Below are 115,343 nucleotides of genomic sequence, written 5' to 3' on the forward strand. Positions count from 1 at the left end.
CGACGCCATGCGTGAGTTCGGCTTCTGCCCAGCGGGCCTGTTCGCGGGCGACATCGGCCGTCACGGTCGCAAAGGATCGCAATGCCGGATCGATCTCGCCGATCCGCCGCAATAGCGCCTCAGTCAACTCCGTCGGGGAGATCTTGCGTGACCGGATCGCCGCCGCCGTCTCCATCATCGTCCCATAATGCCATTCCGTCATTGCCACGTCCTGCCGGTCCTGCAGTGGCGATCCGATACCGAGGGGCCCGCCGATGCGAAGAAACTAAAAGCGACTTGAAAATAACGAAACGGGATGTTTGAATATTTCAGAGATCACAAGATGGTATGTATTAGATGCTCGCCCTCGACGTCGAATCCGTGCAGGCCTTTGTTCTGGTGGCTGATTTTCAAAGCTTTACGCGTGCGGCCGAGGCGCTCGATACGTCGCAGGCCGCGATCAGCATGCGGTTGAAACGGCTTGAGGAGAGGTTGGGCGAGCGCCTCATCGAGCGGACGCCGCGATTGGTACGGCTGTCCGCGCGCGGCGCCGCTTTCCTCAGCGCCGCCCGCGATTTCCTGGCGGCGCACGAGCGGGCGGTCGCCGGGCTCACCATCTCACCCCGGCGGTTCACGCTCGGCATTGCCGATCAGGTCGCAGGCCCTGAACTGCCCGCCCTCCTCGCCCGACTCGGCGCCTATGATCCTGCATTGGTAATCGAGGTGCAGATTGAAGCATCGCGCAGCCTGCTGGAGGCGTTCGATCGCGGCAGCCTAGATGCCGCCATCGTCCGCCGCGAGGATGATCGGCGCGACGGCGAGGTCCTGACGGAGGAGCGCTTTAGCTGGTTCGCGACGCCCGGCTTCGAATATAGAAGCGGCGAAGCGATCCGCCTCGCCTCGCTGGCGCCCTCCTGCGGCGTGCGCAATATCGCAACGCGTGCACTCGATGCCGCAGATATCGACTGGATCGAAGTGTTTGTCGGCGGCGGCATGACCGCCATTGGCGCTGCCGTATCGGCCGGCCTTGCGGTTGCGGCCCTCGCCCAGCGCGTGGCCCCGCAGGGGGTCGTCGATATCAGCGCGCGGTTCGGACTGCCGCCGCTACCGTCATCGCAGATCGTGCTGCATTCGTCGCTGTCCGACCCGCGGTCGCGCGGCGCGCTGCGCACCATCGCGGCAGCGTTTCGCGAGCATCGGGCATCTGCTTGACGGCGCAGGCGCTGCGGCTCACGCTGCATCCGCCAGATCGATGCTGAAGCGCAGGGCGCGCGCCAGCAGCCCGTGCCGGAAATAGAAGCGATGGCCGAGCACATTGGTCAGCGGCGTATCGAGCACCAAACGTGTGCAGCCCGCGCTGCGAGCTTCCGCTTTCAGACGATCCATCATCACCCGACCAACCCCGCCGCTGCGGACATTGGCATCGGTAACGAGATCGTCGACATAGAAATGCACCCCGTGGAACAAATTTTCCTGCAGACGGAAGCCTGCCAATGCAGCCGGTGAACCGGACCGCCAGAGCGCCATGAGCCGGTAGCCCGCCATGGTCTGGCTGCGCCAGCGCGCAACGAACTCCTGTTCGGAGGCAAGATGTGGGCGCAATTGACGCATCAGCAGAAAACAGGTCGCCACCTCTGCCTCGTTGTCGATATAGCGGATGTCATGCGCCGGGGATGTCATCCCGGTCATTGGCCTGCCCTCCAATTCGCCGACCATCCCCAGGTTCGTTTTGCCTTGTCGCTGCTAACAGTGCCGTCGTCTTCAGTCAGATTGTAAATGCCGGGCGCCCCGATCCGGACCGCCAAGACCGCGGCGCGGGCTGCGGCATCGACATGAAGCGGCGCGGCGCCTTGGGCTGCACCAGAGCCTGTGCCTGGCCCGTAGAGACGGCCATAACGCAGTACTATCCCCTCGCACGGCGCCGCGGCGACCTGAGCCTCCAGGCTAGCGACTCCCCGCGCCGAAACGCCGGCGCGCCCTTCCGCATCGACAGCCAGCGCATCCTCTTCGCGATGGGGTAGTGGACCATCCGCATAGGCGAAGGCCACACTCTGGGCAATCAGACGCCGGGCCCTCGCGGCCGAAGATGCGGCGACTAGATTGCGGGTTCCCTCTTCGCGGATGCGAGCATTGCGCGCCGTGGCCTCGGCCATCCGGGCCGGATCGAGCCCCGCCGGCAGATCCGTGAGTTGGTGCATGACAACGGTGGGCTGCGCTGCCACCACCGCCGCGGTCAGCGCCTCGGCGTCGAATACATCGACCACCGCGACCTCGATGCCCCGCGCCTGCAGCGCCGCCACTTTGCTGTGCGCCCGCGTAGTTCCGACCACGCGCCATCCGTCCGCGACAAGTAGCGGCGCCACCCGGCTGCCGATTGCGCCGGCCGCTCCCGCGAGAAAAATCGTTCTATTCATTGCGTCACCCGTCGATGGCGATGGCACTTCGGCGCCGATCGCTCTACATATCAGAGCACGAACATATTATCAGAGCACTGACATTATGCGCAAGCCACCCCGACATCACCTTCCGGCCCCCGGCGAGAACAAACGCGGCAAGGACGGCTATCTCGGCTATCTGTTGCGCCAGGCCGCCGGCGCCTATCGCCACCGCATGGACCGAGCTCTTGCTGATCTCGATGTCACCCCTCCGCAATTTTCGATCATGACGATGATCCATGCCTATCCGGGGATCTCCAATGCCGACATCGCGCGGCTCGCCCTTCTCACGCCGCAGACGGTGAGCGTGATCATCGGCAATCTCAAACGGTCGGACAGGATCAGGCGATTGCCGCACGATGTGCATGGTCGCATCCTGCAGATCGAATTGACAGACACCGGCCTCACGATGCTGCGCCAATGCCGCAAGCGCGTGCATGCGCTGGAGGCCGAACTCGCCGACGGCTTTTCAGCCGGCGATCAGGCGGTGATCCGCCGCTGGCTGGTCGCAATCGCGCATGGCGATGCCTGACGGATCATACGGTTGGCGTGCCGGCCGAAATGACAACCTTTCCGAACGGCCCGCGATCGAGATGAGCGAATGCATCGGGCGCTGTGCCGAATGGATAGACGCGGTCGATAACAGGCTTGATCTCTTTTTCTGCAAAGGCTTTGACCATTCGCTCGAAGGCGCGGCGGTGCCCGACCGAGACGCCCTGGATGGTCGCCCGCCTCAGCATCAGCGGCACCGCGGCAAGGCAGATATCCGGACCTTCCAGGAAGCCAATCAGGGAAACGCGCCCCTCGCTCGCAATGGCGGAGAGCGACTGCGCAAGATGATTGCCTCCAATCACTTCCAGAATGTGATCGACGCCCCTGCCATCGGTCACCCGGAGCGCTTCGTCGACCCAATCGCGGCCCTCGGACGTGTCGATGCCGTGAAACGCACCGAGTGCCATCGCTCGCTTCAGCTTGCCGGGATCGCGCGACGTGACTATCACACGGGCACCGAAGGCGGTTGCGATCTGAAGGCCGAACAGGGAAACGCCGCCGGTGCCCTGCACGAGGACGACTTGCCCCGCGCGCAACTGACCTGTTTCCATCAGCGCAAACCAAGCAGTCAAAGCCGCGATCGGCAATGTGGCCGCTTCCTCGTCCGAGAGCGTTGGCGGCGAATGTACGATCGCATGTTCGGGAAGCGCGACATAGTCCGCCAGCACGCCCGGCAGCGGCCCACCCAAGGACAGCCCGTGCGTCAGCATCTCCGCAGGCGGCGGACCGTCGATCCACTGCGTCCAGAAATTCGCCATCACGCGCTCGCCTGTGGCGAAGCGGGTGACATCCTCCCCGGTTGCGACGATCCGGCCTGCCAGGTCCGAGGCCGGGACAAACGGCATCCGCGGAAGCCCAGGCAGCAACTGGCCTTCGATCACGAGCTTGTCGCGATAATTCAATGAGACCGCGCCGACCCGGACCAGAACCTCGTTTGGCTTGAAGGCAGGAACGGGCGCATGCGTCAGCGCCAAATTCGCTTTTCCAAAAGCTGGCAACTGCCAGGCCTTCATCATATCGGTCATGCAGAAATCCCGGTCCCATGGGCGGCTGCAATGCCGCACTTCGCCATGACCTTATTGACATCCATCACGCGCATGTGGCGCTTTGTTTTCGCAAGATTTGCTCGATCAGGTCGCCAATGACATCAGCTCCGCACTCGCATCTCGCCGGCATTACCGCATTCGTGCAGGCGGTCGATGCCGGCAGTTTCACGGGCGCGGCCGCGCGTATCGGCCTCTCGAAATCGGCCGTGGCAAAGAATGTTGCGCGGCTTGAAGAGCGGATAGGCGTCCGATTGCTCGAACGGACGACGCGACGCCTCGGACTGACCGCCGAGGGCCGAACCTATTATGAGAGCTGCCTAAAAATAATCACCGAATTGAACGGCGTAGAAAGCGTGCTCGCGGCAGGCCGACACGAGGTCAACGGTTTGTTACGTGTGAGTTTGCCGGTTTCGTTTGGGCCAAGATGGATCATGCCCATTCTGCTCCAGGTCGCTCGCCGCCACCCCGCGCTTCGGCTCGATGTCTCGTTTACCGACCGGCGGGTGGATTTGATCGACGATGGTATCGACCTTGTCGTTCGTATAGGAGATCCCGGCGATATGGCGAGTCTCGCGGGGCGCCGGATCGGCAGTCAAAATTCCCTGATTTGCGGCGCGCCCGCTTACCTCGACTTGCGCGGGCGACCGATGGCCGTCACCGACCTGCCACGCCACGACTGCATCGTCTATGCGCGGGACGGCCGCGCTCTGCCATGGGAGTTGCAAGATGCGGCCGGGATGCCTATCGCCATTCGGCCAACGGCAAGGCACACCGTCAGCCATGGGGAAGCCCTACGCGACACGGCTATAGCCGGTGCCGGTATCGCCTATCTGGCGACATGGCTGGTCGCCGACGATCTGAACGCGTCGCGCCTCGAGGCGCTATCGATACGTTCAGGCTCGGAAGCGCCGCCCATCCACGTCTTGTGGCCTCACGCGCGTGGATTGCCCCCGAAAGTGCGGGTCGTCGTCGATGAATTGGTGGAGCACTTTCTGCCAGTGCCGCCGTGGGATCGCCAACGAAATTGAGTCTGTCGATCGCCAATTTATGGGCACGAAGCCAAACTCAAGCGCCCGCCCGGCGGGCGATCCAGGCGCCCCAGAACAGGCTGCCGAAGAAGCGCAGCGCGTCCTCGAAACCGGCTTCGTTCAGCAAAGCGATTACCGCCTCCTCCGAATGCGGCGGCTCCGCACCTTGCAAGATCTTCTGCATTTTCGCAGAGGCCTCGCCGGCATCCGCGCCATTCATCCGCCAGCGGGCCGCCCAGGCCGCCATCAGCAAGGGCTGCGAGGCATAGGCGCGATAATTGCCGGCGACCACGATCGGCGCACCCGGCCGCAAGCGCGCCGCGATCTCGGCCAGTATCCCCTGCTTGGCCGCATCACCCGACAAATGATGCAGAACGCCGATCATGATGGCCGCATCGAAAGCATTGGTGGACGCGACATCGCTGAGCGGGCCGAGGATGATCTCGACCCGATCCGACACGCCGGCATCGATCAGGTTGCTGCGCGCGAGATCGAGCATCGGCGGCGACGGATCGACCGCGACGAACGACCATCCTGGTTCGAGCCGCGCCGCTGCGATGATCTCGCCGGCTGTTCCGCCCGCGCCGACTACGAGCACGCGCGCAATGCTGCCCTCGCCGAGCGCGGCCGACAGCATGCAGGCGGACAGTTCATGGCAGGCATCGTAACCCGCGAGCGCAATCCGGCTCTGGCGGGCATATTCGCCGGCGCGCGATGCGTCGAATTTGGCGGCGGAATCCTGAGTCATGTTTGCACGCCCCGCTATTTGAGCGCTATCGTGGCTTCGACTTCGACTGCTGCATTGCGCGGCAGTTGCGCAACGCCGACACTGGTGCGGGCGTGGCCGCCGCGCTCCTTGCCGAACAGTTCGAAGATCAGTTGCGAGGCGCCGTCGGCAACCTGGCTTTGCCCCGAAAAATCAGCGGCGCTGTGAACAAAGACCGTGAGCTTGAGCACGCGGTCCACCCGCTCCAGCGAGCCCAGCGCATCGCGCAGCGCTGTCAGCACGCGGATGAAGGCGACGCGCGCGCCGTGTTTGCCCTGCGCAATATCGACATCGCGGCCGACCTGGCCCTGCACCAACACATGATCGCCATCGCGGGGCAGCTGCCCGCTGACATAGGCAATATCACCATGGACGACAACCGGCTGATAGGCCGCGCCGGCCGCAGCTGCCGCGTGCAGTTCAATGCCTTGTTCTTTCAGTCGCTGCTCGAGATTCATTTTATTTACCTTTGTATCGGCACGGCAGCAAACATCCGCTGCATCGTGGCCGCGCGAGATGTATTGAGATACTCAGATCGTCAAGCTGCTTCCTGCAATGTGGATGCGTGGCAAGCTATCGAGATCGAGGTCATCGATACACCTGACATTCACGGCCCAGCCCTCGAAGCGTGCCATCCCTGCATCCTGCTCCTCCTTCGTCGGAGCGCTCGGTCGCCGGAAGGGCATCACACCGCATATCGGACAAAAATAATCCGCCGCCGTGCCCGTTCCCCAACGATAAACCCTGAGTCGATCGAGCGGCGTCAGAAAGCGGATCTCATTGTCGTTGACGCGGAAATTCAGCGTGCCGCGCCGGCGACAGATCGAGCAGTCGCATTCCCGGAGTTGGTCGATATCGGCTTCGATTTCAAAGCGCGTGTCACCGCAATGGCATCGACCATGATGAATAGACATCTAGCTCCTTCACGAGATCTGCAATGGCCCAAAGGACGATAGTGCTTAGCAAGAGCCACGCGGTCTCCTCAAACCAGCGCGCGGAATGCCCGCCATGCGTCGTCATGGGTCTCGAAACCAATGCCCGGCGCCTCCGGCAGCGCGACATGGCCATTCTCGATGATGCTGGGGACGCCGGCGAACGGATAGAAGCCGGCCGGCGTGATTTCTGCACCGCCGAGGCGCAGCGCTGCCACCAGATGAAAGCCGAAAAGATGTCCGCCATGCGGCCAGAACGCCTGCCGCGGCCAATCCTTGGTTACGAAATGATCGATGATCTTCAGATAGCCCGGCAATCCGTAGCAATGCACGGGATCGAACAACAGGATGTCCGTTCCGCGGCGCAGTCCGCCATGCCAGTCGAGCAGCCTCGCTTCCTGGACCGAGAACAGCGCCTCCCCAGCGGCAATCGGCCCGTCGTAACGCGCGGCGACCGAGGCCAGCGTTTCGAAATCATGCGGATCGCATATGTCCTCGAACCACCACAGCTTGAACGGCGCTAGCGCTACAGCAACCTCGCTCGCATTGGTGGCGTCGTAGCGGTTCATCGCATCGACGGCGAGACGCGCACTATTTGCCACCTGCTTGGCCGCCACCTCGATGCGCCGCAGGTCGGTGCCAAGATCGGCACCGCCGATCTTGATCTTGGCACGCGTAAAGCCGAGATCGGCAAATGAGCGGATTTCAGCCGATAGTCTAGCGAGATCATCTCGCGGATAAGGATAGCCGCCGCTCGCATAGACCGCGATACGCGGCGGTGGCGACGCCTGCTGCAGGCGCTCGCAGATGAACCGATACAGCGGGAGATCGGCGATCTTGGCCGCCGCATCCCAGATTGCCATATCAAGCGTACCAACGGCCACGCATCTCTCACCATGGCCGCCCAGCTTCTCGCCGGCCATCATCACGTCCCATGCACGAAACGGATCGAGATTGGTGCCGTCGCGGTTCAACAAATCGGCCTCACCGGCCTTGAGCAAACGCGGCGCAAAACGCTCACGGATCAAGCCGCCCTGGGCGAAGCGGCCGACCGATGCGAAGCCGTAGCCGATGACCGGCGCGCCGGCGCGCATGACATCGGTCATCACGGCCACCAGGCTGGTGGTCAGGCCGCCGGAAGGAATGCCCGCATCGCGATAGCGGGAGATCGGAATCGACTGTTCGCGAATATCGACGATGCGCATGTGCTATCCTTCTGGCGCTGGCTTACTTCAATCGCCGCCACACCGAGATCGGCGTATTGCCGTCCGGACGCGGCGGCACGCTGTAGCTCAGCTCATCGCCTTCGAGCTTGAACTTGCGCACCTGGTCCTGGCCCTCCCAATTCGGGAACGAGGCGCTTTCAATCTTGAAGGTCAGGGTGGACGACGCGAAATCGGCGGTCAGTTTGCCGTAATGGGTGCTGGAGCCGAGGACCGCGGATTCATATTCGGCCGGCGTCGCCGCCTGCTTGTTCGCCGAGGCGAATTTCGCCCGCTCCGACTTGAAGATCTGGAGCGAATACCGCCCCTCATTGTCGACGATCAGCAGCCCCTTCGGCGCCGCGCCATAGTCCCGCGTCCGGCTGCCATCAGCATGAATGACGTCGGCGGCAACCAGCGTCCAGGTTCCCGCCAGGGACTCGCCGGCGTCAGCCGCTTGAGGGCGCACCGCTGCAAGCAGCAGGCCCATGCCGAGCAAAAACACGCCCAGCGCCTTGAAGTTGTTCATGAAAGTATCTCCGTTTGCAGAACGCTCGCGAACAGATACGCCTTTCCACTGATAAGAAAATTCGATAATTTCGATATACCATCTGCGAAAAACCGAACAATGAAACTGATCAATCTCGATATCGATGCGCTGCGGACGATCGTGACCGCGCAACAGCTCGGCAGTTTCAACCGCGCGGCGATGCAGATCGGCCGGTCGCAATCGGCCGTGAGCCAGCAGATTCACAAGCTCGAAGAGCAGATCGGCGAACCCTTGTTTCGTCGCCACGGCCGTGGCCTTGCACTGACTGATGCCGGCGATGTCGTGGTGGCCTACGCGCGGCGAATCCTCGATCTTAATGACGAGATGGTGTTGGCCGCGCGGGGCCATGGCATCGCAGGCGTGGTCCGGCTCGGGCTGCCGGCGGATTTCGCCGAAGCCTGGCTTCCCACGGTGCTCGGGCGCTTCAAGCGCAGCCACCCCGCCGTTCATGTGGAGGTCGTGGTCGATCGCAACCGGCGCCTCTTGGAGCGCCTCGACAATGGCGACCTCGATCTCGTGCTCGCGCTCAACAATGCGACGCGCGGCGACGCCGAAGCGATCGCGTCGCTGCCACTGGTCTGGATCGGGCCACGCGCCGACATCGAGGTATGGCGCAGCGGCGAGCCGATCCCGCTCGCCGTGTATGAAGCGCCGTGTTTCTTTCGCGAAAAGGCGCTGGCGGCGCTGGACCAGGCCGGCATTGCCTGGCGCATCGCCTTCAGCAGTTCGAGCCTGCGGGGATTGTGGGCGGCGGTGGAGGCGGGTCTCGGCATCACGCTGCGCACCGGCGCGGGACTGCCGGACAATCTGCGCGCGCTGGTCGCCGGCGGCGATCTGCCGGCCGTCCCTAAGCTCGGAATTTCGCTCAGCCTGCATGATGCCAAGCGCACCATGACCCCCGCGGCGAAACGGCTACGGTCGATCGTGGTCGAGACGCTGGAAAACCAGCTGCTCACGACCGCGCATCACAACACCGCACGGATCAGCGACAGCAGCCGGGCTTGATGGCCCTCGCTGGGCTCGCCGATGGCGATACTGCATGTCATTCCCATGGCCAACATGACGGTGGACGGCGCGCTGTCGATATGCAGGCGCACCGGAATCCGCTGTGCCAGCCGCACCCAGGTGAAGACCGGATTGACGCTGGGCAGGCCGAGATGATCCGGGGTGGCATTGGCATCGGCGATGCCACGCCCGATGCTTTCCACATGCCCGGTCACCGGATCGTCGAAGCCCATCATGCGGATTTCAGCATGCGCACCGGTGCGGATGGTGCGCAACTGAGTTTCCTCAAAATAGCCGGTGACCCAGAAGCTGCCGGCGTCGATCATCGCGACCTTGGTGGTGCCAGCCACGGCGTAATCGCCGGGCCGCATCCGCAGATTGGTCACATAGCCATCGACTGACGCACGCACCGTCGCCCGCGCCAGATTCAGCTTGGCGAGATTGAATGCCGCCTGCGCGCTTTGGAAATCTGCCTCCGCGATCGATGCTGCGCCGACCGCCTGCTCGATCACCTCCACCGAGGCAACGCCGACCAGCGCCGAACGCCGCCGCGCCGTCGATGCCTGCAGCTGCATCGTTTGCCGCCGCGCTTCCAGAGTGGATATCGCCTGATCAACGGCGAGCTGAAAACGCTCGGGATCGATCTGATAAAGAATGTCGCCACGATGGACGAGCTGATTGTCGACAACATGGACCTCGCGAATGGTGCCCGACACTTCCGGCGCGATCTGGACCACATCAGCGCTGATACGGCCGTCGCGCGTCCATGGCGCCAGCATGTATTGATGCCAGAGTGCAATTGTGAGGACGATCGACACTCCGACCATCGCGAGGGTCAGGATAGGACGAATGGCGGCTTTCAGATGCAGCATCAGAGCAGTCCGGGCTAGACAAAACGAACAAGAAGGGCGGTGACGGACAGCCACAGCGCGCATTCCAACAGCGCGGGGTGCCAGAACCAGCGCAGCAATCCCGCATGAGCGAGCAACCGGCGCAGCGCCACGAAGATTGGCAGCGCCGCTCCCGCATAAATCATGAACGGCGCAACATAAACGCCAACCAGATTGACCTCACTCAGCATGGCGTTTCCTGTCGCGGTGAAAGAAGGCGGCATGTTCCGCAAGCAGCGCGGCGATATCGTCGAACGAGGACGCGAGCAGTCGTGACGCATACGCTGCATCCTTCGCGCGTTGCAGCCGTTCCGCCGCCCTGCGCGCCTCGCGCGCCATGCGGGCCGGATCGCCCCGGCTTGCCTTCAAGGCGGCAAGGCCCTGACCTGCGGCGTCGCGGCAACTCGGCGGCAGCGCGTCGCCGGACAGAGCCTGCCGAATGCGGAAGATCGCCCTGCCGAGGTGGATCGCCGCTAGACCGTCGCCGATGATCTTGGGCAATCCTGTGCTGTCACCCTTGAGCTGCACCGCCGCGAGCACCAATCGCTGATGCTGGCGATGCTGCCATGCCAACCGATGGCTGCGCGGCGCGCCCCTCAGCAGGGCCAATGCGTCATCGCGCAGCGCCGCCGAGATCCGCCCCGCTTGCTTGGCTCCATTGCGCGGAAACAACACCTTAAAGCTCAGCACCGTGAAAACGCCTGACAGGATGAATGCGGCGCTAGAATTCAGGTAATTCGCCACGTCGAACACCATGGGATTGGTCGGCCCGACCATCGTCATGAATGTCAGCAGATAGGCGGTGCCGGCCGGTGCCGTTCTGGGGATGGTCGTGGCCACCAGCCCCGCGATCCAGAATGGCAGCATCGCGGCGATCAGCAGCGGAAAGCCGGACATATGAGGCAAGATCGCAAAGCTGCAGATGAAGCCTGCCGCCAACGCAGCGACAATTCCCTTAGTGAACTCGATGGCACCGGCAACGGGATTGCCGGTCATGGCCAGCAACCCGCAGAACGGCGCGATCAACAAGATCATCAGAAACGCACCATTCCACGCTGTCGCGACCCAAAGCGCGCCCGCCAGCACGATGGCGATCGCGGCGCGCGCGCCATTCTCCCAAGCTCCGGCGCCATCCAGATGAAATCGAAAAGCAACACGGCGGCCCGGCGCGCCGCTGCCGACAAATCGCGCCAGCGCCGCCAGAGCATCCTGATAGTCTTCCAGAATTTCGTCGACCCGGTCGATGGCGATCACGGCAGCCGCATCAGGCAGACCGGAAAGTTCTCGTCGCGCCCGCGCGATCACATCGCAAGCTCGCGCCGCGCCATCGCCCGTATCAAGCATGGCCGCACTGTCCTGAAGTGCGGCGCTGGCCAACGCGCATGCCGCTGCAGAGGACGGGTCGTCGCCTCGCGGCAGCCGCGCACTGCTGGCGACGGTAGCGAACAGCGCCGCCATGGCATGGCGGACATCTCCGGCCCGCAGCCCGACATCGGCCGATTCCGTCGCGGCGAATTCGAGAAGGTCATCGAGGCCGTAGAGATCGGCAATCAACGCCTGGTGCCGGGACGCAGGCTGCTTCTCCGCCTCCAGACTCTCCGCCGCCAGCCTGCCGGTACCCACAGCGAGATCGAACAGCCGCGCCCGCAACTTGGCGGACATGGCGCGCGGACTCAGCAGCGCCGTCACTACGCCGAGCGAGATGACCCCGAGAGCCACTGCCGACACACGGCCGACCGCGTGTTCAAAGATCTGCTCGGGTTGCTCGATGGCGCCATATGCGACCAGGCCGATCGTGTAGCCGGCGACCACTGCGCCATAGGCACGGAAGTGCCGCAGCAGCGTCGAGACACCGACGCAGATGCCAAGCCAAAGCGCAAAACCAAGAATGAACAGCGCCGGCATTTGCGCGAACATGGCGAACAGCACCACCGTGATGCTGGCACCGAAAATCGTACCGGCCACGCGCCACATGCCCTTCGACAGCGTCACGCCTTGAACCGGACTAGCCGAGAGAAACACCGTGGTGGCGGCCGAATACGGGGTCTCCAGCTGCAGGACATAGGCCAGCCCGAGCGCAATCGCCGCGGCCAGTGCCACCCGGAACACATAGAGCCAGCGCGACTGAAACACATCAAATGCCAGCAGCAAGCGCAAGGCTGCCGCGCCGAACTGCTGGGTTTTTGCGAGCCATTGCCGAATAGCGCCCAAAGCGGGCGCAACTGCGCCTGCATGCGAGAGCTCGGAAAGGACAAGAGTCAATAGGCGCGATGACCTGAGCTTAAACATAGGATCATCCTATGTTTAAGCTCGCCAAAGTCAAGCAGAGGAGACCCGCTGTGAGACAAAGATAGGATGATTCTATTTTGCTGCTGCCCCAACCTTAACCTTCAACAAACGGCAGCTCCGACTACACGATTGGCGGATTCAGCCGCGCGAAGCCTTCCTGACGCTGATATGGGAAATGAGGATATGGAGCTGTCGCAACGCTAGCGCTGTCCAGCTTTGCAACCTGCTCGGCGGTGAGATTCCAGCCTACCGCATCCAGATTCTGCCGAAGCTGTTCTTCGTTGCGGGCGCCAATGATGATCGACGAGACGGTCGGACGCTGCAGAAGCCAATTCAGAGCAATCTGCGGCACAGTCTTCCCGCTTTCTTTGGCCACCTCGTCCAAAGCATCGACGACGCGGAAAAGACGCTCATCATCGACAGGGGGCCCGAAGTCGGCCGTCTCATGAAGCCGGCTCCCTTCCGGCAGCGTTGCGCCACGACGAATTTTTCCAGTGAGACGTCCCCATCCCAACGGACTCCAGACCAGAGCGCCAAGCCCTTGGTCGATCCCGAGCGGCATCAAGTCCCACTCATAGTCTCGGCCGACCAACGAGTAATAGACCTGATTGGCAACATAGCGTGGCCATCCATATCTATCCGCAACTGCCAGCGACTTCATAATTTGCCAACCACTGAAATTGGACACGCCGACATAGCGTAGCTTGCCCGCTCGGACGAGAGCATCGAGCGTCGAGAGCACTTCTTCGACAGGCGTACCTGCATCGAAGGCATGGAGCTGGAGCAGGTCGATATAATCGGTGCCAAGCCGGCGGAGAGCGTCATCGACGGCCCGGATCAAACGAAAGCGCGAAGAACCCGCGTCATTCGGATCATCACCCATCGGCAAAGTGGTTTTGGTGGAGATCAGCACATCATTGCGTCGGCCCTTCAGGGCCTCGCCAAGAATTTGCTCCGAAGCACCATCCGAATAGACGTCGGCCGTGTCGAACAGATTGACGCCTGCATCCAGGCAAATATCGATCAGCCGGCGCGCTTCGGTCACGTCGGTGTTGCCCCATGCGCTGAAGAGCGGTCCTTTGCCACCGAATGTCCCAGCGCCAAAACTAAGAACGGGGACCTTGAGGCCGGACGTACCAAGCCGCCTATACTCCATCACATCTTCCTTTCCGATGACTTATCAGTGACTGATGCTGTTTTCGAGCAAGGCACGACAAGAACGATCCACGCCTGATGCGCCTGCGCCATTGCGATGAGTTGGCGATAGGCCGCAAAGGCGTATCTTGTCTTGGACGAGAGCAAGCATCTAGCGCCGCAAGATAGCCAGCGTCAGTGTCGCGATATAGATCGCGACGAGGAACATCACTTGTGAACCAGAAGACAGAATCACGCGGATAGAGGTCTATCGTGCGCGCGCGTGTTGCTCGTCTTTCGAAGAAAGTCGAGGCGTGCCGAATTGACGGAACGGCTAGGCTAATCGCCCCCTACGGATCGCCGGATGCGCGTGATAGGGTGGGCCAAACATCAGCGCGAACGCCACTCGAAATCGCATCGTCTGCGACCGTGAAATTCACGGTCCAAACGCAGTAGTATGTTCCGCAACAAAGATAGGATGACTGTATTTTTGCTGCTAGACTGGCGTCATGTCAGCTTCACCGATTACACAGATTCCGCGACGCTCGCTTGTCGAAGCTACCCTCGATCTGATCCGGGCTCGGATCGAAGACGGCACCTGGAAGGTTGGCGACAAGCTGCCACGCGAGGCTGAACTCGCCGAAGCGCTGCAGGTCGGCCGCAACACCGTGCGGGAGGCTGTGCGCGTTCTATCGCATTCTAACGTGCTGGAGGTGCGCCAGGGTGATGGCACCTATGTGCGCTTACGCACCGATCCGGCCGAAACCATGCGCCGGATCGGCCGATCCGGCCTGCGCGATCATTTCGAGCTGCGTGCGATGCTGGAAACCGAGGCCGCGCGCCTCGCCGCACAGCGCCGCACCGACGACGACCTTGCCGAACTCAACCGCCTACTGGGAGAGCGCGGCGAAATCCCCACAACCGGCGACCTCGCCGACTTCATCGACCGCGATCTCGCCTTCCACATGGGCATCGCCCATGCGGCGCATAATACGGCGCTGGAAGAATTGTATCGCTATTTCGCAGCGTCGGTCCGCTCCAACATCTACACCGTGCTCACCGAGCGCGGATTGCCGGAGCCCGATGCAGCTGCGCATGCCAAGATCCTCGCAGAAATCAGTGCAGCCAATCCCGAACGAGCCGCTAAAGCGGCACGGGACGCCATCAAGCCGCTGATCGCCAAGCTCACCAAGCTGAGCAACGAGGCATAACGCATCTCCGAGAATGGCTTGAATGCCATCCCGCTTGGCAGTTTCGCCACTTTAAAACAGGACGCTGCGGTCGGACAATTCGTGCTCCCCTCATTCTAGCAAAGGATGCACGACATGCCCATGATCGACGCCCTGATCCCCTCCGGCGCGCTGTCCGCCGAGGCCGAGGCCCAACTCATTCGAGAGGTGACCGATATCCTGATCACCGCGGAAGGTTACGATTCCGCCAATCAGATCGCTCAGAACGTCTCGGTCTGTTTCGTCCACCGGCCTGCGGCGATCTATGTCCGCGGCGTGGCATCGGCCGCGCCGCGTTACCGGTTCATCCCGTCCGTCCCGGAAGGTCAGTACACCGCCGAGACGCGGCGGACGCTGGTCCATGCCATTACCGAAGCGGTCGCCCGCGCAGAAGGCGCGCCATTCGACGATGTAGCGCCGCGCGTGATGATCTTTCCCACCGAAATTCCGGAAGGCACCTGGGGCGGCCGCGGCCTGATCAGATCCCTCGCCGATATCCACGCTATGATCTGCAATGACCCGGATCAGCGCGCGGTGGGCGAACAGCGCGTGACGTGGCGAAAAGCCGAGAAGCTCGGCGAGGCGCTCGACAGTTTGCGCGCGGCTGCCCGCGCGCTGCCCCGCATTTAGCTGCCGCACCGATCATCCCCCTGTTCAGCCAAGCGCCATTGCTACGGCGCCGATCCTTGCGGGCACAAATCCGCCAACCGAGACAGATGCCATGAACGACACTTTCAAACTGGCGGCGATCCAGGCCGCCTCCATCCCCTTCGACCGCGAAGCTTCGCTCAAAAAGGCATGCCAGTTGATCCTGGAAGCCGGTGCCATGGGCGTGACAATCGCAGCCTTCGGCGAAACCTGGCTGCCCGGCTATCCGTTCTTCTGCAATGCAGCGCCGAGTGCAACCGGCTGGCGCGCCGCGGCCGAGTATCTTGCCAATGCCATCCTGATCCCGAGCGCCGAGACCGACCGCCTCTGCGCCGCCGCCAAGCAGGCCGGCATCGATGTCGCGATCGGCGTCGCCGAGCGCGACGCGCAGAGCAGCGGCACGGTCTATTGCACGCTGCTCTTCATCAGCAGCGACGGTAGGATCCTCGGCCGGCATCGCAAACTCAGGCCGACCTTTCACGAGCGCTCGGTCTGGAGCGATGGCGACGCGGTCGGCCTGCACACCTATCAACGGCCTTATGGCCGGATGAGCGGACTGAATTGCTGGGAGCACAATATGATGCTGCCGGGCTATGCGCTTGCCGCTGAGGGTACGGAGATCCATGTCGCAGCGTGGCCCGGCAAGGAGTTAGAGGTGCCGCCGGCATCGCCCTCACCGTTTACGACGCGGCAACTGGTGCTATCGCGCGCCTTCGCATCGCAGGCCGCATGCTACGTCATCGCCGCCGCCGGACTGCGAACCATCGATCATACGCCGGACCACTATAAGGAATTGTCGGTCAGCGAATATACCGGCGAAAGCTACATCATCGATCCGCGCGGCGAGATCATCGCCGGGCCAGCCAAAGGCGAAACCATCCTCGTCGCGGAAGGCTCGCGCGAGGCGATCCTGGTCGCCAAGGCCATGTGCGATATCGGCGGCCACTATTCGCGCCCGGACCTGCTGAAACTGAGTGTGGACCGCAGGCCACCAAGCCGCGTAGTAGATCATCACGCGGCGGGATGACCATCCGCAACACCTCGCTCCGGCACGCTGCTCGCGCCATCACGGTTGCGGCGCAGCGGCCGTCGCGAATTGCGATTGATAGGCTTTGAGCGTCATTCCGGTCTCGCGCTTGAACAATTCGCGGAATGTCGCGAGATCCTCGTAACCGACCCGCGTGCTGACATCTTGCGCCGAGTTTTGCCCCTCTTCGAGCAGGCGCTTGGCGCTCTCGATGCGGATCGCCTGGATGAATTTGATCGGCGACATGCCGGTGGCCAGCGTGAACCGCCGATTGAAGGTGCGTTCGCTGACGCCGAGCGACAAAGCAAGATCCGCCAGTTTGAACGGGCGCCAATAATTGGCTTTGATCCAGTTGCTGGCCTGCAACACAAACGCATCGTTCGAACGCGCGGCTTGCTCCAGCTCCTTCTTGGCATAGGCCGTCTGCGGCCCGCGGTTGCGATCGATCAGCAGATAGCGCGCCACATCGGCTGCCAGTTCCTCCCCCGCAAGGCGCGCGATAATGGTGAGCATGACGTTGGAATAGGAGGTGACGGCGCCGCCGCAGATCACTCCGCCATCCTCGGTCACGACATCGCGAATACTTAGGCGGATATCGGGGAAGGCCAAAGCCAATTCGCGGGCGCGCGCCCAATGCGTGGTCGCCCTGCGATGCCGCAGCAAGCCCGCTTCCGCAAACAGGAAGGCACCGGTGCAATGGGTTGCGACCAGCGCCCCGTTTCGATGGGCGCGTTGCAAGGCATCGACCAGCGTGGCGCGATCGCCGGGCCGCCCCGGCCACGTCTCCAGGAACGGCGACGCGACATAGACCGCAGCGCAGCTGCCACGCGCAGAAATTTTGCCGTCCACCGCCATGATCTGCCGGGAAGCCGTGCGGATTGGCGCGCCATCGACGGACTCGATTGACCAGCTGAACACCGGCTTCGACCCGATCTGGCGGCGGGCATTGAGCAGATTGGCAGCGACCAGGATGTCGATCGGCGTGGTGATGGCCGAGGCCAAGGCACCTTCGGTGCTCCAGATGCGGATATCGAACATGGCTGATTTACCCATGGTATCGGCTATTAAGCCAAATACGCCGCAGCTTCAAACACGACACGCTACGACCCGGATCACAAGTGATGATCCGGATCGTGATTGTCGGGATGCCAGGGCAGCCGCCGATTGGCGTCGCCCATGACGGCGGGTCAGGCCGCGGCTGATTTCAGCGCCGGGCGAAACACCAGATTGACGGCGACCGCCACCACGATATTGCCGGCCAGTGCGAGAATGCCGATATAGACCGTGAAGGGCGGACCGCCGAGGCTGAGCGCATGTAGCGGCTTCAGGCCGTTGAGCCAGACCAAATAGGTGCCTCCGAAGAAGCCGACCACCCAGCCGGCCAGCAGCGCAGGGGCCCGGAACCAGTTGAAATACAGGCCGAACACCAGCGCCGGCAGGGTTTGCAGGATCCAGATGCCGCCGAGCAGTTGCAGATCAAGCGCGAATTGCGTGGGCAGCAGCATGATCACCAGCAGCGCGCCGACCTTGACCACCAGCGAGGCCCGCTTTGCGACCGTCGCCTCGCCGGCCGGCGAGACTTTTGGATTAACATAGACCTTCCAGAAATTGCGGGTGAACAGATTGGCGGCACCGATGCTCATCACCGCGGCCGGCACCAACGCACCAATCGCGATGGCCGCAAAAGCAAAGCCCGCAAACCAGCTCGGGAACAGCGTCTGAAACAGCGCCGGCACCACGTCATTGGCGCTGGTAAGTTTCAGATGTGCCGCATGCCCCATATAGCCGAGTAACGCCAGCAGACCGAGCAGGAGCGTATAGGCCGGCAGCAAGATCGCATTCTTGCGGATGGTGTTGCCGCTGCTCGATGCAAAGATGCCGGTCAATGTGTGCGGATACATGAAGGCGGCAAGCGCCGAGCCAAGCGCAAGCGTGGCATAAGCGACATACTGACTGTCGTTGAGCAGCAGGCCGCCCGCGCCCTTCGCCTTGTAGGCCTCGCCGGCCGCTTCGAACACATTGGCATAGCCGCCGAGCTTGATCGGAATCAGCGCGACCGCCGCAATCACCACGATATAGATCATGATGTCCTTGACGAAAGCGATCAAAGCAGGCGCACGGAGGCCAGCGGAATAAGTGTACAGAGCCAGAATTGCAAAGGCCGCCGCCAGAGGTAGCTCGCCATGCAGACCGAGCGACTTGAACACGGCCGTCATGCCGACAAGCTGCAGAGCGATATAGGGCATCGTTGCGATCACGCCACTGAGCGCCACAACAAGTTCGAGCAGGCGCGAACCATATTGGCCATGCACCACATCAGCCGCCGTGACATAGCCATTGTCCTTGGCGCGCTTCCAGAGAAGCGGCATCACCATAAATACAAATGGATAGACGACGATCGTATATGGTAACGCAAAGAAGCCGTAAGCGCCGACCGTATAGACCAGAGCCGGAACGGCGATCACAGTATAGGCGGTATAGAAATCGCCGCCGACAAGAAACCATGTCACCCATGTCCCGAATTTACGGCCACCGAGGCCCCATTCGTCGATATGGGCGAGCGTTTCCGGTTTGCGCCAGCGTGCCGCGACAAATCCCATCACGGTCACGAGTGCAAAAAAGAAGACAAAAACCGCAAGCGCGGTGAGATCGATATCAGTCGTCATCGCGCATGCTCCCGTAAGCAATCCAAGTCAGCACTGCGGTGACGGGCACCCAGGCGAGTTGATACCAGTAAAAGAACGGGAACCCCCATAGAACCGGCATGTCGAAATTGTAGAACGGGATCCAGAGCAGACCGATATAGGGAAGGAGTAATAGCCAGCAGGTGGCGCGCGAGCGTTGCTCAGTCAAGTGAATGCCTTTCACGCAGGAATGAGGTTAGAAATCGCGAGGTTTCGCGCACGAAATAACTATCGGTAGTTGTGAGACGCACCCTAGCCATCACGCAGAGTAGGAGCGAGGCGTAAGCGGTTGCCGGGTGGCAAGGTTGTCTTTCCACCCTGCAGGCTTGCATCGCCTCAATGCGAACATGGCAACCGTCGCTGCCTAGCAAGGCAGTTCAGAATAGACATCCGTGTAAAGCTCAGCGGCATCCGGCTGCGGGCTGCTCTTCGCGAAAGCGACCGCCTCGGCGACGATGTCCTTCACTTCGGCTTCGATCAGTTTGAGCTCATCGGCGCTAGCGTGATTGTCTTCCAGGATCCGCGCGCGGGATCGGTCGATTGGGTCGTTCTCGTTCTTGACCTTCTGCACTTCCTCGCGTGTACGATATTTTGCGGGGTCGGACATCGAATGGCCGCGATAGCGATAGGTGAGCATTTCGAGGATGAACGGTCCTTTGCCCGCGCGCGCATAGGCGACGGCCCGTGCACCGGCTGCCCGCACGGCCCGCACATCCATCGCATCGACCTGCTCGCCGGGAATGTTGAAGGACAGGCCGCGCTGCGACAGATTGAGATTGGCGGAGGCACGTTCGATGCTGGTACCCATACCATAGTGATTGTTCTCGATCACAAAGACGATCGGCAGATCCCAGATCTTGGCCATGTTGAAGCTCTCATAGACCTGGCCCTGATTGGATGCACCATCACCGAAGTAAGTGAGACAGACACGGTCATTGCTGCGATATTTGTTGGCGAATGCGAGACCCGTGCCCAGCGACACCTGAGCGCCAACAATGCCGTGCCCGCCGTAAAAGCCCTTGCCAGGCGCAAACATATGCATCGACCCGCCCTTGCCCTTGGAAGCACCGTCGATCCTGCCTGTTAATTCCGCAAGCACCTGCTTCGGATCCATGCCGGACATCAACGCATGGCCGTGATCACGATAGGCGGTGATGACCTGATCGCCGTCTCCGATCGCCATCTGCATCCCGACCACGACCGCCTCCTGGCCGATATATAAATGGCAGAAGCCCGCAATCAGCCCCTCGCCATACATCTGTCCGCAGCGTTCCTCGAAGCGGCGGATCAGCAGCATGTCCCGGAAAGCCCGCAACTCCTCCTGTTTGGAGAAGACAAAATCCGGGTCGGCATTTTTTTGGGCCATCACAAATCCTCGCGTCACTAAACCTGCTCTTGTCAGGACCCGTGATAGGCGCACGGCCCCGCCGCGTGGATTGTGTTTCGGCAAGCCTTCTTTTCCGCAGAGCAAAATAGGCGCATACTCTTTGCACAGCTGCACATCCGGCTTTCCTATCGGCAAACAGACCTACGGCGCGCATATTGATGGGCGCGGCACGAGCAGCTTGCAAAGCCGTGACTTGCCCTAGCGATCCGTAATCAGTTAGGTCGGCGCAAACGGGCATTGCAAGATGGTGGACCTGTGAGCGACTGGAACGAATTCAGGATTGTGCTGGCGGTTGCGCGGGCCGGATCATTGACGGGTGCGGCCAAGAGCCTGGGACACGATCATTCGACGATCTTCCGCTGGCTAAACCTGCTGGAAAAACGCAGAGGCGTTCAGCTCTTCGATCGAACCTCATCCGTCTACACGCCGACCGATGCCGGGCTTCAGATGGTAATGGCAGCCGAACGGCTCGAGGCCGAAATTATCGCGCTTGATCGATCCATTACGGGACAAGATGCCCGGCTCTCGGGAAAACTCAAGATCACCTCGTCGGAAACCCTGGCCTATCGTATTCTAAATGAAGTGCTTGCGGACTTCTGCGAAGCACATCCCGGCATCGAGATCGAACTTCTTGTCGACAACCGCCAGCTGGACCTCTTGAGGCGCGAAGCCGATATCGCCATCCGCGCGACGCGCCCACATGAAGGTGAATTGTTCGGACGCAAGATCGCATCGACGCCATGGACCTTCTACGGGAGCCGTACTTATCTTACCAAACGCGGTAGACCAGCAACTCTGAATTCGCTGGCAGGGCAGCCTGTCATCGGTTGGGAAAGCACCGCTTCGGCAGCCGCTTCGGTCTGGTTGACGGACAACATCGCCGCAAGCGCGTTCGCCTATCGTTCGAGCAGCTTGATCAACCAACTCATGGCAGTCAAAGCTGGCGTCGGATTGGCTCTGCTGCCATGCTATCTCGGCGATCTGGAGCCCGATATCGAGCGCATTTTTGAACCGCTCGATGAGTTGACCCGCGAGCTCTGGCTGATTACTCACAAAGATCTCCGCAATACCGCACGCGTGAGAGCTTTTTTTGACCATGTCGGCGGTGGCTTGCTGGCGCGGCGCGATGTGCTGGAAGGCGTTCTGAGCCAACAGCAAACACAAACCATCGCATCGGAATGACTTGTGGTGCTGCCTTTCGCAGCAACGCAAGCTCGCTTTCTTGGCGAGATGCAAATCGGTATTGCCGCATGGCAACGCTTCGAGACGAGACGCAAACCATCGCCGTCCGCTAGACAGCACGCAGACAGTCGGCGCGGTCCGTTAGAAGACCGCGACTGATGCGCGGTTGCCTGACGGTCGCTTTCATAGCGCTTTGTCAGATCCGCACCTATAAAAAATGAGGATAAAAGTGGGCGGTGGAAGACGACGTCTCGCGACACCTCTGTTGGATCGCGTTCAGATTCCGGCAGACCTTTGGAATTTTTCGATTGATCAATTGCAGCGGTTGGCGAGCGAATTACGGCAAGAGACTATTGACTCGGTATCTCAGACTGGCGGTCACCTTGGGTCATCATTGGCAGTCGTCGAGCTTACCGTTGCATTGCATGCGATTTTTCGAACGCCCCATGATCGACTGATCTGGGATGTCGGCCATCAGACCTATCCTCACAAAATTCTGACCTGGCGCCGCGACCGCATCCGAACTATTCGCCAAGCCGGCGGACTTGCCGGATTTACGACGCGCAGCGAGAGCGAGTATGATCCGTTCGGCGCGGGCCATTCTTCGACGTCGATTTCAGCCGGTCTCGGCATGGCCGTCGCTCGCGATCTCAAAGCATCGGCAGGCACTCCGGAAGAACGAGCTATCGTTTGCGTCATCGGCGACGGCGCGATGAGCGCAGGCATGGCCTATGAGGCGATGAACAATGCGGGTGCCATGAAAGCCCGTATGATCGTCATTCTCAATGACAACGAAATGTCCATCGCGCCACCGACCGGCGCGATGAGCGGCTATCTTTCCCGCCTCATCAGCAGCAAAGAGTTTCTTACATTACGCGACTTAGGTCTTAAGCTCGCCGGTCAGTTATCTACGAAGCTCGAACGGAAGGCACGGCGCGCGGAAGAAGTCGCCAGAAGCTTGGTCATGGGCGCGACACTTTTCGATGAACTCGGCTTCTATTACGTCGGGCCGGTCGACGGGCACGACCTTAATCAACTCGTTCCGATTCTGCGTAATGTTCGCGAGGCCGATATTGACGGACCAATTCTCATTCACGTCGTGACGCAGAAGGGCAAGGGATTTACACCTGCCGAGCAGAACGCTGAAAAATTGCACGCAGTCGGGCGTTTCGACGTAAGAACTGGCGAGCAGGAGAAGAGCAAACCTGCTCCTCCCAAATATCAGGACATTTTTGCAGAAAGCCTTATCGCGGAAGCCGAGCGCGATTCGCGCGTCGTCGGCATCACCGCGGCGATGCCTTCCGGCACCGGTCTCGACAAATTCGCAGCACGCTTTCCCGCACGCTATTTCGACGTCGGGATCGCGGAACAGCATGCTGTTACTTTCGCAGCAGGCCTTGCAGCCGAAGGAATGATACCCTTCTGCGCGATCTACTCGACCTTTCTGCAGCGCGCATATGATCAAATCGTTCACGACGTTGCGATACAAAAATTACCCGTCCGTTTCGCCGTAGATCGCGCCGGACCTGTCGGAGCCGACGGCGCCACACATGCTGGAAGCTTTGATCTGGTCTATCTAGGTTGCCTTCCAGATATCGTTCTGATGGCTCCCTCAGATGAGGCGGAGCTCGTCCACATGGTGCGAACTGCAGTAACGATCGACGATCGTCCGAGTGCGATCCGCTACCCCCGGGGATCCGGCGTCGGCGCTTTCCCTCCACCGATGCCGTTTGAACTGCAAATTGGCCGCGGCCGGATTATTCGCGAAGGTATATCCGTTGCGATCCTTTCACTAGGAACCAGACTTGCCGACGCGCTTCGCGCCGCTCAGGAACTTGAAGCAAGCGGCATTTATGCAACCGTGGCGGATGCGCGCTTCGCCAAACCACTCGATGAAAGCCTTGTTTCCCAATTGGCGAAGCAACATCCAATGCTTGTGACAATCGAGGAAGGTGCAGCCGGCGGCTTCGGCGCCGCCGTCATGCAGCATCTCACATGGGCAGGGCTTATGGATCATGGCCTCATTTTTCGGGCCATGACGCTTCCTGACCGGTTCATTGAACATAACACCCAGGACCAACAAATCCTCGAGGCTGGCCTTGCGGCAGAACATATCGTGTCAACGATCTGCAGCTGCCTCGGCAAGCGCCGGCCGGTCGGGGCCGCGACGCATGTTGCACGTTAGGCAGCATCGGCGTGGATTTCGGCAATTAACAAGCAACGAACGGACAATCAGATGACGATCCAACTATACGATTTCTGGCGCTCCAATGCCGCTTTTCGTGTGCGCGTTGCCCTCGCCCTCAAAGGCATTCCGTATGAGTCCATCGAGATTGACCTGCTGGCCGGCCGCCAGTTCGATGCCACTTATTCTGAAGTCAACCCAGAACACGTGGTACCGACACTCGTTTACAACGGAGATCGGCTCTCCCAGTCACTGGCGATCATCGAATATCTTGATACTATCCAGCCCGAACCACGACTGATACCCACCGACGCCAGGGAGCGAGCCTACGCTCAATCGCTTGCGCTCGTGTCAATCGCCGATTCGCATCCATTGTCGGCACCACGCGTTCGTAAACAGCTCGGATCGATGTTCAACGCAAATGCGGCAACTGTCGAAGCCTGGTGCAGGCATTGGGTCATCGAGGGGCTCGACGCTTATGAGAGGCTATTGGCGAGACGTCCAGCGGCACCGTTCGCGTTAGGCTTGGTCCCCACCATCGCTGATATTTGTATTGCCGGACAAATTGTGCTGGCCGAGCTCTATGATGCCAAACTCACGCCATTCCCGAATATCATTGCTCTGGGCGAACGATGCTTTGACCTGGCTGCTTTTGCCGAGGCTCATCCGTATCGCCAGCGAGGCTATGTAGGACACTGAAGATGCCGGTGTTAAAACGATGACGCAGAGCCCCATCCCCGCGGTGATTTCAATCGTGATCCGCGGGACTTTCGTTCTTCTTGTGCAGAGAGCGAACCCTCCCGACGCCGGCTATTGGGGCTTTCCGGGCGGAAAGATCGAGTTTGGCGAGAGCATCGCGCAAGCTGCGATCCGGGAGCTCCATGAAGAGACCGGCATTCATGCCAGCGCCGGGCCGATCGTCACCACGATCGACGCATTCGATCGCGGAGGGCGCGACATCCGCGCGCATCATATCTTGATTGCGGTCCTCTGCGACTGGATCTCGGGAGAACCGAACGCGCGAGATGACGCGCGCGATGCGCTATGGTTTGAGCTCAGCGAACTCGCCGGATCTGAACTTCCGATGAGCCATTCCGTCGTAGATGTCGCGATCCAAGCGGCAGCGCTGACCCAGGCGACGAGGCGAGACTCTCACCTCATCTGATCTCGACGCGCAATCGCTTTGACGACCGCAACCATATCGAGCTCACTAAAACCCGAACTCTCGGTCTCACGATAGAGGTCATAGCACATATCCAGCAATGGCGAAGCGATCCCGGCTTCCCGTGCGGTGGTCGCGACCAGCCAGTTGTTTTTTAGCACATCAGTAATGCCAGCCTGCCGTGCAAAGTCCTCGTTCGCGAGTTTCCTGATCTTGACCCGAGATACGTCGCTGGCCATCGGGCCGGCATCGACGATCGAGATGAATTTTTCCAGATCCAGGCCAAGCTGCCGCGCAAAATGCGTCGCTTCGGCCAGCCCGGTGACCATCGTGATCAGGAAGAGGTTGACGGCCAACTTCATTTTCAAAGCACCGGGTACTTCGCCGCAGTTGAATGTCTCCCGGCACATCGGACGAAAAAGGTGGCGGATCCGTTCAATCTGGCCTGCATCTCCCGAGAGCATCGCCACCAATTGACCGGCCTCGGCAGGTTTTCGCGATCCCGACACCGGAGCTTCGATATAGGAGCCGCCAGCGTCCCGGACACTTTCCTCCAGGGCCGCAGAATAGCTCGGCAAAACAGTTGACGTGTTGACGATCACTTTGCCACGCACGCGACGCGCAAAATCCACGTTATCGCGAGACAGAACGTCATCAATAGCCCGATGATCCGACAACATCAGGAAGATGATATCCGATCGTACAAAGACGTCTTCGAGCGTACGCGCAGTCATGGCGCCGCCAGCTTCCAGACTTTCGCATTTCGAGATCGTGCGATTCCAGACTAGGAGCGGCACCCCGGAAACACAGAGATTGATCGCCATTGGCTCCCCCATGGAGCCAAGGCCGATGAATCCCACAGGCCTTTGACTGGAAGTTTCCAATTCCCTCTCCTTAAGACTTTGAGCAGATCACTCATCGCGCCGATATCGACACTGGTGGGCTTTCCGGCCAGGATGGTTCAGCGGGGTTGTTGTTGCCTGCCGAACAACGTAATCGCGGCCCTTCACTCGCGGCCATCGTCCAACCATCCGCTGAGCTCGGCACACGACCGCACCTCATTCAGCAACGCCATTCGCAAGAGCTTCTGTGTGAGCGGGCACGTGTTGTCACTCGCTATCCGCAAGGCTTCAATCAGCACAGCGATCAGGTCGGAACCTTCGCAATTGCTCGCCATACCTGTCCTGACTTCCTCCTGATCCATCGCATTCCGAATGCGATGCAACTTGGCGCTCAATCTAATCAGCGTTCAACCAAGCACAAAGCGAAGTAATTTTATGGCATCATTAGCAGCACTAATAACTTGGATACGCAGCCCGCACTAAAGCGTCTCACGTTGAATGTAGCGGGCTAATTCGATGGCCGCAGGACTCTGAGTGGCATGGGTACGATAGAGATTGATGGCAAATGAAGGCAAAGCGGGCAGCCCGGCTTCCGACGGAATAACGTCGAGATCGGTCGGCACCGCCGACGCCAGCCAGATCGTGACGGCGAGATCGCTCCGCCCCATCGCGACCGTCGCATCCAAACTCCCACCTTCGAACACGGTCCGCCATTGGCGGCCCGATCGGCGCATCGCATCGAGAACCGGTGCCCGAAACCCGCATGTTTCTGTCACCATGGAGATCGGCAATGGCGACTTGAGATAGGCCTTGCCTGCCCTGGCTCCGGCCCATACCAACGGCTGTATGGCCAGCCGCTCCCCGTCGAACGAGCCAATCGGCTCTTCGACAATTGCCAGCTCCAGATCATTGTCTCTGATCAGCTGCCGAAGGATCGGCGAGGAGTTGCAGACCAAGGATACATCGACCTGCGGAAATTCCCGCGTGAATTTCGTCAGGATGGGCGCAAGATAGGCGCCGGCAAGATCGAACGGGACACCGAGTCGTACGGTGCCCGCGATTGCACCATCATCGATATCCGACCAGATTTCATCGTGAATAGCGAGGATCTTGCATGCCCTATCGAAAAGCCGGTCGCCGAACGGCGTGACCTTCATACCGCGGCGATCGCGGATAAATAGCGGGTGACGGCAGATCGCTTCGAGCCTCGCGACCTGCTGACTGACGGCGCCTTGCGACAGGTTCAGTGAACGCGCAGCACTTGTCATGCTGTGGCAATCAGCGACCGTCACGAATGCCCGCAATAGGCCGATATCAATATTCTTTGCCATCAACAAATCGTGTTTTCAAATGCAAGTTATCTACGATCTTCGACCATGGTGTCGAAGGAATCCGCTGACCCGCATCATGACGATGATACATAGATGCGCGCGGCGGCAAAACGGCAATCAGCTAGTGCGCCGCATTGGTCGTACCATCGGTGCCTACGGGATCGACCGACCTTACTGCATTTGCGACCGCTCCCGCGAGCGCGCTGGAAAGCGCTGTCACGAATGATCGTATGGTGGAGATCGAAGCACCCGCCAACTCTTAGCGGATTGTTTACTTAGAAATCCGGAGGATCGCTGCGCACGAATTCCAATCACCTCTTGCAAGATGACAAGCGTCGATTTCTATGCGGCAATGTTACCGCGCATCGTCACACCGCAATCACACCATTCTCTTGAGTTAAGAAATCGCCGGTCCTTGGAATTGAAAATGGCAATCGTGTTCGTCCCCGGTTTCATGCTGGATAGCGAGATGTGGTCGGAGTTAGAGCCGGAGCTCGCTGCTTACGGCCCCGCTCATCATGTCGATCTGCGCCGCGGCACCAGTCTCGAAGACATGGCGGATCTAGCGCTGGAACAGCTTCCGGACCGCTTCATTCTGGTCGGCTTCTCGCTCGGCGGATATGTCGCCCGGCAGATCGCAAGGCGCGTCCCCGACAAGCTTTCTGCGCTCATTCTGATCGCGACATCTGCAAGAGCCGATACGCCCGAGCAAATACAGCGAAAGCAATTCGCGCTCCAATTGCATGACTCAGCTTTCAAAGGCCTCAGCCCAACGGCGATCGCGCCATCATTGCATCCAAAGCGCAGATTGGACAATGCGTTGATTGATCGCATTCGGCAGATGGGCATTCGACTCGGTGCCGATACGTTTCGGCGGCAGTCGGCGCTGGCCCGTACGGGCGATCTCGATCAGCTCGCTGCAGTCCGCTGCCCGACACTCGTGGTCGCCGCCCGGAATGACGATCTCCGCTCCGAGGTGGAGGCCAGCGAGCTTGCTCACGGCATCCACGATGCGACTTTGATGGTGATCGAAAACTCCGGCCATATGATTCCGCTGGAACAGCCCGCTTTGCTGGCGAAGACGATAACCAACTGGCTCCGGCATCGCGGAATCGACTTACCATCAAGCAAAATAGACTAAGGCTCGGCCGTTGCCGGAAACGCATGGCAATGCGCCAGAAAAGCAATGACAAGGGCCAACACCGCAAATCCCAGCAGCGCCCATGCGCATGCAGCCGCGCCCACATGCTCAAGCAACAACCCACCCAAAAGGCCGCCACATGCGACCGCCGTATTCCATACTGTCACGAATATCGCTTGCGCGAGATCGGTCGCATCGCCGGCCTATTTTGCGAAAGCGGGAATCCCCGAAACACCCGGCGAACTCGTTGCACATGCTTGCTTGATGTATCGCTTCCCCACCACGGGCAAGCTCGATCGCTGGCCTTTGTTTATGGACGGCGTGTCCGTTCTCATGGAACTAGCCAAGAGCGTCGTTACCAACACGCTTGCGCCACAGAGCCGTCTCGCCGAAAGCGGCCTCGGTCTCGCCTGCGTGCCAGACATTGCAGTGGCGTCGCAGATCAAAGCCGGCGGCCTGATCAGCGTGCTCGCACCGTATCTGCTGGATCGAACCAAGATCAGCATCATGTGGCCGACGAGCCGGCATCTTTCGCCGAAACTAAGTGCTTTCGTCGAGTACGCCGCTTGCGAGCTTCTCCCTTGCCATGATGGATCGGAGTGAGCTTGCAAGCGACTTGTCGCGCGCGACTGCGTCGCATTACAGCGAACTATTCCCACTCAACTGACGCAGCTTGGCTCGTTCCTCTTCCGTGAGATCGCCTGTCTGCTCGCGTGTGAATCGACCGTTGCCCAATACGCGCGCCGAGTCGTTGGGGTCATAGCGCTGCGTCTGGTTGCGAGATCGATCGTCGCGATCGTTGCGGCGGTCTTCGCTGTCGCTCCCGCCATAGCCGAGCACTTCGACGATGATCACCGATGGTCGTTCGTTGCCGCTTCCCTGATTTGGGGTCGCAGTCTGCTGGGTCGCGGCAGTGGCGTTGGTCGTCGTGAGCGCAGCCGCAATACTCGGCGCCTGAACCGTCGGAATGCCGGTTGCGGTCCCCTGCACCTGGATATTTGCGGCGTTCAATACCTGCAGCGCGGCAAGATTGATATTACCGGATACACGGATGCCCGCTTCGCCGGCGTCGATGGTGCCAAGCGGCGCGATCAGGTCGATATTGCTCGGGCGGGTGCCCGGCACGGTGACCAGCGTGGCGATGCCGGCCCCGCTGGCCGGAGCCGCCGGTGACACCGTGACGACACCGAACTTGTCGGTCTTGCGCAGCGGCGGCGTGAACGTCACAGAGGTCTTGGAGCCACGCCCCGCATTGATGTCGCCGGTGGCGGACCAGGCCAGAATATCACCGCCAAAGGTCGTCATCACGCGGCTCTGGCCGAGCAGCACACTACCGAGCGAATAGATGTCGATATTGCTGTCCTGCCCCTGGGTGACCAGACCTGCGCCAGCGCCCGCCGCGACGCCCTCGACCCCGATCACGGTCTGGCCGCCCGGATTGAGGATCTGAATATCACCACCGAACTGGGTGTGGATGCCCGCGTCATAAGCCTTGTTGTTGAGCACGCCGCTGAACATGGTCAACTTGCCGGCATAGTTCAGCGGATTGCCATTCGCGTCTCGATCCGGGAACAGCGTGGCGATGGCCTCACGGCCACGCAGATAGCTGCCTTTGCGCGGGCTGTTCGGGTCGTTGTATTCGCGCCCGCCCAGCGTCAGCTCAGCGTAGTAGACCTGTCGCACGAACACGCCTTGCTGAAGCTTCGGCAGCGTCAGGAAATAGGCCAACGCGTCAGCCGCGTTACCCCTGTAGGCGTAGCGATTCTGAAGCCAGGCATAGAGTTCGTCAGCGTAAGTCTTCACGACCTTGCCGCTACCGGCGAGCGGTGTGCCGTCACCCGGCAAAAGATTGGCGACGTCGAAATAGCGCTTAGCGAAACTGGCATAGTCCGGCCCAGCCGCGCCGGTGCCGACCACCGTGGCGATGCCCGCGCCGCCCTTGATATTGGCGGGATGGACGAGATCGCCAACGCTGGTGAGCGAGCCGTAATAGCCCTGATAGAGATTGCGGCCGGCCTGGACCTGCATCAGGCCGGGACCGCCAATGATCGCCGACTGATAAATGATGTCGCGGCCGGCCTGCAGCAGCGTGATGTCGTTCGGGCCGCGATTCAGGAACACATCAGACACCGAGCCACTGCCGACGATATCGCGACCGGCGATCACCTCGAACGGCTTGGCGGCGATGTACCAGGTGGTGTGGGTCGGTATGACGAGCCTATCGGTCGGCAAGAAGGTCTTCACCTGCCCGAGCGTGAGATCGGTGATGTCGGTGCCGGCATAGACGCGCGCCGGCTGGCTGTCGCCGGCATGCAGATCGGTGAGCGCATTATCCTCGCCGAACGCGATCGGACTTCTAATGTCGAGATTATACGCCGCATTCGCCGTGGCATTGGTCACGGTCGAAGTCTGTCCGTTGATCGTCCGGGTGACACTGATCACCGGACGCAAGTGCGTCGCCAGCGTGCTCATATCGGCGCCCGACATCGCCACCACCTGGCCCGAACCATAGATCGATCCGGCAGCTAGCAAATCGATCTGGCCGATCGGCGACGGCATCAGTTCGAGCACCGGGAAGCTGGTCCCTAGCTGTGCGGAAAAACGGATATCGCCATTGGCCGCGGCGACGCGCAGCGTGCCCGGGAAGAAGCCCCGGCCGTTTTGCGGCCGGTTCTGGAAATCGCCGCCGCCGGTGAGCGGCGCCACATCGCCGCCTGCCGCATAGAGACCGATCGCGGTATTGGCGGTGTAAAGCGCGAAGGACACTTGCGCGCCCTGACTGAGCGGCGTCGAGGCGCCGACGGGTGTATAAGGCAGGCCATTCTGGTCGAGCGTCACGCCCATGCCGGCATCGGCGGCGCCGCCGAACACTAGGTCGCCGCGGGTCGCGATGCTGACATTGCCATCGCCCGGGATGAAAGTCGGCCCCGGTGACTTGGCGCTGGCCTTGAACACATTCGCTTCGGCAGCCCGCGGGTCGAGCGAGGTGAAGTTACCGGCAAAGCCGTTCTGGCTGATCGAACCGATCGCGCCGGCCTGTACCGTGATATCGCCGCGCAGATTGCTGACCGCGCCGAAATAATCCGAACCATAGTTGCTGGCGCTGGTCGTGCTGACCGTGTTCAGCGTACCGCCGACGCGCAGCGTCAGGTCACCGCCGCCGGTCTGGAGCAACGTGCCATTGGCCTGCACGCGGCCGGTGGAAGCTACCACCAGATCGAGACCGGTCGATATATAGGAGGTGCTGATGCCACCAGAGGCGGCGCCGGCATTGCGGCCAGCCAGCAGTGTGAGATTGCCGCCGCCGAGCGTGCCAATGCCCTGGAAGCCGACCAGCTTGTTGACCGTCGCACTGGCGGTGATGGTGTTGCGGCCGAAATTGATGCCCCAGGCGCCGGGATCGGACGACATCACGCCGCCCCCCTGCTTCACCAGCCAGTTGCCGGTGAGATCGGAATCAAGGGTCCGCGTGTTGCCGTCGGCGATCTGGATATAGCCGGAGACATCCTGCTGCGCCGACAGCAGCACGTCGCCGCCATGTTCGGGATACCAGACATGGCTGGTGCCGCCGCTGGTCTGGCCGAGCAGATCATAGGCGGTATTAGCCGACAACGGGGTCGATTGCGTGCCGGCGGTGTAAACGCCGTAAGGCGTCGCCTCGCTGAAACTGCCACCGGCGAGCAGATCGAGATTGCCGGTGCCGGTGCGCAGCACGCTGAAGAGCTTCGCGTTCAGCGAGGTGTTGTAGGCGGCGTCGCTGAGCGTGAGATTGCCGGTGCCGCCGAGCGCTTGCGTTGTCTGCAGCGCGCGCTGATCGGCGCTGGCGAGATCGGCACCGGCGACGAGGCGGATCGAGGCCGAGATTGAGCCCGGCGCAAGCATCGCGGCCATGGGGGTGGTCGGAGCCGAGCCGGGAATCGCCGGCACGATCGCGCCAAGAGTAGGCATATTCGCCGGATCGAAAGCGAGTATATTACCGCTCTTCGAATAGCTCAGCACTGTCCCGGCAGGAATGGTTTCGCCTGCAACGTAAGCGTGGCCATTCGTGTCAGTCAGCCAATTGCCCCACCAATCATTCGCCCACCAGGCGTAGAAGTTACCGGTGGCGCTCGGAACCGTCCAAGCGCTTATAACGACAAGGTCGGCGTTGGCTTTCTTTTGATAGAACGTATACGTGCCGTTGTAAGTCTGCGTATAGGTCGCAAACTGACTCGTGATGCCGGTGGCATCGAGCACCGTATAAGTCGCTGCTTTCCCGGCCGATGCCCGGAACCCGTCCGAAATACTGCCGCCAATCTTGAGATTGCCGCCGGCACGGATCACCAGCGCCAGCGGCTCGCCGGCACCATAGGTCGCCGAAGCCGTATTGCGATCGGCACCCGGGCCGTAACGATAGCCGGAAAGATCGATGTCGCCCGAGGTGGAGAGATCGCCGGTCGAGGTGATCTCCACGCCCGGCCGCAGGTGATAGGCGCCGCCATAGGCCGACAGACCCGTGACTTTCCCGGCTAGGCCCGATGTGGCGGCGGCATTGATGAAGGCCGTGTTGTCGGCGTCATAACCAGCCAGCGCCGCTTGCGTGATCGCGCTCCCAGCCGGCAGTGTATAAGTCCAGAAACCGTTTATCGCTATGCTGCGGGCGCCAACAATGTTGAGCGGTTGTGCGGCATCGATATTGATGTCGCCCGTGGTCAGTCCGGTGCGCCGCGCATTGAGTTGCACATCGCCATAGGCAACGCCGTCCTGCGTATGCAGATCGAAGGTCGCGTTTCGCGCGAGGGAGACTTTGCCGTTCGCGCTCGTCAGCTCGATATGGCCGCGGTTCTTCGCCTCGATCGGATTGTTATAGCTATCGATCTGCAGCACATTGCCATGGACATCGAGCACGGCGTTCGACGCCAGATTCAGGTCGCCGCTCGCCGACAGACGGATGGAGCCGGGCGCATCGCCTGACGCATCGATGGTGCCGACGACCGTCAACGTGCCGTTGTCCAGCGCCACGGTCACGTTCTGCGCCTTGACGCCATTGTCGATGGTGAGATCGCCATTGCGGATGTCGAAGCTGCGCGCAGCGAGGAAGCCGCCCTGGTTTAGCGAGCCGTTGAGTGCGGCGAAGGCCGCGTTGGACATCGTGCCACTGACGACGCCGAACATGGCGCTGCTGCCGTCATCGTCCGCCGCGCCCTTCAGCGTGCCGTTCAGCACCGCCAGCCCGTTCCGCGCGTCCACGCTGAGCGAGCCGGCCAGCGCATGGGTGGCGGACACGTCGATGGTCGCGCCCGCTGCCTGCGTTACGCTGCCCAGCGTGCTGGCGAAGGACGCTGTGCCGCCGAAACCATAGACGGTGGCGGACTGGATCTGCGACGCCTGCCCTGACAGGTCGATGCGGCTGCCGCCTTTCAACGCGATATCATGGGCGGCGGTGACCGCGAGCTTGCCGCTCGGCAGCAGCACCGTGGTGCCGATGGTGACGCTGTCGGCAGCGAGAGCGATCTCAGCGCCGGCGATGCTGGTAGTCGCCGCGCTCGGCGCGACGCCTGCGGGCGCCACCACGTTCAGCGCGGCGCCGGCCGTATAGGCCATGATCGACTTCTGCTGGCCGGTGAGCAGCGGCGTGATCAGATTGAGATTGCCGCCCGTGCCGCTCTGGCCGAACACCGCGCCGGTCGCCGCGCTCGGCGCCTGATAGACGAACAGCTTGCTGTTGCCGCCGGAGATAATCTGGTTGCGGCCGGTGACATTCGCATTGCCGAAGCCATAGGCGACGCGGTTCGCCGTCGAGACATCCTGCGAGACGAACCGCCCGAAGCGGAGCTCATTGGCGACGAGATCGAGCGTGCCGCTGCCGGTGCCCGCGCCACCCGCGACGATGGCAGGCGGGGTTGCGCCCGGGATGCCGTTCCAGGTGATGGTGTCGGCGGCGATCACCGCATGATCGCTGGCGGCGCCATAGCCATACAGCGCCGACGTGTTGAGCACGAGATTGACGCCGGTGCCAGTGGCATCGAGACGCGTGCTGCCGAACACGTTGATGGCGCCCGACGCGCTCAGCGCAATGCTCTGCAGCGCCGGCGCGCCATGCAGCGGATCGCCGTTGACGAGCTGGTTGAACAGTGCCTGGTCGAAGACGAAGCCGGACGGATTGCCGGCAAGGGCGATATCGGCAGCGCTGCCGATATTCACCGTATTGACGGCCAGCGAGATGTTGCGCGCGCCGAAATGCGCGGACGGGCTGAAGCTCGACACGCCGCTGGTGGCAATCGCCAGCGTGTTTTCAGCATAGAGCTGCGAGCCGGCACCAATGGTGATCGAACCGTTGCCCGCACCGCCCAGGAAATCCAGTTCTCCATTGGAGAGCGCCAGTACCGCGGTTTGATTTGCGCCGTAGGGCATCCCCGACGACAAACTGTCATAGGACACAGCGCCGCGGCCGATGGTGCTCAGCGTGACTTTGTTGCCGATGCCGATATTGCCACCGATCAGCAGGATCTCACCGGCCGTAAGGGTCACACCGTCGCGGACCGCGAGATTGCGGCCACCACCGAAGAGGATCACACCATTGGTGATGGTGGTGTAACCATTGATCATCAGCCGCGGCGCGCCGATCGCGTCGATCGCATTGGCGTTGACCGAGACGCCGGTATAGCCGGTCGCCGGTCCGCCATTGGCGATTTCGTCCACGCCCTGCATGACGACCTGCCCCGCACCGCCGCCGGCCGCGCCCTGCAACAGAGCGGTACCATCGAATGTGAGCGCCGGCTTGCGGGCCGCGCCGGTCGAGACCGGCGCCTCGAACGAGAGCTGCAGCACCTTGCCGTCGGCCGGCAACAGCGCGCGCAGGCCGCCGAACTGCGCCGTATTGGCGCTCAGGAAGTCGCTATAGCCCTGCTCGTTATATTGCGAATAGGCGCGCACCGCGGTGCCGGAGGTGATGAGCGCGGTGATCGGCAGGCTGCTGCGGATCGACGTATTGGCGATGCCGGTGACCACCGAGGCTGCATAGGTGCTATTGCCGATGGAGAACGGCGCAGCGAGAGCAGCGCGGCTGGCACCGGCGAGTTCGACGCGGAAGGCGCCCGGCAGCAGCGCGTAGTTCGACGGCAGCAGCGTGTAGGTGCCGGCCGGCAGGCCCGGCACGCCGGCTGGAATCGTAACCTGCTGACCGACCGCCGGATCGCCCGCGCCGTTTTCCGGCGCCGTCGGCGCGTAGGCGGACTTGTAGCCGGGAATGATGGCATAGACCCTGTCTGTCGACTTGCTGAACGGCGTGTCCGGATTGGCGTTGACAAGCGCGGTCTTGAGCACATCGACCGAACCGCCGCGGCCGGAGATGAAGCCGGCGCCCGCCAGATTGCCGCCGCCAGACGTATCGACCACCGCCCCGCTCTGCACATTCACAGATGCGGCGTTCAGCGCGACGCCGGACGATGCACTAGTGATGTTAAAATTGAGCAGCGGCAGCGGCCTGATCGCCTTGCCGTTGTAATTGTAGGTGACGCCGTCGATGGTGCCACCATAGGGAATTGTCACGCCGTCCATCGAGACCGAAGTGAGACTGCCCGGCAACAGATCGATCTGCCGGCCGGTGACGGAGATGGCGTTACCATTCAGAGGGGAGCCGAGGGTGATATAGCCCATCGGCGCCCGAACGATGCCACCCTGCTCGACCACCGGCGCAGCCAGTATCAAAGTTCCGAATACCGACAGCGGCGCATCCGGAATCGTATCGGTGGTGCGGCCGATGCGCAGCGTCGGCAGCATTCCGGACGCAAGAGCGGTGGCCGGAATACTCAAACGCGCGCCGGCGACAACTTCCGCCACCGTGCCAGTGGTCGGATAGATCTGCGCGGCGAGCAGGTTGATATTCCAGTCCGACGCGATCGTGGTGTAGGTCTGTCCGTTATTGGCGAGGGTCTTGGCGTCGAGGATCGTCGGCAGCAAGCGGATGTCGCCCCGGCTGATCAGGGTAACCGTCTTGAAACCTGGAGCCAAACGGTCGGTATTGCTGCCGAATGCCGGATCGTAGATGTTGTTGCGCCCTTCTGAGAAATGCAGCGGACCGCGCACATCGATCTGGTCGGCGGTCACGGTGAAGGTCGCATCGGTCGGCGCGCCGCCGAGCCCTGCATTGCTGAGGCGGCCGGTAGCTACATTGTCGGGGTTGGCGACGTCGCGCGCCATCAGAGTTACAACCGGCGCCGCCAGAGTCACGCTGCCGGTCGGCACGACGAACGGCAGTTGCGACAGGCCCTGCGACCGGAACACCTGTTCCGGACCCGATGTGATATCCGGCGCGTTCAGCGTCAGGCTGCGGTTCAGCGACAGCGACACGCTACCGCTAAAGACCAGAAAATCATCCGACTGCAGCGACAGGCTGCCGAAGCCGCCCGCCGCGATCCGGTCGGCGCTGATCGTCGCCTGGCCGAATTTGAGCGAAGCGGCGTTGGTGCCGGGCGCGATATTCGACGGCAGCGCCGAGGCCTGATAGGCCTGCGTCACCGTTAGCAAGCTCGGCATCAGCACATTGTCGGGTGCAACCGCATCGCTGCCGTTCTTGGTGAAGAGCGGCGTCAGCAGCGCGACCGAAAGATTGCCGCCGGACGCAGTAGCCCCGCCGGCGAAGGCGTGCATGGCACCGTCGAGATAGAGACCGCTATAGGACGAGAGCGAGATCGAACCGCCATCACTGGCGACCATGACCGGCTGGCTCGCCGCAGCGTTGCCGTTGATCACGTTGATCGTGGTCTGTGCGCCGTCGGCGACAAGTTCTGAGCCGGGCCGCAGCATCACGAAGGAGCCGTTGCCGTTGATGGTGATGCTGCCGCCGCCGGTGGCCTGACCGTAGAGATGACCCGAGAGATCGCGCGCATTTGCGGCGATGCCGGAGACGTCGAGCCTGGCGCCGGAGCCGATCCAAACCGACATGCCGAGGCCCTTGCCAGTCGCGTCGAAATTGCGCGCCGCCGCCAGCGCGCCGCTATTGGCCACATTGGCCAATGTGATATTGCCGCCAGGGGCCGTGAGATCGCCGAGCACGCTGAGCTGACGAAACGCGTTCAGCGTGATGCTCTGGCCGGGATCGACGTTGATCGACGCGCCATCGCCAACCAGGACGGCGCCGCCGCTATTGCCGTTGTTGAACGACGACTGCAGCGTGATGCTGGCGCCACCGCGCTGGGTCAGCGTCGATGTGCGCTGATTCTCGGTGAACAACGGCGGCGTCCAGAGCGAAAGCACCGAAGCGGGATCACTGCCCGATGGCGCAGCATAGCTGCTCGCGGTGAACTGATACACCGGCATGGTCGGCGCAACGGCGACATCGGGGCTGACGAGCAAGTTCTGCGCGCCATTGACTGTGTAGGTCGAGAAGCCCGTATTGAAGAAGGACGGCGCCAGCCCCTGGGCGGGAATGATCGAAGCCGTTACCGGGAGAACGATGCCGGCCGCCAATTGCGTGCCGGCAGCGTAAGTGACCGGTGTCGATTCGATGGTACCGGCTTTGTGTACGCTCACGACGGGATTAATAGTGAAACCGGCGGGAAATACCGCCGACGGGACGATCGTGCCGGCCGGGATCGAGCCGAGAATAGCGCCGAGGACCGTTCCCGCCGGGACTGAGCCAAAGAACAGATTACCCTTGGTATCTCTTGGAAAGACACTGAGCGGCGGTATCCAAACTGCGCCCGTCGGGACATTTGGAATCGACAGAACCGTAACCGCGTAGGGCAGCGGCGTATCGAAATACATGACACTTGTGCTGGTGGTCAGATCAGCCGGCAGCGGCACTCCGGCTGGGATCGTCAGTGCCTTGCTGAGCTTCACCGCGACCGGTGCCGCGGTCCCCGCCGGCAACACGCCGCCGGTCAGCAGTGCATCCTCACCGATCAGGACAGTGCCGGGCGTGGACACTTTCAGCGCGCCGCCGCCAGTGACGCCGTAGCCGATGATCGACCCGTCGATTATGAGATTTGCCGGCCCCGACACTGTCTTGCCCGACGTATCGACATCACCGGCGATGATGGTGACATTGCCGCCCATGCCGCCCAGGGTCTTGCGGTTGAGCAGAATGGCGCCGCCCGACGAAACGTCGATGGTCGAGCCCTTTTCGAGCGTCACGTTATAGGTCGAGTCGAATGTGACGCTGCCACCGTCGAGGAAGCCGAGCGCGGCGACATCGGCGCCGCTGGTGGCGCCATTCGACCACATGCCCTTGGTCGAGATGGTGGCGCCGCTGCGCAGCGTCAGTTGCGAGGTGCCGTCCACCGCCACGAGCACGATATTGCCGGTTGGTGTGGCGAGGATATTGGTTGCGGTGATGCTGCCCGAGGGCGCGGTGATATTCGCGGCGATATCGACGTTCGGTGCCGAGAAGACCACCTGCGCGCCGGGCGCGAAAGCGAGTGGCGCCTTCACAGCGATATTGCCGGTGGTCGCGATGCCGAGCCCGCCGAGACGATCGCTATTCAGCGTCGACGCATCGAGCCAGACGGTGTTGACCCGCGCAGACGGCATCACCGAGCTCGCCGTCATGCCAGCCGTGATGCCAGCGATGTCGCCGATTTTCACGTCCGAACCATAACCGCTGGCCAGACCCGTGCTGTTATATTGGCCGATATTGAGCTGACCAGCCAGTGCCACCTGGGTCTGGCCCTGTTTGTAACCGTCCGTCGCCGCCGCCGCGCGGGCTTTGGTCTGTCGCTGGCCATTGACGACGTCGTTGATCATCGTCTCTTCAAGCAGCGCAGTCGGCGCCGAAACGATCAGCGAGCCGGCATCGCGGCCGACTGTGTAGCCATCCTCCCAGCGCAGCGAGGTGCGGCCTCGATCGAAGATCGTGGTCCAGATCTCGGTGAGGCTCTCGTCCTGCTTTCCCTGGATATTATGCGTGCGCGAGAAGCCGCCGGCGAAGGAAACATAAGTCAGATTCGACGGCGCCTGATCGACGCTATAGATACGTCCATCGCTGCCGACGAGATTGGTCGAGCGAATCCATCCGCCGGCATAATCGAGCGAGCCGCCCGAAAGATTGAAAACGGAGCCCTTCTGCGCAACTACTTCCGGCGCGCTGAGCGTAATGCTGCCGCCAATCGCGACCCATTCGCCGATCGTATGCGCAGTATTGGCGACATAGCCGCCAGCTTCGACGAGACCGCCCGCGGTATAATAGCGATCGCTCGCATAGCCGCCGGCACCGGCCGGCACCAAAGTCAGCGTGCGCAGGTCGATCCACACATCGTTGCTCTTCAGCACGCTGGAATCGCGATTCGCCGGCGCGTCGCGCAGTTCGTTGCCCTGCAGGTTGACCTTGATATTGTTACTTTCCATCGCGAGCGCCACGTCGCGCACACCGGAAACATCGAGCGTGGCGCCACTCTCGGTGAAGATGCGCTGCTTGGCGGTGATCGAAATTTGGCCGCCCTGCGCAGCAGTGTAGGAGCCGTTCTTGAATGTCACCGAGCCGCCGGTGACGATCTCAATACGCGACTGATCCACGCGATCGGCGAGCAGCGACAGATTGTCCAAACGCGCAGCGACATTGGTCGAAACGGTGCGCGCCGTATTCTGCGTCGCCGAATTCGCAAGCAGTGCATCACGCTGCGAATTCATCGCGGTTTCGGTCGAGTCGAGCTCCGGCAAAATCGCGGACAGTGCATTGCCGGTCAGCGTGACGCTGCCCGCGCTGTCGCTGGCCGAGTTCAAAAGATGGATGGTGCCGCGCTGATTCACCGTGGTCGACGACAGCAGCACGCCGTCCTGCACGACGCTATGGCCGGTCAGCGTGATATCACCCTGCTGCGCGAAGCCGATGCCGCTATTGGTGACCACGCCGCCGCCGGCAACCCATGTCCCCGCGCCGGTGCCGGTCCAGGTGCCCACCGCGATCTCGCTGCCGCGTGTGGTCGAGAAGGCATTGACGTCGGTGCCGAGGCCCGTACGCAGAATGAAATCGTGGCCGGCCGCGAGCGCTATTTGCCCCTTCGGAGTCATGATCGCGCCGGCATTGGTCACGGCACTGCCAAGCAGCAGGACATATCCGCCCGCCGTCGTCGCCACGCTCGGCGCATTCGTTGCGATCTGCGCACCGGCTTCGACGAAGATCTTGCCGGCGATGCTGCCGGTGCCGCCCTCTCCCGCGCCGGTAAAGCTCGGCACATAGCTGCTGCTGACCGACGCGGAATAGACCGTCGATGGATCCACGATATTCGCCGTCGAGGCGATCAGCGAGCCGACATTGATTTGGCTGTTGCCGCCAAAGATGATGCCGCTCTGATTGATCACATAGACCTGGCCGTCGGCTTTGATATTGCCGAGAATCTGACTCGGGCCGGTCGCCGCATTGACGCGATTCAGCGCGACCCAACCGTTATTGCCCTGCTGATCGAAGGTCAGCGTGGTCTTCGCGCCGACATTGAACGACGTCCAGTTCAGGATCGCCTGCTGCGAGGTCTGGCGGATGCCGACCTGCGTTTGCCCGTTTGCATCGACCGCTTGCACCGGTGCATTGGCGCCGCTCCAGCCCGCTGGCACGTTCGGCAGCAAGCCACCGGCACCGAGACCGTTCGGAACATTCATCGGTGCCGTCAGCGAGGTCTGCCGCGCAGCCGCTGCGGCGCGCGCCGCCGCCTGTACCGCCTGCATGTCCTGCACTGCTTTCGCAGCCCGTGCGAGCGATCCCTGCGTTTGCCGCGCCACCGCCGCTGCCTGCTGCGCCGCCAGCGTGACTGCATCCGATGCGAGGTTCGGCGCGGCCAGAACACCTCCGCCACCGCCATTGACCGAACGTGCCTGCGCCGCGCCGCCAGTCATCAGCATCACGGCACCGACACTGGCACCGGCAAGCATCACGCCGCGCGAGACACGGCGAATAGGCAGAGAAGATAAAGCGGAAATCATAGACGCTGCGGACACGGGCGATTCCTCGGACTTAGCACTATGCCGTCAGTCACGCGGGGGACTGAAAGGCCTCAGCATTAAGACTGGATCGTCCGCGAAATCGTGCACGCTTTCTTAAAAGAATCTTCCGTCGTCGAGATGCCACCTCGTCAACCCAGTAGCACCAAGCCTCCCGGGAGAGCTCGAATTCGCGCATCAACCGCCTGCTCTAGACGGATCAGGATACTGTCCATCTGGTCGATGCGGAACCGGCCGGTCATCTGCCTGTCCGCCAAGGCAGCATTGATCAGCACGATGTGGCCTGGGCGGTAGCGATTGATCTCGTCGATCGCGTCCCGCAGCGGAGTATTGTGAAAAACGACGATGCCGCGCGACCAGTTGGATGCACTTTCCGGATCGATCGCCGTGGCGTCGCCGAGACCATGATCGCTATATCTGAGTTGCTGTCCTGCATGGAGCACGGCACTTTGCCCGCGACATTCGACATCGATGTCACCGTCAAAACAGGTGACATGAACCGCACGATCGTTGCCGCGCACCAGACGGCGGATGTCGAAACGCCCATGCTTTGCCTGCGTCCGGCCATCGGCTGCGAAAACCGACAATGCAGGCGCACTCGACGAAGGCAGATCGAACGATGCTTCGCCAGAAACCAGCTCGACCTGAGCCTGTCGACCGTCGACCACACGCAAGGCAAGGCTTGTCTGCGTATTCATTCGCACGGCCACATCTCCCGCGAGCTTGATGTCGCGCTGCTCGCCGGTCGCCGTGCGATAATCCGCACGGAGCTGGGATAGCGACGGCCATAAATCTAGCGGGGGATGGATGACGCCATAAGTCACCGCCGCCGCTGCAGCAACGCCGCCGCCCAAAAAGACGCGTCGATTGACGGCCCGTCGGCGTAGATACACCAGCATTTCGGTGGCACTCCTGCCATCGTCCTGCAAATCGCGGCCGGCCGACGCCACATCGCTCCAGGCCCGACTTGCCTCGGCGAAGGCGCGGGCGTGCTGCGGACTGGTGGCTCGCCAGCCCTTCAGCGCGGCAGCATCCGCGGCGGTCGCTTGTCCCGATACAAGCCGCTGGACCCAAACGACGGCTTCGCGCTGGATCTCATCCAGCTCCGGCGTCGTATTGTGCAGCTTGATCATGATCTCGGCCCGCCCCCAGACGTCGATGCGCCGCATGCCTTGTCGGCGCACAAAAACAAATTCGTCATATCCTAGACTGCTTTCATTCGCCGATCGTGCACGATCAGCGCCCCAGTTCTTCCCGGCGAGCCACAATATATTCGTGGGCCAGCCGCAACTCCTTGGACACAAGCCGCAGCGAGACGCCGAGCTTGGTGGCGATCTCCTGTAAGGACAGACCATCGACCCGGGCCGCCAGCAGAATGGCACGGCGCCGCGCCGGCAATTCCGTCAACACAGCTTTCATTGCCCGTAGATCGGCACGGGCCTGGGTTATCCGAAGCGGGTCTGGCATATCGTCGGCTAGATCGAGCAAGCCCTCGATTTCCAGTGCAGACAGATGCCGCTTTTCGGACTGATAAAGATCGAACGCAACATTCAGGACGGTTCGGAAAAGATAGCTGTTGGGGCTTTTCACTCCGGTGCCGACATCCAGCCGTGACAGCCGCAGCCAGGTTTCCTGCAGGACTTCGGAGGCAAGGTCCGCCGATCCGAGCCGCGGTGCCAGACGCTTCCTGAGATCGTCATAGCGATCGAGAAAAACGCGTCGCAGCGTTGTGAGACCGCCTTCACTCATGGCTGCCCCGCACGCATCGACCCGCTGTCCTGGCGGCAGCCTGTAGCGCCGACGGTCTGTGGCACCATCATGATCAAGGCCGGCTGAGTGAAAGCGGCCGGCGGGCGTTGTTCCAGTCTGACGCCGAGCAATGCAGCGTCGATATTGCGGTCGATCGCTGGCGTCCCGGCCGAACTGAGCCGTTGCACATGTTCGACATTGCCCCGCGGACCGATCCAGATCAGCGCAACTGCACGGAACGTGCCCGGCTCCAGAACGCCCTGCCGGCAAAAGCTCTCGCGTAGCGCGACCTGGATTTGCGCGTAGTAACGCTGTGCAACCGCGTGGCCGGACGGCGAGTTTGCGGATGGCACATCCTGCGAAGGCAAGGACAATATAAACGAGCCATCATCGAGAAAACGGGCTCGCAGACCCGTGCCTTCCAGCAGCCTTACAAGAGCATCGAGCGGCGCCATCCGTCCGGCGACAGGATTCGATATGCGTCCCTCGACGAGGCGCGCCTGATAGAAAACCTCACGCCCCGTGAGGTCGCCGTAACGCGTCAAGGCATTTGCAAGCGGCTGTGCTTGGATCTCGAAATCGGGCGGCAGTTCTTTGACCGTGTCAGGCGCGGCGGCAGCGGCGCCCGACATGAAAAACAGCGCCAGAAAAGCTAGGCCGCCAAAAGGACTGCACCAGACTCGCCTCAACTGACCGCCCCGCCGAAGTCGCATCGCCGCAATCGCAGGAGCTGAATTCCACGCGCCACAAACGCAATATGCATCGGCTGCTTATCGTCGCAACGCGATAATGTACAAGCCGCCCTGAACGGAAAGGAGCAATAGAGGCCCGACACGACAGTTTTGCGACAGCCACTATCCCGGTCGTCGCGCTCACCCTGGCTCGCCCGATGGCTCTCCGCCCGAAAGCCTCTGCTCACCTGACGTCAGATGCTCCACGAGCGCACGCGCGGTCGGAGCGATATTTTCCTGGGCCCGCGTGCAGACAGAGAATCTGCGCGTAGCCCAATCATCGGCGAGGCGAACAAATGCAATCTGCATGAAGCGCCGACAATTGCGCGCCGTCGTCGCCGGAACGATGCCGAGGCCGACGCCGTCGGCCGCCATACGGCAGATGCCTTCGAACGTTCGCGTTCGGACGCGGGTCTTAAGGCGACCACCGGCGATCAGCGCACGCCCATCGAGATTTTGCTGCAAGGCGCCTTCTGCCAGGCCGATGAAATTCTCATGCACGATATCGGTGAACAGAACGTCCTTGCGATTCGCCAGCGGATGGTCGTGATGTGCAACCACCACCAATTGATCGATCGCGAACGGACGGAGCCTCAAGCCATCGGTGCTGACCGTGTCGGAGATGATACCGATCTCGGTCAAGCCAGCCGAGAGTGCCCGCACGATCTCCGAACTCTGCCGCTCACGCAGATCTACGTCAGTGTGAGGATTCGCCGCCATCCAAGGCGCAAGCCGTTCCGGCAAGAACTCGGTGATTGCCGCCGTGGGCGCCATCAGCCGGATGACGGTCCTGAGCCCTTTGGCATGCTCATCGAGTTCACCGCGCATTTGCGCCATCTGGCGCTGAACCAGCGCTGCATGATGTGCCAGTGCCTCGCCCGCATTGGTGGGAGACACGCCACGCCGACCTCGCTCAAGAAGCTTGACCCCGCTTGCAATCTCCATCGCGCGCAGGCGTTCGCTGGCAGCGGGCAACGAAAGTCCGGCGGCGATAGCGCCGTGGGTAATGCTACCCGCATCAACGACGGCCAAGAAGAGCCGGAGATCAACGAAATCAAAACGCATGGCGATTGCTTATCAAGCATCCAGACTTCGGGCTAGCCGAAGTCTGGATGCGGAACATCCGCATTGTGGCGACTGAGGGGACTGATAATCGGGGCGGCACGATCGAACGAGCCGGCCACTAGGACTCCTGCCCCTATGCAAAAAACATCAATGCCGCAAGGCGTTGGGAGAAACAGCATTGTTCTCCCGTTTATCGTGGCCGCGACCTATTTCATGGAAAGTCTGGATACGACGATCATCGCCACGGCTTTGCCGCAGATGGCGCAATCCTTCCATGTCGGCCCCAACGAAGTCAGCCTGGGCATGACGGCCTATATGCTCACGCTGGCGGTGCTGATTCCGATCAGCGGCTGGATCGCGGATCGGCATGGCACTCGAACGGTATTCGGTAGCGCAGTGGTCATTTTCACGATCGCATCCGTCTTATGCGGATTGGCCGACAGCGTTCTGTCGTTCACGCTTGCCCGCGTGTTGCAGGGCGCCGGCGGAGCGATGATGGTGCCGGTGGGGCGCATGATCGTTGCGCACAACACCGATCAATCGCATATGCTGCGCGCGATCTCGACCATCACATGGCCCGCGATCATTGCGCCGGCGGTCGGCCCGACTGTGGGCGGCCTGATCACCACCTATGCATCCTGGCATTGGGTGTTTTTCCTCAATGTCCCGTTTTCCATCGCTGCCTTTGCCGCCATCATCATTTTCGTTCCCAACCAGTCCGGTCAGGGCCGCAGGAAACTCGACGTCAAAGGATTGCTGCTGACCAGCGCATCCCTTGTGGCACTGCTTTACGGGATGGAATTGGCAAGCCACCAGGAGACGAGCCTGATATTTGCAGGCGGCATCATCAGCGCCGGCGTTGTCATCGGCCTCATGGCCATCCTGCATCTCCAGAACACGCGCCAGCCAATCCTCAATCTCGCAGTATTTCGCGTGAAGACTTACACCACATCGGTTTGGTGGGGCGGCTTTGCGAGAGCGGGAATGGAAGCGATCCCCTATCTTTCACCGCTTCTGTTTCAAATCGGCTTCGGCCTTTCGGCTTTCCATTCCGGTCTATTGTTGCTGGTCACCGCAACAGGCAATCTTGGAATGAAAACCCTGACCACACCGATCATGCGGCGCTTCGGCTTTCGCGTTGTTGCGATCGTGAATGGCACGGCCGTCGCTTTGAGCATTCTCGCCTTTGCATGGGTAACGCCCACGACACCGATGCCCGCGCTGTTTGCGGTGCTGTTCGCGTATGGCGTGACGCGCTCGCTACAACTCTCGACGATGACGACGTTGAGCTATGCCGACATTTCAGAGGAGCTGAAAAGCTCGGCCAGCACCTTGTGGAGCACGATGCAGCAAATGACGACCGGGCTAGGCATCGCCTTTGGCGCCGTATGCCTACGCCTCGCCAGCATCGTCCGCATAAGCGAGGATGCGACGGGCAGTCACCCTTTCACGGTGACTGATTTTCAGTGGGCGTTTGCCGCCACAGCGTTACTGACGCTGCTCCCCACCATCGCTTACTGGCGCCTCCCGCATGATGCAGGACATAGCATCGCAAAGAAGTAGAAATGAATTACTTTCCTATGGCTGCGGCGGAAGAATACCTCTGAAAATGCGAATGCTGACAGTCCCAAGATTCTGCCAGCATCCGCTGTCGACCATCTCGTTCCAATCGCTAGCCACTTAAGTTGACTGCAGAACTGTCGGCCTCTCCCGCGTAACTCGCATCCGGTAGCTCGCTGGCGGTATCTTCAGGAAAGATCGCGAGCGCCGCGGCATAGATCAATGCACCGGCAAGAGCTGCAACTGGTACGCTGATATCGATGCCTCCCGCGATGCCGCTCCAGATGCCGGTGAACAGTGTGGTCTCGGAAAGCAGGAACCCCACCGCGACCGCCGGCAACCACGCAAGCACCGCGCGCAGATTCCAATTTGCCGCGGGCCAACGCATCTGACGATGGAAATATCCGATGAGGTTAATGACGATCCATGGCGTCGTAGCCACTGTAAACAGCGTGACAAAAGCGATGAATGCATTGACGGCGTCCCAGACGAAGGCGCCAAGGAACACAATGGCGAGACCTAGCAGTCCCACCGCCAACGTGATCCACGCGCGCGATAGTCGCTTGAAGAAGGACGACAAATCGAGACCTGGCGCGTAGAGGCACAGCGCGCCATGCGAGAGCGGCCCGACGACTCCGATCAAGATGACCGGGCCGATATACCAAGCGGGACATCCCTGAACCATGCCACCGATCGGGCCAAGTTTTACATCAAAGATCGAGCCCTCGAATGCTCCGAAAGTCATCACGGCCAGGCAACCGACGAAAAGGCCGCCGCCATTTGCAAGGCCGATACTGAGCGCCGAATGCTTGTTCCGCGAAATATAGCGCGCATAGTCATTCGAAAACGGCGCATAGGAAACAGGCACGGCGAGTGCTGCGATCATCGCCATGAACCAGGTTGGCCAGAACGATCCGAGCACATAGGCGCCACCCGCATAATTGATATCGAACTGAGGCGCCATCGCGACGAAGCCGAGCAGGAACAGCAGGCCGAGCGCAATAGCAACGAATTTTTGCGCGGCGGCGACTTTGTCATGCCCATAGATAGCCAAGCCGATCGAGCCAAGCCCCATGACGAGGTAACCGCAAGATTTGATCGCCGCTCCGCTCTCAACATGAAACGCGCGGGAAAAACCTCCAGTGATCGCATCTGCGCCGGTCCATATCACCAGCGCGAAGAAGCCGAGCGAGATGAAGAAAGTGAGGAAGGATCCGATCAGCCGCCCATGTCGACCGAAATAGGCACCACTGCTGACGGCGCTATTGGTGCCTGCGCTGCTGCCGAGCAGGGCAAACGGCCCAACCAGAAGACACCCGATAAAGAGACCGACTGCAATGGCACATTCAGCGCTCCAGAAGCCGAGGCCGAACCGAATGGGAAGCCAGCCGAGCACGACAAGATTGAAACACATCTGCGCGCCGACAAAGACGCCGAACAGGCCAATGGGCGAGGCGTATTGTCCGCCTTCGGGGATCCGATCGGCGCCATAGGTTTCGATTGAATGTCCAGTCGATGACAAGTGCTGCTCCTTTATGGTTTGCTTCAAGTGATTTGTTCATCGCATCGCCTATCCACGGGCGTGCGCCTTCACCGAGCCGGACAGGCCCGCTTCGCGTGTTATGCCGTTCGGAACTCCGAAACGCCGGGACGAAATAGCCGGCGCGACTCATTCGATCAGGACGTCGACGATCCCTGCTCAATATGCCGGGGGGCGCTCTCCCGGTTGCCCCCTGCCTTTGCGCGTGCCCGCGCGCCAAGCATATTGGCCAGTGCATCCCGCCATCCGTGAATGGCGCTCCTGATCAATCCCATATTTCGGAATGACGGGATCATTTGTCCTGCCATCAGAAGACCGAGAAGTCGCGCCGCGACCGCGATTTTCCGCGCCCGGTGATGTGGCTGCATGCGATCGAGCGCACCATCGTCGAGCGGCTTGAGCTTGAGGACGCCCGCTTGTGCTAAGCTGTCAATGAGCTTCGCGCCGGCCTTCGTCCGTGCTATCATGAGATTGACGTTGTCCCGCTTGCCATCAACATCCCAAGCGTCGCCGCAAACGATATCGGCCTGTTCGCCCATACTATCTGGGCAGATCTTGCAGCGGAATTGAACATCCGGTCCAAACTCCTTGAACCAGGTATCGTCGAAATCCTGCTCATGCGCACGCCCATCCGATGCCTCGATACGCGTTGGACCGGGACATCCATGGCCGCGATGCCGCATCAGGCTGATGTCGTCCTCAGCGAAGCCGTAACGCGCGGCCATGCGCACCGACGCGCTATGGCTGGGCAAGCCGCCGCATGGAAATGAAATCGCGGCACGCATCAGCTTGTCGATACGCGCATCACGCTTGGCCATGTTACGAACGCCCGCGACGTCGCAAGGCTTGCCGACAAATGCGAACGGCTCGCCACGGTCCAGCACCTCATGGAGCCGCGTCAACGGCGCCACCGGCCCGTAGCGCGAGCCGGCAGCACGGCGGATATCCTCCCTCGACTGGCTGACGCAGGCGACGCTTCGCATAGGTCGCTCAGGATCGGCCATCACATGCAATACGCTCTTCACCTCATCGGCCTCAATCAACCGGGTCGTGATCGCCGTGATCGCGCCGCCTGATGCCCCTTCGAAGCTCATGCGACCATCGACGACCTCGCTGACATAAGTCCCCCGCCTAACTCCCCACACAGGATCGGCGCGCGCCTCATCACCGTCCTTGTGCTGTCGCAGGCCAGGACAGATCGTCAGAATTTCGTCTTCCACTTTGGCAGCCAGCTCGTGGCCCGCCACGACCGGACGCAAGAAGCCGTTGCTCCCCATCGTCATTTGCAGACTATCGCGGCCAGCGACACTCTCGCAAAGCCCGCACCCGACGCACATTCCATTTTCGACGATGCTGGCAATGCCTTTGCCTGCCTGAACACGTTTGGCAGCGTGCGATTTGGCCTCACCGCGATAGACGACGTTTGCTGACGTTGCGGCGGCAAGGTCTCTCAAAGATGGCATCGGTTCAGAACAAGTCGGCATCGCTTACATGATCCTCGGTTGTCGCGGGCCACCAAATCGGCGGCTACGCGACAACAGGATCAGCAACGCCTGTGCCAAGGCGCGAACACGGCCACAATCAACTACCCTCGAACACACCCAATCGCCGAACAAAGGCGCCGCAACGCATGTCGATATTTGAGTATACTGATCATCTATACTTGCAGAGATAACGTTATTATCAAATCACCAAGCGCCGACTTCAGACGATATAGATCGAATATTAGGTAGATACTTTCATTCTCAATAAGATACAGCGGATTTTATCTTGCATCATCTCATCGCATTCGCATGTCGCGCGCTGTCGTGGCAACAACGATGCACGCAAACCATGAGGCGATTTTCAGTTTGGAAAACCACGCTGTCACATGTGCAAGGGCCGTAAGAGCGATCTCACATCGTCTCTCGTCGATCACAAGCAAAAACAGCTAATCGATGAACATCTTCGATGCAGAAGAACTCGGCAGCGCCTAGAAATCAGTCAAACACCGATCACGCAAGCGATCGTGTTCTAGTAATACAGATACCGGAAAGCCCTTGATCGGACGTGCGGAAGCAACGCGGCCTGCGGCTCGGGGTAAGCACAAGATATCGCTTTTTGAGATCAGCCCGAACAATTCAAGCGCCGGCTATCGGCAAGATAGCTTGGAACAATCGATCTTACCAAAGCGAGTATGAAGGCCGCAGATGTGCGGTCACAATGCTTAGGTTTTTATACTACGGATCGATTCTTTTGTTCTGGGGCGCGACGGGATGCGCGCGATTACTGTTCGTCGATCTCGTGCAACGATCGAGCACTGAATGGATCCGTCAAAGCTTCGCTATTTCGACCTGTTCACGCAGGCACCTGCTTCGACCCTGGGTAGCAGGGATGCCAGGGAGGAAGGATTCTAGACCGGCTATCAGAAAGGCACTTCGCCCCGGTCGACACCGATCGTCTGCCCCGTAATATTGACCGACATGGGAGACGCTAGGAACAGATAGGGCCCGACGACATCGGCGGGATCCATCAATCCGTCTAGCGCCTGCCCAGACAGAATATCGTCGAGCATGTCCTGCTGCGATCGCGACTGACGGTCGGCCATTTCCTCCAGCGATCGGAGGGAAGCATCGGTGCGAACCCATCCAGGCGCGACCGCATTGGCGGTGATGCCGCGCGGCCCGAGCTCCTTAGCCCATGTTTTGGTCAACCCGATGATCGCATGTTTGGAAGCGACATAGGCACTGAATAGCGGTTCCGGCGCGCGCCCCCAGGCGGAGGATGTCGAGATCACCCGACCATTCGCACGCATGCGAGGCAAGGCATGCCGCGTTGTTAGGAATGTGCCCGTAATATTGATGTCGATGATGCGCCTGAAAATCCGCTCGTTGTCCTCACTAAGGTCGGCCAGCGGCGTTAGTCTTTCCAGGCCGGCATTGTTCACGAGGACATCGATATCTCCGATCTTAGCGAACACGTCTTCGAGCGCTGCGCTGTCGGTCACATCTGCAATGTGACCGCTCGCAAACAGTCCATCGGCGACCGACAGCACCGATGGATCGTCGGCCAAAAGATGAAGGTGCGCGCCAAATGATGCAAAACCTTCGGCGATCGCCCGCCCAATGCCACGGCTCGCCCCTGTCACGACGACCGTCATATTCTCGAAATCCATCATCGGGACTCTCCAGCGGCGATAGCGCGGGACGGCGGCTTAACCGTCCCGCGTCGCGATCAATCTGCGTGCGGCGGGCGGTCGATCGTCCAGCTCGCGTCGGCTCCCCACGGGTGGTCGATGAAGAACACCCATTCGCCATTGTCGAGCTTACGCATCACTTCCATCCCGTGGTGATGCACCTCGATCTTCTTGCCGTCTTTGTCCTCGCCGCTGATCAGCCACTGCGACCGGCACAGCGCGAAATCGCCGGCGACGGTGGTATGATGCACGATCACATCCATATGCGGCTTCAGACCAATATAACCGGCCATCACTTCCTTGATGCCGGCGCTTCCCTTGGCGACATTGTTGCTGCCGTGAACCTGCTCGACCCGGACAACACTGGCTTCGGGGTGATACATCTTGGCTGCGGCCTCGACGTCCTGCGCATTAAAGGCTTTGGCCAGCCAATGATCGACGAGTTCGGGTGACGGTGCGCCCACTGTAATTCTCCTTTTCGATGTGATGTCAGATGAAGCTGCATGCCGCATGGGCGGAACGCAACGAGGCGGTGCCCGCAAGGGGCGTTGACAGGCGATCGGCTGCGCGCCGGTCGCCAGCAATTCGGACATTTAATTCGCGTAGGCGCTTTGCGCGTGAGCCACGAACGAGACTGACGCGATATCGGCCTCAACCCGCTCAAGCGCGGCTCCCAGAGCCTCGCCCCCCAGCGCGACGCCCTCGACCTGGACGAATCTAAGATCGTGCAGGCCGATCTTTCCAAGCACAGCGGTGAGATAGGGCGACAGAAAATCGACCTTGGTTCCCAGCCCCTCGCGATACAGGCCACCCGACGATGTGACGATGTAAGTCGGGCGATCCCGCAACAGGCCTCGTGGGCCTTCCGGCGTATGCACGAAAGTTCGTCGTGCTCTTACGATATGATCTAGCCATGCCTTCAGGGCCGACGGGATGGAGTAGTTATACATCGGGCAACCGATGACCACAGCGTCGGCGCTTTCCAGCTCGCCAATGAGTGTCTCGGAAAGCGCGAGCGCCAATGATTGCTCCGCAGTTCGATCCTCCGCGGAGACGAACATCGCTTCGACGAACGCATCGCTGACGTGAGGAAGTGCGGAACGAACCAGATCGCGCGAGACAATCTCACCGCCCGTCAGATCTTGCAGTCGCTGCACGACCTGCAACGAGAATTTCCGACTATAGGATGTGCCGCAGGTCTGCGAACTGCTATCGATATGAAGTATTTTGGTCATCGGATGGCGATCTCGATCCATGTGTGCGGCGTAGCGCCTTGTCGCTCCACATGTAGGAGGATCGCGGAGACCCGTTCAATCGCGATTACCGCACGCGGCGTTTGCAGCACCGCAAACGCCGGCTGCTTGCGCATGGGGTACGCATGCGTCATTGCCCACCGCTACGCATCTATTCTCCAGCCTGCCTGCCCTCCAGAAGCGGGCGGCGGGCGCGCAGGCCCGCACCGACAATATCGAAGAATGCCTTTATTCTCGCGGTCTGCCGCGAGTCCTGATGGGTCACGAGCCATAGCTCGCGCGATAGCTCCTTGATGGGGCTGACGACGCGCTCGATATCCGGTTCCAGATCACCGAGATAGCAAGGCAGAAGCGCCAGCCCGATTCCAGCCTTCGCAGCCATGAGCTGATTGATCAGACTGCTGGATCGGTAGATGATCGAGTCCTGCCGCACCGCTTCATTCAACCATTTCGATGCGCCCGCGGTCGCGGCCAGGTCCCATCCGACGAATTTGTGATGTTCGCAATTCTTCAGACTGAGGACCGGCCCGTGCGCAAGAACGTAGTCGCGGCTGCCATAGAGAGTCCAGGCGACATTAGCGATCTTGCCGCCAAAGAGATTTCCATCGGTGGGACGCGTCGCACGAATCGCGACGTCCGCCTCGCGGCGCGCAAGATCGAGCTGCCTGTTGTCGACAATGAGCTCGATTTCGATCCCCGGATGCGCCCGATGAAACTCCGCCAAGACGCTGTTCAAGATGCGATAAGCGATCGTCTCCGAAGATGTCGCCCGCAAACTCCCGCTCAATCTCGCATCGATACCAGAGATTTCACGGTCGAGCGTCACCGTCTCCAGTTCAACGCGCTCCGCAGCAGCGACAACCCGCTCGCCAGCCGCGGTCGGCGTGTAGTGACCACCCTTCCTCTCGAATAATCTTGCACCGGTTCGCTCTTCCAAAGAGTTCAACCATCGAAACAACGTCGAATGCGTATGCCCTAAATCTGCTGCTGCGCCCTTCAATGTGCCGTTGCGGCCGATGGCCAAGACGAGTCGCAGGTCATTCCAATCACGCATGCGTTGCTCCACCGAGCCAATGAACGTTTCTTGTGCAGACGCCGCGACTGTGTGCACGCTGATCGGCTAGCATCATTCTCCGCCGATCAAGCGGTCGTTCCGCACCATCGCAACCATAGCTGATCTGCAGACGGCAACAGTCAAGCACAGTTTGCATAGCGGAAAACGCAGATTTCCGATCTGAAACGCCGCATGTTGTCGCGATTTGATAGGAGGAGAATGTCTCATCTCTTCGTTGATGCGGAGTCCGGCATGATCCCTATAGACTTCTACACTTTCGCCACACCGAACGGTCGAAAGGTTGCGATCATGCTCGAAGAGCTCGAACTTTCTTACGAGAGTCACATCATCGATATCGAGCGTGGAGAACAGAAGTCGCCGGAATTCCTCCGCAAGAATCCCAATGGGAAGATTCCGGTGGTCGTCGATCATGCAACCAACAAAACGATTTTCGAATCCTGCGCGATTTTGCTCTACTTGGCCGAAACATATGGCCCGAGTTTCGCTATGCATGAAGACGAACGGCTCGAATTGCTGCAATGGCTATTTTTCCAGGTCGGCCATATCGGACCCATGATCGGACAGTTATGGCACTTCAAAGAGTTCGCCAGCGAGCAGATCCCAAGCGCGATCTCTCGCTATGAGAAGGAATGTTACCGACTGTTTTCAGTCCTCGACGATCGTCTGGTAGCACGAGACTACATCAACGGTCGCTATAGCATCAGCGACATTGCCACCTGGCCTTGGATCGACGCGGCGAATAGCCAACTCGGCCTCTCCTTCGAGCAGTTTCCGCATCTCAAAAGATGGCATGCGGCCATATCCGAACGACCTGCAGTGATAAGATCAGCTTCCATTGGTCATCACTCCCCGACCGCTGCGTTTACTCCGGATGGGAGTGCGCAATAGTGACACCTGAATTCGATCTCGTCATTCGCAATGGCACGGTTGTCACCGCAGCAGATGTGGTCCAATGCGATGTCGGGATCAAGAATGGAAAGATCTCGGCGATCGCCGAGCGCTTGCCGGTGAGCGCCAGCGATATCGATGCGAGTGATCTCTTCGTGATGCCAGGCGGCATCGACAGCCACGTTCACATCGCGCAGGACAGTCCCGACGCCAAGATGGCGGACGACTTTGCGACGGGATCGCGCTCGGCTGCCGCTGGCGGCAATACGACCTTTATCCCGTTCGTCGTTCAGCCGCGCGGAGCATCGCTCAGACAATGTGTCGAGGACTATCATCAGCTGGCGGCCGGCCAATGTCACGTGGACTATGGATTCCATCTGATCATCACCGATCCTTCGTCCGTCGTACTCGGGCAGGAATTGCCGGCTCTCGTGCGCGATGGCTACACATCATTCAAGGTCTTCATGACCTATGACGACATGGTACTAAACGATCGCCAGATCTTGGAAGTTTTCGATTGCGCCCGACGGGAGCGCGCCCTCGTGATGGTTCACTGCGAGGGTTACGACACCATCAAATTCATGACCGAGCGCCTCGAAACACAGGCCCGGACCCAACCTTTCTTCCATGCCGTTTCACGCCCGGAGCCCATTGAGCGCGAAGCGACGCATCGCGCCATATCGTTTTCAGAACTAATCGACGTTCCGATCATGATCGTGCATGTCTCCGGCCGCGAAGCGATGGAGCAGGTTCGATGGGCCCAGCAGAAGGGTCTCAAAATCTACGCAGAGACATGTCCGCAATACATTTCGCTGACCGCCGACGACCTGAAAGGCATCGGCGCCCCTGAGGCCGGCGGCAAGTATGTCTGTTCGCCGCCGCCACGCGATCACGACAGTTGGGAAGCCATATGGGAGGGCCTGCGGCTCGGCGTGTTCTCTACATTCTCGTCGGATCATTGCCCGTTCTATTACGATAGCCCCGTGGGCAAGCTGTCGCCGAAAGGCAAGCAGTCATTCCGATGGATCCCAAACGGGATACCCGGCGTCGAAACGCGAATGCAGATCCTGTTCTCGGAGGGCGTCGTCAAAGGACGTATCACCCTTGAGCAATTCGTTGCCCTGACATCGACAAATCATGCGAAAATGTATGGCCTCTATCCCCAAAAGGGATCTATCGCTGTTGGCTGCGATGCAGATATCGCCATTTGGGATCCGCGCAGCAAGCACACGATCACTCAAAGTGCCCTTCACCACGGCTCCGACTATACGCCATGGGAAGGCTTCGAAGTCACCGGCTGCGTTGTCAAAACCATCCTGCGCGGCAGGGTGATTTTTGATAGAGCCAATGATTCAGTACTGAATTCAGCTCCCGCAGGCGAGTTTATGAAGCGCAAATTTTCAGCATATGCCGCGCCCCAACCTCATATCACATCGGCTGAATAATATGAGTCCTGCTATCATCGTTGCAGAACCACTGACACCAGAAGCTTTCGCGCCATATGGCGAGGTTTTACGACCCCCGGACGCGATCGATCGCCAACACTTCGCAGCCGATCTCGTCAATCTGCGTCCTGACGCGCGCCTCAATCTTTCGATTGTGCGCTCGCCGGTCATCGACCTGGCCATAGAGGTCAACGAGCTTGAGCATCATCCCTATTCCGCGCAGGCGTTCATTCCCATCGATGTCGATCACTATGTCGTACTCGTCACCCTAAATAGCGAGGACGACTTGCCTGAATTGCCAAGGATGAAGGCATTTGTCGCTACGCGCCATCAGGGCATTTGCTACCGGCCCGGCATTTGGCATCTCGGAATGACGACCATTCAGCGCCCCGGTGCATTTGCGTTGCTCGTTTACGAAGACGGCACAGCGAATGATTGCCTATTTTGCCGCATCCCCGCCGCTCGGCTTGATATCTCAATGGCAGGCGTTCTTTCATGAATGAAGATATTTTTCAGGCAAGATGGCTGGTGCGGGGCATCCTCGCCAAGCATGCTCCGGACATCGTAAGCGACGGCGCGATTCTCGTTCGTGGAGGGGTCATTGTTGATAGCGGCGACCTTGCGGCTATGCGGCGACTGGCGCCGCTGGCGAAGGTCAGACATTACCCGCGCCACATGATCTTGCCGGGCTTTGTGAATGCACATCATCATGTCGGCCTGACGCCGCTGCAGCTTGGATCGCAGGACGAGCCTCTCGAACTATGGTGGACGACCAGGATGGCGGCCCGCTCCGTCAACTTTTATCTGGATACGCTCTATTCGGCATTCGAGATGCTTGCTTCGGGCATCACTACGGTCCAGCACATCCAAGGGTGGTTGCCTGGTCCGCTGGAGAATATACAGCCCATCGCATCGCGAACGCTCGATGCCTATCGCGACATTGGAATGCGCGCGTCTTACAGTTTTGCCATCCGCCAGCAGAATCGCCTTGTCTACCAGGACGACGACACATTCTGCGCCAGCCTGCCTCCGGAACTGGGTAACGAGTTGCGCGATTACCTGCGCGCGCAGGCCATTCCCTTCGACGACAACTTTGCTCTCTTCGACGCGTTGCAGCGCACGAAAGGTAGCGAGCGCATCAAAATCCAATTGGCGCCGGGCAATCTGCACTGGGTCTCCGATGAGCAGATGAGCGCCATTAGCACGAAGGCCGTTGCGGCAGGCGTTCCCATGCATATGCATTTGCTGGAGACGCCCTATCAGATGGAATATGCACGGCGCCGAACTGGAACCACCGCCGTCAAACACCTGGATAGATTAGGCGTGCTTGGGCCGACATTTACCATGGGCCACGGCGTCTGGCTGAGCGAAGACGATATTGGAATTGTCAAGCAAAGCGGATCGTGTGTCTGCCATAACTGCTCTTCCAACTTCCGGCTCAGGTCAGGGACAGCCCCGCTCAATCGCTTCCATGCGCATGGCGTACCGGTCGGCATCGGTCTCGACGAAGCGGGCATCAACGACGACCGTGACATGCTGCAGGAAATGCGGCTGATCCTGCGCGTTCATCGGAGCCCGGGCATGGACGATGGTGTTCCCTCATGCTCCGACGTGCTTCGCATGGCAACTGAACATGGCGCTGCGACCACCGGATGGGGCGTCTCGATCGGCACGCTCTATCCGGGGAAAATCTTCGATGCGGTCATGATCGATTATGAGCAGGCAACCTATCCGTATCAGGACGACGATATCCCGCCGCTCGATGCGATTATTCAACGCGCCAAGCTGCCCGCGGTGTCAGCGGTCTTCGTCGGCGGCGAGATCGTTTACGAAAATGGAAAGTTTACGAAGATTGACCGCGATGCCATTCTGGCCGAGATCGCAGAGCAGCTCGCTTTGCCTCGTTCAAAGCAGGAATTACAGATGCGCGGTTTGAGCCAAAAGCTCGTTCCACATGTTAGATCGTTTTATGACGGATACATACGCGCGACGTAGCGCTTTAGATTAATAGCATCCGGTTGTCTTTCGTAGATGGCAGCCTGCTACGGCGGCGGCAACAGCCAACATCTCTACATGAGCTCGTAGGCACTTCTGGTGGGGCAAACGGCGACAACGGGCTCTTGTGTCGCATGAATGCCAGCAGTCCGCGCTCTGGTCTCACCGATCGCTTTCACGAATGAGTTCGGGCCTTTGGTTTCGAGCAATGTGAAGTGAATGATGAACCTTCGGTGCGAAGGCTCTCGGGGCCACACCTTCCTCACTAAACCGGCTTGACCAAATATCGAGCTCGATACTATCGGCTAAGCCAACGGGTGACCTCGTGATGACCAACACGGATATAATATGAGCAAGTCCAACGACGATCGTTTGCCCCCCGCCAACACCGGCAATCTCGACGCCGATCATGCCATCAACGCTGAGATCTCATACTTCAACCGCACGGGGAATAAGTTGGCGCTTTGGGCGGTGCTGGACTTGAGCGCCAAGTTTGGGGTCACCGTTCCGACGGAGGTCTGGGCCAAATTTGCAGAGATCGCCGCAGGGATGGTCAGTCTCGCGTCAGACGGCAAGAGCGGCACGCGTGGCCGTGCGGCTGAGCCGTCAGATGGCAAGAGCACGCGTGACCGTGCTGCTGAGCTCGTGCTCGGGATAGGAAATTTCGCTGGCGGATCCCCGTTCAAGGACTACGCAACCCACGCGTCCCACCGAGTTATCATCCAGCGCGTGCGACAGTTATTGCTCCAAGACCTCAAAGATCGGCAGAGCACTCCTGGCGCGTCCTCTTATGGTGTCCAAACCCGCGTCTACGAAACGGTCGCCGAGGAATTCAGCAAAGAACCCGAGACGATTAAGCGCCTGTTCGAATAGGATGATAAAGCGGCGGAAGTTTTCGGATACGGAGTCCTAAAGCGGAAAATCAGCGGTGTCGCCGATGTATGAGTTAACTAAAATGGAGAATTCTAATTTGAATTATTCTCAGGGTCTAAAGTGGATTAAGTAGGGTCGGTCGAAGCTGCTGCCACGAATATATCTCATTGATTTTATTGATATTTTTCTTTTCGGCCGGCGAAGCGGCCAAAGTACCCATTTTTCCGCCATCCTATTGCCACCAACCTTGCCAGCTCCGAGGCCACGCTTGCCTCGGATCTCGGCCGAAAGAAGCTTGCGTCGCCCTCAGTTCTTCCTCTCGCCGCGCGACACTGAGCTCGTCCTCTTCGGGCAGTGCGGCGCGAACGGCTTCCAAGAGGCGCGCCCGGCGCCGTCGTTCAGCGGCGCGCGCTTCGAACTCCGGCAACTCCCAGCCCTTGTCGACAAACTCCCACGCGCCATCAGCAATGGCTGACAGAAACGGCATCTCACCGGCGACGCTCCGGCGAACGGCGGGCGTCAAATGCTTCGATGTTCCGATGCTTTGAGGCAAAACCGGTGTTGGCGACCTCCATCGACGTGGGATCCGTCTGCCCACCAAGAACGAGGGCTACTCGCGGGTCCTCATTGTCGGGACGACCGGCGCCGGCAAGACGACGCTGCTGCGTCATTTCATTGGCTCCACGCATGGCGTCGACCGCTTCCCATCGACATCGACCGCTCGCACGACCATCGCCGATACCGAGATCATCACGGGCGCCAGCCCGTACCGAGCGGCCGTGACGTTCCAATCCGAATTCGAGGTCCGTGCTAATATCGACGAATGCATCGAGGCGGCCTGCCTCGCCGCGACCGAGGGGCAGCCCGACGCCAAGATCGCGGCCGCCCTGCTTACTCACCACGAACAGCGATTCCGTCTGGCCTACCTGCTGGGCGACTGGAGCGGCGAGGAATCTGAAGACGACGATGAGTTCGAGTTCGACGCGGAGAAGTCACCCAGCGAAGAGGCTGTCCATGATGAGGATCGCATCTCCGACAACGAGCGTAGAACTAACGAAGCCGCGGTCGCCTCGTATCTCGAGCGTGCGCGGAAGCTCGCCGTTGAGATAGAAGGACGCACCGTAGCAGATTTCGGCCCGCTCTCGAATCAGGATACTCCCGAAGACAGAGCAGCGTGGCTCGAACTGTACAGCGACCGGCTCTTCGAGAGCGAGGAGTTAGCGAAGCTTTCGCTGGATATCCGCGACGACATCGAAGGCAGATTTGACTTCCTCGACGAGGGCAACCTCGAACGGTCCGCCACGGGGTGGCCGCTCATCTGGTCGTTCGAGACGTCCGACCGCGAGTTGTTCCTGCGCAAAGTGCGTTGGTTCTCAAGCAACCATCACCGGGAATTCGGCAGACTGCTCACTCCGCTGGTCGATGGCATCCGCGTGCAGGGGCCCTTCTTTCCGCTTCTTCCAGAGCTCAAGGGCGCAGGCAGGCTCGTCTTCCTCGACGGACAAGGACTTGGCCACACGGCCGAGTCCGTATCGAGCGTATCGACGAGAGTGACGAAGCGCTTCGGCAACGTCGACGTCATTCTGTTGGTCGATAGCGCGCAGCAGCCGATGCAGGCAGCTCCGATCGCGCTCCTGCGCGCAGCCGGGAGCGCTGGCTACGCGGACAGGATAGCGGTTGCGTTCTCTCACTTCGACCAGGTCAAAGGAGACAATCTGCGCAATATGGCGCAAAAACGCAATCATCTACTCGCCAGCATCATTGGCGCAACCGCCAATCTGCGCCAGGTGCTCGGCGCGCCGGTAGCGGCCGCTCTCGAAAGGCAGATGGAGGAGAACGTCTTCCTGCTTGGCGGCATGGACCGCGAAATCGAGGCTATCCCATCGGGTGTCATCGGCGAAGTAAAGCGTCTTCTCGACAGGCTGCAGTCGGCGGTGGTTCCGACCGCACCGTTCGAGGTGGCTCCGATCTACACGACAAGTGGCTTGGAGCTAGTGCTGCGCGACGCCGTCGATGGCTTCCTGCGGCCATGGGAAGCGCGGCTCGGCCTGGCCTACCGCGACGGCATCAGAGCCGAGCACCATAACCGCGTGAAGGCGCTGAGCCGACGCTTCGCGAACGCCTGGGGCGACGAGTACGACAGCCTGAGGCCGGCAAGCGATCTCATCGGACGTCTACAGGAGGAGATTTCGCGATGGCTCGACAGCCCGGCCGGCTGGACGAGGCAGCCCGCGGGCGACACGGAACGTATGGCTGCGCTGAATCCGGTACGGGGCGCGGTCTTCGTAGCGCTACACGATCTCGTCAAGGCGAGGCTGTCCAACGGACATAGGAATGATTGGCTGACGTCCTATACCTACTCCGGCAAAGGATCCGCGACGCTGCGTTCGGTCGAGATCCGCAGGATCTACGAACGCAGCGCACCACCGATCAGTTCTGCGATGCGACCCGACGCCCGCGCTTTCCTCGTCGAGGTCATCGGCATCGTGAAGTCCGCTGTCGAAACGTCTGGCGGACGCTTCGAAGTACCGAAGGCCGCCTGAGCCCGGTCGCCTCCGAAAACCAAAAGAAGGATGGCCGTCCCCGGCCCTCCTCGTCTTGCACCGCGTGGCAACAATGTCGGCCGTCTAGATCTTACCAGCGGAACACCCGCTTCAGGACCCTGCCCGCTTCGTAAGTGAAGTGCTCGTAACCTTGCCAACGGCATGAACGCCGCTTCGATATCGCGGCCAGCCTTCTAAGGAAATCGGTTCTCGCCACCAGAGGTGTGTGCATCGAGAGGTCCTTGATCTGGACGCCATTGTCATCGCAGACTACGCCCTCATTGCTTTCGAGGTTAACCGATGTCGACGCCGGGAATTTTTAGAAGCTCCCGCTTCAAGGCTTCGGGCGGGAATTCACCGTAAGTGTCAGCCACCGTCTTTCGCCCGTGCCCCGTCATCGCGTTCAGGATGTCGACTGCAAGACCATGACGGCGACCAAGAGTCTTCAATCGATGGCGCCATGAATGATTGGGCGAGATGCGCTTATCGATGATCCCGAGTGACCGGATCCACTTGCTGATAACTTTCGTACCTGTGCCACCGCGAGAACCAAATCGATCAGGCTTCAACTCGGGAAACAATGGTCCCGTTGGGTTTTTCGCCGCGAACGACAAAAAGCCCTCGCCTTCGAGAGCGGGATGAACGGGCACGATCCGCTCAGAGTTTGCGTTCTTCAACGATCCAGCTTCAGCAGCAAAAGCGATGCACCAGACACCCTCGATCTGTTTAACGTCCTCGCCTCGCAACTGACAGATTTCCGCAATCCGGGCTCCAGTATAACAACTAATCCAAGGGCCCCAGCGCAGATGGCTTTCTCCCTCGTTTCGCGCCTTCGAAAGGATAAGGGTAGCTTCTTCGTCGGAGTAGCCCCGTCGGCGCTCGGACGCGCTAGCTTTCAGATCGATCGTGACGCGAGCGCCAGGGTTGATCTCAAGTTTTCGATTGTCTGCCGCCCACTGGAAAATTGCACGGACGGGAGCAAGCTTGCCATCGCGAATGGTTTTGGCAGCTAATCCTTTGCCTAGCAAATCCGCTTTCCATTCGACAAAATTCTCGGCTTTCACGCCGCGCACATCGTCGTGGCCAATAAAAGCGCGGAACTCACCTAGGACCCTCTTCCAGACATACTCAGTCTTTTTGTTGGGCTTCTTCTCTAGCTTCCAGCCATCCAGAATGGTGTCGAAGGACAGCGGCATTGCAGCGGGCAGAGACGGCCGCTCTAAAGGCCGTTGACGCTGATAGCCGGCGTCGACCTTCCCCAGAAGGAACGCTTGATGCTGCTGCATCAGTTTCTGCATCTCGAGCGTGAAGGCTTTGGCCAAGCGCTCTCGGTCGTCTTCGTGCGGGGCAAGACCCCGACGATGCAAATGCTGATCAATGAAGGCATAGCAGGTGTCCCGATGTTTGGTCCGGCGCAGATCTGCCGACGGCAAAGCCTCGCGAACATCGGTGTAAAGTTCGCCGCGCGCCAGATGGGGTGTCCAGAGAGTTGCTCCCACATCAAGATCCCAATCAAGCGGCTGATAGGGATCGAGATCTAGCTGGCGCCGTACCGCGTCGGCAGCCATAGCAGCCTCCCTGGCAATCTCATCTACAGAAAGCGAGCGGCGGCTTTTGCGGAGGTTTGACCAACGCTCCTCGACCTCGGCAAGTTTCAAGGCGTGGAGACGCTTCGCCTCGACCGGATCGCGGGTACCCAGGCTCAGCCGCTCTTCGCGTTTACCGATAAGCTCCCGGAGATCGTCCGGCACACGTCGCCGGAACCAATAGTAGCCGCTGTCTGGATGCTTCCAAGGACGAGACATTGATAGAGCCATGTGTACCACCCGTGTGTACCAATCGGGCGGCAGAAAGCACAATGCTTTCAATGGCCTATTGATTTCATTGTGGTTTTCGGCTGGCTGGCGGGCCATGCGGGAACCCGATGGGCACGACATCTACTCTATAGCCCTCCCAATTGAATCCTGAAAACGGTTTCCAACCTCTTGAAACGACGGGGAAGTTTTATCTTTCGTTTGGCAATCGGCGGGTTTCGACGACGATGACATAGCTATGCCGGCCTTGCAGCTTGCGCTGACGCGAAGGTCGTCCGGCTACGTCGCATAAGACGAATGGACCAAGCGCAAGCTTGCCGACAAATATGTGCAGGCCTTACCGCCTGCGCTATCGGCCGACAGCGATCCGGACAGGCGGAGTTGCCGTTCTCGAAAGCCGTCCTGCGCGAGACGCCGGACCAGAACAAGTCAAACCGCGTCGATGACGGTTATAAGCGGCAGAGCGAGCGCCGAGGGGTATGAGACTCTTGGGCCTTGAGGGGTGACAGGTCGAAGCTTATGAAAACGTGGAAGAATAGCCTATGCTTGTGAGTCAAAGTGATGCACTGTGTTGCAATTAGAATCACATCTCGCTAAGGTGAACAATAGGGGAACATTAGCAGGTCTGCCATGAGTGATCGATCAAAAAAGCTCGGCCCCCGTGTCACCGTCAGCGTCACGCCCGGAGACTACGACACGCTGAACACGCTCGCCGAAAAGGACAACGTATCCGTGTCCTGGGTCGTGCGGCGTGCCATCCATGAATATTTGCGGCGACACCAGCAGCCCGCACGGGCTGTGCGGCGGCCGGCTCTGGACAAGCGGGCAGCGGCACCGGAGCGGACATGAAACAAATGAAAATGCCGGGGGAAAACGAACAGATGCTTCACACAGCAAACAGGCCACGCAAGGCAGCGCCGGCGATGCCCGCCAAATCTCTGGATGCCCTCTACCGCCAGCCACTGGCGGCAAAGCGCACCGGTGCCCTGTACGGGGCCTTTCCCTACCCGACAAAGATTTCCCCGGAGGCGATTGCCCTATATATCGCCGCCCATACCAAACCCGGCGACACCGTGTTTGACGGGTTCGGGGGCAGCGGGACGACCGGCCTCGCCGCGCTGCTTTGTGAACGGCCAACCGAGGAATTGCGCGCCGAAGCGATCCGCCTTGGTCTTGACGTGCAGTGGGGTGCCCGCAATGCCGTTCTCTATGAGCTGGGCGCGCTCGGCTCGTTTGTCGGCCGGACCCTGACCAATCCGCCCGATCCTGCCGCGTTCAGGAAGGCCGCCGAAGATGTCCTGGCGGCCGGGGAGAGCGAAGACGGCTGGATGTATGAAGCGCGCGATCCCTCCGGCGCGAAAGGCTCCCTTCGTCACCTGATCTGGAGCGATAAGCTGCGCTGCCCCGGTTGCCGCAGCTCTGTCACGTTGTGGGATGCGTGCGTTTCGCTCGATCCGGCGGAGATTTCTTCCACCTTCTCCTGCCCGAAATGCCGCCATGAAGCGCCGATGGATGATGTGCAACGGGTGACGGTGCAGGAACAGGATGATGTGCTGGGCGAGCAGCGCGCATTGCGCGGACGCGCGATGGCCCGCGTCTATGGTTCGACCGGAAAAAAACGCTGGTCGCGCCCGGCCACGGCCGCCGACCTGACGCTTATCAAGAAGATTGAGGCGGAGCCGATCCCGTCGTGCGTCCCGCAGGCGTTGATCCCCTGGGGCGATCTTTACCGAAAAGGCTACCACCAGGGCATTACGCACGTTCATCACTTCTACACGCGGCGCAATCTCATCGTCTTCGCCCGCATGTGGGAGCGTGTGGAATCGTATCGCGGCGCGCTCCGCGAAGGGCTGCGCTTCTGGCTGCTCAGCTATAACGCGGCGCACGGCACGATCATGACGCGCGTCGTGGCGAAGTCCGGCCAGAAAGACCTAGTCGTCACCAGCGCCCAACCCGGCGTGCTCTATGTCAGCGGCCTTCCGGTCGAAAAGAACTTTTTTGCAGGATTGCGGCGCAAGCTGACAACAATTGCGCAGGCGTTTGAGACAATCCACGGCGGCAGCGGCAAGGTCGAAGTCGTCCACGGATCTAGCTGCGCTGTCGCGCTGCCGTCCGGCAGTATCGACTATGTATTCACGGACCCGCCCTTCGGAGCCAACATACCCTATGCCGAACTCAGTTATATAAACGAGGCTTGGCTCAAGACCTTCACCGACCGCACAGATGAAGCCATCGTTAGCCCAGACCAAGGCAAGGCCATTGACGAGTACCGGGACCTGCTGACCCAGTCGTTCAGCGAGGCCCGCCGGATATTGAAGCCGTCCGGCAAAGCCACGATGGTGTTTCATTCCGCATCCGCCGAAGTCTGGAACGCCTTGCAGCGCGCCTACCAGGATGCGGGCTTTGACGTGGAGTATGCGGGGGTTCTCGACAAGAAGCAGGGCAGCTTCAAACAGGTCACAACGGAAGGAGCCGTGCGCGGCGATCCCGTGCTCCTGTTGGGGCCCCGTCGTAAGGCCGAGGCCCGGATCGAAAGCAAGACCGGTGCGGACGAATGTGTATGGACGGTCGCAACGGCCCTTCACCGCGCGGCGACCGCCGCGCATGATCCGGCCGAAGCGACGGCGCAGAGGCTTTACTCCCGCCTCGTGACGCATTTCCTCAGCCATCATCAGCAAGTCCCGCTCGACGCGGACGTCTTCTATCGCTGGTACGCCGAACAGCCGCTGCCCGGAGTTCTATGCAGTGCCGGCGACTGACGCAGTCGGCGCGATCAGGTCCTCGGCACGGTCCTTTGAGGAAAGCCTGCCGCCGGCTCAGCGCAAACGGCTGGGGCAGTTCTTTACTGGGTTGCCGTTGGGGGCGCTTCTCGCGCACCTAGCGCTCGACCCCGGCGCGCGCACGGTGATCGATCCGATGGCCGGGCACGGCGACCTCCTTGATGCGGCAGCATTGACGGCGCAGGCGCGGGGAGCTCGGCTCAGCCGACTGCACGGAATAGAGCTTGATTCCGAAACAGCCGCCTTCTGCGGTCGCAGGATGGCGGCTTTGCAGGCGGACGAAGCTGCGGAGAGCAGCCATATTTTCACGGGAAGTGCTTTTGAGCCCGCCGCCATCGCGGCGCTAGATACCCCCGGCTACGATCTCGTCATCACCAATCCCCCTTATGTGAGATACCAATCGCAAAACGGGAACGGTGCCGGTGTCGGTGACGTGCGCCGGGGCCTGTCCGCGATTGTTGATGCGCGCATGGTCGGCGGCGAGCGCGCGCTCTGGCAGGCACTGGTTGACGGCTATTCGGGCCTTGCCGATCTTTCCATACCGGCCTGGCTCCTGTCCGCCCTGTTGACACGGCCGGGCGGTCGCCTGGCCCTTGTCGTTCCCGCCACCTGGCGTTCGCGCGACTATGCCGATGTTGTCCGCTACCTGCTGCTGCGCTCGTTTCGCCTTGAGTACATTGTCGCGGATACACAGCCCGGCTGGTTTTCCGATGCGCTGGTGCGCACGCATCTTGTGATCGCGCGGCGGCTTTCTTGGGACGAGGCGCAAGCGCCCGTGTCAGGCCGGTCGCTTTTGCCGGCAACCTGGCTGCAAGTTGCACCGGCGGCTGCGGGCGGAGAGTCGCTTGTGGGCGGTGCCTTTCCCGGTTCGGAACCGGAGCGGGATTTTGCGGCATGGGCGGGCGCGGCAAACGGGGACGTGCCGGGCATTGAGCGCCGCCCCTTTGCGCTGGATGAGGAATGGCGCACACTGGAGCAACGCCTTGCACGCAAGGGCTGGTTCCAAAAGGCCGAAAACAGGCGCGATGCCCTGCCGCTATTTTCCGCCGGGGACGCAAGGCCGGCGGCGATACCGGAAGGATTGCGGGACATGCTGCCGCCCGGCGCGGCGCCGGCGCACCTCCAGACGCTCGAACAGGCGGGTATCCGGGTCAGCCAGGGCCTGCGCTCTGGCTGCAACCGGTTCTTCTATGTAACGCTTGCCGGTGACGATGAGGGCGAAACCGTCACCGTCGAAGCGTCGGACAGCTTTCAGAACATGCGTTTCCGTGTTCCGGCGGACGCGCTGCGGCAGGTTCTCCATCGCCAGGCCGATATGCAGGCATTTGCGAGCGGCCACCTTCCGGCAACACGCGCGCTCGATCTGTCGGACTGGGTCTTGCCGGAAGACCAGCCGGCCGTCACCGAAGCGACGGAGGCTTACCGCAGGCGGGGCATGTCCGTGCCGCGCGTCATGCCGCCCGAACTGGCATCGTTCGTGCGGCTGGTAGCCCGGTATGCGCCGGACCCCAAAGAGCCGGCGCGGTTCATTCCCGACCTTTCGGCGGTGCGCACCAATGTCCGCCGGCCAACCAACGGCCGCGACGTTCCGCGCTTCTGGTACATGTTGCCGGCCTTCACCGCGCGCCACCTGCCCTCGATCTTCACGCCGCGGATCAATCACGGGACACCGTCCGTCGCGCTGAATACGCAGCCGCCGGTTCTGATCGATGCCAACTTCTCAACCCTGTGGGCGGATGAGAAGCGATGGACAGCGCATGCGCTCTACGCCCTGTTCCATAGCAGCTGGTGCCGGGCGGCCATGGAAGCCACCGGCACACCTCTTGGCGGCGGCGCGCTCAAACTCGAAGCGACGCATATCCGTCAGGTGCCGATTCCCGCTTTATCGGACCGCGACCGCGAGAGACTTGCCGCGCTCGGACAGCAACTGGCTGCGGGTGTACCGACAGCCCGGCACCAGATCGACATGTTCATCCTGGCCGTTTCGTTGCCCGGCATGAATGAAAACAACCTTAAAGACGTAGCGCGCCACCTCGACTCTCGCCTCGAGGCTGCGTGCGTCGCCCGTCAAAGGACCGTCCATGACAGCTGATATTATCCGCATTCGTGAAACTATCGCGCGCTGCCGTATGCTGCGAGATGCAGGTCATGTAGAGGCGGTGCTGCGCAGCGAGTTCCAGGGGCGGTTGCGGCTCATGTTCCAGGACACCGCGCATGAGACCTGGATCAACAACTACACCGAAGGCACGGAAGCCCATACCAAGGTGGGCACTGGATCAGGCAAGGCCGCGTCCCGCTTCATCGACAATCTGGTGGGTTCGACCACGATTGAGTACGAATCCGATCTGCGCAACACTGCTAAGCGCGATACCGGCTACGCGCAGGTGCAGGAGCAGGCAGCGGGGCTGGTCCGCGCGGGCATGCCGGTTTCAACGGTCCGGGGCGTATTGTCGGATACGGTCGAATGGTACGCTTACGATGCTGAGCTTGCAGCAGGGGTCGATCCATTATCCTGCACCGCTGCCGACATCACGCTCGTCGTCATAGACGAGCTCAAGCTGCTTGATGACAGCGTCCTGTCCGCCGAGCAGCTCGGCGGCTTTATCAAGAAGCATCTGGCGCGCGAACAGTCGCGGCCGTTGAGGTCAGAATTCCTCGCCTCCGACCTTGGCATTGACTCGGCTGCATACAAGAACAGCGCGGGGCCTTTGTCGCTGCTGGTGGACGAGGGGCGCAAGGCCGATCCGTCGGCGGGCCTTGCCACCGATCTCTGGTCGCAGTTCGTCGATCATCTGGAGGGACCGGCGGGCACCTTCCGCACCACCGCGTATGTCGATGAAGCTTACGTGACCCTTCTCGCGCGGCTTCTGAGCGCGAACGTGCTGACAGGCAAGGCGGTGCTCAGCACGGACGACGAATTGAAGACAATCCTGAACGGGGAATTCTTCCGCAACAATTTCCAGCTGGAGAATGTGGTCGAGCAGGATTATTTCGGCTGGCTTCTCAGCCCGGTCTACATCGACCGGCTTGTCGCGGTGGCCCGAGACCTCCAGCGCGATCTCTATGCTTACGATTTCAGCTGGTATCCCGAAGAGGATTTATTCGGCCGCTTTATGGCGCAGCTCGCCCGCCGCAGCCAGCGCAAGCTGCTCGGCCAGGAATGGACCCCGCACTGGCTCGCGCGCCTGCTTGCCGACCGTTGCATCGACGGCCTCCCGAACGGGGAAAGCCCCCGGATCGTCGATATGTGCTGCGGGTCCGGCACGATGCTCGCAGAAATCATAAAGGCCACACGGGTCCGGTTCGGCTTTTCCGCCATCGAACAGCTTGAAGACGTGGCGACCGGATTCGACATCGACCCGCTGGCGGTCAGTCTCGCCAAGACGACCTGGGTCGTCAGCCTCTCGGCTGAGATCAAGGCGGCGACGAAGCCCATCGTCATCCCGGTCTATCATGCGGACTCGCTGTTCGCCGTCACACCGGTTTCGGCGTCAGTTCCGCTGGTCGGCGAAAGCGATACCATACCGGTATCGCTTGACGGCACGACCGTACATCTGCCGACAGCGTTGGTGCAGCCGGCATACCGCGAATTTTTCGACAAGATCGTGGACTGGGCCTATGACGAGGCGCGCGATGCGCAGCAGCGCGGAACCGTTGCGGGTTTCAGCAAGGCGGACGCGGATAGTTTTCTCGATGGCACGATCGCCGTGTTCGGGATCACGTTGTCGCCGGAGCTTTACAAGCAGCTTTCCGAGGCGTTGTTCCCGCTGGCGCATCGCATGGCTGAACTGGCCGTTGCCGGGCGCAACGGCATCTGGGCGTTCATCCTGCGCAATACCTACAGGCCGGGGCTCCTGACCGGCCACTTCAACGGGCTTGTGTCCAATCCGCCATGGCTCGCCATGAGCGGGCTGGCCGACAACCCGTACCGGGACTTGCTGAAAGGCCGAGCGAAACTCTACGGCATCCAGCCCGCAGGACAGTCCTTTCTCCATCTTGAGCTGGGCACGATGCACCTGCTTCATGCCATCGACCGTTATTTGGGACCGGATGCCTGCGTCGCCTGTCTTGTACCCGGCACGGTGCTGAACGGCACCCACCACGAAAGGCTCAGGCAGCATGATTTCCTGACAAGCGACCGCCCCGTCCCGTTCGACATCGCCGAAATCTGGCAGGCCGCGCCCGGAACCTTCAAATATCCCGGCGCGGCGCTGGTCGGTCACAAAAGAGCGAATACGACCGGTCTTCCACAAAGCACGTTTAGCGGCTTTGTGGCGACAGACGCGGGGCTGAACGCCGCAGGCTTTTCGGTTCGCACCATCGGTTCGGCGCGCAGCGCCTGGGTGCTCGAAACGGGCGGCGGTTCAGCCGTGGCCGGCGGTGGCGGCGACCTGCCGCAGCAAGGAGCCGACCTTATGCCGCGCACGGCCGTCTGCGTGGACATCGTCCAGAATGCGGGCGCGGAGGTTCGCGTCGATACGCCGACACGCGCTTCCGCGTGGGGATTTACGATCAAATCAGCCAAAGAAATGGCGGCAGACCGCTTCCCCGGCCACGTCGCGCCGCGCTTTCTTTTCCGCATGGCCCAGTCGGAAAACCTGCTGCCGTTCGTGCTCGGTGTCCATCGCGCGCCGCTGGCTCTGCCGGCGCTGCGCGCGGCGGGCGGAACGTGGAGCATTCTCGACGAGGCCGAAATCCGTAGGCAGGGCTTTACCCAGACCGCACGGCGGTTCGCCGCGATCAACCAGAGGCTCAAAACGGTGGGGAAAGGCAAGTCGGTCCAACAGCGCATCGATGAGCGGGGTAAGCTTTCCAAGCAAGTCTTCGGTATGAGCGGGTACCTCATTCTGGCCGGTGCCGGCGGCAAGATCATCTGCGCGGCGTGCGTTCCGGTTGCGCAGGCTCAGGACCTTGTCGTTGACCAGACGCTGTACTGGAAAGTTGTGACGGACGCGGACGAGGCCTGGTACCAGGTCGGCATGCTCAACAGCGAGGCTCTCACCAACGCCACCCTCGCGTTTAACCCGAAGGGCGATTTCGGGGAGCGGCATCTTCACACGCTACCCTACAGAATGATGCCCGCGTACGATGCCGCCAACGGCGATCATCAGCAGATCGCGGTCCTTGCCGAGGATATTGCCACACTAGCGGACGGCCATTGCACGACGGACCTGTATCTGGCTGATCCTGCCAAAGCACTGACGGCGCGCCGCCGCAAATTGCGCACGCTGCTCGAAGCATCGCCGCTACTGGCGCAGCTTGAAACATTGGCGCAGTCGGCGCTGGCCGGTGCATCCACCGCGCCATCCGGCGGCAGCGGTAGCGGGACGCAGGCTCCGGTATGCTGATCGTCCAGAACGCCGCAGAACCGGCGCGCTTGCGCAATGCTCTCGTCGATATGGTCGCGGCGGGCGCCATCGATATCCGCGCCGCCTCCGCATACGTCACGCTCGGCGGCGCAAACATATTGCTGTCTGCCGTCGCAAATGCCGTGGGGCCGGCCGCATTCGCGGCGATGCCCAAAACCCTTGTGACATCCTTTGATTTCGGCCTTACCGAACCTCAAGCCTTGCAGCATTGGCGCGGGCTGGCGAACGCCACTGTTCTGGTGTCGGGCGCGCAGAGGCTGGCGCAGGGCTCGCTTATGCCGCTGCGCGCCTTTCATCCCAAACTATACGTCTTTGGCACCGATCCCCAAACATGCTGCACGCTGGTCGGCTCGGCGAACCTGACCAGCCGCGGTTTTAGCGTGAATACCGAGGCGGCATGGGCACAGCAGGGCGTTCCGCGCGCCGATGCCGATGAAGCCTTCGACAAGGCCCGCTTTGAAACGACTGCTCTCACCGACGACTTGCTCGCAGCCTATACCGCCCTGCGACAGGCCCAGCCGCCGCCCCCCGAAATCGAGCAGGAGGCACAGCCTGTAGCAGCACCGGCACCGGTGGCGGGTGCCGCGTTGCCCTTGTTCCGCGTCGCCATTGAAACCGGAGTGATCAACCCCGCCGACTATGCCGCCATGTGGGTTCACGGCGAGGCCCTTCAGGGCGGATCGAGCAACCAACTGGAGCTGCCGCGCGGCGGACACCGGTTCTTCGGCTTCGTGTTCGACCAATACGACTATCCGCATAACTTGATAATCGGTGAGCCCGTCCTCCGCAGCGGCGCGCGCGTGTGGAACGACCGGCGACTGACTTGGCATGGCAATAACAAGATGGAGCGGATGAACCTGCCGACTGCCGCACAGGGCGGGTTCAATTATGCCGACTCGGCGGTCATGTTCCGCCGCCTGACCAACGATTCCTTCGAGCTGATCGTGACCCCCTGGGAGTCCGACCTTGCACGTTCGTGGCGGCAGGCCTCGGCACAGCGTCAAACGCTTTTTCGCCTCGGCACGGTGGCCACCAACAGGGTTGTCGGTTTGCTGTAAAGCAGCGAATTTAATCGTCTTGTACGGCTGCCCAGATTGTGGTGCCTCCGCGTGCGCGGACCGGGCTCTATGCCGCCGGATGTGCCGGCTCTACGGAGCCAGCCATGCTGTCTCCGCCCATTCGGGTGACGATCCCTGGCACGAAGCATTCAGGGCGAACGAGCTTGGTCACGGCAAGGCGTTCTGCCGGACCCGGATCGAATCCGCCCAATCCGCAAGAGTCTTGATGTCGGCAAGGATGTCGTCGGGCGGCGGCACCGCGCCGTCCCGTGCGCGCGACGGGTCGTGCGCGTCCACGAGGTCGCTGCACTTCTTGAAATTCTTGCGGAATGTCTCGACATCCGCGTCTTCAATGACAGTCACCCGTTTCAGGTTCTTCGTGTCGATATAGTCCCGGTGGCGGTGGATGACCCCGGCAAAGGCGACATCTTCCAGCCCGCGCTCCCACGTCGCCCGCAGCCGGTCATAGATTTTCACGGCTGCGTCCCGGTATCCTTCTTCATCGTTCGCGTCATACAGATTCCGCGCCTCTCGCGCCGCCTTTTCCAGCTTATCAACCCGGTCGCGGATACCGGCGTGCTGCCAGGGCAAGCCGTCCGTGACCATGCCCGTCCCGGCTGGCCCTCGCGACAGGCTGACGAGCTTCATAGGAACAGCCTCGCGGACGGCCTTGTCGTGAAGGTCGTTCACGAACACCATGTCATGGGTGAAGACGATAATCTGGCGGGTTGCGGATTCTTCGACAAGCCGGTCCGCCACCTTTTCGCGCCAGCGATGATCGAGCGATGTCACCGGGTCATCGAACACCAGCGCAGATTTATGCTGGGCCGTCGCCAGTTCGGTGAGGAACGCGGCGAGAGCGACGCAGGTTTGCTCACCCTCGCTCAGGACCATGTGGACCTTGGCTTTCGGGTTGGCAAAGAGGCGCACCTGGTAGTTGGGCGAGCCGTACTGCCCGCCCGAGCGCACGATTTCCACGCGCACTTTCTCCGCTGCGAGACGGACGATTTCCGACTGGAACTGGTCGCGCATTTTCGGGGTGATGACATTGTCGGCGATATCGTTGCCGAGCTTGGTGATGGCGTTGGTTGCCGTGTCAGTGATGCAGGCGCGGACAATGCGCAGGTCATCAAGTCGCTTGATTTCTTTCTTTGCGGTTTCGAGAAAGTCGGCAACCGCCGCCCGGTCTGTCAACGAGTCACGTTCGAGGATCAGCCGGTCGCGGCCCTCAGCGTCGGCCGCTTCGTCAAGTTCCGCAGCATAGGCTTCCAGAGTGGCCGCTAACGCCTCCAGCTCCGCCTTCGGTGACGGCGAAAACGGTGGCAGGATTAGCGGGTCAGCGGTCGAAAGGGCGCGAAGGCATTTCAGGCGGCGCAAATCCGCGCTGGCGACAAAGCGCAAAACCTTGCGGGCAAGGCCGGGGTTCTGGAGGGCGATGCGCTGGCGCGCCTGCGCGATCACGCGCACGTCCGGTTGCCGCGCCGTGAATGCGGCAAGAGCCTCGGAATAGTCCTGCTCGGCGCGCGCCGCTTGTGATTCGGCATCCGCGCGGACGAATGCCTCGAAGCTCCCCAGCCGGTCCTTGGCCTCCGCATGCAGCGCCTGGTGACACAGGACGCAGGCTTCGTCCCCTGTGGGCGGGAAAGGCGCGCCGGGATAAGCCGTTTGTTCCGAATAGCGGCGGGCGGCCTCCCATAGCGCCCGCCATGTTTCCCCGCCGACACCGGGAATGGAAAGGCCGTCAAAGGTCTCGCGCGCGGCAAGATCGGCCGCCGCCCGCTTGTCCCGCGCCGCGTCCGCCAGCGTTTTCATCCCGGCCAGCTTTTCATCCCCATAGGCGGCGGCAAGCCTGTCCAGGGTAGCGATCAGCAGCCGTACATTGCCGGCAAAAAGCCTCTGTTCGGCGGCAGCGTCCGCCGGGTTTTTCAGCAGGTCTTCGTCAAGGCGTGCCAGCCGCGCCCGCTCGTCGGCGCTCATCTCACCAAGTTTCTCAAGCGCGGCAAGATCGGTGTCATGGCTCAGTGCCGACATGATCGCGCCGACCGGCGTGGCCGGGTTCCACGTCGGCTTATCGAAGACCGGGTCGCGGACCGCATTGAGCTGGGTTTCTTCAGCACCCAGTTTCTGCTTGAGCGCCTGGCAAACACCGGCGAGGTCGTCGGGAATATCCAAGCCGAAGGGCCTGAACGCCACTTCGTTCTTTTCCTGCACATGCACCGAGCCGCAGTCCCGGTCAAAGACGCTGACGGCAGACAGCACCGCGTCCGGCTTGCCGTCGTCGGTCCAGCTGACGGGCGGTGCGGCTACACCGTCCTTGAGAATCGAAAAAGTGCCGGTCGCTTTGCCGGCGGGCGGCGGGTTGTACGCATCCGGCATGATCTCGCCCGCCTTGCGCGCGCGGCAGGCGCGCTTGAGCACTCGCCCGTAACCCGACTTGCCGGACCCGTTCGGCCCGTACACGATGGTGAGCCCCGCCGCTTCAAACGGTAGGGACTGGCCGGGGGCAAGCTGGTTTACACCGGCGATATCCCCGACGCTTGCCAGTGCTATCGACTCGCCGCCGGCGGGGGCGGCCGGCAAATGCGCGGCTTCGAGGGCCGCCGGTTCCAACGCAATACCTTCGGCACCGTGCTCCTTCTTGCACAGGGCCAGGATGTCCTTCACCCCATCGTCATCGGGCGTTCCGCCGGTCACGATCCGGCGCAGGGCATCGCGTTGCCAAAGCGGGCGGTCAGCCGACCAGTCGAGTATGGTTTCGAGAACGGTCTTGTTTGCTTTCTTGTTCATTCTGTTGCCCCCGGTACCCGGCCCTTTCCCCGTATAGTTGATAGCGCCGAAAGCCCGCCAATATTGTCTCAGTAACAGGCCGCATCCACGCCCGCGCAGGATAGCATGTAACCTGCGGCAGTGCCCGGTCAGGGGCCAGGTGGGCGCTGCCCTCCCACTCTCGGGCCGGGGTTCTGCCGCTCGGGCTTCGCAATATGATGGCAGCAGGATTCTGACGAGGTTCAGCACATGCCGGAAATGGATGATAGCGGGCGGCATGAGGTCTTGCACATGGCATCCTTCCTGAGTCGCGCGGTTGCCAGCGAGCTTTGCGAACACGCGCAAGTGCAGGCGAATCCCGAATGGAAGGCACTGGCCGACTCGGCAGCGGAATCTCTTTGGGCGCTCTATCAGGCGGTCGGCGGGACACATCTTGGGGACGATGGCACCATATCCAGGGAATAAGCCTGCAATACTTAGGCTTGTGTCGCTCGTCATTGACATGCGTCCCCGTCTTCTTTCTGCTATCGCAGGTTTAAGAAGCGAGATGTTGATCGCGCGCCGGGGGCGGCATGGCAAAGAGCAGGGCTTTCTCGATATACCTTCTCAAGGAAGGCTATGATGCTGCCAACGCGCTGCGGGAGGACCATGCGCTCGATGACGATATCGGCGCGCAGGGCCTGCCGGAAGGCGCAACGCTGTTCGTGCTGGATAGCGACCCGCGCCCGCCATGGTGGAAGTCATATTTCAACGTCGAGAAAAACCTGACGCAGGTCAACAAGGGTGCCCTGGTGTTTCTGCCGGTCGGCGGGCGGTGTTTCGCGCTCTCCTTCGGCCATGTCGCCCATAACTTGATCGACTCCAGCTACGAATATGATTTTGGGCTGCGGGTAACATTGAACAGCCTTGACCCGCACAAGCTTAAAAGCACCGACACGCTCGATCCCGGTGCGGCCAAGCGCCAGCGGACGCAGCTTCCGATCGAGTCTGAGCTGACGCTGTTCGATTTCGACCGTGACAGCACGATCTTGCGCAGCTTGACCGGCAAGGTCCGCGATGAGCACAAGGAACTGTTCCGGCACGCCACAGGCGGCAGTAATTTGCGTATCAGCACGGATGTCGAGGCCGACCGGCTGGCGGCGCTGTGCGAGAAGCTGCTCGATCTATATCAGAGCGAGGAATACAAGGCCGCTTTCCCGGACATCCAGAACATCATGCCGGTCCGTGATCCGGCGCAGATCGAGGCGCTGAACGGCCAACTCCTAGCGGCCTTTCGCGCGCGCAATCCCGACCTCAACCTCACGGTTCCGGAAATCATCAACTACAGCGACAACCTCTACGCCGCCTTCGCCGGAGCCGGGCGCAGCCGCGTCTATGACGATGTCTATATCGGGCGGTACTACGAGTATCTGGATGAACATGGGATCGACCTGAATGCTCTGGGCGTCGAGGATTTGCGCCGTCACGCGCTGGTCCTGACCGACGAGGACGGAAACAGCCGCGACCGCTACAGCATCTTCAAGAGCCTGGTCTTCGACACGACGCTGGAGGACGCGCAAGGCGAAACCTTCCATCTTTGCGAAGGCAATTGGTACCGCATCGACGATACCTATATCGCGCGGCTTAGCGCCTATCTCGATCCGCTATGCGCGGACAGCGATCTCCCGCCCTACGATCATCCGAGCGAGGGCGAATACAATGCGGCCGTTGGGGCGGGGGACGCGGCTATCGCCTGCCTTGATACAAAGAATATCAGCCCGGATGGGCAAAGCGCGGTGGAGCCTTGCGACCTGCTGGCGGTCCGCGACGGCGTCGCTGCCTTCTATCATGTCAAAGTCTCGACGCTCTCGGCTCAGTTGAGCCATCTGTTCAATCAGGGCGTAAACGCCATCGAATTGATGCGGCTGGAACCGCAGGCCGTTGACAAGCTGGAGGCGCTTATCCGGGAAGTGCTTGCCGATGGCGATGCGGATGCGATGGTCACGCTCGTTCGTGACCGGAAATGCCGCATCGTCTTCGGCATCGTGACCCGGAAAGACCCCGCCGGGCGGTCGCTGAACCTGCCCTTGTTCTCCCGCATCAGCCTTATGCGCGGCATGAAGGCGCTCCAGCTTATGGACGTTCCGGGGCGTGTGATTTTCATCGCGGACCAGGTTGTGGCAGCGGAAGGCCGCAAGAAGAAGCGGAATAAGAAGGACGTGCCTGATGAGGTGTAATTGGCAGCCGCCTCCGATAAACGGCCCTTAAAAACCCTACGGGAGTGGTGGGGTGCTCTGGCGATCTTAGAACACCAAAAAATTCCGTAGTGATCCCACTTTTTCATACTTCGATTCTGTACAGTTGAGACTGCCAAGCGGTCCAAAACAGCCGCAGTTATGAGATCTATGTCGGAGCGTATAATCGGCGGTTATCTCAGGTGGAGCTATACCGCCCGGCTGGTGGTGCGGGAACCGTAACTTCAGGCGCACCGCTAGAACCTCGCTATCATGTTGATAACTAAAGAGATAGCAGATCAATTTGTGCGGTAATCGGCGGTGTTTGGCGGGACGTGCGAGATACCGATGAGCACTACGTTTGCTCTATAGCCCTCCAAAATGAAACATGAAGATCGGCCGAAACCCGCTGAAATCAAGCGGGTTTCAGCCGCTTACATTTGATTTCGCGTTTTACGCACGCTTGTTCGCCAGAGCCACGTTCCCATCGACAGCGTAAGGAGGGACCGGCATCATAGGCACATTGCCACGCGAAGGAGCAAAACAAGAGCAAACCGCGCCAGCCGTAAAGGAGCAGAGTCATGGCCGTTGTGATGCTGATGAGCGTTATCCTGATCGCGATGCTTTGCGTCGCGGCCTATACGCTTGCGGTCTATGCGCTGCCCTTCATGCTCGGATTGACGGCCGCGCAGTTCGCCTATCACACCGGCTCCGGCTTGATCGGCGCGGGATTGGTCGGCTTGGTCGCGGCCGGCGCAGCCTTTGGCATCCTGGCGCTTCTCTTTGACTCGCTACGCTCCCCGATCCTGCGCCTCGTCGTGGCGCTGATCTTCGCAGCGCCCGCCGCCGTGGCCGGCTATGCGCTTGTCCACGGCGTCACCAAGGAATCGGTCCCGTCCGAAATCTGGCGGCAAATCTTCTGCATCATCGGCGGCGGCTTTGTCGGGATTTCGGCCTTGCTGCGACTAGCAGCACCTTCGGCCGGTGGAGCTGCGCCCGTTCGCTAAACCAACGACATGATGTCAAACTGACCCGGCGCTAAAGCGCCGGGGCTTTGTCACTGGCGGCCCTCCGGCTCACTACGGCGCTATTTGGGAGCGCGTTCGCCTCCGGGCCGGCGCGGCTGCCGCCGCGTTCTGCTCGATAGGTTGCTAAGGGCTTTGCCCTCGCGCCAGCAAGGTAAGTGGAACCGTCCGGGGCGGTATCCCCAGCCTTCCGCGCTTCGCTTGTGCAGGCCGGGTGATCCCCTCCACCCCGGCCGCCCTTGCTCGTTGCTACCCCAGTCTCGGCGACGGCCAGAAGGTCAGCGCGGCGCACCGCTTCGCTGACCTTTAGACCGAGGATCAGAGACATGACCAACGCAGCCACCAACATCCCCCGCATCTATGTCGCCTGCCTTGCAGCCTACAACAACGGCCATCTGCATGGTGCATGGATCGACGCGGATCAGGACGCCGACCAGATCAGGGACGAGATTTCCGCGATGCTCGCGCGTTCACCGATCAGGGGCGCGGAGGAATATGCCATCCATGATTATGAGAGCTTCGAGGGCGTCACCATTCAGGAATATGCCGGCATCGAGAAGGTCGCCCGCATGGGCGCTTTCATCGCCGAGCATGGCGCACTCGGCGCGGGCTTGCTGGAGCAATTCGTCGGCGACATCGACCAAGCGGAAACAACCTTGCAGGATTGCTATCATGGCCAGTTCGCCAGCCTTGCCGACTACATGGAGGAGCTGACTGCCGAGAGCGTCACGATCCCCGACGCCCTGCGCTACTATATTGATTGGGATGCGATGGCGCGCGATGCCGAAATGGGCGGCGAGTTCTTCACGATCGAAACCGCCCGCGACGAGGTGCATGTCTTTTCCAAATGCTAAGACTATGAGTTGCTTTGCCTGTCTTTGCGGGCAAAGCAATCTGCCGCATCATCGGCATATCGGATTTGCAGGATGGTAAAATCTTTCAAATGAAGTTAAGAAGAAAGTAATAATAAACGTCCGCTCTAAGCGAACAACGTTCCAGATTATTCCAGCTATTTCCAGTGTTGGCGATTTCGGAGACTCTCTATCCGGGCGTTGTCTCGCGCGCTCGTGAGTAGAGAGGGTGCGCCATGCTTCGCATTGATTGGCGTGCGCCCGCGTCTTACGGGCACGCAAAAGCTATTCCTCCCGCCGGCTTCGCTTGGGAGTATCTTCGTCGCCATGAGGATTATCATCGCGACTTCCAGACCATTTCCCGCGTGAAGGAGCCGGCTGCAAACGAGCTGGAAGCATTCACGCAGCGATGGGGTTTGCGATTTCCCCTGCGATCCCGAAACCCCGCCTGACCGGCAATCTCTGTTCTGGATTCCAAGCCTACAGCCGCACGCGGTTCTCCTGTCCCCGGTGCAACATTGCGAAGGGGCAACCGAACCTATCGTGACGCTGGCGCATTTGTCCGGCCTCGACCTACGGCACGCGGCGGACGGATGGCACGGTCTCTGGCATGTCGATGGCGTCACGCATCAATTCTGGCTGCCCCAGGCCGTGCCAGACGTGGCGGCCTTCTACGCTGTATCCTTGCCGATGGATTCCTTCATGGAGCTTCGCGCTCATGCCGCGCGCCGTTTCTGGCGATCCCTCAACGGGCGAGCGCCCGGCGCGGACTTCCGAACCTTGCCCGCCCAGCTCCGCCGATTTCATATCCTGTCCCTGCGCGCACTTGACGCTCGCTTGCGCGGCGAAAGCTATCGCACCATCGCGGAAGTGCTGCTCGGCTTTCGCGGGACAAAGGAGGATTGGGAAGTCGATCCCCGAAAGAACCAAGCCCGACGACTGGTCGCGCACGGCCTGAAAATGATGCGGGGCGGCTACCGCCTCTTGCTACACTATCCGATCAAATCGCCAGCCGAGTGAAACGCAGGTAACAATCAGCGCCCGGCCGCGACCGCCTGTTCCAAGATTCGCCGATAGCCTGCGCGTGAAAGCCATTCGGCGCGCGCAAGATGGCTTTCCCAACATCGCCGCGTCAGCGTTTCGTCGCCGATCGGATCACGATGCAGGACGATTCGCGCAACTTCGTTCCAGTCCGCGCCGTCCGTCTTCGCATCGAGAAGGCGGAGATAGGTGACGTAGTGCTGTTCGTCATAAGGCGTAATGTCGTTTCCCGCTGGCGCTTCGTCGTCCACATCGGGATCGAGTTCGACAGGCTTTCGCATGTCTGCTCCCCGTATCCGAGAGGGTTTGTCTGCGGTGCGCCCCCGCAAACGGTGCTCTCTGACTCTGGTGATCGGGGAGTTAGTAACCGCATGACACGGCCCCACGGCCTTTAGTTCGGAGAACCTGTTGCATACGCCGCAGGCTCCCCGACCATAGGTCGAAGAGTGGTGCCAATTCGGCGACACCATCCTAGTCATGAGGGGTTACTACGCCCCAGAGCGGCGCGTCCGCTCCACTTTCATATCTAGCCGAACCGCGCCCGGATGTCTTTCCCTAAACGGAGCGACAGGCAATGACACGCTGAAATCCATCGACTTTTCAGCTTGCCGCCGGCCCCGATGGGGGTGCCGCCAGCGCATAGGCGCAAATGCGGCACGCTACGCGCCGCCGATCCCCCGCCAAGGTTCGCCACAGCCCGCCGAAGTTTTCGGCGGCCACATCAACGAACCAGAGGTGACTATGGCCATCCGCCGCAATGCGGAGCTGCCGCCGCGCCTGTTGCGCACACAGGAAGCCGCGCGCTTTCTCGGCATCTCCATCCGCACGCTTGAAAAACATCGCACCTACGGCACCGGCCCGACCTATCGCAAGATCGGCGGCCGTGTCCTCTACACCGTTCGCGACCTTGAAGCCTGGAGCGCGGTTGGCACCCGCAAATCCACGCGCGACAAGAACGCCGGCACGGTCTTTCCCGCTCGCCCGCTTACGCCCGACGAGCGGGGCAAGCTCTGAATGCTGCGCGACGATCACAGACCGGCGCAGCCGACCGACAGCAGCGAACGCAGCCGGCTCGACCCCTTCATAGTCGCGACGGGCGACGCCGCGCCGCGCGACCAACGCGATTTGATGGAGCGGCCGTTTTTCTCGCTGGCGAAGACACCGCGCACCAGGCCGATTCTCTACAAGGCTGCCGATGTCGAGGTGCAGGTGCTCGCCATGCCCGAACACGGCATGGCGACCATATGGGACGCCGATGTGCTGATATGGGCGGCCTCGCAGATCGTCGCGGCCGAGAATAGCGGCCTTCGCACGTCGCGCTTCTTCCGCTTCACGCCTTACCATCTGTTGCGCGCCATCGGGCGGCCGACCGGCAATCATCAATATCTGTTGCTGAAAGCCGCGCTCGCGCGCCTGCAATCGACCGTCATCGCCACAACGATCCGCAACGGCCCGCATTGGCGTCGCCGGCAATTCTCCTGGGTGAATGAATGGGAGGAAATGACGACGCGCGCCGGCCGCGTCGAGGGCATGGAGTTCGTCCTACCCGAATGGTTCTACAACAGCGTCATTGACCGTTCGCTAGTTCTCACCATCGACCCGGCCTATTTCCGGCTCACAGGTGGTATCGAGCGTTGGCTTTACCGTGTCGCGCGCAAGCACACCGGCCACCAGCGCCACGGCTGGACGTTCGAGGTTTCGCACCTTCACGCGAAGTCCGGCAGCCTCGCGCGGCCGTCAGACTTCGCGCTCGACATCCGCCGCATCGCCGAGCGCCAGCGGCTCCCCGGCTATCGGCTCCAGATCGAGTGGGAGAACGGCCGCGAGCTGCTGCTTATGCGGCCGGCAAAAGCATCCACAGTGCCTGTTGAAAACCGTGTGGACGCCATCGGCACATCAGGCGCACGCACTATCGGCACATCAGGCGCAAACCGTCCGCCGGACTCTATAGAAGAATCTAACAGAGAATCTAACTCTTGTTATTTGGCGCGCGCGCAAGCGCGCCGTGGTGCCGGTGCCGCCCCGAAGGGCGAGCCATGACACGCGCGTCCGGCATGGCGCTCGCGCGCAATCCTCATCCCATCCCCGGAGACGCACAATGACCCGTCGCGCTTATCGCGGCGCGCACGGCCGTCCGCTGCCGGACGGGCCTGCGCCCTTCACGACACTGGTTGAACTCACCTTCGACAAACGCAAGGTCGAGCACTGGATACGCTTCGGCCGCAAGAGCTACGAACAGATACTCGACCGTCGCCGCAGCGTCGTCGGCTTCGCGCCGGAGAGCACATTCGCCTTCGTCCGCTGGGCTGCCGGCGAGCATGGCACGATCATTTCCCGCATCGACATCGTGCGCGCCATCGGGCGCGGCGAGCCGTTCCAGACATTGCCCTTCGTCCGCCCCGGTGGCGACATCCTGTTGCGGCTGGATAGCTGGCCGAAGGTGCAGCGCGCGCTTGCCGTCATCGACGCCGTGGAGGCGCTGGGCCTCGACCCCGCCGATGTATCGCCGGACTACTGGCGGCACGCGCACAACCGCCTGACCGCCAATCTGGAGCCGAGCGCCTACACGCCCGAACGTCATGCCGCATGGATCGGGCGGCGGAGGATCGGTCCATGACGCGCGCCGGCCTCCTTATCGCGACGGCGCTCGCTGCCGTTGGCGTCGGCTATCCCGGCCTCACGCCGATGCCGGTCAAACTCATCTGGAACGCATCGGCCAGCGCGCCAATCGGCTTTTACACAATCGACTTCGACGGCCCGTTTGACGTGACTGATCTTGTCGCCGTCGATGCACCCGAACCGCTCGCGACCTTTCTTAGCGAGCGCGGCTATCTGCCAAAGGGCGTGCCTCTGTTGAAGCGCGTGCGCGCCGTTTCCGGCCAGACCGTTTGCAGGATCGGCCACGTCATCACCGTCGATGGCATCATTGCCGGTGCCGCGCTCGAACGCGACCGCATCGGCCGTGCGCTACCCGTCTGGCAGGGCTGCCAGCGCATCCATACCGGCGAAATCTTCCTCATGAACTGGCAAGTCCGCGACAGCCTGGACGGCCGGTATTTCGGGCTGATTTCCACGGACCAGATCATCGGCCGAGCGGTGCCGCTCTGGACCGACGAGGACGGCGACGGCCGCTTTCAATGGCGCGCGCCGACGCGCTGACTTCGCACTTCCCCAAACCAACCAGAAGGAGACTGACCATGCCTGCCAATATCTTTGAACCTACCGCCAACGGTTACGCCGGCCGCGTCCGGCTGTTCGGAATCGACGAGGCAATCGTGCTCGTCGCCATCGAGCCGAGCGACGCCGACAATGCGCCGGCCTACCGCATCCACCTCGACGACGAGGACGGCCCCGAAATCGGCGGCGGCTGGAAACGTGTCGGCGAACGCGCTGGCGACTACATCGCCCTGGAGATCGACAGCCCGCTTTTCCCCGCGCTGTTTCGTCCGGCGCTGTTCCAGGCCGACGACGAGGGGCGCACCTTCCGGCTCGCGTGGAAGCGGCCGAAGCCACGCGAGGATCGGAGCTGATCGGTGCGGTTTCCGATCATCCCTTTGTTCGCGGGAATGCACTCGCATCCCTTCGTCCCGCTCGGCGACAAGACGGCCGGCGCGCGCAGCGAAGGTCAAGGGCGGCCATCGGCCGGCGCTTCGCGCGCACCCTTTACCGTAGCGAGCACGCTGGCAGGCTGGCGTCATAGCGGCGACGGGGCGGCATGGCGTTGTGCCGTCCTGTTGCTCGCCGGGGCGCTTTCCGTCTGCGCCGGGCCGCGCGTGGCCGCCGCGCAATCCGCGCCGGTCGCGCGTCCCGCCGCCGATCCTTATGCCGCTCACATCGCCGAGGCGTCGCAGCGGTTCGGCATCCCCGAACGCTGGATTCGCGCCGTGCTGCGCGCCGAGAGCGCGGGCGACAAGGGCGCGATTTCGTCGGCCGGGGCGATGGGATTGATGCAGATCATGCCCGACACCTGGGCGGCCCTGCGCGTTCGCTACCAGTTCGGTCGCAATCCCTACGACCCGCACGACAGCATCATGGCGGGCGCGGCCTATCTGCGCGAAATGTGGGACCGCTACGGCAATGTCGTGGCGATGCTCGCCGCCTACAATGCCGGTCCCGCGCGCTATGACGAGCACCGTTCGACCGGCCATCCACTGCCGGCCGAGACGCGCGCCTATGTCGCCGCGCTCGCGCCGATCCTTGGCGGTGCGGCCGCATCCGAGGCACCGCCACCGCCGCCCGACTGGCGCGACGCACCGCTCTTTATCGTGCGGCCGAACGACAGCCGGGCGACGGTCGCGCCGTCATCAGACGCGCAATCCGGCGACGCTCGCGCGACCGTTCCGGTGCGCGATCCCGCAGCTACGGCATTGCAAGACGGCAGCATTTTTGTGGCCCGCGCGAGCGTCGGGGATACGCCATGAAGGTGGCATTCCCGCGCTCGGCGGCGCTCGTTCCGGTGTGCGGTCAGGCCGGTTTGCGTCTGGCTGCATACCGGGCCGGAGACGCAGAAAGGGGCGAAGGAGCGGAGGGCAAGATAAAGGAAACCGGCACTAGGTCGGCCGGATTTCTGAAATTGTTGTTGTCTGCACACTGGTTAGGGGGTCCGCGAGCGGCACCACGGTTTTTAATCCCGCGTGCCGCGATGTTGCGCAAAGCCTTGGCTTTGCTGAGTTTCGACCGGCACCATGACCGCCGAACGTCCGATTTTCTTGAGTTTTGGCCGAAGGCGCGTCCATGAGCGCCGATGACGAAATCCGCTTTCGGCCGAAGCCCGGCCGTATCCGATCCGATGCGCCACGAACGGGCAAGACCAAGAGCTTTCTCACCCAGGCGAAGAAGATCGCGCGCCAGCACAGCACCGGCCCGTCCAGATCGTCGCCGCGATCATCGCCGCGTCTAGTTAAGACCCCGACCGCTAAGGGCGGCAAGGGCGCGCGCTCGACTGGAGGACCGGGCGTCCGGCGCGGTCGCGGCGCGGCCTTCGTTCGCGCCCGCACCTTGTCGGGCGGCTGGCGTCACAGCGCGCCCGGAATGCGCCGCATCGTCGTCAAGACCCGCTACGTCAAGGAAGCCGGCAGGAATGGAAGGGCAGCCGCCCATCTTCGCTACATCCAGCGCGACGGCACATCGCGCGATGGCGAGCGCGGCCAGCTCTATTCGGCGATCGAGGACCGCGCCGATGGCGCTGCTTTCCTTGAGCGCGGCCAGGAGGATCGCCACCAATTCAGATTCATCGTCTCGCCGGAGGACGGCGCGGACCTATCGGACCTGACAGCCTATACTCGCGACCTCATGCGTCAGGTGGAAGCCGACCTTGGCACGAAACTCGATTGGGTCGCGGTCAATCACCACAACACCGGCCATCCCCATGTCCATGTCATCGTGCGCGGCAAGGAAGACCTGGGCGAGAACCTTGTCATCAACGGCGACTATCTTGCCAACGGCATCCGCGAGCGGGCGAGCGAATTGACCACGCTGGAGCTTGGTCCCGTCACCGAGATCGAGCAGACCCGCAAGCTGTCAGCCGAGATCGACCAGGACCGTTTCACCCGCATCGACCGGGCGATGGCCGAGGAAGCAGACGACCGATTCCTCGACCTTCGCCACGAGCCGGCCGAGCCGCGCCGCCAGTTCAATCGCGCGCTGCGCCTTCGCCGTCTCGCCAAGCTGGAGAAGATGGGGCTTGCGACCGAGCACGCGCCGGGCGTTTGGGAGTTGAGCGAGCGCATGGAGCCGACCTTGCGCGACATGGGCGAGCGCGGCGACATCATCCGCAACATGCACAAGGCGCTAAAGGCCGATGGCCTGGAGCGCGACCCGCTCACCTTCCAAATCCATGACGGGCCGCCCGAGACGCCCATCGTCGGCCGTGTCGTCGATAAATATCTGTCCGACGAACTGGGCGAGAACCTGACCGTTGTAGTGGACGGGATCGACGGCCGGACCCATCACGTCGCCGGCATCGACCCGGCGCGCGTTGAAGATGCGCGGATCGGCAGCGTCGTCGAGATCGGCCCGCCAGACACCGCGCAGCGGCCATCCGACCGGAGCATTGCCGCCATCGCCGAGGATGGCGTCTATCGGCCGAGCCGCCATCTGGAGCAGGCGAAGTTCGAGGGGCGTGTTCCGGGTGGCGACTATGAGGGCTATGTCGATGCCCATGTGCGCCGGCTGGAGGCTTTGCGCCGAGCCGGGATCGCCGAGCGGATCGACGCCGACCAATGGCGCATCCCCGAGGATTTCGAGAGCCGCGCCGCCGCATACGACGCCGGCCGCAATCGGCAGGCCAGCGTTCGCGTCCTGTCGGTGCTCGACCTTGAAAAGCAGATCAGCGCGGACGGCGCAACGTGGCTCGACCGGCGGTTGATCACGCCCGACGCATCCGACCTTGCAGCGACCGGGTTCGGCCAACAGGTGCGCGAGGCGATGGACAGTCGCCGCGAGCATCACATCGACCAGGGCGACGCTACGCGTCGACAGGACGGCCGGACCTTCTATCGGCGCAATCTTCTCGCGACGTTGCGCGAGCGCGAGGTTGCCAGCGTCGGGGCGGAGATCGCCGCGAGCAAGGCGCTGCCGTTCCGCGCAGCTACGGACGGCGAAACCGTCAGCGGCAAGTTCACCGGCACCGTGCAGCTCATCAGCGGCAAGTTCGCCATTGTCGAGAAGGCGCACGAGTTCACGCTTGTTCCTTGGCGGCCGGTCATCGACCGTCAACTCGGCCGCGAGATTATGGGCGTCATGCAGGGTGGATCGGTATCGTGGCAGTTGGGGCGATCGAGAGGGCCGTCGCTTTGATGGGTGCCGCAGAGATCATACTTCCATCAACTGTCCTCGATGTCAGATTAGAAATGACCACGGGGCGCATCTCTAGGTGGTTGGTAAAATCGGCCGCTTGGCAGGTCCTGACGGAACGTTATGTTCCACGCGGTCAACCCCCGCCCGAAGCGAAAGCTTCCCCCCATGGTCAGTTTGTATTGCTCAGGAGAGAATAAATGCGCGCCTACATCTGGCGTTCGCGGATGTTCGCTAATCATCATTTCTGTTGCAGTGTCGCCTTGCACTCATTCGCAAAATTGATCCCGAACAACTCCCATAGCTTGTCGTATCCCAAGTCGGTAATGAGAACAGTGCGGACGTCTGGCAAACGTTCAATCCATCTTAGCTCGAAGAAACGCGCAGCTATGGCGGCTCCCAGTGCACCTCCGGCGTGTGGACGTCGTTCACTCCAGTCTAGACACGATCTACAAAAGGCTCTTCGAGAGCGCCTCGGCTCAAGATCAACACCGATTTTGGCCAGAAATGTCGCTCCGTTTGGGGTCAAGCGGAACTGCTGACCGGCCGGCTTTAGATAGTCACGTTCAATGAGCGCATTAGTCACCGCCACGCCCAATTTTCCCGCAAGATGATCGTAACAGGTTCGAGCCAGGCGCATCGCCTCGTCTCGTGGACCCGGCCTGCGGTGACGCCGCGGCGTTTCGGATGCCACCAGGGTCAGAGCTTCGAGAGCTTGGCCAACCGTGGGACTGGCCAGCCGATAGTAACGGCATCGCCCCTGGGCTTGCACAACAAGAAGCTCTGCGTCAGTAAGCTTGGCGAGGTGGCTACTCGTCGTCGGAGCGGATACGCCGGCACAATAGGCAAGCTCACTCGCGGTGCGTGCACGGCCGTCCATAAGAGCGCTCAGTATGTTCGCGCGGGCCGTGTCGCCCATTAGAGCAGCGATTGTTGCAATGTCGATACCGTACACCATTGCCCGATCATGCCAACAATTTGGCTTCATGTCCTGGGTGATTATTTCGACCAGCATCGAAGCATCGAATAAATTCGGAAAGATATCCGAACACTTCGATCGTCAACTAAACGTTCGTTCTGGACGCGCGTTATTCTGATTTGCAGTGTGTCCTGCGACGCCGGGCCAATCGGCGCGCCATAAGCGGGGGAGGCTCGTGCTCCGGGGACATGTTGACGAAGAGTCGCCCTAAGCCCTCCACCGTGCTGACACAACCACAGGCGGAGGAAACAAAACAATGGGTACTCTTGTAGCTAAAACAACTACGGACCCGGCAGATTTGACGACGAATGCGGCAACGCACGAAGCTAAAGTCCTTCTGGCGGCTAGCGCAGGCTCGGCTTTTGAATGGTACGACTTCTTTCTCTACGGATCACTCGCCATTTACTTTGGCGATCTGTTTTTTCCGAAGGGGAGCGGGCCTGCCGGATTCCTCGCGAGCCTCGCCATCTTCGGCGCTGGCTTCGTGGCACGCCCCTTCGGCGCTGTCGTATTTGGCCGACTGGGCGATCTTATTGGGCGCAAGTATACATTTCTCGCGACCATCTTAATCATGGGCTTCTCGACGGCGGCTGTAGCGTTCCTTCCTACGTTCGAGCAGATTGGATGGGCGGCACCAGTTATTCTCGTAATTCTGCGTCTCGCGCAGGGCCTTTCCGTCGGCGGCGAGTATGGAGGTGCCGCAATCTATGTTGCCGAGCACGCACCGGCACATAGGCGCGGATATAAGACAAGCTGGATTCAGATTACGCCCATTTTAGGTCAACTTCTGTCGATGATTGTCGTCGTGGGCTGTATTTTCCTCATCGGTCAGGAGGCCTTCGCCGCTTGGGGCTGGCGCGTGCCATTCGCACTCTCCCTCATTCTTCTTGCGCTCTGCGTCTATGTCCGGCTCCAGCTCAACGAGTCGCCAGCATTCCAGCATATGAAAGCTGAGGGCACGCTCGCTAAATCTCCTCTTCTAGAGAGTTTCACCATTCCAGGTAACATGCGGCGGCTGATCGTCGCCCTTGCTGCTGCCGCTGGTATGGGGGCGGCAGGATACGCCTCGCAGATTCAAGGTCTGTATTTTTTGCAGGCAGTGCTCGGTGTCGATAGGATGACGAGTTTCTTGATTATCGGCGCAGCATTGATCGTAGCGACGCCTCTCTTCGTTTTGTTCGGAGCTCTCTCCGACCGCCTTGGTCGCCGTCCGATAATCGCTGCCGGCCTCGGACTCTTCGTGGTTGCTTGCTTTCCTGTCTATCATGCGATTACGCGAGCCGCGAATCCGGCGCTCGCTGATTTCCAGAGACAGACCATCGTGACGGTGACAGCAAGCAATTGCCGTTTCACGGTCTTTCCTACACCCAACATGAAGCCGAGCGAATGCGATCGGGTTAGAGCAGTGCTGAATGGAGCAGGTGTCTCGTACAGTTTGCTTCCGGGGCCAATGGGCGCCGAACCGACCACGCGGATCGGCAATAGGGAGATCGTAGGTTCTGATGCTACATCGCTCAAGCGGACATTAGTAGAAGCTGGACTTCCGAGCCGGGCCGATCCCGCGCAGATCAATACGATGGCCGTTGTCCTGCTACTTGTTGCCCTCCTGACCAGCTACGCGGCGGCATTCGGGCCGATGGCGGCATGGCTCGTTGAACTTTTCCCTGCAAAGGTGCGCTATACTTCGGTCTCACTGCCTTACCACCTCGGCACGGGCCTTATCGGTGGAATGGTCCCGCTCTTTGTATCGGCACTCTCAGTTTGGGCGGGCAATGTTTACTTCGGTTTCTGGTATCCGGTGATCATCACAGCCGTGGCCTTCTTAATGGTAGTGATGATTCCAATCGAGCCAAATCCATCTGACGAATTGCGCGATGAGACGCTCTGACTTGCGGCAATCTCGGGGCGATGCGCTGCCAGTTTTAATAGTGCGTTGGTCTGACGGTTTTGCTTCGTCCCTCATCGAAACGCTTGTGATTGTGAAACCAAGGGTAAGCGCTACATGAACGGCTGAGTGGCGGCGTGTTGTATATGCCGCCCAACCCTTCCTCTCACCGTCCAACAGGAGAATTCCGCTATGAGCTCCGTCTCAAATACATCGACGACCGAGGCACAAGCTGTTCGTATCTATGAACTGTGGGACAAGTACCTTCGCGAGGGTAATATGGGGGGCATGGCGACTATCTACGCCGAGGATGCCACGGTTCAGAGTCCGCTCGTGCCCACGTTCTTTGGCCCTGGCAAGGGCATCGCGCGGGGCAAGCAAGAGGTGTTGTTGTTTCTCCAGGAGACCGTGAAGCGGCGGCCGGACGAAAAAGTCCACTGGCATCGCGACGGCTACCTCTGGAATGGCCGGACATTAATATGGGAGTACCCGGCGGAAACACCATACGGACATTACCAAGTTGATCTGGCTGAATGTATGGACCTCGAAGCCGGCCTAATCAAACGTCACCGGATTTATTGGGGATGGTTCGCGGTCGAGATGATGAAGGAGTCGACTGTTAAGAAGGCGCTGGAGGGTCGGCTCGGCGCGAATCTTCTCAAGTCGCTGGAGGCATGAACGCAATCCTTGCATCACAGCGAATTGGTAAGCTAGGCGATGCGGCGACGTTCAACGTCAATGGTTGATCGTCAATGGGGCGTGCCGACCCAGTTGGGTTCGCGCATTCCCCTTGTGTCGCTCGTTCAGACACTCGCCGTCGCCGAACACTTGAACTTCCGTCACGCTGCCAATGCGCTCGGCGTCAGCCTGTCGAGCGTCAGTGCCCGCGTGAAGGCGCTGGAGGAAGACCTTGGCATCCTCCTGTTCGAGCGTCACGCGCGAGGCGTGCGGCTGACAGAAGCCGGTCGTCGCTTCGTCGAAAGTGTCGCAACCGGCGTCGATCAACTCGACCATGCGGTGAAGACGGCCGGCATGGCGGCGTCGGGAGAGTGGGGCCGGCTTCGCATCGGCGTCCACGCCATGACCTCACGCAGCTTTCTCGCCGAGTTGATCGCACAATATCGCGAAGATCATCCCGGCATCGAGGTCGAGATTACGGAGGGGACGGCCCGCGAAACCGTCATGCAGCTTCGCGCCGACCGGCTCGACATCGTGTTCGTCGCCGGCACGCCCGAACTGCCCGACTGCCATTCTCGGAGGATATGGACCGAACCGATCGTCGCGGCGGTGCCGGATCGGCATCCGCTCGCCGAAATGTCCGCCGTCACCTGGGCAGATTTGGCGGGCGAGACGTTCCTTGTCCGCCACGGCGGCACCGGCCCCCAGGTTCATGACCATATCGTGCTGCGCCTTGCCGGACGCTGGCCCGCGTCCTCCATCCAGCGCTTCGATGTCGAACGCGGCACCCTGCTTTCTATGGTCGGACAGGGCTTCGGCATCACGATCGTCGGCGCGGCTACATCGCTGCTGCCATCGTCCAGCGTCGTCTTCCTTCCGATCGCAGACGAGTCGGAGCCGGTCCCTTTTTCGGCCGTTTGGTCGCCGTTCAACCGCAGCGCGGTGCTGCGAAACCTGCTCACACTCGCCAGCAAAATGGGTCAGGCTGACCCGACCGGATTAAGCCGCCGTGATTCGTCTCGGCCGATCGCACAGCAGTAACGACGGCGGACGGGAGCCTAAGCACAACCCGTCCTATTTGCCGCCGATAGTATCCGGCAACCCTCTCGCATCCTCTTTCCTGTTGCCTGTCCCATAATTGCTTACTCTCTGATCGGCTCCGTCTCTTGTTTCGACTGGAGCTTTTATGCGTGGAGGTCGAATCCTTTGGGGTCAGATCGCCGTGGTTTTCACCATTGTTGTGGTGACGACCTGGACGGCGACGCAATGGACGGCGTGGCGGCTTGGTTTTCAGGCGCAACTTGGCAATCCGTGGTTCGAGCTGGCCGGCTGGCCGATCTACTACCCGCCCGCGCTGTTCTGGTGGTGGTATGCGTTCGACGCCTATGCGCCGTCGATCTTCGTCGAGGGTGGCATCATCGCGGCGTCCGGCGGTATCCTCGCCATCGTCGCGGCCATCACCATGTCTATCATCCGGGCGCGGGAGGCACGCAACGTCGCGACCTATGGCTCGGCGCGATGGGCCGAAGACAAGGAAATCCGTTCGGCCGGATTGCTCGGCCTCGATGGCGTCGTGCTCGGCCGATACGAGCGCGATTACCTGCGCCACGACGGCCCGGAGCATGTCCTTTGCTTCGCGCCGACCCGCAGCGGCAAGGGCGTCGGCCTCGTGGTCCCGACGCTGTTGACGTGGCCAGGAAGCTGCATCGTCCACGACATCAAAGGGGAGAACTGGACGCTGACAGCCGGCTTCCGCGCGAAGCATGGCCGCGTCCTGCTGTTCGATCCGACCAACGCCAAATCGTCGGCCTACAACCCGCTGCTGGAGGTCAGGCAAGGCGAATGGGAAGTCCGCGACGTGCAGAACATCGCGGATATTCTCGTCGATCCCGAAGGCAGCCTCGACAAGCGCAACCATTGGGAAAAGACCAGCCACAGCCTGCTAGTCGGCGCGATCCTGCATGTCCTCTATGCCGAGGCCGACAAGACCTTGGCGGGCGTCGCCAACTTCCTGTCCGACCCGCGCCGTCCCATCGAGGCGACGTTGCGCGCGATGATGGACACGCCGCACCTGGGCGAAACTGGCGTTCATCCCGTCATCGCCTCGTCGGCGCGTGAGCTGTTGAACAAGAGCGAGAACGAGCGGTCGGGCGTGTTGAGCACGGCCATGTCGTTCCTGGGCTTGTATCGCGATCCCGTTGTGGCGCGCGTCACGGCGCGTTGCGACTGGCGCATTGCCGATCTTGTCGGAAGCAAACAGCCCGTCAGTCTCTATCTCGTCGTGCCGCCGTCCGACATCAACCGCACCAAGCCGCTCATTCGCCTGATCCTCAATCAGATCGGCAGGCGGTTGACCGAGGAATTGAACACCACCAGCAAGCGCCATCGGTTGCTGTTGATGCTCGACGAGTTTCCCGCGCTCGGCCGCCTCGACTTTTTCGAGAGCGCCTTAGCCTTCATGGCGGGCTACGGCATCAAGAGTTTTCTGATCGCGCAGAGCCTCAATCAAGTTGAACGCTCCTACGGCCCGAACAATTCCATCCTCGACAACTGCCACGTCAGAGTCGCCTTCGCCGCGAACGACGAAAGGACGGCCAAAAGAGTCAGCGACGCGCTCGGCACCGCGACCGAAATGCGTGACTCCACCAATTACGCCGGCCACCGCCTCGCGCCGTGGTTGGGGCATTTGATGGTGTCACGGCAGGAGACGGCACGGCCGCTGCTTACGCCGGGAGAGGTGATGCAGCTCCCGCCATCCGACGAAATCGTGATGGTTGCCGGCACGCCGCCGATCCGGGCGACCAAAGCCAGATATTTCGAGGACGCGCGGTTCATGGAACGCATCCTGACCCCGCCCGATCCGGCAGCCGATCCCACCGCCGCGCCGTCATCCGATGACTGGACGAGCCGCGTGGTGTCGGCAGCGAAGCCCACAGTCGCGCCCGCGCCCGGAGCGGCCGAGGGCGATCCGGCCAATGCCGGCATCCGCCGCGAGCCGGAATTGCCGGAGCATGAGGAAATCATCGCGCCGCCGCGTCCGCCCGAACAGGAGTTCGATTTGCTGGTCGACGAGCCGGACGTTGACGCCGCCAAGGCCCGCGCCATGCGCCAGCGGATGCGGATCGTCGCGCGGCAAGCGTCGCTCGACCCCGGCGACGGCATCGAGCTTTGAAGGACACGCCCATGACCACCAAAACCCGGATGAACGTCTATTTCGAGTTCGAGCTATTGAAACAGGTCGAGGCGCTGGCGCTGCGCCGGCAAGTCTCCAAATCCGCCATCGTCGAGGCGGCCGTCGCATCCTTCCTGTCCGGCGACACTTCGGATCGGCTGGAGGCGGCCATGTCGCGACGCCTCGACAAACTCGGCCGCGAGATCCACGCGCTCGACGAGGATCTGGCCGTGCTCGGCGAAACCGTTTCGCTGTTCGTCAACATCTGGCTTGCCTCCACGCCGCCGCTGCCGGAGAACGCGCAAGCATCCGCCCGCGCGAAAGGAGCCGAAAGGTTCGAGGGCTTCATGCAGACGCTCGGTCGGCGTCTTGCGACCGGCGACAGGTTCCTGAAAGAGTTGTCACGTGATGTCGATTCGCTCCGTGACAGTTATCCGCAAGATCAATCCGGGGCGACTGGCGATCAATCCTGAATATTCAACCCGTCCTATTCGCCGCCGATAGCCGCCGATCACCGCATCCGCTTCGATAGTTGTTGAATCGGTCCGACTTCCGCCTCTCTTAATCAGCCCCGTTGCGGGGACCGTCAATTGCGCCCCGTCAGGAAATGGGGCCGAGATTGACCACCACACATCATAAGCCGGAAGCGATCCAGCGCGGCGCGCGCATGTTGCGCACCGCGCTCGGCGCAGTCATCGCGCGCTTCCTCGAAGACCCGGCCGTGGTCGAGGTGATGCTGAATCCAGACGGCCGTATCTGGATCGACCGTCTCTCCGAAGGGCTGGCCGATACGGGCGAAACGATGTCGCCCGCCGATGGCGAACGCATCGTGCGGCTCGTCGCACATCATGTCGGCGCGGAGGTTCACGCGCGATCCCCGCGCGTCTCGGCCGAGCTGCCGGAGAGCGGCGAGCGGTTCGAGGGGCTTTTGCCGCCAGTCGTCGCAGCACCAGCCTTCGCCATTCGCAAGCCCGCCGTCGCGGTGTTCAACCTCGATGATTACGTAGCGGCAGGCATCATGTCCGCAGACCAGGCCGCGACGTTGCGCGCGGCCGTCGCGTCGCGTGCAAACATCCTCGTCGCGGGCGGCACATCGACCGGCAAGACCACGCTGACCAATGCGCTGCTTGCCGAGGTGGCGAAGGGCGCGGATCGCGTCGTCATCATTGAGGACACGCGCGAGCTGCAATGCGCCGCGCCCAACCTCGTCGCCATGCGGACGAAGGACGGCGTGGCGACGCTCTCCGACCTTGTGCGCTCGTCGCTGCGCCTGCGTCCTGACCGCATCCCCATCGGCGAGGTGCGCGGCGCGGAAGCGTTGGACTTGCTCAAAGCCTGGGGCACCGGCCATCCGGGCGGCATCGGCACCATCCATGCCGGCACCGGCATCGGTGCGCTGCGTCGCCTTGAACAGCTCATTCAAGAGGCTGTCGTCACCGTCCCGCGCGCCCTGATCGCGGAAACCATCGACCTCGTTGCCGTCCTCGCCGGTCGCGGTTCCGCGCGCCGGCTGGCCGAACTCGCCCGCGTCGAAGGGCTGGGGCCGGACGGCGATTACCGCATCACCCCCGCCAGCACAGGAGAACCCGAATGATTCAATCCGTCTCGCATATCCGTCACCGCCTCGCGACAGCCACGGCTTTCGTGACCGTCACGTTGCTCACGGCCCCGGCCGCCCATGCGTCCGGCTCGTCGATGCCGTGGGAGCAGCCCTTGCAGCAAATCCTGCAATCCATCGAAGGGCCGGTTTCCAAGGTCATCGCCGTCATCATCATCATCGTCACCGGCCTGACACTGGCGTTCGGCGACACGTCAGGCGGCTTCCGCAGGTTGATCCAGATCGTATTCGGCCTGTCGATAGCTTTCGCCGCGTCGAGCTTCTTCCTGTCGTTCTTCTCGTTCGGCGGCGGGGCGCTCGTTTGATGGCGGCCGTCCTCGAACAACTCGACGCGGTGCCGGGATTTTCCATTCCCGTCCATCGGGCGCTGACCGAGCACATCATGCTCGGCGGCGCACCGCGCTCCATCGCGATCATGAACGGGACGCTGGCCGGGGCCGTGGGCCTGGGCCTGCGCCTCTGGCTTGTCGGGCTGGCGATATGGGCCATCGGCCATTTCGCAGCGGTATGGGCGGCGAAGCGCGACCCGCTCTTTGTCGAGGTTGGCCGCCGCCATTTGCGCATCCCCGCGAACCTTGCAGCGTGAGGGCACGGCCATGATGAACCTTGCCGAATATCGCCGCACCGCCAGCCGGCTTGCCGACTTTCTGCCGTGGGTGGCGCTCGTCGCCGAAGGCGTCGTTCTCAACAAGGACGGCAGCTTTCAGCGCACGGCGCGCTTTCGCGGTCCCGATCTGGATTCCGCCGTCGCGGCCGAGCTGGTCGCCGTCGCCGGCCGCATCAACAACGCCTTCCGCCGTCTCGGATCGGGCTGGAGCATTTTCGTCGAGGCGCAGCGCAGCGAAGCCGCGACCTATCCCGACAGCACCTTTCCCGATCCCGCATCGGCCTTGCTCGACGCCGAGCGCAAAGCCGGTTTCGAGGAAGCCGGCACGCATTTCGTGTCGGGCTATTTCCTGACCTTCCTCTATCTGCCCCCGGCCGAGGAAGCCGCTCGCGCCGAGACATGGCTTTACGAGGGCCGGGAGCAATCCGGCGTCGATCCGCATGAAGTGCTGCGCGCCTTCATCGACCGCACCGACCGCGTGCTCGCCTTGCTCGACGGCTTCATGCCGGAATGTGCATGGCTCGACGACAGCGAGACGCTGACCTTCCTTCATTCCTGCGTCTCGACGAAACGCCATCGCGTCCGCGTTCCCGAAACGCCGGTCTATCTCGACGCGCTGCTTACAGACGAGCCGTTGACCGGCGGGCTGGAGCCGCGCCTTGGCGGCCAGCATCTTCGCGTCCTCACCATCATCGGATTTCCGACCGCGACCACGCCCGGCCTGCTCGACGATTTGAACCGGCTGGCGTTTCCATATCGCTGGAGCACGCGCGCGATCCTGCTCGACAAGACCGACGCGACGCGGCTGCTGACCCGCATCCGCCGTCAATGGTTCGCCAAGCGCAAAAGCATCGCCGCGATCCTGAAAGAGGTGATGACGAACGAGGCGTCCGTTCTCGTCGATACGGACGCGGCGAACAAGGCCGCCGACGCCGACATGGCCTTGCAGGAGCTTGGGGCGGACGTGGCGGGCATGGCCTATGTCACGGCCACCATCACCGTATGGGATGCTGACCCGCGCGTCGCAGATGAGAAATTGCGGCTGGCCGAAAAGGTCATCCAGGGCCGCGACTTCACGGCGATGGTCGAGACGGTCAACGCCGTTGACGCATGGCTCGGCAGCTTGCCCGGCCACGCCTACGCGAACGTCCGGCAGCCACCCATCAGCACTTTGAATCTCGCCCACATGATTCCGCTTTCTGCATTGTGGGCGGGGCCGGAACGGGACGAGCATTTCGGTGCGCCCCCTCTGCTTTATGCAAAGACCGAAGGCTCGACCCCGTTCCGGTTTTCCCTTCACGTCGGCGATGTCGGCCATACGCTCGTCGTCGGCCCGACCGGCGCGGGTAAGTCCGTGCTGCTCGCGCTCATGGCGCTCCAGTTCCGGCGCTACGCCCGAAGCCAGGTTTTCGCGTTCGACTTCGGCGGTTCGATCCGCGCCGCGTCGCTCGCGATGGGCGGCGACTGGCACGACCTGGGCGGCGGCCTGACCGAAGGTTCGGACGCCTCCGTTTCGCTCCAGCCGCTCGCGCGCATTCACGACACCTACGAACGCGCCTGGGCGGCCGACTGGATCGTGGCGATCCTCATGCGCGAAGGCATCGCGATCACGCCGGAGGTGAAGGAACATATCTGGACGGCGCTGACTTCGCTCGCCTCCGCGCCGGTCGGGGAACGCACCATCACCGGCCTTGCGGTGCTGTTGCAGTCCAACGACCTGAAACAAGCCCTTCGGCCGTATTGCGTCGGCGGCGCATACGGCCGGCTGCTCGACGCGGAGTCCGAACACCTTGGTAGTTCGGACGTGCAAGCGTTCGAGATCGAGGGGCTTGTCGGCACCGGGGCCGCGCCCGCCGTGCTCGCCTACCTGTTCCATCGCATCGGCGACCGCCTCGACGGCCGCCCGACGCTGCTCATCATAGATGAAGGCTGGCTTGCTCTGGACGACGAGGGTTTCGCCGGCCAGCTCCGCGAATGGCTCAAAACGCTGCGCAAGAAAAACGCCAGCGTCATCTTCGCCACGCAAAGCCTGTCCGACATCGACGGCAGCAACATCGCGCCCGCGATCATCGAAAGCTGCCCGACGCGGCTTTTGCTGCCGAACGAACGCGCCATCGAGCCGCAGATCACGACCATCTATCGGCGATTCGGATTGAACGACCGGCAGATCGAGATTCTGGCGAGGGCGACGCCCAAGCAGGATTACTATTGCCAGTCGCGGCGCGGAAATCGCCTGTTCGAGCTGGGCCTGTCCGAAGTCGGCCTCGCGCTCTGCGCCGCATCCTCAAAATCCGACCAGACGCTCATTGCGCAGATCGTCGCCGACCACGGCCGCGACGGTTTCCTCGCCGCGTGGCTCGCAGCCCGCGATGTCGGTTGGGCCGTCGATCTTCTCCCCGGCTTCTCGACGCTCATCCCCCAAACCGAAAAGGAGTCCTATCCATGACCATTCGTCGTTTTCGTTCGCGCGCCGTCTTCATGGCCGCGTCCATGCTCGCCGCGCCGCTTGCCGTTTTCCCCGTCTTTGCGCCGCCGGCTGCCGCTCAATGGATCGTATATGACCCGACCAACTACGCGCAAAATGTGCTGCAAGCCGCACGCGCGCTCCAGCAGATCAACAACCAGATCACCAGCCTGCAAAATCAGGCGCAGATGCTCATCAATCAGGCGCGCAATCTGGCGAGCCTGCCGTTTTCGGCGCTCCAGCAGATTCAGCAGAACGTCCAGCGCACGCAGCAACTTTTGAGCCAGGCGCAGAACATCGCCTTCAACGTCCAGCAGATCGACCAAGCGTTTCAAAGCCAATACGGCAATGTGTCGATGTCGGCGAGCGACCAGCAGCTTGTCGCCGATGCTCGCACCCGCTGGAAAAACACCGTGGGCGGCCTGCAGGACGCCATGCGCGTTCAGGCCGGCGTCGTCGGCAACATCGACAGCAACCGCACGCAGATGTCGGCGCTTGTCGGCCAGAGCCAGGGCGCGACCGGCGCGCTCCAGGCGACGCAGGCAGGTAATCAGATTCTCGCGCTCCAGTCGCAGCAGCTTTCCGATCTTGTCGCGCTTCTCGCGGCCAATGGCCGGTCGAGCGCGCTGACCGAAGCGGAACGAGCGGCAGCCGCCGAACAGGGACGCGAGCAGCGCCGCCGCTTCCTGACGCCGGGCAGCGGCTACCAGCCCGGCAACGCGCAGATGTTCAACAACGGCAATTGAGGGCGAGCGCATGGACGGCAAGTTGCTGGCGCGCATCGGCGCAATCGTGTTCGTCGCCATCGCCATCACGGCGACGGCCATCGAAATGACGCGCAAGGAAGACGTACTGGCGCAGGCGCCGACACGTCTCATCCAACCCGACCGCGATCCGCTGCGCGAAGGGCAGCGGCGATGCCAGCAGCTTGGGGCAAAGGCGGCCGACGACCCGGAATGCCTGCGCGTATGGGCCGAAACCCGCGACCGCTTTCTCGGCCGGACCCGCGCGCCGGCCGCCCCGGAAGGGCGGTGACGCATGGGCGGCGCGGGAGTCATCGACAATTTTCTCGGCACCTTCACCCGCTACATCGACAGCGGGTTCGGCCTTCTCGGCGGCGAGGTGGCGTTCATCGCCACGACGCTCATTGTCATCGACGTGACCTTGGCCGCGCTCTTTTGGTCATGGAGCGCGGACGACGACATTTTCGCCCGGCTCGTCAAGAAGACGCTGTTCGTCGGTGTCTTCGCCTACCTCATTTCCAACTGGAACAGCCTCGCGAAGATCGTCTTCGATAGCTTCGCCGGCCTGGGCCTGAAAGCGAGCGGGACGGGATTTTCGGCCGCAGACCTGATGCGGCCCGGCAAGGTCGCGCAAACCGGCCTCGATGCTGCCCGGCCGCTGCTCGACTCGATTTCCGACCTTATGGGTTGGGTCGCCTTCTTCGAGAACTTCATACAGATCGCCTGCCTGCTGTTCGCCTGGGCGCTCGTCATCCTCGCGTTCTTCATCCTCGCCATCCAGCTTTTCGTCACGTTGATCGAGTTCAAATTGAGCACGCTGGCGGGCTTCGTGCTGATCCCGTTCGGCCTGTTCGGCAAGACCGCCTTCATGGCCGAGCGCGTGCTTGGCAACGTCATTTCCAGCGGCATCAAGGTTCTGGTGCTGGCTGTCATCGTCGGCATCGGTTCGACGCTGTTCTCGCAATTCACGCAAGGCTTCGGCGGACAGACGCCGAGCATCGACGACGCTATGGCCATCGTGCTCGCGGCGCTGTCGCTCGTCGGCCTTGGCATTTTCGGTCCCGGCATCGCGTCCGGCCTCGTCAGCGGCGGGCCGCAGCTTGGCGCGGGCGCGGCGGTCGGAACCGGCCTTGCCGTTGGCGGCGCTGCCCTTGCCGCAGGCGGTGCAGTCGGCCTTGCCGCAAAGGGAGGTGCAGCCGCCGTGCGCGGTGGCGCGACCACAGCCGGCGCGGCATCCGCCGCCTATAGCCTTGGTTCGTTCGGCCACTCCGGCGCGGCTGGCGTCGCTTCCGGCCTGGGCGGCGTAGCGCGCGCCGCAGGCAGCGCGGCCACATCGCCGCTGCGCCGGGCGACGGCAAGCGTCAAGTCCAGCTTCTCGGATGGTGTGAAGGCCGGGTTCGGCGCGACCGGCGGCACATCGACCGCTGGCACGGTTGGCGGCTCGGCCGAAGCCGCATCTTCGCAGGCCACTGGCGCGCGGCCCGGCTGGGCGCAGCGAATGCGACAGGGCGGGCACACCGCCCATGCCGTCCAGACGGCCGCGCACGCCGTCCGCTCCGGCGACGGCCATGCCTCCAGTTCTTCCGTCAACCTCTCTGAAAGCGACCGCACATGAGCATCTTCAAACGACCCGCCGTGCATTACGGCAAGACCCCACAACCCGAAACGCCATATCAGCGCGCCGCGCAGGTTTGGGACGAGCGGATAGGTTCTGCTCGCGTCCAGGCGCGCAACTGGCGCACTATGGCGTTCGGCAGCCTGCTCCTGACGGCGGGCTTCGCTTCCGCCCTTGTCTGGCAGACCGCACGCGGGACTGTCGTGCCCTGGGTGGTTCAAGTGGACAAGCTCGGCCAGGCGCAAACCGTCGCGCCGGCCACCGCCGACTATCGGCCGACAGACCCGCAAGTGGCGTGGCATCTGGCGCGCTTCATCGAGCAGGTCAGGAGCATCCCGGCCGATCCCATCATTGTCCGGCAGAACTGGCTTCGCGCCTACGAATGGACGACCGACCAGGGCGCGGCGGCGCTCAACGATTATGCGCGCGCCAACGACCCGTTCGCAAAAGTCGGCAAGCAACAGGTGTCCGTCGATGTGTCGAGCGTCATCCGTGCCTCGCCCGACAGCTTCCGCGTCGCCTGGACCGAGCAGCACTATGAAGACGGCAAGCTCGCCTCGACGGAGCGGTGGACCGCGATCCTGACCATCGTGATCCAGCCGCCGCGCGACGCCGACCGACTGAAAGCCAACCCGCTCGGCATCTACGTCAACGCAATTTCGTGGTCGAAGGAAATGGCGCAATGAGCAAGGGTTTCCGCAAACCCGCATTTGCCGCTGTCTTGCTGTCAGCGACCGCGCTCGCCGGCTGCGCAACCTATAAGCCGCCACAAATCAGCTACGACGCCAACGTGCCGCCTTTGCCGGCCGTGCCCGCTGCCGTCACCGACACGACGCCGAAGCCGCTGCATATCCCGCCAGCCTGGACCCCGACCAAGGGGGGCGCGGCTGCCGGCACGCCGCTCGCCCGCGTCGAGAACGCCAACGCCGCCGCCCGCGTGCAGCCGCGCCGCGAAGGCTATTACAACGCCATCCAGATTTATCCCTGGAGCGACGGCGCGCTCTATCAGGTCTATGCCGCGCCCGGCCAGATCACCGACATTGCGCTTGAGCCGGGCGAGAGCCTGACCGGCGCGGGACCGATTGCGGCCGGCGACACGGCGCGCTGGATCATCGGCGACACGGAATCCGGCTCCGGCGTCACGCGCCGCGTGCATATCCTTGTGAAGCCGTCCCGGCCGGACATCACGACGAACCTTGTCGTGACCACCGACCGGCGCGTTTACATGCTCGAGCTGCGCTCGGATCAGAAGCCCTATATGCCCGCCGTGGCCTGGGCCTATCCGCAGCCGCCAGCCGGGCAGCGGGCGAGCATTCCGGCAACGCCGGTTATTCCGGCCGCCGCGGCGCGCAACTACCGCTATGGCCTGACCGGCGACAATCCGCCTTGGAAGCCGGTCGCAGTCTATGACGATGGCCGCAGGGTCTATGTCGAGTTTCCGCGCGGCATCGTGCAGGGCGAGATGCCGCCCATCTTCGTCATCGGGCCGGGCGGCGAAGCGCAGATCGCCAACAGCCGCATCTATCAAAACATCCTGATCGTGGATCGCCTGTTCGGCGCGGCCGAGCTGCGCCTTGGCGGCGGCAAGAGCCAGCAGACCGTCAGGATTGTCCGCACGGACGGGAGGCCATCATAATGACCGACACCGAAACCAACACCGCCGCCCCGATGCGGCTTCGCGCGGAGCCGCCGCGCGTCACCCGCTTGTCGCGCAAGGTGCTCGCCAGCGCGGCGGCTGTCGCGCTCGTCGGGATCGGAGGAACGCTGATCTATGCGCTCCAGACCCGCGCGCCTGGCAATGACGGCAAGGAGCTTTATTTGACTTCCAACCGCCAGCCTGCCGATGGCCTCGCCGGGTTGCCGAAGGATTACACCGGCCCGGTGCTCGGCCCGCCGCTGCCGGGCGACCTTGGCCGTCCGATCCTCGACGCGCAGAACAGGGGCCAGCCGGTCGTGCCGCCGACGATCACCGCGCCGACCGTGGATCGCGCCGAGGAACGCCGGCTTGCCGAGGAAGAAGCCGCACGCACCAGCCGCGTGTTCTTCCAGACCGAGGCACGCGCCGGAAGCCCGGCCGCAACGCCGGGCGGCGCGACCATGCCAGGACTTCCCGGCCTCGACCTTGCTGGCGTGACAGGGCAGCCCGGCCAGCAGACCGCGCAGGACAAGCAGCTTGCTTTCCTCAATGCGCCCGTCGATCGCCGCACCACATCGGCGGATCGCATCACGGCTCCGGCATCGCCTTTCGTGCTCCAGGCCGGGGCCGTGATCCCGGCCGCGCTCATCACCGGCATCCGTTCCGATCTTCCGGGGCAGATCACCGCCCAGGTGACGGAGCCGGTTTATGATAGTCCAACCGGCCGCATCCTGCTCGTGCCGCAGGGCACGCGGATCATCGGCCAGTATGACAACAACGTGCAATTCGGCCAGCGCCGCGTGCTGCTCGTCTGGAATCGTCTCATCCTGCCGAACGGCCGATCCATCGTGCTGGAGCGACAGCCAGGCGCGGACAGCCAGGGCTATGCCGGGCTGGAGGATGGCGTCGATTATCATTGGTGGGATTTGGCGAAGGCCGCCGGCCTCTCGACGCTGCTCTCCGTTGGAGCCGAGCTTGCTGTCAATGACGAGGACCGGCTGTTGAGCGCCATCCGCAACGGCGGCCAGGACACCATCAACGACGCAGGCCAGCAGATCATTCGCCGCCAGCTCAACGTCGCCCCGACGCTCACCATCCGGCCGGGCTTCCCCGTCAGGATCGTGGTCACACGCGACCTTGTGCTCGAACCCTACCGGAGCTGACCATGACCAGACTGAAACTCGGCGCGATCCCCGACGACAAGCCCGTCAAGGTGACGATGGAGTTGCCCGCGCCGCTCCATCGCGATCTTGTCGCCTATGCCGAAATCCTCGCCCGCCAGACAGGCCAGCCGCTCACCGATCCCATGAAGCTCATTGTGCCGATGCTCGAAAGATTCATCGCCACGGATCGGGAGTTTGCGAAGGCACGGCGCGCGGCCGGACGGGATTGATCGCACAAACTTGACCGGCCACTTGGCACATGGCGGGAACGCCGACGTTCGCGAACGTATTTGCAACGTCTAAGCCGTTGATCGCTTGGCCGCTCCAAGTTTCGGAATCAGCCGCATGTAGATCAATTCGCTTATCAGCTCGACCAGTGTTTGCGTGACGATGATCGCCGGCAGGATTGGCACCGCACCCGACACGGCGAAAGCAAGCGGCAATACTACGAGCGAATTTCTGGTGGCGGCGCTGAACGCGATCGCGCGGCCGGCCGCTGCCTCAAGGCCGAACAGCCGGCCGACGCCCCAACCGATCAGGGGCGCAAGGATCGCAAAGGCGACATAGACCGGCAGCACGCGCAACGCGCCGTCGATCGCCGGCCCGAGCTGCGGGACCACGGCGGCGATGACGACGAACAGAACGAGAGCGGTCGCCGGGACGGGCAAGACCCCGAGAACCGTTGCAACACGCTCTCCCGCCCGGCTGCGGCCTGCACATATCTGCACGAGGGCGGCCAGCACGAGGGGAACCGCGATCAGCCAGACGAAGGCATGAACGAAAGGCCCGATCTGCACGAGGTTCGCCGCATCGGCCCCGAGAAAGAAGCCGAGATAGACCGGCAGCAGCACCATTTGCAGGATGAGCAGCGCCGGCGTGGACGCCAGCAGCAGCCGGGCAACGGCGCGGCCCAGATGCGAGAACGTCACAACATAGTCGATGCAGGGCGTCAGCAGGACGAACAGGACGCCAAGGCGCAACATCGGGTCGGCCGGCAGGAATTGAACGAGGACCGCAACGAGGATCGGCACCACCACGAAATTTGTCACGAGCAACGCCGCAAGGAACCGGACGCGCGCGAAGGCTCGGCCGAGGTCGGCAAGGGGAACCTGCAGGAAGGTGACGAACAGCATCAGCGCCAGCGCCGGATTCACGGCGCTCTCTAGCGCGGTCGTTCCCGGAACGAGCAAAGCGATTATCGCAGCCAGAACGACCGCGCCGAAATAGATTTTGACCTGCTGTGTTTCGAGGATTTCCCGAATGCTGTTCAAATTCTTGCTTTCGATAAAAGCGGCGAAGCTACCGATTCAAGCGAGAGTTTCGCGACGATTCCTGCAACGCCGCATGAAATATCTTTCTCCTACCAGCGCCGGAACCGCAATGGGCCAATTTCCACCATCACCATAGGGGCCGCCTCAGCGTCCACCGGGAAAGGGGTGCCGCCAGCACGACAGCGCGAATGCGGCACGCTACGGGCCGCCGATCCCCCTCCATGCTTCGCCTAATTCCGTGGCTTCGAACCGCCCGGAATCCCGCAGCGAACCACGGAGGATTCCATGCCCGCGAAACGCCGCCACGCCCATAGGGGCCGCCCGCGCAGGCAGGCTCCGCACACGCTTCCCGATGACCTTTACGACTATGACGACGATCCCGCACCGCGCATCAGTTCGCCGCGCGCCAGCTCGCCCGATGCCTTCGACGTGGAGAAGCTGCCCGTCATCGACGACTGGCCGGAAAAGGTGCCGATCACCGAGGCCGAGGTTCAGGTGTTCGAGCGATGGTTCGCCGATGTCTTCGACGAGATGTTCGGCCCGCTTCCAGCCGTACCCGGCTTGACAAAGTTATCCTCTGATGATAACGAAAAGCCATGAGCGAGGATCGTGATCCGAGCCTTGACACGCTTCTCGACCTCGATGGCCAAGTGCTCGTCGTCGATCCCGCAGGCGGTCATTGGGTCAAGTTCATCGTAACCCGCGTTCCGGCATCGCCGGAGAAGCCGCACGGCCTCGATTATTCGCTCACGCTTCACGGGCCTTCGGGCGAACGGTTGGTCGGCTTCGACAACGCCCATCCGGTCGGCCGAGGCAGGCGCGGCGAGCCGCTGGACCATCGGCATCGCCACCAGACCGTGAAGCGTTACGCCTACGAGGACGCGGCCACGCTGCTGGCCGACTTCTGGCGGGCGGTGGATGCGGTGTTGAAGGAGCGAGGCGTGATATGACGACACTGAAAGTCGGGATTGCCGACTACGAAGAAATGAAGGCCCGCACCATGCGGATTGCCAGGGGCGAGGAAAAGCCTTCGCCTGGCGATCCGAACGTGTGGTTTCCGTCGATGGAGTCCTTCGCGCAAATCCTTTCGATGGGAAACCGGGAGTTGCTGCGCGTCATCGACGAGCAAGCGCCGGGTTCGCTGGAGGAACTGGCCGAGATCACCGGCCGGGCGAAATCCAACCTGTCACGCACCCTGAAACGGATGGCCAGCTACGGCTTGATCCGCATGGAGAAGGGCGACGGCCGCAAGCTCGCGCCCAAGGTGATCCACGACCGATTAGAACTAGACCTGCCGCTGACCGAGCGCGCGGGGCCGCGCAAGGCGGCAGGAGGCCGGCAATGAACGTCCATAGTCCCATCGTCCACAATCCAAACGTCGCGCTGCGCGCCGCCCTCTATCTGCGCGTCTCGACGACGCGGCAGGCCGAGCATGACGTGTCGATCCCCGACCAAAAGCGCCAGGGCGAGGCGTATTGCCAGGAACGCGGCTACCAGCTTGTCGAAACATTCGTGGAGCCGGGCAACAGCGCCACCAACGACCGCCGCCCGGAGTTCCAGCGGATGATAGAGGCTGCCACCGCGAAGCCGGCATCGTTCGATGTCGTCGTGGTTCACAGCTTCTCGCGCTTCTTCCGCGACGAATTTGAAATGGAATACTACTACCGGAAGCTGGCGAAGAATGGCGTCAAGCTCGTCTCCATCACCCAGGAGCTTGGCGACGATCCGATCCACGACATGATGCGGCGGATCATGTCGCTATTCGACGAATACCAGTCGAAGGAGAATGCCAAGCACGTCCTGCGCGCCTTGAAGGAGAACGCCCGGCAAGGTTTCTGGAACGGCTCGCTGCCGCCCATCGGCTACCGCGTGGTCGCGGCCGAGCAGCGCGGCGCGAAGGTCAAGAAGAAGCTGGAAATCGACCCGCTGCACGCCGACACGATCCGGCTCATCTACCGGCTTGCGCTGGAGGGCGCAGGCTCGTCCGGCCAGATGGGCGTCAAGGCCATCGTCAAATATCTCAATGGCAAGGGCATCTTCACGCGCGACGGCGGGCGTTGGGGCATCGGGCAGGTTCACCGCATCCTGACCCGGCGCACCTACATCGGCGAGCATCGGTTCAATCGCCGCTCCAAAAAGGGCGAGGTGAAGCCCGAAGACGAGGTTATCACCGTTCAGGTGCCGGCGCTGGTCGAACGCGAGACGTTCGACACGGTGCAGCAGCTCTTGCAGGCCCGCAATCCCAAGGTCGAGTTGCCGGCGCGCGTCGTGATCGGGCCGACGCTGCTGACGGGCATCTGCTATTGCGGCAATTGCGGTGGAGCCATGACCATCCGCACCGGCAAGGGCGGGCGCTATCGCTACTATGCGTGCTCGATCAAGGCGCGGCAGGGCGAAACCGGCTGCAAGGGCCGTGCGATCCCGATGGACAAGCTCGACCGCATGGTGGTCGGCCATATCGAGGAACGCTTGCTCGATCCCGACCGGCTGGAGGAATTGCTTGGCACCGTTCTCGGCCGTCGTGACGATCAGGCCGAGCGTCGCCGGCAGCACATCGCCGAACTGGAGCGGCGGGCGACCGAATCGGAATTGCGGCTCAAGCGCCTTTACGACGCCATCGAGGCGGGCGTCGCCGATCTTGACGACCCGGCGCTCAAGGAACGGATCGCCGGCCTCAAGGTCATCCGCGATCAGGCCAGGGCCGACGCCGACAGGGCGCAAGCCTTGCTCGACAGCCCCGGCCACAGCGCCATCACCCCCGCCATGATTCGGGGATTTGCGCGCCGCGCCCGCGAGCGCATCCGGGGCACGGAGGGCGGCTATCGGCGGGATCATCTGCGCTCGCTGGCGCAGCGTGTCGAGGTCGCCGACGACGCAATCCGCATCATGGGATCGAAGACGGAGCTGCTAAGGACGCTTATTGCCGGCCAAGTGCGGGCATCGGCGGCGGTCGGCGTGCCCAGAAGGGTTCCGGGATGGCGGAGAGAGAGGGATTCGAACCCTCGAAACGGTTTCCCGTTTACACGCGTTCCAGGCGTGCGCCTTCAACCACTCGGCCACCTCCCCAGTGCGCCTCTCATGACGGCTGCACGGCCGATTTGCAAGAGACCCCCGCCAAGGATCGGTGATTTTTCGCAATTATATGGAAAACATGGGCATTTCCGTACTGCGCGGGTGTCCGCGCAGCAGATGAACCCTGTCGACGGGCGTATCTCAGTGCAGGCGGGACGTCGCCGCCGTCGAGGCGACCGAATGAACCGGCCAGACCACGGGCGTTTCCCCCGGGATATTGTCGTTCTGCGCGGAATCGTTGAGCGCATGGGATTCGCGCAACGCATGCACGAAATCGCCGAACCACTCCTGAATCGTGCCGGCGCGCAGCTTCACCATCATGGCCTCCCAGCGCATCCGGCGCTCAAGCAACGGCATTGAGACTGCGGTCGCGATAGCGCGCGCCATGCCATCGATATCGTGCGGATTCACCAGCAAGGCCGTGTCGAGCTCATTCGCCGCCCCGGCGAACTTCGACAGCACAAGAACGCCCGGATCCACCGGGTTCTGGGCAGCGACATACTCCTTCGCCACCAGATTCATGCCGTCATGCAGCGGCGTCACCACGCCGACATGCGCGGCACGGTAGAGACCGGCGAGAACGGTCTGGCTGAAGCCCTTGTTGAGATAACGGATCGGCGTCCAGTCCACCTCGCCGTGGTGGCCGTTGACGTCGCTGACCAGCTTGGCAAGCTGATTCTGCAGATCGCCATAAGCTTCGATATTGCCGCGCGACAATGTCGCAATCTGCAGCAGCGAGACCGAACGCTTGAGCTGCGGTTGCAACGTCAGCATCCGATCGAACGCCTCGATGCGGTTGATCAAGCCTTTCGAGTAATCGACACGATCGACGCCGATGGCGAGCTTCTCGCCGTTCAGGCTGCGGCGCAAACGCGACACGTCGGGATGAGACGACGACTTCGCAGCGAAAGCGGCGAACTTGGCCGGATCGATGCCGATCGGGAATACGGCGCAGCGCGATGCGCCGTAACGTGACTGCACCGTGCCGGCGGAAACGACAAGACCGAGATCGCTCTCCGCATAGGACAGGAAATTGTCGCAATCGGAGTCGGTCTGGAAGCCGATCAGATCATAAGCGAGCATCGCCTCGACCAGCTCGCGATGATGCGGCACGCCGCTGAAGACATCGCGAGTCGGCCACGGCGTATGCAGGAAGAAGCCGATTGGATGCGTTACGCCGAGCTCGCGCAACTCTGCGCCGAGTGCGAGGAAATGATAATCCTGAATCCAGAACGCCGTATCCGGCTTGCGGAACTTGAGCAGCGCGCGCGCAACGAACGAATTTACTTCGCGATAGGATTGATAGTGATCGAGCGACGTGCGGATCAGATCGGTGCGGGAATGCAGCGCGGGCCACAGCGCCGAATTGGCGAAGCCTTCATAATAGCCGGCATAATGTGCAGCCGGCAGATCGAGCATCGCCAGCGCGCCCGCGCCGAGTGCTTCAATTTCAGCGAACGGTTCTTTCTGCGCGCCCTCGCGCAAACGACCGGAGGAACCAACCCAAATCGCGCCCGACTTCTCCACCACGGGCAGCAATGCTGCTGCCAATCCTCCCGTCATCGGTTCGTTGGCCGAAGCGCGAGAGACACGATTTGAGACGACGACGAGATTCACAAGATTCCCTCCTGATGGCTAGCCCAAGCCTATGATAAACGTTCGTTCATCAATATGGTTCCTGGCCGCCATTCGACCCGAATAACACCAAATTCGGGCAAGCACCGGTGGAACCCGGCTTATTCAAGATGCTCTGTCGCTACATAACGACGCGGCCGCGCGATGCAGATTATGCGATCTTCGCATCGTCGATGAGAAGTCGTCCGAGCCATGCACGCACATCGCGAGGTTCTGCGAAGTGGCCCGCAACGCCTTGCGCATGGCGGCCTACAGAGAAGGCAAGGCCGTTCATGCCAGGCATGATGGCGAACACACTTTCATCGGTGACATCGTCGCCAATGAAGATGGGACGCCGGCCCTTGAACGGCTCATGCGTCATCAGTTCGATCACTCCGGTTGCCTTGGTGAATCCGGAATGCTTGATCTCGCAGACGAACTTGCCGGGCAGGATTTCCATCGGCGCATTCGGCAGATCGGCGCGAATCGCAGAGACCGCGTCATAAATCGCCTTCTCTGCATGCGGTGCAAGGCGATAATGCAGCGCAAGCGAATAGCCCTTGTCTTCAAGCAGAATGCCGGGGCTGAGCTTGGCGATGGCAGCGAGACGGCGCTTCAATTCCTTGTCCATCGGCGGCGCATGCGCGGCGACGGATTCGACATCGCGCGCGAGTCGCATCTCGGCACCATGGCCGCCGACCGCAGGAAATTGCTGGGGTGCAAAGATCAAATCGATATCGTTGATCGAGCGTCCGGACACCAGCGCAAGCGCACCGTTCGTACGCTGCAGCAGCTTGCCCATATGCGTGGCGAGATCCGGCGGCACCCAGACTTCGCGCGGGGTTGGTGCCATATCGAGCAACGTTCCGTCGATATCCAGCAGCAGCGCGCACTCGCTGAGGTGCGGCAGCTTGACATTCACATGATCGAAGATCGCCGATGCTGCGGGTGGCGCGTCGTCCATGGCAATTTCGATGATGTTCTGCGGTGAGGTCATAATGTCACTCCGTCGCGGCCAGCGGCCGTGCAACTGATTCAAGCGGCTTGCGTTCCGCAGCGATGGCATGGCGCCAGCCGACGACCGCCGCGACGATCATCAGGACTGCGCCAAGAAGATAACCCGCGAACACGCTGCCACGCGAGCCGGTATCGATGAGCACACCGAACAGCGCCGGACCGGCGATGCCGCCGATGCCGGTGCCGATGGCGTAGAACAACGCGATCGCCAGCGCACGGACCTCGATAGGAAAGGTCTCGCTGACAGTCAGATACGCGGCGCTGGCGGCGGGCGAAGCAAAAAAGAAGATCACCATCCACGCAATGGTCTGTGTTTGCGCGCTCATGGCGCCAATAGAAAACAGATAGCCGGAAATGGCGAGCAGAATGCCCGACATGCCATAAGTGAAGGCGATCATCGCGCGGCGGCCGACGGTATCGAACAGCCGCCCAAGCAGCAGCGGTCCAAGAAAGTTACCCGCGGCGAAGGGCAGAAGATACCAGCCGACATGGCTGGGCGAGATGCCGTAGAAATCCGTCAGGATCAGCGCATAGGTAAAGAAAATCGCATTATAGAAGAATGCCTGCGCCGCCATCAGCACCAGACCGACCAACGAGCGCTGGCGATAGGACAGGAGCAGCGTTTTTGCCACCTCCGTCAACGGCGTATGATCGCGCTGCGTCAACCTAATCCTGGGCAGCGAGGCGATCACCGCGGGCGAGACCTTCTGATGCGCGGAGGCTTCGATCGACCGCACGATGTCTTTGGCGCGCTCCGGTTGGCCATGGATCATCAGCCAGCGCGGGCTTTCCGGAATCCACATGCGCATGAACAACACCACGAGACCGATGGCCGCGCCGGTGAAATAGGCGATGCGCCAGCCATAAGTCTGCGACACCACGGCGGGATCGAGCAGCACGATCGCACAAACGGCGCCCATGGCGGCGCCGAGCCAGAAGCTCCCATTGATGACCAGATCGGTCCAGCCGCGATAGCGCGCCGGCACCAGTTCCTGAATGGTTGAATTGATCGCCGTATATTCACCGCCGATGCCCGCACCTGTGAGGAAGCGAAACAGCGCGTAACTCGCGAGATTCCACGAGAAGGCGGTGGCGGCAGCCGCGGAGAGATAGAGCGCGAGGGTGATGAAAAACAGTTTCTTCCGGCCGATGCGGTCGGTCAACCAGCCGAAGCCGAGCGCGCCGATCACGGCGCCGGCGAGATAGGCACTGCTGGCAACGCCAATATCGAGATTGCTGAATTTGAGAACCGGATCGTCCTTGAGCGCCCCGGATAAGGCGCCGGCCAGCGTGACTTCGAGGCCGTCGAGAATCCACGTGATGCCAAGCGCAAGAACAACCCGGGTGTGAAATCCGCTCCAGTGCAGATTGTCGAGGCGCGCTGGAATGTCCGTCTCGATCACCCGCGCCCCCTGCGCGGGCAAGCCGTCAGGTGCGGTTACAGTTGCGCCGCTCATATCGCGTGGTCCGGCAGGCATGGGCAACCGCCTCCCCGGCTTCCGCAGCAAGGCGACGGGCGGACAGGCCCAAAACAAGAGCCACCAAATGCCCGCCGGCACAGGGTGCTCCGGTTGTCGCGCGTCATATCCACGGCCGACTAACAAGAAAACACGCACGAAGGTTCCGCCGGTCTGGCGGGACGTCGCTTGCGCTCCGCGACCGCACGTCAAACTGCCAGCAACCCGGGTCGTGCTTGACAGGGGCAACTTCGCCTGCCTTATTGCGATTAGTTCGCATTAGCATTTGCAGGTAGAGTTGGGGGCGACGTGGGTTTGAATTTGAGGAATTGGTCATCGGCGGCGGCGCTTTCGGGAGCTACCTGCATCCTTGGGGCGAGTATCGGCAGCACCCTCGCGCAAGAGGCGCTGTCGGAGATTGTCGTCACGGCCGAGCGCGAGAAGAAGGAGGCCGACGCCTTTCAATCCACGTCGCAATTCTCCGGCGATATGCTGCAACGCGCCGCCTCGTCCTCGCTGGCCGATCTGCTGGCGACCCAGCCCGGAATCGCAGCTTCGACCTTCGCCCCGGGGGCGAGCCGGCCGAATATTCGCGGCCTCGACGATTATCGCGTACGCATCCAAGAAAACGGCGTCGGCAGCCAGGACGTTTCCGATTTCAGTCAGGACCATCAGGTGCCGGTAGACCCGCTCACCGCCGACAAAGTGGAGGTGATCCGCGGCCCCGCAACGCTCCGCTACGGCAACCAGGCCATTGGCGGCGTGGTGAATGCGGTCAACAATCGCATTCCGGAAGCGCTGGTGCCAGGTGGCTTCGCAGCCAAGATCAAGAGCGGCGGTTCATCCGTGGACAGCAGTGCCGATGGCGCTGCGAGCCTGGACGCGAGCGGCAACAATGTCGCCATCCACGTGGATGCATTCGCCCGTCGCGCCGGCGACTATCGCATTCCCGGCGGCGGCGTGCAGGCCAATACGCGCCAGCAATCGGAAGGGCAGGCGATCGGCGGCTCCTATATTTTCGACGGCGGCTATATCGGCACTGCCATCCAGCACATCACCAGCCTCTATCACATCCCGGGTGTTGCCGAATCCGAAAGCCGCACGCGGATCAGTCTCGAACAGACCAAGTGGACGACAAAAGGCGAATGGCGTGCGCCGAACGACAAGATCGATGCAATCCGTTTCGCCGTGGGTGTCAGCAACTACAAGCACAAGGAACTCGGTATCGGCGACGATGGTGTCGATGGCCTGCAAAACACCATCACCAACAAGGAGATCGAAGGCCGCTTCGAACTTGACCATGCGGCAGTATCGACACCGCTCGGTGCGCTCACCGGCAGCTGGGGCATTCAAGCCAGCAATCGCAAGCTCGGCACTGCCGGCCTACTCGGCGGCCTGCTGGCGCCGACCGATACGGATGCCGTCGGCGGCTTCGCCTTCGAGCAACTGCAGCTCTCCGACACGCTGAAACTGCAGGCCGCAGGCCGCGTCGAAGCACTATCCGTGTCCGGTACAGCCGCGACTTTCCCCGCCAACTTCCTGCCACCGCCGGATACGTTCACCGAAACCGCACTGACGCGACACTTCACACCGATGAGCTTCAGCTTCGGCCTGCTTCAGTCGTTGCCATGGGACATGGTGGTGTCGGTCAATGCCAGCCGCACCCAACGCGCGCCGGCTGCACCCGAACTGTTTTCGCGCGGCTCGGACGGCGCCTCGGGTACTTTTGTGATTGGCAATCCAGATTTGAAAATCGAGACCGCGGAATCAGTCGAACTCGGCCTGAAGCGCACCACCGGTCAGTTCCGTTTTGAGGCCAGCATTTACTACACGCGCTATCTCGATTTTATTTACAAGCAGCTCACCGGCAATTTCTGTACTGACGTCTTCGCCAGCTGCGGAGAAACAGGTCCCTTGATGCAGGTCGCCTACGGCCAGCGCGATGCGAATTTCCGCGGTGCCGAGTTGCTGGCGCAGCTCGATGTGGCTCCCGTCCATGACGGTATGCTCGGCCTCGATGGACAGTTCGACGTGGTGCGCGCCACTTTTGCCGATGGCAGCAATGTGCCGCGCATCGCACCAATGCGTGTCGGTGGCGGCATCTGGTGGCGCAGCGCGGCATGGTATGCCCGGCTCGGCCTGTTGCATGCCTTCACGCAGGACGACATCGCAGCATATGAAACGCCGACCAACGGCTACAATCTGCTGAAAGCGGAAGTGAGCTACACGCACACCTTCACCAAAATCGATGGCGGGTTGCGCGACATCACGTTCGGCGTGGTCGGCGACAACCTGCTCGACGAGCGCATCCGCAACCACATTTCATTCAAGAAAGCCGAGGTGTTGCAGCCCGGCCTTGGCGTCCGGTTGTTCACGACCCTGCGATTTTAGCCGTCATGACCTTGGAATCGCTCCAGTTTCGCTCTGAACATGTCGCCGCGGTGGCGACATCCCCGGTGCCGGACGATATGGTCCGGCCCGCTCCGCCATTCACCACGACCAACGGAATGCAGCCTCGATGACCGGTCCCCGCTCCACTTTCCTTGTCGCCGCTGCGCTTGCGACGCTCACCGTCGGGCCGGCTTCCGCCGCCGGTGCCGAGGCGCTGCTGCCGGCAAACCTCTCCCCCTGGGGCATGTTCCAGAATGCCGATATCGTGGTGAAGGCCGTGATGATCGGCCTCGCCTGCGCCTCGCTCGTCACCTGGACCGTGTGGCTTGCGAAGACCATCGAGCTGCGCCGCGAGACGAGCCTCGCCAATCGCCGTCTCGAAATGCTGGAAAGCGATACCTCGCTGCGGCAAGTCGAACGCGAAAGCGCCGACGCCCGCGACGCCGTCGCGCAATTGATCCACACAGCCGTGCGCGAGACCGAACTCTCGCATGGCATCTTCGATGACGGCTTCAAGGAACGCATCGCACTCCGGCTGGAGCGTGTCGAAGGCGCGATGGCGCGGCGTATCGCCCGCGGCACCGGCATCGTCGCCACCATCGGCTCGACGTCGCCCTTTATCGGGCTGTTCGGCACCGTCTGGGGCATCATGAATGCCTTCATCGGCATCGCCGAGACCAAGACCACTAATCTTGCCGTCGTCGCGCCCGGCATCGCGGAAGCGCTGCTGGCCACCGCGCTCGGCCTCGTCGCAGCGATCCCTGCGGTCATGATCTACAACGCGCTGGTGCGCAGCATCACCGGCTATCGCGCATTGCT

Annotated in this window: 98 protein-coding genes, 1 tRNA gene and 1 pseudogene (2 of these 100 only partly in view); 61 read left to right on the top strand and 39 right to left on the bottom strand. The window is 61.7% G+C overall.

Annotated features, from left to right (window positions below):
- Positions 1–202 carry the 5' end (the start) of an amidase gene (locus E0H22_RS24340; protein WP_233023496.1) on the bottom strand. Its footprint begins 1,190 nt before the window's first position, so 202 of the gene's 1,392 nt are visible here — the first part of the coding sequence; its start codon is at positions 200–202; its stop codon lies off the left edge, out of view.
- 134 nt (positions 203–336) lie between these two features.
- Here E0H22_RS24340 and E0H22_RS24345 point away from each other — a divergent pair, with 134 nt between their 5' ends.
- Positions 337–1,191, top strand: coding sequence for a LysR family transcriptional regulator (locus E0H22_RS24345; RefSeq protein ID WP_233023497.1), 855 nt, complete (start codon positions 337–339; stop codon positions 1,189–1,191).
- A gap of 18 nt (positions 1,192–1,209) precedes the next feature.
- Here the strand turns inward: E0H22_RS24345 and E0H22_RS24350 are convergent, their stop codons facing one another.
- Both E0H22_RS24350 and E0H22_RS24355 read right to left on the bottom strand, forming a co-directional pair.
- Entirely contained in the window at positions 1,210–1,695 is a 486-nt protein-coding gene (locus E0H22_RS24350) for a GNAT family N-acetyltransferase (protein WP_233023498.1), read from the bottom strand.
- Positions 1,665–2,393 carry an NAD-dependent epimerase/dehydratase family protein gene (locus E0H22_RS24355; RefSeq protein ID WP_233023499.1) on the bottom strand — a complete coding sequence of 243 codons (729 nt, stop codon included), beginning with the start codon at positions 2,391–2,393 and terminating at the stop codon, positions 1,665–1,667. The genes E0H22_RS24350 and E0H22_RS24355 overlap by 31 nt, the downstream gene beginning before the upstream one ends.
- Positions 2,394–2,478: 85 nt before the next feature.
- Between E0H22_RS24355 and E0H22_RS24360 the strand changes: the two genes are divergently transcribed.
- Positions 2,479–2,946 carry a MarR family winged helix-turn-helix transcriptional regulator gene (locus E0H22_RS24360; protein ID WP_233023500.1) on the top strand — a complete coding sequence of 156 codons (468 nt, stop codon included), beginning with the start codon at positions 2,479–2,481 and terminating at the stop codon, positions 2,944–2,946.
- 4 nt (positions 2,947–2,950) lie between these two features.
- Here E0H22_RS24360 and E0H22_RS24365 read toward each other — a convergent pair whose 3' ends face one another.
- Positions 2,951–3,991, bottom strand: coding sequence for a zinc-dependent alcohol dehydrogenase family protein (locus E0H22_RS24365; RefSeq protein ID WP_233023501.1), 1,041 nt, complete (start codon positions 3,989–3,991; stop codon positions 2,951–2,953).
- 161 nt (positions 3,992–4,152) lie between these two features.
- Here E0H22_RS24365 and E0H22_RS24370 point away from each other — a divergent pair, with 161 nt between their 5' ends.
- Positions 4,153–5,040: a LysR family transcriptional regulator gene (locus E0H22_RS24370; protein WP_233023502.1), complete on the top strand. Its 888-nt coding sequence runs from the start codon at positions 4,153–4,155 to the stop codon at positions 5,038–5,040.
- 37 nt (positions 5,041–5,077) lie between these two features.
- Here the strand turns inward: E0H22_RS24370 and E0H22_RS24375 are convergent, their stop codons facing one another.
- The 5 genes from E0H22_RS24375 to E0H22_RS24395 all read right to left on the bottom strand — a co-directional run bounded on the left by E0H22_RS24375 (position 5,078) and on the right by E0H22_RS24395 (position 8,469).
- Positions 5,078–5,788, bottom strand: coding sequence for a class I SAM-dependent methyltransferase (locus E0H22_RS24375; protein ID WP_233023503.1), 711 nt, complete (start codon positions 5,786–5,788; stop codon positions 5,078–5,080).
- A 14-nt stretch (positions 5,789–5,802) separates the two neighbouring features.
- Positions 5,803–6,264 (bottom strand): RidA family protein, encoded by a 462-nt coding sequence (locus E0H22_RS24380; RefSeq protein ID WP_233023504.1) that lies wholly within the window; start codon positions 6,262–6,264, stop codon positions 5,803–5,805.
- 72 nt (positions 6,265–6,336) lie between these two features.
- Complete coding sequence (locus tag E0H22_RS24385) at positions 6,337–6,720, bottom strand: GFA family protein (protein WP_233023505.1); 384 nt, start codon at positions 6,718–6,720, stop codon at positions 6,337–6,339.
- A 68-nt stretch (positions 6,721–6,788) separates the two neighbouring features.
- A complete protein-coding gene (locus E0H22_RS24390; protein ID WP_233023506.1) occupies positions 6,789–7,943 on the bottom strand; it encodes an enolase C-terminal domain-like protein in 1,155 nt (384 codons plus the stop codon).
- Between the two features lie 22 nt (positions 7,944–7,965).
- Complete coding sequence (locus E0H22_RS24395; RefSeq protein ID WP_233023507.1) at positions 7,966–8,469, bottom strand: lipocalin-like domain-containing protein; 504 nt, start codon at positions 8,467–8,469, stop codon at positions 7,966–7,968.
- Between the two features lie 99 nt (positions 8,470–8,568).
- On the opposite strand from E0H22_RS24395, the gene E0H22_RS24400 reads away from it, so the two are divergent.
- Positions 8,569–9,495: a LysR substrate-binding domain-containing protein gene (locus tag E0H22_RS24400; protein WP_233023508.1), complete on the top strand. Its 927-nt coding sequence runs from the start codon at positions 8,569–8,571 to the stop codon at positions 9,493–9,495.
- On the opposite strand, the gene E0H22_RS24405 is transcribed toward E0H22_RS24400, so the two are convergent.
- The 4 genes from E0H22_RS24405 to E0H22_RS24420 all read right to left on the bottom strand — a co-directional run bounded on the left by E0H22_RS24405 (position 9,456) and on the right by E0H22_RS24420 (position 13,830).
- Positions 9,456–10,367 (bottom strand): efflux RND transporter periplasmic adaptor subunit, encoded by a 912-nt coding sequence (locus E0H22_RS24405; protein WP_233023509.1) that lies wholly within the window; start codon positions 10,365–10,367, stop codon positions 9,456–9,458. The genes E0H22_RS24400 and E0H22_RS24405 overlap by 40 nt on opposite strands.
- Before the next feature lie 14 nt (positions 10,368–10,381).
- A complete protein-coding gene (locus tag E0H22_RS24410) occupies positions 10,382–10,576 on the bottom strand; it encodes a DUF1656 domain-containing protein (protein WP_233023510.1) in 195 nt (64 codons plus the stop codon).
- A complete protein-coding gene (locus tag E0H22_RS24415) occupies positions 10,566–12,536 on the bottom strand; it encodes an FUSC family protein (protein ID WP_233023511.1) in 1,971 nt (656 codons plus the stop codon). Before E0H22_RS24415 ends, E0H22_RS24410 begins: the two co-directional genes overlap by 11 nt.
- Positions 12,537–12,795: 259 nt before the next feature.
- A complete protein-coding gene (locus E0H22_RS24420; protein WP_233023512.1) occupies positions 12,796–13,830 on the bottom strand; it encodes an aldo/keto reductase in 1,035 nt (344 codons plus the stop codon).
- Positions 13,831–14,332: 502 nt separating this feature from the next.
- Here E0H22_RS24420 and E0H22_RS24425 point away from each other — a divergent pair.
- From E0H22_RS24425 to E0H22_RS24435, 3 genes are all read left to right on the top strand, one after another.
- Positions 14,333–15,019, top strand: coding sequence for a FadR/GntR family transcriptional regulator (locus E0H22_RS24425; protein ID WP_347340841.1), 687 nt, complete (start codon positions 14,333–14,335; stop codon positions 15,017–15,019).
- A gap of 114 nt (positions 15,020–15,133) precedes the next feature.
- The gene (locus E0H22_RS24430) at positions 15,134–15,667 is read left to right on the top strand and encodes a tautomerase family protein (RefSeq protein WP_233023514.1); all 534 of its coding nucleotides are present in this window, start codon (positions 15,134–15,136) and stop codon (positions 15,665–15,667) included.
- Between the two features lie 91 nt (positions 15,668–15,758).
- Positions 15,759–16,712, top strand: a complete 954-nt coding sequence (locus tag E0H22_RS24435) for a carbon-nitrogen hydrolase family protein (RefSeq protein WP_233023515.1) — start codon at positions 15,759–15,761, stop codon at positions 16,710–16,712.
- Between the two features lie 39 nt (positions 16,713–16,751).
- Here the strand turns inward: E0H22_RS24435 and E0H22_RS24440 are convergent, their stop codons facing one another.
- The 4 genes from E0H22_RS24440 to pdhA form a co-directional block, all read right to left on the bottom strand.
- Positions 16,752–17,750: a GlxA family transcriptional regulator gene (locus E0H22_RS24440; RefSeq protein WP_233023516.1), complete on the bottom strand. Its 999-nt coding sequence runs from the start codon at positions 17,748–17,750 to the stop codon at positions 16,752–16,754.
- Between the two features lie 149 nt (positions 17,751–17,899).
- On the bottom strand, positions 17,900–19,378 hold the full coding sequence (gene mctP / locus E0H22_RS24445; RefSeq protein ID WP_233023517.1) for a monocarboxylate uptake permease MctP: 1,479 nt from the start codon (positions 19,376–19,378) through the stop codon (positions 17,900–17,902).
- Positions 19,368–19,565 (bottom strand): DUF3311 domain-containing protein, encoded by a 198-nt coding sequence (locus E0H22_RS24450; protein ID WP_233023518.1) that lies wholly within the window; start codon positions 19,563–19,565, stop codon positions 19,368–19,370. The genes mctP and E0H22_RS24450 overlap by 11 nt, the downstream gene beginning before the upstream one ends.
- 195 nt (positions 19,566–19,760) lie before the next feature.
- Positions 19,761–20,762, bottom strand: a complete 1,002-nt coding sequence (pdhA, locus tag E0H22_RS24455; protein ID WP_233023519.1) for a pyruvate dehydrogenase (acetyl-transferring) E1 component subunit alpha — start codon at positions 20,760–20,762, stop codon at positions 19,761–19,763.
- Positions 20,763–21,038: 276 nt separating this feature from the next.
- Between pdhA and E0H22_RS24460 the strand changes: the two genes are divergently transcribed.
- The 4 genes from E0H22_RS24460 (at position 21,039) to E0H22_RS24475 (ending at position 25,315) form a co-directional block, all read left to right on the top strand.
- Entirely contained in the window at positions 21,039–21,965 is a 927-nt protein-coding gene (locus tag E0H22_RS24460; protein WP_233023520.1) for a LysR family transcriptional regulator, read from the top strand.
- Between the two features lie 217 nt (positions 21,966–22,182).
- Positions 22,183–24,150, top strand: coding sequence for a 1-deoxy-D-xylulose-5-phosphate synthase (gene dxs / locus E0H22_RS24465; RefSeq protein WP_233023521.1), 1,968 nt, complete (start codon positions 22,183–22,185; stop codon positions 24,148–24,150).
- Between the two features lie 51 nt (positions 24,151–24,201).
- The gene (maiA, locus tag E0H22_RS24470; protein WP_233023522.1) at positions 24,202–24,849 is read left to right on the top strand and encodes a maleylacetoacetate isomerase; all 648 of its coding nucleotides are present in this window, start codon (positions 24,202–24,204) and stop codon (positions 24,847–24,849) included.
- Positions 24,850–24,868: 19 nt separating this feature from the next.
- Positions 24,869–25,315 carry an NUDIX hydrolase gene (locus tag E0H22_RS24475; RefSeq protein ID WP_233023523.1) on the top strand — a complete coding sequence of 149 codons (447 nt, stop codon included), beginning with the start codon at positions 24,869–24,871 and terminating at the stop codon, positions 25,313–25,315.
- On the opposite strand, the gene E0H22_RS24480 is transcribed toward E0H22_RS24475, so the two are convergent.
- Together E0H22_RS24480 and E0H22_RS24485 are read right to left on the bottom strand one after the other, a co-directional pair.
- On the bottom strand, positions 25,303–26,136 hold the full coding sequence (locus E0H22_RS24480; RefSeq protein WP_233023524.1) for an NAD(P)-dependent oxidoreductase: 834 nt from the start codon (positions 26,134–26,136) through the stop codon (positions 25,303–25,305). The genes E0H22_RS24475 and E0H22_RS24480 overlap by 13 nt on opposite strands.
- Positions 26,137–26,633: 497 nt before the next feature.
- Positions 26,634–27,485, bottom strand: coding sequence for a LysR family transcriptional regulator (locus tag E0H22_RS24485; RefSeq protein WP_233023525.1), 852 nt, complete (start codon positions 27,483–27,485; stop codon positions 26,634–26,636).
- Positions 27,486–27,810: 325 nt separating this feature from the next.
- Here E0H22_RS24485 and E0H22_RS24490 point away from each other — a divergent pair, with 325 nt between their 5' ends.
- Together E0H22_RS24490 and E0H22_RS24495 are read left to right on the top strand one after the other, a co-directional pair.
- Positions 27,811–28,626: an alpha/beta fold hydrolase gene (locus E0H22_RS24490; RefSeq protein ID WP_233023526.1), complete on the top strand. Its 816-nt coding sequence runs from the start codon at positions 27,811–27,813 to the stop codon at positions 28,624–28,626.
- Between the two features lie 45 nt (positions 28,627–28,671).
- Positions 28,672–29,229 (top strand): LysR substrate-binding domain-containing protein, encoded by a 558-nt coding sequence (locus tag E0H22_RS24495; protein ID WP_233023527.1) that lies wholly within the window; start codon positions 28,672–28,674, stop codon positions 29,227–29,229.
- Between the two features lie 36 nt (positions 29,230–29,265).
- On the opposite strand, the gene E0H22_RS24500 is transcribed toward E0H22_RS24495, so the two are convergent.
- The 5 genes from E0H22_RS24500 to E0H22_RS24520 all read right to left on the bottom strand — a co-directional run bounded on the left by E0H22_RS24500 (position 29,266) and on the right by E0H22_RS24520 (position 45,083).
- Positions 29,266–41,535 carry a filamentous hemagglutinin family protein gene (locus E0H22_RS24500; RefSeq protein WP_233023528.1) on the bottom strand — a complete coding sequence of 4,090 codons (12,270 nt, stop codon included), beginning with the start codon at positions 41,533–41,535 and terminating at the stop codon, positions 29,266–29,268.
- Between the two features lie 134 nt (positions 41,536–41,669).
- Positions 41,670–42,707: a FecR family protein gene (locus E0H22_RS24505; RefSeq protein ID WP_430715184.1), complete on the bottom strand. Its 1,038-nt coding sequence runs from the start codon at positions 42,705–42,707 to the stop codon at positions 41,670–41,672.
- 67 nt (positions 42,708–42,774) lie between these two features.
- Positions 42,775–43,287, bottom strand: coding sequence for an RNA polymerase sigma factor (locus tag E0H22_RS24510; protein ID WP_233023529.1), 513 nt, complete (start codon positions 43,285–43,287; stop codon positions 42,775–42,777).
- Positions 43,284–43,919 (bottom strand): STN domain-containing protein, encoded by a 636-nt coding sequence (locus E0H22_RS24515; protein ID WP_233023530.1) that lies wholly within the window; start codon positions 43,917–43,919, stop codon positions 43,284–43,286. The genes E0H22_RS24510 and E0H22_RS24515 overlap by 4 nt, the downstream gene beginning before the upstream one ends.
- Before the next feature lie 240 nt (positions 43,920–44,159).
- Positions 44,160–45,083 (bottom strand): LysR family transcriptional regulator, encoded by a 924-nt coding sequence (locus E0H22_RS24520; RefSeq protein WP_233023531.1) that lies wholly within the window; start codon positions 45,081–45,083, stop codon positions 44,160–44,162.
- 63 nt (positions 45,084–45,146) lie between these two features.
- On the opposite strand from E0H22_RS24520, the gene E0H22_RS24525 reads away from it, so the two are divergent.
- The gene (locus tag E0H22_RS24525) at positions 45,147–46,646 is read left to right on the top strand and encodes an MFS transporter (RefSeq protein ID WP_233023532.1); all 1,500 of its coding nucleotides are present in this window, start codon (positions 45,147–45,149) and stop codon (positions 46,644–46,646) included.
- Between the two features lie 109 nt (positions 46,647–46,755).
- Here E0H22_RS24525 and E0H22_RS24530 read toward each other — a convergent pair whose 3' ends face one another.
- From E0H22_RS24530 to E0H22_RS24555, 6 genes are all read right to left on the bottom strand, one after another.
- Complete coding sequence (locus tag E0H22_RS24530; protein ID WP_233023533.1) at positions 46,756–48,165, bottom strand: purine-cytosine permease family protein; 1,410 nt, start codon at positions 48,163–48,165, stop codon at positions 46,756–46,758.
- A gap of 155 nt (positions 48,166–48,320) precedes the next feature.
- On the bottom strand, positions 48,321–49,466 hold the full coding sequence (locus tag E0H22_RS24535; protein ID WP_233023534.1) for a Coenzyme F420 hydrogenase/dehydrogenase, beta subunit C-terminal domain: 1,146 nt from the start codon (positions 49,464–49,466) through the stop codon (positions 48,321–48,323).
- A gap of 1,121 nt (positions 49,467–50,587) precedes the next feature.
- Complete coding sequence (locus tag E0H22_RS24540) at positions 50,588–51,340, bottom strand: SDR family NAD(P)-dependent oxidoreductase (protein ID WP_233023535.1); 753 nt, start codon at positions 51,338–51,340, stop codon at positions 50,588–50,590.
- A 56-nt stretch (positions 51,341–51,396) separates the two neighbouring features.
- On the bottom strand, positions 51,397–51,951 hold the full coding sequence (locus E0H22_RS24545) for a YybH family protein (protein ID WP_233023536.1): 555 nt from the start codon (positions 51,949–51,951) through the stop codon (positions 51,397–51,399).
- Positions 51,952–52,593 (bottom strand): FMN-dependent NADH-azoreductase, encoded by a 642-nt coding sequence (locus tag E0H22_RS24550; RefSeq protein WP_233023537.1) that lies wholly within the window; start codon positions 52,591–52,593, stop codon positions 51,952–51,954.
- A gap of 169 nt (positions 52,594–52,762) precedes the next feature.
- On the bottom strand, positions 52,763–53,665 hold the full coding sequence (locus E0H22_RS24555) for a LysR family transcriptional regulator (protein WP_233023538.1): 903 nt from the start codon (positions 53,663–53,665) through the stop codon (positions 52,763–52,765).
- Between the two features lie 219 nt (positions 53,666–53,884).
- Between E0H22_RS24555 and E0H22_RS24560 the strand changes: the two genes are divergently transcribed.
- The 6 genes from E0H22_RS24560 (at position 53,885) to E0H22_RS24585 (ending at position 61,430) form a co-directional block, all read left to right on the top strand.
- Positions 53,885–54,574 (top strand): glutathione S-transferase family protein, encoded by a 690-nt coding sequence (locus tag E0H22_RS24560; protein ID WP_233023539.1) that lies wholly within the window; start codon positions 53,885–53,887, stop codon positions 54,572–54,574.
- Positions 54,472–56,019 carry a dihydropyrimidinase gene (gene hydA / locus E0H22_RS24565; protein WP_233023540.1) on the top strand — a complete coding sequence of 516 codons (1,548 nt, stop codon included), beginning with the start codon at positions 54,472–54,474 and terminating at the stop codon, positions 56,017–56,019. Before E0H22_RS24560 ends, hydA begins: the two co-directional genes overlap by 103 nt.
- A 1-nt stretch (position 56,020) precedes the next feature.
- Complete coding sequence (locus tag E0H22_RS24570) at positions 56,021–56,518, top strand: ureidoglycolate lyase (RefSeq protein ID WP_233023541.1); 498 nt, start codon at positions 56,021–56,023, stop codon at positions 56,516–56,518.
- On the top strand, positions 56,515–58,014 hold the full coding sequence (locus E0H22_RS24575) for an amidohydrolase family protein (RefSeq protein ID WP_233023542.1): 1,500 nt from the start codon (positions 56,515–56,517) through the stop codon (positions 58,012–58,014). Before E0H22_RS24570 ends, E0H22_RS24575 begins: the two co-directional genes overlap by 4 nt.
- A gap of 348 nt (positions 58,015–58,362) precedes the next feature.
- Positions 58,363–58,887 carry a hypothetical protein gene (locus E0H22_RS24580; RefSeq protein WP_233023543.1) on the top strand — a complete coding sequence of 175 codons (525 nt, stop codon included), beginning with the start codon at positions 58,363–58,365 and terminating at the stop codon, positions 58,885–58,887.
- Between the two features lie 779 nt (positions 58,888–59,666).
- Positions 59,667–61,430 (top strand): hypothetical protein, encoded by a 1,764-nt coding sequence (locus E0H22_RS24585; RefSeq protein ID WP_233023544.1) that lies wholly within the window; start codon positions 59,667–59,669, stop codon positions 61,428–61,430.
- 293 nt (positions 61,431–61,723) lie between these two features.
- Here the strand turns inward: E0H22_RS24585 and E0H22_RS24590 are convergent, their stop codons facing one another.
- On the bottom strand, positions 61,724–63,343 hold the full coding sequence (locus tag E0H22_RS24590) for a site-specific integrase (protein ID WP_233023545.1): 1,620 nt from the start codon (positions 63,341–63,343) through the stop codon (positions 61,724–61,726).
- A 531-nt stretch (positions 63,344–63,874) separates the two neighbouring features.
- Between E0H22_RS24590 and E0H22_RS24595 the strand changes: the two genes are divergently transcribed.
- From E0H22_RS24595 to E0H22_RS24615, 5 genes are read left to right on the top strand one after another with little or no spacing between them, the layout of a single operon-like run.
- Positions 63,875–64,093: a ribbon-helix-helix protein, CopG family gene (locus tag E0H22_RS24595; protein ID WP_233023546.1), complete on the top strand. Its 219-nt coding sequence runs from the start codon at positions 63,875–63,877 to the stop codon at positions 64,091–64,093.
- Positions 64,090–66,003: a DNA methyltransferase gene (locus E0H22_RS24600; protein WP_233023547.1), complete on the top strand. Its 1,914-nt coding sequence runs from the start codon at positions 64,090–64,092 to the stop codon at positions 66,001–66,003. Before E0H22_RS24595 ends, E0H22_RS24600 begins: the two co-directional genes overlap by 4 nt.
- Positions 65,990–68,116: an N-6 DNA methylase gene (locus E0H22_RS24605; protein ID WP_233023548.1), complete on the top strand. Its 2,127-nt coding sequence runs from the start codon at positions 65,990–65,992 to the stop codon at positions 68,114–68,116. The genes E0H22_RS24600 and E0H22_RS24605 overlap by 14 nt, the downstream gene beginning before the upstream one ends.
- The gene (locus E0H22_RS24610; protein ID WP_233023549.1) at positions 68,106–71,372 is read left to right on the top strand and encodes an N-6 DNA methylase; all 3,267 of its coding nucleotides are present in this window, start codon (positions 68,106–68,108) and stop codon (positions 71,370–71,372) included. The genes E0H22_RS24605 and E0H22_RS24610 overlap by 11 nt, the downstream gene beginning before the upstream one ends.
- Positions 71,366–72,451 carry a phospholipase D family protein gene (locus tag E0H22_RS24615; RefSeq protein WP_233023550.1) on the top strand — a complete coding sequence of 362 codons (1,086 nt, stop codon included), beginning with the start codon at positions 71,366–71,368 and terminating at the stop codon, positions 72,449–72,451. The genes E0H22_RS24610 and E0H22_RS24615 overlap by 7 nt, the downstream gene beginning before the upstream one ends.
- Positions 72,452–72,619: 168 nt before the next feature.
- Here E0H22_RS24615 and E0H22_RS24620 read toward each other — a convergent pair whose 3' ends face one another.
- A complete protein-coding gene (locus E0H22_RS24620) occupies positions 72,620–75,238 on the bottom strand; it encodes an AAA family ATPase (protein WP_233023551.1) in 2,619 nt (872 codons plus the stop codon).
- A 228-nt stretch (positions 75,239–75,466) separates the two neighbouring features.
- Here E0H22_RS24620 and E0H22_RS24625 point away from each other — a divergent pair, with 228 nt between their 5' ends.
- From E0H22_RS24625 to E0H22_RS24650, 6 genes are all read left to right on the top strand, one after another.
- On the top strand, positions 75,467–75,682 hold the full coding sequence (locus E0H22_RS24625; RefSeq protein ID WP_233023552.1) for a hypothetical protein: 216 nt from the start codon (positions 75,467–75,469) through the stop codon (positions 75,680–75,682).
- Positions 75,683–75,789: 107 nt separating this feature from the next.
- Complete coding sequence (locus tag E0H22_RS24630) at positions 75,790–77,433, top strand: DUF6119 family protein (protein WP_233023553.1); 1,644 nt, start codon at positions 75,790–75,792, stop codon at positions 77,431–77,433.
- Positions 77,434–78,011: 578 nt separating this feature from the next.
- Positions 78,012–78,437 (top strand): hypothetical protein, encoded by a 426-nt coding sequence (locus E0H22_RS24635; RefSeq protein WP_233023554.1) that lies wholly within the window; start codon positions 78,012–78,014, stop codon positions 78,435–78,437.
- Between the two features lie 344 nt (positions 78,438–78,781).
- Positions 78,782–79,309 carry an antirestriction protein ArdA gene (locus E0H22_RS24640; RefSeq protein ID WP_233023555.1) on the top strand — a complete coding sequence of 176 codons (528 nt, stop codon included), beginning with the start codon at positions 78,782–78,784 and terminating at the stop codon, positions 79,307–79,309.
- 233 nt (positions 79,310–79,542) lie between these two features.
- On the top strand, positions 79,543–79,758 hold the full coding sequence (locus E0H22_RS24645) for a transcriptional regulator domain-containing protein (RefSeq protein WP_233023556.1): 216 nt from the start codon (positions 79,543–79,545) through the stop codon (positions 79,756–79,758).
- Between the two features lie 91 nt (positions 79,759–79,849).
- Positions 79,850–80,326, top strand: a complete 477-nt coding sequence (locus E0H22_RS24650) for a DUF2285 domain-containing protein (protein ID WP_233023557.1) — start codon at positions 79,850–79,852, stop codon at positions 80,324–80,326.
- Positions 80,327–80,340: 14 nt separating this feature from the next.
- On the opposite strand, the gene E0H22_RS24655 is transcribed toward E0H22_RS24650, so the two are convergent.
- The gene (locus tag E0H22_RS24655) at positions 80,341–80,628 is read right to left on the bottom strand and encodes a DNA -binding domain-containing protein (RefSeq protein WP_233023558.1); all 288 of its coding nucleotides are present in this window, start codon (positions 80,626–80,628) and stop codon (positions 80,341–80,343) included.
- 460 nt (positions 80,629–81,088) lie between these two features.
- On the opposite strand from E0H22_RS24655, the gene E0H22_RS24660 reads away from it, so the two are divergent.
- The 8 genes from E0H22_RS24660 to E0H22_RS24695 all read left to right on the top strand — a co-directional run bounded on the left by E0H22_RS24660 (position 81,089) and on the right by E0H22_RS24695 (position 87,145).
- A complete protein-coding gene (locus tag E0H22_RS24660) occupies positions 81,089–81,361 on the top strand; it encodes a helix-turn-helix transcriptional regulator (RefSeq protein WP_233026536.1) in 273 nt (90 codons plus the stop codon).
- The gene (locus E0H22_RS24665) at positions 81,362–82,387 is read left to right on the top strand and encodes a replication initiator protein A (RefSeq protein ID WP_233023559.1); all 1,026 of its coding nucleotides are present in this window, start codon (positions 81,362–81,364) and stop codon (positions 82,385–82,387) included.
- A 58-nt stretch (positions 82,388–82,445) separates the two neighbouring features.
- On the top strand, positions 82,446–82,964 hold the full coding sequence (locus tag E0H22_RS24670) for a DUF2840 domain-containing protein (RefSeq protein WP_233023560.1): 519 nt from the start codon (positions 82,446–82,448) through the stop codon (positions 82,962–82,964).
- Positions 82,961–83,506: a S26 family signal peptidase gene (locus E0H22_RS24675; RefSeq protein ID WP_233023561.1), complete on the top strand. Its 546-nt coding sequence runs from the start codon at positions 82,961–82,963 to the stop codon at positions 83,504–83,506. The genes E0H22_RS24670 and E0H22_RS24675 overlap by 4 nt, the downstream gene beginning before the upstream one ends.
- Before the next feature lie 38 nt (positions 83,507–83,544).
- Positions 83,545–83,877, top strand: coding sequence for a DUF736 domain-containing protein (locus E0H22_RS24680; protein WP_233023562.1), 333 nt, complete (start codon positions 83,545–83,547; stop codon positions 83,875–83,877).
- 36 nt (positions 83,878–83,913) lie between these two features.
- A complete protein-coding gene (locus E0H22_RS24685) occupies positions 83,914–84,768 on the top strand; it encodes a lytic transglycosylase domain-containing protein (RefSeq protein ID WP_233026537.1) in 855 nt (284 codons plus the stop codon).
- The gene (locus E0H22_RS24690) at positions 84,765–85,085 is read left to right on the top strand and encodes a hypothetical protein (RefSeq protein WP_233023563.1); all 321 of its coding nucleotides are present in this window, start codon (positions 84,765–84,767) and stop codon (positions 85,083–85,085) included. The genes E0H22_RS24685 and E0H22_RS24690 overlap by 4 nt, the downstream gene beginning before the upstream one ends.
- Before the next feature lie 938 nt (positions 85,086–86,023).
- Positions 86,024–87,145, top strand: a complete 1,122-nt coding sequence (locus E0H22_RS24695; protein ID WP_233026539.1) for a DUF3363 domain-containing protein — start codon at positions 86,024–86,026, stop codon at positions 87,143–87,145.
- 238 nt (positions 87,146–87,383) lie between these two features.
- On the opposite strand, the gene E0H22_RS24700 is transcribed toward E0H22_RS24695, so the two are convergent.
- Positions 87,384–88,157 (bottom strand): ArsR/SmtB family transcription factor, encoded by a 774-nt coding sequence (locus E0H22_RS24700; RefSeq protein WP_233023564.1) that lies wholly within the window; start codon positions 88,155–88,157, stop codon positions 87,384–87,386.
- 220 nt (positions 88,158–88,377) lie between these two features.
- Between E0H22_RS24700 and E0H22_RS24705 the strand changes: the two genes are divergently transcribed.
- The 16 genes from E0H22_RS24705 (at position 88,378) to E0H22_RS24780 (ending at position 103,932) form a co-directional block, all read left to right on the top strand.
- Positions 88,378–90,009, top strand: coding sequence for an MFS transporter (locus tag E0H22_RS24705; RefSeq protein WP_233023565.1), 1,632 nt, complete (start codon positions 88,378–88,380; stop codon positions 90,007–90,009).
- Between the two features lie 189 nt (positions 90,010–90,198).
- Positions 90,199–90,684, top strand: a complete 486-nt coding sequence (locus E0H22_RS24710; protein ID WP_233023566.1) for a nuclear transport factor 2 family protein — start codon at positions 90,199–90,201, stop codon at positions 90,682–90,684.
- Positions 90,685–90,744: 60 nt separating this feature from the next.
- Complete coding sequence (locus tag E0H22_RS24715; RefSeq protein ID WP_233023567.1) at positions 90,745–91,725, top strand: LysR family transcriptional regulator; 981 nt, start codon at positions 90,745–90,747, stop codon at positions 91,723–91,725.
- Positions 91,726–91,870: 145 nt separating this feature from the next.
- Positions 91,871–93,856, top strand: a complete 1,986-nt coding sequence (locus E0H22_RS24720; protein WP_233023568.1) for a conjugal transfer protein TraG — start codon at positions 91,871–91,873, stop codon at positions 93,854–93,856.
- 11 nt (positions 93,857–93,867) lie between these two features.
- Positions 93,868–94,329, top strand: coding sequence for a CopG family transcriptional regulator (locus E0H22_RS24725; protein WP_233023569.1), 462 nt, complete (start codon positions 93,868–93,870; stop codon positions 94,327–94,329).
- A 134-nt stretch (positions 94,330–94,463) separates the two neighbouring features.
- Positions 94,464–95,450, top strand: a complete 987-nt coding sequence (trbB, locus tag E0H22_RS24730; protein WP_488267561.1) for a P-type conjugative transfer ATPase TrbB — start codon at positions 94,464–94,466, stop codon at positions 95,448–95,450.
- Positions 95,447–95,779, top strand: a complete 333-nt coding sequence (locus E0H22_RS24735) for a TrbC/VirB2 family type IV secretion system protein (RefSeq protein ID WP_233023571.1) — start codon at positions 95,447–95,449, stop codon at positions 95,777–95,779. The genes trbB and E0H22_RS24735 overlap by 4 nt, the downstream gene beginning before the upstream one ends.
- Positions 95,779–96,060: a VirB3 family type IV secretion system protein gene (locus tag E0H22_RS24740; protein ID WP_233023572.1), complete on the top strand. Its 282-nt coding sequence runs from the start codon at positions 95,779–95,781 to the stop codon at positions 96,058–96,060. The genes E0H22_RS24735 and E0H22_RS24740 overlap by 1 nt, the downstream gene beginning before the upstream one ends.
- Before the next feature lie 10 nt (positions 96,061–96,070).
- A complete protein-coding gene (trbE, locus tag E0H22_RS24745) occupies positions 96,071–98,527 on the top strand; it encodes a conjugal transfer protein TrbE (RefSeq protein ID WP_233023573.1) in 2,457 nt (818 codons plus the stop codon).
- The gene (trbJ, locus tag E0H22_RS24750; RefSeq protein ID WP_233026541.1) at positions 98,524–99,291 is read left to right on the top strand and encodes a P-type conjugative transfer protein TrbJ; all 768 of its coding nucleotides are present in this window, start codon (positions 98,524–98,526) and stop codon (positions 99,289–99,291) included. The genes trbE and trbJ overlap by 4 nt, the downstream gene beginning before the upstream one ends.
- Positions 99,292–99,301: 10 nt before the next feature.
- Positions 99,302–99,580: a putative entry exclusion protein TrbK-alt gene (trbK-alt, locus tag E0H22_RS24755; RefSeq protein WP_233023574.1), complete on the top strand. Its 279-nt coding sequence runs from the start codon at positions 99,302–99,304 to the stop codon at positions 99,578–99,580.
- A 3-nt stretch (positions 99,581–99,583) separates the two neighbouring features.
- Positions 99,584–100,903 (top strand): P-type conjugative transfer protein TrbL, encoded by a 1,320-nt coding sequence (gene trbL, locus E0H22_RS24760; RefSeq protein WP_233023575.1) that lies wholly within the window; start codon positions 99,584–99,586, stop codon positions 100,901–100,903.
- On the top strand, positions 100,900–101,589 hold the full coding sequence (trbF, locus tag E0H22_RS24765) for a conjugal transfer protein TrbF (RefSeq protein WP_233023576.1): 690 nt from the start codon (positions 100,900–100,902) through the stop codon (positions 101,587–101,589). Before trbL ends, trbF begins: the two co-directional genes overlap by 4 nt.
- Positions 101,586–102,539 carry a P-type conjugative transfer protein TrbG gene (gene trbG / locus E0H22_RS24770; RefSeq protein ID WP_233023577.1) on the top strand — a complete coding sequence of 318 codons (954 nt, stop codon included), beginning with the start codon at positions 101,586–101,588 and terminating at the stop codon, positions 102,537–102,539. Before trbF ends, trbG begins: the two co-directional genes overlap by 4 nt.
- A complete protein-coding gene (locus E0H22_RS24775) occupies positions 102,539–103,702 on the top strand; it encodes a TraB/TrbI/VirB10 family type IV secretion system protein (protein WP_233023578.1) in 1,164 nt (387 codons plus the stop codon). The genes trbG and E0H22_RS24775 overlap by 1 nt, the downstream gene beginning before the upstream one ends.
- A 2-nt stretch (positions 103,703–103,704) precedes the next feature.
- Positions 103,705–103,932 carry a DUF2274 domain-containing protein gene (locus E0H22_RS24780; protein ID WP_233023579.1) on the top strand — a complete coding sequence of 76 codons (228 nt, stop codon included), beginning with the start codon at positions 103,705–103,707 and terminating at the stop codon, positions 103,930–103,932.
- A gap of 69 nt (positions 103,933–104,001) precedes the next feature.
- Here the strand turns inward: E0H22_RS24780 and E0H22_RS24785 are convergent, their stop codons facing one another.
- Entirely contained in the window at positions 104,002–104,973 is a 972-nt protein-coding gene (locus tag E0H22_RS24785; protein ID WP_233023580.1) for an arsenic resistance protein, read from the bottom strand.
- Positions 104,974–105,258: 285 nt separating this feature from the next.
- On the opposite strand from E0H22_RS24785, the gene E0H22_RS24790 reads away from it, so the two are divergent.
- The 4 genes and pseudogenes from E0H22_RS24790 to E0H22_RS24805 all read left to right on the top strand — a co-directional run.
- Positions 105,259–105,573 (top strand): hypothetical protein, encoded by a 315-nt coding sequence (locus tag E0H22_RS24790; RefSeq protein ID WP_233023581.1) that lies wholly within the window; start codon positions 105,259–105,261, stop codon positions 105,571–105,573.
- A complete protein-coding gene (locus E0H22_RS24795; protein ID WP_233023582.1) occupies positions 105,570–105,923 on the top strand; it encodes a toxin-antitoxin system TumE family protein in 354 nt (117 codons plus the stop codon). Before E0H22_RS24790 ends, E0H22_RS24795 begins: the two co-directional genes overlap by 4 nt.
- Entirely contained in the window at positions 105,920–106,318 is a 399-nt protein-coding gene (locus tag E0H22_RS24800) for an HVO_A0114 family putative DNA-binding protein (RefSeq protein ID WP_233023583.1), read from the top strand. Before E0H22_RS24795 ends, E0H22_RS24800 begins: the two co-directional genes overlap by 4 nt.
- Positions 106,315–107,373 (top strand): annotated as a pseudogene (locus E0H22_RS24805) (recombinase family protein); the annotation flags it as partial. The gene E0H22_RS24800 and the pseudogene E0H22_RS24805, both read left to right, overlap by 4 nt.
- 576 nt (positions 107,374–107,949) lie before the next feature.
- Here the strand turns inward: E0H22_RS24805 and E0H22_RS24810 are convergent.
- The 4 genes from E0H22_RS24810 to E0H22_RS24825 all read right to left on the bottom strand — a co-directional run bounded on the left by E0H22_RS24810 (position 107,950) and on the right by E0H22_RS24825 (position 112,133).
- Positions 107,950–108,039 (bottom strand) — tRNA-Ser (locus tag E0H22_RS24810).
- 147 nt (positions 108,040–108,186) lie between these two features.
- Entirely contained in the window at positions 108,187–109,662 is a 1,476-nt protein-coding gene (locus E0H22_RS24815) for a trehalose-6-phosphate synthase (protein ID WP_233023584.1), read from the bottom strand.
- A gap of 169 nt (positions 109,663–109,831) precedes the next feature.
- On the bottom strand, positions 109,832–110,623 hold the full coding sequence (gene otsB / locus E0H22_RS24820; protein ID WP_233026542.1) for a trehalose-phosphatase: 792 nt from the start codon (positions 110,621–110,623) through the stop codon (positions 109,832–109,834).
- 37 nt (positions 110,624–110,660) lie between these two features.
- The gene (locus tag E0H22_RS24825) at positions 110,661–112,133 is read right to left on the bottom strand and encodes an MFS transporter (RefSeq protein WP_233023585.1); all 1,473 of its coding nucleotides are present in this window, start codon (positions 112,131–112,133) and stop codon (positions 110,661–110,663) included.
- A 309-nt stretch (positions 112,134–112,442) separates the two neighbouring features.
- Here E0H22_RS24825 and E0H22_RS24830 point away from each other — a divergent pair, with 309 nt between their 5' ends.
- Complete coding sequence (locus E0H22_RS24830) at positions 112,443–114,524, top strand: TonB-dependent receptor (protein ID WP_430715185.1); 2,082 nt, start codon at positions 112,443–112,445, stop codon at positions 114,522–114,524.
- Positions 114,525–114,651: 127 nt separating this feature from the next.
- Positions 114,652–115,343: the 5' portion of a tonB-system energizer ExbB gene (gene exbB / locus E0H22_RS24835; RefSeq protein WP_233023587.1), read on the top strand. It continues 85 nt past the right edge of the window; only the first 692 of its 777 coding nucleotides appear in the window; the start codon lies at positions 114,652–114,654; the stop codon falls past the right edge of the window.

The sequence above is a fragment of the Rhodopseudomonas boonkerdii genome (genome assembly GCF_021184025.1).
GTDB classification, from domain to species: domain Bacteria; phylum Pseudomonadota; class Alphaproteobacteria; order Rhizobiales; family Xanthobacteraceae; genus Tardiphaga; species Tardiphaga boonkerdii.

Excerpts from the sequence above, each read along its gene's own strand:
- E0H22_RS24740 (WP_233023572.1), top strand. The coding sequence starts at position 95,779 with ATGGCGGCCGTCCTCGAACAACTCGACGCGGTGCCGGGATTTTCCATT.
- E0H22_RS24435 (WP_233023515.1), top strand. The coding sequence starts at position 15,759 with ATGAACGACACTTTCAAACTGGCGGCGATCCAGGCCGCCTCCATCCCC.
- E0H22_RS24580 (WP_233023543.1), top strand. The coding sequence starts at position 58,363 with ATGAGCAAGTCCAACGACGATCGTTTGCCCCCCGCCAACACCGGCAAT.
- E0H22_RS24570 (WP_233023541.1), top strand. The coding sequence starts at position 56,021 with ATGAGTCCTGCTATCATCGTTGCAGAACCACTGACACCAGAAGCTTTC.
- E0H22_RS24615 (WP_233023550.1), top strand. The coding sequence starts at position 71,366 with ATGCTGATCGTCCAGAACGCCGCAGAACCGGCGCGCTTGCGCAATGCT.
- trbL (WP_233023575.1), top strand. The coding sequence starts at position 99,584 with ATGGGCGGCGCGGGAGTCATCGACAATTTTCTCGGCACCTTCACCCGC.
- E0H22_RS24485 (WP_233023525.1), bottom strand. The coding sequence starts at position 27,485 with ATGGCAAAGAATATTGATATCGGCCTATTGCGGGCATTCGTGACGGTC.
- E0H22_RS24675 (WP_233023561.1), top strand. The coding sequence starts at position 82,961 with ATGACGCGCGCCGGCCTCCTTATCGCGACGGCGCTCGCTGCCGTTGGC.
- E0H22_RS24690 (WP_233023563.1), top strand. The coding sequence starts at position 84,765 with ATGAAGGTGGCATTCCCGCGCTCGGCGGCGCTCGTTCCGGTGTGCGGT.
- E0H22_RS24630 (WP_233023553.1), top strand. The coding sequence starts at position 75,790 with ATGGCAAAGAGCAGGGCTTTCTCGATATACCTTCTCAAGGAAGGCTAT.
- E0H22_RS24505 (WP_430715184.1), bottom strand. The coding sequence starts at position 42,707 with ATGCGGCGCATCGACGTCTGGGGGCGGGCCGAGATCATGATCAAGCTG.
- trbE (WP_233023573.1), top strand. The coding sequence starts at position 96,071 with ATGATGAACCTTGCCGAATATCGCCGCACCGCCAGCCGGCTTGCCGAC.
- E0H22_RS24645 (WP_233023556.1), top strand. The coding sequence starts at position 79,543 with ATGCTTCGCATTGATTGGCGTGCGCCCGCGTCTTACGGGCACGCAAAA.
- E0H22_RS24355 (WP_233023499.1), bottom strand. The coding sequence starts at position 2,393 with ATGAATAGAACGATTTTTCTCGCGGGAGCGGCCGGCGCAATCGGCAGC.
- E0H22_RS24380 (WP_233023504.1), bottom strand. The coding sequence starts at position 6,264 with ATGAATCTCGAGCAGCGACTGAAAGAACAAGGCATTGAACTGCACGCG.
- E0H22_RS24410 (WP_233023510.1), bottom strand. The coding sequence starts at position 10,576 with ATGCTGAGTGAGGTCAATCTGGTTGGCGTTTATGTTGCGCCGTTCATG.
- E0H22_RS24345 (WP_233023497.1), top strand. The coding sequence starts at position 337 with ATGCTCGCCCTCGACGTCGAATCCGTGCAGGCCTTTGTTCTGGTGGCT.
- trbK-alt (WP_233023574.1), top strand. The coding sequence starts at position 99,302 with ATGGACGGCAAGTTGCTGGCGCGCATCGGCGCAATCGTGTTCGTCGCC.
- E0H22_RS24360 (WP_233023500.1), top strand. The coding sequence starts at position 2,479 with ATGCGCAAGCCACCCCGACATCACCTTCCGGCCCCCGGCGAGAACAAA.
- E0H22_RS24595 (WP_233023546.1), top strand. The coding sequence starts at position 63,875 with ATGAGTGATCGATCAAAAAAGCTCGGCCCCCGTGTCACCGTCAGCGTC.
- E0H22_RS24695 (WP_233026539.1), top strand. The coding sequence starts at position 86,024 with ATGGGGCTTGCGACCGAGCACGCGCCGGGCGTTTGGGAGTTGAGCGAG.
- E0H22_RS24540 (WP_233023535.1), bottom strand. The coding sequence starts at position 51,340 with ATGATGGATTTCGAGAATATGACGGTCGTCGTGACAGGGGCGAGCCGT.
- E0H22_RS24685 (WP_233026537.1), top strand. The coding sequence starts at position 83,914 with ATGCACTCGCATCCCTTCGTCCCGCTCGGCGACAAGACGGCCGGCGCG.
- E0H22_RS24555 (WP_233023538.1), bottom strand. The coding sequence starts at position 53,665 with ATGCGTGATTGGAATGACCTGCGACTCGTCTTGGCCATCGGCCGCAAC.
- E0H22_RS24610 (WP_233023549.1), top strand. The coding sequence starts at position 68,106 with ATGACAGCTGATATTATCCGCATTCGTGAAACTATCGCGCGCTGCCGT.
- E0H22_RS24420 (WP_233023512.1), bottom strand. The coding sequence starts at position 13,830 with ATGGAGTATAGGCGGCTTGGTACGTCCGGCCTCAAGGTCCCCGTTCTT.
- E0H22_RS24825 (WP_233023585.1), bottom strand. The coding sequence starts at position 112,133 with ATGAGCGGCGCAACTGTAACCGCACCTGACGGCTTGCCCGCGCAGGGG.
- E0H22_RS24405 (WP_233023509.1), bottom strand. The coding sequence starts at position 10,367 with ATGCTGCATCTGAAAGCCGCCATTCGTCCTATCCTGACCCTCGCGATG.
- E0H22_RS24680 (WP_233023562.1), top strand. The coding sequence starts at position 83,545 with ATGCCTGCCAATATCTTTGAACCTACCGCCAACGGTTACGCCGGCCGC.
- E0H22_RS24385 (WP_233023505.1), bottom strand. The coding sequence starts at position 6,720 with ATGTCTATTCATCATGGTCGATGCCATTGCGGTGACACGCGCTTTGAA.
- E0H22_RS24640 (WP_233023555.1), top strand. The coding sequence starts at position 78,782 with ATGACCAACGCAGCCACCAACATCCCCCGCATCTATGTCGCCTGCCTT.
- E0H22_RS24440 (WP_233023516.1), bottom strand. The coding sequence starts at position 17,750 with ATGTTCGATATCCGCATCTGGAGCACCGAAGGTGCCTTGGCCTCGGCC.
- trbJ (WP_233026541.1), top strand. The coding sequence starts at position 98,524 with ATGACCATTCGTCGTTTTCGTTCGCGCGCCGTCTTCATGGCCGCGTCC.
- E0H22_RS24735 (WP_233023571.1), top strand. The coding sequence starts at position 95,447 with ATGATTCAATCCGTCTCGCATATCCGTCACCGCCTCGCGACAGCCACG.
- E0H22_RS24430 (WP_233023514.1), top strand. The coding sequence starts at position 15,134 with ATGCCCATGATCGACGCCCTGATCCCCTCCGGCGCGCTGTCCGCCGAG.
- E0H22_RS24700 (WP_233023564.1), bottom strand. The coding sequence starts at position 88,157 with ATGCTGGTCGAAATAATCACCCAGGACATGAAGCCAAATTGTTGGCAT.
- E0H22_RS24790 (WP_233023581.1), top strand. The coding sequence starts at position 105,259 with ATGCCCGCGAAACGCCGCCACGCCCATAGGGGCCGCCCGCGCAGGCAG.
- E0H22_RS24490 (WP_233023526.1), top strand. The coding sequence starts at position 27,811 with ATGACAAGCGTCGATTTCTATGCGGCAATGTTACCGCGCATCGTCACA.
- E0H22_RS24495 (WP_233023527.1), top strand. The coding sequence starts at position 28,672 with ATGACAAGGGCCAACACCGCAAATCCCAGCAGCGCCCATGCGCATGCA.
- E0H22_RS24520 (WP_233023531.1), bottom strand. The coding sequence starts at position 45,083 with ATGCGTTTTGATTTCGTTGATCTCCGGCTCTTCTTGGCCGTCGTTGAT.
- E0H22_RS24390 (WP_233023506.1), bottom strand. The coding sequence starts at position 7,943 with ATGCGCATCGTCGATATTCGCGAACAGTCGATTCCGATCTCCCGCTAT.
- E0H22_RS24720 (WP_233023568.1), top strand. The coding sequence starts at position 91,871 with ATGCGTGGAGGTCGAATCCTTTGGGGTCAGATCGCCGTGGTTTTCACC.
- E0H22_RS24545 (WP_233023536.1), bottom strand. The coding sequence starts at position 51,951 with ATGTCCGAATTGCTGGCGACCGGCGCGCAGCCGATCGCCTGTCAACGC.
- E0H22_RS24550 (WP_233023537.1), bottom strand. The coding sequence starts at position 52,593 with ATGACCAAAATACTTCATATCGATAGCAGTTCGCAGACCTGCGGCACA.
- E0H22_RS24480 (WP_233023524.1), bottom strand. The coding sequence starts at position 26,136 with ATGGCGATCAATCTCTGTGTTTCCGGGGTGCCGCTCCTAGTCTGGAAT.
- E0H22_RS24620 (WP_233023551.1), bottom strand. The coding sequence starts at position 75,238 with ATGAACAAGAAAGCAAACAAGACCGTTCTCGAAACCATACTCGACTGG.
- otsB (WP_233026542.1), bottom strand. The coding sequence starts at position 110,623 with ATGGACGACGCGCCACCCGCAGCATCGGCGATCTTCGATCATGTGAAT.
- E0H22_RS24665 (WP_233023559.1), top strand. The coding sequence starts at position 81,362 with ATGCTGCGCGACGATCACAGACCGGCGCAGCCGACCGACAGCAGCGAA.
- E0H22_RS24705 (WP_233023565.1), top strand. The coding sequence starts at position 88,378 with ATGGGTACTCTTGTAGCTAAAACAACTACGGACCCGGCAGATTTGACG.
- E0H22_RS24400 (WP_233023508.1), top strand. The coding sequence starts at position 8,569 with ATGAAACTGATCAATCTCGATATCGATGCGCTGCGGACGATCGTGACC.
- pdhA (WP_233023519.1), bottom strand. The coding sequence starts at position 20,762 with ATGGCCCAAAAAAATGCCGACCCGGATTTTGTCTTCTCCAAACAGGAG.
- E0H22_RS24395 (WP_233023507.1), bottom strand. The coding sequence starts at position 8,469 with ATGAACAACTTCAAGGCGCTGGGCGTGTTTTTGCTCGGCATGGGCCTG.
- E0H22_RS24535 (WP_233023534.1), bottom strand. The coding sequence starts at position 49,466 with ATGACGATGGGGAGCAACGGCTTCTTGCGTCCGGTCGTGGCGGGCCAC.
- E0H22_RS24575 (WP_233023542.1), top strand. The coding sequence starts at position 56,515 with ATGAATGAAGATATTTTTCAGGCAAGATGGCTGGTGCGGGGCATCCTC.
- E0H22_RS24715 (WP_233023567.1), top strand. The coding sequence starts at position 90,745 with ATGGTTGATCGTCAATGGGGCGTGCCGACCCAGTTGGGTTCGCGCATT.
- E0H22_RS24475 (WP_233023523.1), top strand. The coding sequence starts at position 24,869 with ATGACGCAGAGCCCCATCCCCGCGGTGATTTCAATCGTGATCCGCGGG.
- E0H22_RS24660 (WP_233026536.1), top strand. The coding sequence starts at position 81,089 with ATGGCCATCCGCCGCAATGCGGAGCTGCCGCCGCGCCTGTTGCGCACA.
- E0H22_RS24600 (WP_233023547.1), top strand. The coding sequence starts at position 64,090 with ATGAAACAAATGAAAATGCCGGGGGAAAACGAACAGATGCTTCACACA.
- E0H22_RS24510 (WP_233023529.1), bottom strand. The coding sequence starts at position 43,287 with ATGAGTGAAGGCGGTCTCACAACGCTGCGACGCGTTTTTCTCGATCGC.
- E0H22_RS24635 (WP_233023554.1), top strand. The coding sequence starts at position 78,012 with ATGGCCGTTGTGATGCTGATGAGCGTTATCCTGATCGCGATGCTTTGC.
- E0H22_RS24670 (WP_233023560.1), top strand. The coding sequence starts at position 82,446 with ATGACCCGTCGCGCTTATCGCGGCGCGCACGGCCGTCCGCTGCCGGAC.
- mctP (WP_233023517.1), bottom strand. The coding sequence starts at position 19,378 with ATGACGACTGATATCGATCTCACCGCGCTTGCGGTTTTTGTCTTCTTT.
- E0H22_RS24795 (WP_233023582.1), top strand. The coding sequence starts at position 105,570 with ATGAGCGAGGATCGTGATCCGAGCCTTGACACGCTTCTCGACCTCGAT.
- E0H22_RS24590 (WP_233023545.1), bottom strand. The coding sequence starts at position 63,343 with ATGGCCCGCCAGCCAGCCGAAAACCACAATGAAATCAATAGGCCATTG.
- trbF (WP_233023576.1), top strand. The coding sequence starts at position 100,900 with ATGAGCATCTTCAAACGACCCGCCGTGCATTACGGCAAGACCCCACAA.
- E0H22_RS24560 (WP_233023539.1), top strand. The coding sequence starts at position 53,885 with ATGTCTCATCTCTTCGTTGATGCGGAGTCCGGCATGATCCCTATAGAC.
- E0H22_RS24655 (WP_233023558.1), bottom strand. The coding sequence starts at position 80,628 with ATGCGAAAGCCTGTCGAACTCGATCCCGATGTGGACGACGAAGCGCCA.
- E0H22_RS24375 (WP_233023503.1), bottom strand. The coding sequence starts at position 5,788 with ATGACTCAGGATTCCGCCGCCAAATTCGACGCATCGCGCGCCGGCGAA.
- trbB (WP_488267561.1), top strand. The coding sequence starts at position 94,464 with ATGGGGCCGAGATTGACCACCACACATCATAAGCCGGAAGCGATCCAG.
- E0H22_RS24625 (WP_233023552.1), top strand. The coding sequence starts at position 75,467 with ATGCCGGAAATGGATGATAGCGGGCGGCATGAGGTCTTGCACATGGCA.
- E0H22_RS24710 (WP_233023566.1), top strand. The coding sequence starts at position 90,199 with ATGAGCTCCGTCTCAAATACATCGACGACCGAGGCACAAGCTGTTCGT.
- E0H22_RS24725 (WP_233023569.1), top strand. The coding sequence starts at position 93,868 with ATGACCACCAAAACCCGGATGAACGTCTATTTCGAGTTCGAGCTATTG.
- hydA (WP_233023540.1), top strand. The coding sequence starts at position 54,472 with ATGGCATGCGGCCATATCCGAACGACCTGCAGTGATAAGATCAGCTTC.
- E0H22_RS24365 (WP_233023501.1), bottom strand. The coding sequence starts at position 3,991 with ATGACCGATATGATGAAGGCCTGGCAGTTGCCAGCTTTTGGAAAAGCG.
- E0H22_RS24780 (WP_233023579.1), top strand. The coding sequence starts at position 103,705 with ATGACCAGACTGAAACTCGGCGCGATCCCCGACGACAAGCCCGTCAAG.
- maiA (WP_233023522.1), top strand. The coding sequence starts at position 24,202 with ATGACGATCCAACTATACGATTTCTGGCGCTCCAATGCCGCTTTTCGT.
- E0H22_RS24775 (WP_233023578.1), top strand. The coding sequence starts at position 102,539 with ATGACCGACACCGAAACCAACACCGCCGCCCCGATGCGGCTTCGCGCG.
- trbG (WP_233023577.1), top strand. The coding sequence starts at position 101,586 with ATGAGCAAGGGTTTCCGCAAACCCGCATTTGCCGCTGTCTTGCTGTCA.
- E0H22_RS24800 (WP_233023583.1), top strand. The coding sequence starts at position 105,920 with ATGACGACACTGAAAGTCGGGATTGCCGACTACGAAGAAATGAAGGCC.
- E0H22_RS24350 (WP_233023498.1), bottom strand. The coding sequence starts at position 1,695 with ATGGTCGGCGAATTGGAGGGCAGGCCAATGACCGGGATGACATCCCCG.
- dxs (WP_233023521.1), top strand. The coding sequence starts at position 22,183 with ATGAGGATAAAAGTGGGCGGTGGAAGACGACGTCTCGCGACACCTCTG.
- E0H22_RS24515 (WP_233023530.1), bottom strand. The coding sequence starts at position 43,919 with ATGTCGGGCGCCGCTGCCGCCGCGCCTGACACGGTCAAAGAACTGCCG.